This window comes from Methylotuvimicrobium buryatense 5G (genome assembly GCF_000341735.1).
GTDB classification, from domain to species: domain Bacteria; phylum Pseudomonadota; class Gammaproteobacteria; order Methylococcales; family Methylomonadaceae; genus Methylotuvimicrobium; species Methylotuvimicrobium buryatense.
Genome location: NZ_KB455575.1, coordinates 3,585,288 through 3,700,630 on the forward strand (window position 1 = coordinate 3,585,288; position 115,343 = coordinate 3,700,630).

Here is a 115,343-nt window from a genome sequence, read left to right on the forward strand (position 1 = left end):
GAGGCGGCAGTTTTTTTAATAGATTTTTTAAGCCGTCCTCTTGGGCAACGCTGATTTGCCGGCCGTTACGGTAGCGTTCTTGCAAGACCGCAAAATCGCTACCGTGCAGTTCGCTAAGTTGCATTCTGTCCTGAGAGCGCATCAACGCACGGACAAATTCCGGCGACCCGGGATAATGGCTTAGTTTACTATTGGTGTTTAACGAGCGAATTCCAGCGAAATAACTATCGAGCAAAGGGTGAAAGGTTTGGCTGGGATATAGGCGACCGATGCCTTGCCGGTATTCGCCGGTTTTTTCGGCAAAGGGCGACTGCAAAGAATAGGCCCCGGCGCCGGCATGTGTGTCGATATAAACGAAGGGTTTGTCTTTTTTCTTGAGTTCGATGATCGTCAAACAAAGCAGGCTGTGTTTGAGTACATCCGCGAAATTGCCGGCATGAAATCCGTGACGGTAGCTGAGCATGATTTTGGCTTCGCACTAGAAATTTTAATAAGGCGGGAATGCATGCCGATATTGCCTCGGCAGCCACGGTATGGGTTCCCACGGAGGGCCGTGGGAACCAGAAAAATAGATTCGGCGCCATCCCTGGCAGCCGGATTCCGGCGATCCCTACCGGACTGTCGCGTCCCCTGTTGACTGCGACGTCAATGAGCCGGACAGAGTGCTGTTTTAGACCGCTATAAAGCGTCCGACACTTGGCGGTGATAATAAGGCCATGTTTTGACATGCAAATGCTTGCGGATTGGCGTTTTGATAACCGATACGCATAATGCAATCGAAAACAGACACCAAACAGCGGCATATTCGTTCGGGTCGGTCGTGGTCAGATCGGAAACGAACGGACCGATTAAATAATGGAATCCGACAAAACGCCAAGATCCGTAAAGTAGCGGCAGATAGAAAGACACCAAAATATAAGTAAAAGCATGCAACCCCCAATCGAAACCGAATAACCAGCTTTGCGGTTCGGACATCAGGCCGTTCAATGGCATTTGCCAAGCGATATGCCAATCGCCGGATACCGAACAGGTCGCCGGTCCGCAAAAACCTTCGACACCGATTTGGCATGATCCTGCCCAATCGAAAGGAAACATTTTAACCAACATTGCCAACGATCCCATCGCGCAAATCGTATAAACAGTCGTACGAATTTTTAATTTGACGCTTTCCGGAATGAAATACATTGCGACCATATTGACGAAAAATGGCTGAAAAGCGATGTGAACATAACCGAAAAGCGTCAATATCTGATTATTCGGATTGTCGCATAGATTGATGTAAACGTAGGTTGCCGCTTGCAGGAGTTCCATCAGTGCAAAATACACCAAGGGAATCCACAATTCGTTCGATTCGCCTTTCCTGGCGACATAAACCGCCGTCGACAGCCCTGCAGCCGCCAAAACGGTCGATGCTTCTCCACTCCAACACATAATTCCTATCCTCATTTGTTATAGTTATAGAGATCCCGGTTTTAGCGGGCCTTTTTAGTACTATTTTATAATTTTATTGTTTCGACTGAATTCGGGTAATTCATTAGAAGCCGAAACCGTGCGCGTGATTATATTACAAAGCTTCCGGTTTATTGATTTCATTCGTAAAAAATTTAGTCTCGATTAAATCCGGGCACGAGACTGCAAAAGGCAAGAAATACGTCTAAACTTTAGAAAAATATTGAGTCAGTGGTGAACGGTTAGCCGTTAGCAGGGAGTAGACTTTATTTGACTATGGATACAATTGCTTTCTAAATACCGCTAACTGCAACGGGAACGCATCAATCAACCGCTTATGACATCTTTAAAAATAGAAGACTTATCGATTTTACTGGTCGAACCATCCTCAACGCAGCTTAAAGTCATTATCAAACATCTTAAGGAAGAAGGGATTGCCAGTATTGAAGGGGCGGATTCGGGTAATTCGGCTTTGATGATATTGTCCGATTATAAGCCCGATTTAATCATTAGTAGTATGTATTTGCCGGACATGACGGCTGCCGAAATGATTGTCAAAATCAAAGCCAATCAAGAACTAAACGACGTCCCGTTTATGTTGATATCCAGCGAGACTCGGTTTTCGGCATTAGACCCGATCCGGCAGGCCGGCGTCGTGGCGATCTTGCCCAAGCCCTTCGATCATGACAATTTGCGAAGAGCCCTGCGCTCGACGATCGAATTCATCGAACCGGAAGAACTCGAGTTGGATAATTATGCGATCGAAGCCTTGCGCGTCTTGGTGGTCGACGACAGTTCGATGGCGCGTAAGCATATCGTTCGGGTATTGAATAACATGGGCATCACTCAGATTACCACGGCCAATGACGGTAAGGCGGCGGCCGAGCTATTTCAAGCGACCGGCGAAGCCTTCGATTTAATCGTGACCGATTACAACATGCCGGAAATGGACGGACGAGAGCTGATTAGCCACATCCGCAACGACCGGCAAAATACCTTCATACCGATTCTCATGGTGACCAGCGAATCGAACGAAACCCGCTTGGATCAAGTTCAGCAAGCCGGCGTATCGGCGATTTGCGACAAACCCTTCGAGCCGCAAAACGTTAAAGAAATCTTATTCCGGGTGCTGAACGGCTAACACTTCTTAATTTTTGCACAATTTCCGGCGACAATGAGCTATCGCTTAATGGGTAAAGCTTGTGCGCCAGTCTATACCCATCGCAGATCAAAATTCGGCACCAGGGTGTCCGCCAAAGGACGCCGTGAATACATCCCTGTAGGCTCTATGCCAGCTCCATGCTGGCAAAGCCTTTGCCGCACACCCTGGCGCCTCCTCAGGCACTGCCGAAATTTGAAGTGCGAAAGGTATATATACTTCGCGCGGCCACATTTGCTGTTTTCTAACGCGCTCTTTTGTTCGATAGCGGCGTTACGAAAACAGTTACATAGCTTGCTATGCGCCTGTTTTCGCGCCTTGCTCTCGAACAAAATAGCATTGCCATAAAAGCCGCAAACATGAACGCACGAAGTATACGTGTCAAATTATTCCTGACTTTCCTGCTCACCACGCTGCTTTTGGTTTCGGGTATGTATGTGTTTATGCGCTGGTCTTTGGATCGGGGTTTTAACGAATTCATCAAATCGAGACAGCAGGAGCGCGTATCGGCGCTGATCGAAACGCTTAGCGATTATTATGCTCAAGAACACGATTGGGAAAAGTTGGCTGCTAATAAACAATTATGGATTCAGTTATTGTGGCAGTCCGATCAGCGCCGCCATCGTCCGCCGCCTAGTTTGATAGAGCAGGCGCAAAGCGAACCGTCGGGCTATTGGCCTCCGGCTATGCCGGAAAATTCGATGAGCCGGCGTTATACGCCTTTGCAACTGCGCGTTATGCTGTTGCGCGCAGATCGAACGATCATATACGGACGTGCCGATGCAGTAGAGAAACTGGAGGAACTAGAGCCTATCCATTACCAAGACGGTATTGTCGGATATTTGGGAATTTTGCCGGGTAAAACGCCGAGCCAACCCGGCGAATTGCGATTTATCGAGGGTCAGGCCAAGGCCTTCGTCTGGATTGCCTTATTGATGATATTGTTGTCCGCCTTTCTGGCTTGGTTATTGGCTTACATACTGGGAAGGCCGCTAAAGCGGATCACCACGGCGGCGAAAGCGCTTGCTATCGGTCGATACGATGTAAGGCTTCCTGTCGAATCCTCTGACGAACTCGGCGATTTGGCGCGCGATTTTAACGAATTGGCAACGGCGTTGGAACGGTCCGAACAATCGAAACGGCGCTGGGTCGCCGATATTTCCCATGAGTTGCGTACGCCTTTGGCGGTGCTGCATGGAGAATTGGAGGCCTTGCAAGACGGAATCCGCCCACTGACAGCCGAAGCGGTCGATTCGCTGCTTGGCGATGTCATGAGACTGAATCGTTTGACGGAGGATCTTTATCAATTGGCGCTTTCGGACCAGGGGGCGTTAAGCTATCGCAAGCAAACGCTCGACCCGATGACAGTGTTGCAGGAGGATGTCACCGCCTTATCGCCGGAATTCGATAACCGGCAAATCCGCTTGGAGTTGCTGAATCGTCTGACCAAAGCCGTGCGCATTCATGCCGACCCGGACCGATTGTCGCAACTATTCCGCAACCTATTGAGCAACAGCGCCAAGTATACCGATACCGACGGTTGCTTGAAGATCTTCGTCATGAAAAAAAGCGGTTCGTTGCTGATCGAATTCGCCGACAGCGCGCCCGGCGTACCTGAACAGGAAATAGGGCATTTATTCGATCGCTTTTATCGAGTCGAAAGTTCCCGCAGCCGACATCATGGCGGCGCAGGACTAGGCCTTGCCATTTGCGCGAATATCGTCCATGCGCACAACGGTACGATTACAGCCGGGAAATCAAAATTGGGCGGGCTTAACATCCGTATTGCGCTACCGTTATTATCTTAAGAAAGTTTCATCCTATCGTTCATGAAAGCGCGGCAATCACCCCGGCAAATGAAAGTACGAGGCGTGGGGAGGGCGCGGTCGCTCGCCCGACAGGACACCGTGAATACGTCCATGTAGGCTCGATGGCGGCTATCCTGCCGCCAACGCCTGTCGATCGAGCAACCGCCCCCTTTCCGGAACCGGTATTTTCTCTGCCGAGTTTCAACTATCGAAAAATTAGATAAAGAGCCAAAATCTACGAACTTTCACAGTAAAATCGGCAGTTTAACCATGAAGCACATGAAGTTCATTAAATTACTCAAGAAGTTGTCTGAGTATCCCCGCTAACCTACCGGGTGAGCGAAAGTTTTATACGAACGCGTAGCAAGTTATCGAGTTAGCTTCTTCTTATTCTTCATGATCTTCATGGTGAAATGTTTTTTCTACTCCCTTTATACTCAAAAAATGGCTAACTTTATTCTTAGACGGTTTTTCGATCAAAGGAAGTAGGCTCATCCACGGTCTCCATTGCGGCTAATAATGGGAGACTTTTGATCCGAGGAATATTTTATGAACCGTATCTTGATTGTCGAAGACGAACTCAAATTAGCTCGTCTGGAGGCGGATTATTTACATAATGCCGGTTATGCAACCGATTGCCTCGATGACGGTCTTAAAGTAGTGCCGTGGTTGAAACAAAATCCGGTCGATTTGATTTTGCTGGATTTGATGCTGCCGGGAAAAGACGGTTTGGATATTTGCCGCGAAATACGGGGCTTCAGTTCAGTACCGATCATTATCGTGACCGCACGTATCGAAGAAGTCGACAGGTTGCTGGGCTTAGAATTAGGCGCGGATGATTATATTTGTAAACCGTTTAGTCCGCGCGAAATGGTTGCTCGCGTCAAAGCAGTCTTGCGCAGGCTGCAGCCGCAAAAGGTAAGCGGCAGGGAAGGTCCGATATCGCTGATGTCGGAAAGTTTTCGAGTCCGGGCGGGGCATAGGGAAACCGAATTGACTGCGGTGGAATTTCAATTATTGCAGGCCTTATACGATCAACCCGGACGAATTTTTTCGCGTTCTAAATTAATGGATTTGATCTATCAGGACCAACGCATCGTTTCCGATCGGACGATCGATAGCCATATCAAGAAATTGCGCAAGAAATTGTCGGACTTGTTACCGGGACAGGAATTAGTCCACTCGGTTTACGGTGCCGGTTACCGTTACGAACCGCAATCGAACGAGGGCTAACGGTGAGCAGTAGACCTAACTCGACAATTTACCCCTGAAACACATGAAGTTCACTAATTCTTTCAACGGTTTGCTATAAAGCTATGAATATCCTTTACTGTGAAAGTTCGTAGGTTGAGACTCTTTATCTAATTTTTCGATATGCAACACAATGCCGGTTTCGAAGAGGGTGCGGTTGCTCGATCGGCAGGCGTCGGCGGCAGGGTAGATTTTTGCTCCTGCAAAAGAAGTCAGCCGAAATGTTTAGGGCAAACCGAAACGTTGGGGACGGGTTAAATAACCCGTCCCGCAGAAGTGGCTACGACTGGTCACTGCTCGGACAGTTGGCTTCGGCAAGCTGAAGCATCTTGCTAATCAGGCAAAAACTTGAGCTAACTTCATGCCCTTCATGGAGGAATGCTTTTTTATAGAAAGCTTTGAGTTTCAACCGTTGTCATACACTTTCACAATCTTTCCACAATTGCTGCAAATTGTTTACGCATTTGGCGTTTATATTAATTATCAAGAACGGAGATAAACCGTTCTTTTATTACTAACCCCAAGAGGATAAGATCATGAACAAAAAAATCATCGCAATCGCAATCGCATTGGCACTTCCGTTGACTGCAGCCGCATTCCCTCCCGGCGGCGGAAAAGGCGATATGGAAGGCCGTCATGGACAAAGAATAGAGCGCTTAGCCAAGGATTTGGACTTGACTGAAGAGCAACGCACTCAGCTGGAATCCATTTTCAAGGAACAGCATGAAAAATACCGAGCGATACACGAAGAAACCCGCGGCCGCATGCAGGAAGTGCTGAATGAAGAACAAATGCAAAAAATGGAAGCGTTAAAACAGCAGCGTAATGAAACATGGCAGGAAAAACGTCAGGAAAAACGTCAAGAGAGACGCCAGGAAAGACAGGAAAGGAAATCCGGCAAAACTGTCGACGCACAATAAGCGCAACGACTTGATCTTCTAAGCGATAAACAAAGAGTACGGCTGAGAAGGCAAGTATCGGTAGACAAAATACAACCGCAAGCCAGGGACGGATAGCGGTTTCGCTCGGTACCACCGGGAGATCGTTATGAAAAGTCTAACAAAAATAGTCGTCTTGGCCATGAGTGCGATGCTGTTGATGAATAGCGCCGTCTATGCTCAAGATCACCGGCCTCGTTCGAGTCGGCACAGTTATTCGAAACAACGGACTGCGCCGCCGCAAGCGCCGCGAACACGCATATATGCGACGCCTCGGCAACACTACACGCCATCTCCGCCCTATCCGCATTATTATAAACCCGGTCACCGGACTAGACCTTTGCCTCGCGGCGCATCGAGGATAGTGATCGACCGTTCGAGCTACTATTTTTATGATGGCTTTTATTATCAGCCGTTTCAATCAGGCTATATCATCGTCGATGCGCCGATCGGCGCGATCATCGCCACATTGCCGAGACTGCATCATCAAATGATTTGGCGAGGCTCACCTTATTTTGTCGTAGGCAATACGTTTTATCGTAGGCACCCGAGAGGCTACATCGTCGTCAATAATCCAGGCATTGTGCTTTGGCGATAAACCCAAATTGGCTTCCCAATTAAGGTGGGACAAAAGCACTAAGGATTAACCGTTCGCCCTGAGCGCAGCCGAAGGGCTCACCAAGAACGGATTAACCTTAAACTGTCCCGCGTTAAGTGAGTAGCCCCTAAATTCAATTAGAAAGAACACGGAGGGCGTAAAAATTAAAGTTCGCCCTCCCTTCGTGTTCTTAGTGGCCGATTTCAGTGAGAGGCTTATGGAGCGTTATCTACAAGCATCGCCAAGGGCTGCCTCATCGATATAAACATCGACGCCGGCGTCCGGTCTGATTAATGCGACCGGCAATACTTCTCCTTGACGCCATTGCTTGACGGCTTCTTGTTTGCCGGCCCCGGTCACTAAAAACAACACCTGCAGGCTATTGCTGAGGGCTTTGGAGCTCAAAGAAATTCTTTCCGGCGGCGGCTTCGGCGAATTAAACACGGCATGCACCGTCTCATCGCTTGAATGAACATGGCCTGGAAATAAGCTCGCGGTATGTCCGTCTTCGCCCATACCTAACAAGACCATATCGAATCGGCCGACCTGTTCGATCGTCGGGCGGTAGGCTTCGGCCGCTTTTTCCGGGCCGAGTTCGGCCGGCATCGTATGGATTTGCCCGGAAGGAATAGAAACCTTATCCAAAAATACCGAGCCAGCCATGCGGCTATTGCGGTCGGCATGATCGACAGGCAAACAGCGCTCGTCTCCATAATAGATATGCCAGTTGTTCCAATCGGCCGAGCTTTCGGCTAACAATTGATAAACCTTTTCGGGCGTGCTTCCACCCGCTAAGACTAATTTGAAGGCACCTCTCGCCGCGATGGCTTGTTCGGAGGCGGCAAGGATTTGCTGTGCAGCGGACGCGGCGACCTTGTCCGCTGTCGCAAACGAATGCCAATGGATTTTTTGCATGGTTTTAAGTCCTCTCGGTGGGTAATGGGTAGTAAGGCATTAATCTTAATTCGGCAGTCAGCCCACGAAATAAACGAAAGTAATCATGCAGTTACATAAATCTGTTAAATTACCCTTTGGGTGAGCAACTTGAAAAACATAACTATTTGGATATTTTCGTGATTTTCGTGGACAAAATGCTTTTTCTAAAATTAATCCAATGAACATGAAGAAACCCCTTCATCTCGATTTCTCTTCAATTACGGCTTTTCCGGGTTGCTTTAATCGAAGAACAATTGTATCAGTTCTTCGGTACTCGTTTCTTGAGTCCACGTTCTTACCGGGCTTTCCATCTCTTCATGCCTATAAGCCGGCCGGCAATACAAACGTCCTCGCCGATTTGACTGAACGCTCCCTGCCGACAGATTACGAATTTATTCGGCTTGCCGGTCGGCAAAAAAACCTACCAGACTCTGAACCAGTTCCGCCATGAACCGGTAATCCAACGTCTCCATCGTGTCGGTGCTTCGGTGATAGTGAGGATTGCGGTAAAAGGCGGTATCGGTGATCATTACGGCTCGGTAGCCTTCGTCCCAAAAAGAAGCATGATCGCTTAAGCGCACCGCCGGCATGATCCGTCCGCTCAGCGGCACAGTGAGCTTGACGACCGGAAGGTTTGGGTTCTGTTGAAAAGACCGGTGCAACGAACGGGTCAACGGCAAGGAACTGAAGTTGCCCACGATGCCGATAAAATCGCCTTGTTTTGGATAGCCCAGGAACATCAAGGGAAACGGATAGCGTTGGCAGCTTGGCTCGTGGCAAGTATAACCAACCATCTCAAGGCAAAGCATGCCGTCGATATTTTGCCCCGCCTCCCGGGCCCTTCTTGCATGAACCCGGCTGCCCATGTACCGAGTCCCGAATACCGGCGGTTCTTCCAGCGCGAAAGAAACAAAACTGACAGCCGTATCGAGTCGGCCTTGTTTCGACAAGGCTAGCAATTGGCGCGCCGTCTCCAATTGCACGGCTATTGCGCTGGCGTTGTCGTCTGCGCCTACCGTTCCGGTAACCGAATCGTAATGGGCGCCTATCAAATAATGCCGGGCGGATTGTTTCTCCGGTTCGAGACGCGCTATTACATTGGCCACCGTCATATCCCGATAATCGTAAGGCTCTCTTTCCGTCGTCATGCCAAGGCCTCGATAAAAAGACTCTATATAGGCCGCCGTTTTTTCGAGATGCTCCGGAAAACGCACGCTACGCTCGCCGATGGTCACTGTCAATGCTTTAAGGTGCTCTTTTAAACGTTGTTCGGTCATATCGAGTTCCACTGACGAAAATGCCTGTCGAGCATCGTTCGCCTTAACGCTTGCAGCAAAAAATGCGGCCAAAGCCGCGCTCAAAATCATAGGACGCATGATCATTGTTAAAACTCCGGTAAGGCTATGCATTGAATCTCTATCCAGGTCGAAACCTATTGTGGGAGCGACGCCTTCGTCGCGATGTCGATACCTGTGATGCTAAGCCCTCTTTGTTTTTCGAAGCTTTGGTGTTGTGGCTTCGATTTCGTTGTGCGTTATTAATCTCGGCTTCGATGATCGCGATCAGGGGATCGCTCCCACAATGGGTGTGTTGCTCACATTGTCTTCGCTGTTTCCCTAACACCGGTAAAGCTATTTAAGAGTCTTGAATCCATCCAGATCGAAAACCGCTAAATAATCGGCAAAAAGGCGGCGCGTCGGCAACCATTTGGGATTCGATTCCCGGATTATAATCTCAAAGGCTTGATTGAGCCTTGCCGGTATATCGATTGAAAATTGGCCGGGCGATACGCCGGCAAAAATACAGAGTTCCGCGGCCGTTTGCAGCAGGGCCAACGTTACCGAATCCATTGGGGCGCCGGCGTGAGCTCGCCAGGTATCGGCATCGGACAAACCTTCCTCGATATGACGGATAGCCGCACCCAGCCTACCTTGCATTACCGATAAGACGGCGAGATGATGACTGGCGCTTGCCGCTTCTTGAAGATAGGTTTCCTGCTCATATTCCTCAAAACGCTTCAAGAGCCATCGACGCCGCTCCCGCATCGCATCGAAGGCGGCATCGAAATTGCCGGCGCCGCGCTGGGCATGCGCCAAAAGACCGGCGACGATATGGCGGTAATCGTCTTTATCGAGCCGTCCGGCGCGAGTTTCATTTCGTCGCATCGGCTCATCGCTATCGAGTAGCGCCCAGGCATGACTTAATTCCGCGATGGCGGGTTCGTATTGCGACGTTTTTAGCAGCGACGCCCCGAGGCCTAAATGTGCTTTTAAGCGTTCGGCAAGGTTTTCCCCGGCAATTTCGGGTAACAAAGCGCGATAAAGATTTTCGGCCTGTTCATAGTCGCCTCCGACATAATGATAAAAAGCGCCTCTATCGATGACTAAAGCCCTGAATTCGGCGAGTTTGTCGCGATGGTCATCGATTAGCGTCTGCGCGCTTTCGATCTCGCTTTTCGAGGTTCTGTAGCGGCCTCTGAAATAATGACTGCGTGCCTTATCCAAACGGAAAGACAACTCTTGGCGAGGCCGGGTAAACGGCAAGCGAGCGCGTTCCTGAAAGTGGCGTAGCGCAATATGATGATTGCCCAAGGCGGCTTGCAGCAGACCTAATTCATGCAGCACGCTGGCTTTTCGGCGCGGATTGCGCGGTGCCAAGTCCAAGGCCAAATGATAATGAGTATGTGCGATCATCGCCATCTCATGATCGTGGCTGCGATGAAATTCGCGGTGCGCCAGATAGGCGTACAAATGATGAATTTCAGGGCTACGAGGCAAGACTTGCAAGGCCGGAAGAAGTAAAGCCATATCGCGGTCGACCTCCGTGCGGTGTTTCTCCAAGTCGGTGATCGCGTTGAGTCGCTGCCCCCTGAGATAAGCCTGCACGAAAGCCCATTCCGGCGCTTTCGACCGATCGGAATAACGGGTTTTATAGGCGGCCAGCAATTGCTCGCTGAATTTTCCGCTTCGAAGGCTCGCCTCAATATAGCCTTCATGCGCTTCCAACGATGTCGTAGTTTCGGTGATCTCATGAAATAACTCGGCGGCCTCAGTCGGATGTCCGCCGGCCATTTCGGCATAGGCTTTTTCCAGCACGATATCGGCAAAGATCGCCTCGGCGTGTTTCCGCTCGGGATGGCCGACTGGTACCGTGTCGAGCCAGAGTAAGCCCATTGTGTACAATAATTGTTGATAATCGTTGTACGCGGCATGATCGATTGCGCTCATGATCAAAGCGCGCCGCCGTTCGAAAGAGCCGGTCTCTTGAAAAAGCGAAGTCAAGTGATCCTGAGTGATGGCTTGACTAGCGGCATCGGTTGCCAGCAAATGCGATTCGATGGAAAGCATGAAGCCCAGCGGCGAATCGGGTTCGACCGTTTCGAGACGTTTTGCCAGCGATTGCCGTTGTTCGCGACGCGCAAGGCCTTGTAACAAGCTGCGTTTGTAAGCATCGGCATAACGCAGACGTTCGCGTTCGGAAAAGGCGGAATGTTCGGCCAGTTGCCGGAACATTCGAAGCAAGCGTTCGCGCTCATCCAAGAGACGTAAAAATTTTTGTTGTTGCATGGCGATCAGATGCAAACTGAAAGTATCCTTTTCGCCGGCCAAGTCCAATGCATCAGAAAGCGCTAAGGCTTGTTTTTTATCGCCTAGCACATCGAGTATCTCAAGGCGCGCCATCGCCGCCAAACGATGCACGGTGCTATGTCGAGCGCCTTGCCAACGAGACAGTCTATCCAGTCGCTCTTGCTGAGCCTGAATGAAGGCGGCATTAAGCTTGCCATGCGGGAGACGCTGTTCATCACGGCGGTAAGCCGTCAATTCCAACAAGACCTCAGTCCAATCGGCTAGCCAAGCATCGGCATCGTCTAAATCTTGCAGCAAGCGCAAATGATATTCGGTCGATTCGTATTCATGCAGGCTTAAGTGCTCCAGAATAATCCGGCGGTAAATTGCGATACGCTTGGCTTGGTCTTCAGTATCCGGCAACAGCCTTTTGAGCAAGAGCAAACGTTCCCAAGGATCGCGGGTGACTAAAAGCTCTTCTTCAATACGTTGCCGCGTCCAATCGGGCGGGACTAAGCCGCTCAAGGGCAGGCTATAGATTTGTAAATAACCGGCGCGCAAACAGGTCGCGATCAACTTATCTCGTGCCGGGGACGGATATTGGCAATTTCTTCGCCCGCTGGTCAATTGCTCGTAAGAGCCCCGCCGTATCGGGCTTACGGCATCGCCGTCGAATCGCGCGCGAAACAAGATACCGTTATCGCCGCCGTCGATTACGCCGTCGAAATTAGTGTCATTGAGAAATTGGGTAAAGTACAAATATTGTCCGTCCGGCGAAAAGGTAGGAAAACCCGTCGATCCCGGCATATCTGGGCGAAACAGCCGAGGGGATAGACCGGAAATCAACGGATGCAGGACAAATCCGGACGAGGCGCGCATCATGAAACTGAATTGCCCGGATGTCCCTTGTTCGAGTGGAACATAAACCAACCAACGCCCGTCCGGCGATACGGTGGGAGCGGCTATATTGCGGCTTAATAATAATTCGCCCGTGTCGCCGCGCCTTTGACCGACGGAATATTTACGAAGTTCATGCGTATCCAATAATCCGGTTCGGGTCAGCGCGCCAATGTGCAGGCTGTCCGGAAACCAAAAAACGTGCAGCACTTCGGTGTTTTCATCGGTTAAGCAACGGCGATCGCGCTGTTTGAAATGATATATGCAGGCATCGCCGGAGGCGTCTTCCTGATAAGAAATATACAATAAGCTTTGCCCGTCCGGGCTCAAGCGTGGTTGGCTCGTGTCGGCATTATCATCGAATACCAAGGTCGGCGCATTGCGCAATAGGCTTTGCCGATGAATCTCGGTGGTAGTGTTGGCGTTGCTTACAAAGGAAAGGGTTTCTCCGTCGTCGGCAAGTTGACCTTGGAAATGGTCGTAGCGCCCGGCGGTTAGGCCGACCATCGTTTCTAGTCGATCCTTGGGCGGATTCGCGCCGATTGCAACATTGCTCAGCAATCCGGAGGCGAGCAGACTCCATAGACATGTCTGCAGCCTGTTAGGATTTCGTGATAAATAACGTCCTGGAACTATGAGCGTTGTTGAGGGTTCGGTCACTCGCTTGACAGGACTCCGTGAATACGTCCGTGCTTGACGGCGGCGACTGATTGCCGAGGATGGCATGAATGCAGATTTTGCATTACGCCATGGGTGGCGTGTATTAGGGCAATGCAGGAGCAATTGCCGAGGAGAAAAAATCTGCCCTGCCGCCGACACCAGCCAATCGAGTAACCGAACCCTCCCTGAAATCATAAGTATCTACACATCTTTATCATTTAAAATCATGCTGTTATAAAGTTTCTTCTGGTTTATTATGAAGATAGGGACTAAAAATTGAGGTTTTTAATCTACTTATTTATCCTAGATCACAGAAGAATTAACTTAACTAATTGTTTTATAGAGCTGAAAACTTGTGTAGATACCTATGCCCTGAAATAGGGAAGTTATTTACGCCCCAGTCCTTGACGGAAAGAATGCTTATTCGCATTGTTTGATATCCCATTCGCCGCTGTCTTGTTGAACTTGCCCGCCGCAAACCAAGGCTTGCAAATGGCGCTGGCGCCAGATGTCTCTTATCTGCACCGAGCTGCTTTCGGGATTGTGTTCTTGAAGATAGCGCCAAAGTTGTTTACGGCTGCGGTTGACTCGCTGCACGGCTGCGCTGGTGCGTACCGTGGCGGCCGGGCCTGTGCAAGTCGCCGGCGTTTCAATCAACAAACCGCTACGCGCCTCACCGATACAGCGCCCGACCAGTAAATTATCCAAATAGTCGATTTCGCTCAACGGTATTTGCTGAAGTTGCACCAAACGGCCCAGTGCGTCATGGGACAAGTCAGTGCCGGCGGCTTCCAGTTGGCCACGCGTATAAGGGACGGCTTGCGGCACGATCGCCGATTCGCGCAAAGCATTCGCAAGCGTTAGCAATTCGCCGGCCGCTTGTTCTTCAAGAATGGTTTTGCGGTCCAGCAGCACGACATCGGGCGCACTGATACAAGCGGCAAGGGATAGCGCCAGCGCGAATGATATTGAAAATATTGTAAATCGAACGGTCATGATTGATTAAATGGATAACATTAGCATGCAAAAAGTTTCCTGATTTCGCAAAACTTTCAACCGAATCGGCAACGTATACTTCGCGCGGCCATGTTTGCGGATTTTATGGCAATGCTATTTTGTTCGGTAGCAAGACGCGAAAACAGGCGCATAGCAAGCTATGTAACTGTTTTCGCAAAGCTTCCGCTCCTGCTCACGCCCCTTACCTACATCCATGTAGGTAACGCCGCTATCGGACAAAAGAGCGCGCCAGAAAGCCGCAAATGTGGCCGCGCGAAGTATATATCCTGATTAGCAAGTTTCTTCAGCTAAAGCCCAAAGATCAGCATATCCTTAGCAGGATGGGGTCGCAATCCATGCACGTCAAGCTAAAACGGCCAACCCACATCACGCTCTTTCCCAAGCTCCAGCTTCCTGAGACCGACACAACCTTCGCACATTCTCAATCAACCCCGACTCGCTCGTTCAATCTTTCTTGATTGTCGGGAAGCTAGAGCTTCCTGAACAGATTACCCAAGCTGGAGCTTGGGTAATAGCATATTTTAGTTTTTGCGACTACGACTGGCCCCTGCTCGGACACTTGGCTTCGGCAAGCTGAAGCATCTTGCTAATCAGGACGTATATTGATGTTCATCATACCGTCTACATAAACAGGCTGCTATTTTGTTATACCCATCGCAGATCAAAATTCGGCACCAGGGTGTCCGTCAAAGGACGCCGTGAATACATCCCTGTAGGCTCTATGCCAGCTCCATGCTGGCAAAGCCTTTGCCGCACACCCTGACGCCTCCTCAGGCACTGCCCAAATTTGAAGTGCGAAAGGTATATATACCTTGTTCACGTCAAATTTCGGCAATGCCCGGGGCATAATTTTGATCCTCGAGGGGTATAATCGGCCGGATTTTGATAATCTAGGACACTTTTCTCTCAAGAGTCGGCTGAATGAATGCAATTTATTTGATGTTAATAGGCTTGGCTGCCATGGCGCTGGGTTATTTTGTCTACGCAAAATTTATTTGCGAAAAAATCTTTAAAGTCGATCCCATGTTTCTGACCCCGGCCCATGAATTGAACGACGGTATCGATTACGTGCCGACCAACAAATATGTACTTTGGGGGCATCATTTTACCTCGGTGGCTGGCGCCGCGCCGATCATCGGTCCCGCTATCGCCGTAATTTGGGGCTGGGTACCGGCTTTCGTTTGGGTTGTTTTAGGCACCATCTTCTTTGCCGGCGTGCATGACGCCGGCGGCATCTGGGCCAGTAACCGCAATCAAGCCAAATCGATCGGCTCATTGACCGGCGACATTATCGGTAAACGCGCCCGCAGTTGTTTCATGATCGTGATTTTTTTGTTGCTGCTGATGGTGAATGCGGTGTTCGCAGTCGTCATTGCCAGCCAATTGATTAGCTTTCCCAGCGCGACGATACCGGTCTGGGGAGCTATCGTTGTGGCGCTGATCATCGGCCAACTGATTTATCGCCGCTCCATCGGCTTGATGAGCGTAACACTGTTAGGCGTCATTGCACTGTATGCGATGATTTATGTCGGTGCCGAATTGCCGGTTTCATTGCCCGAGCAAGTGGCCGGTTTAAACGCCAACCAAAGCTGGATCATCATCCTGTTCGCTTATGCGGCGATCGCTTCGTTATTGCCGGTATGGGTGTTGCTGCAACCGAGAGATTACATCAACGGCATTCAACTGTTCATCGGACTGATTTTGTTTTACGGTGCAGTATTGGCTGCAGGCCCCGAGATTGTCGCTCCAGCTTTCAACACCGATTTGCCGGAAGGCACGCCGTCGATCATTCCGATTTTATTCGTGACCATTGCCTGCGGCGCCATTTCCGGCTTTCATGGCTTGGTGTCGAGCGGCACGACGTCCAAGCAATTGGATAAAGAGCCTGATTTGCGTTTCGTCGGTTATTTCGGCGCGGTCGGCGAAGGTTCGTTGGCATTGTCGGCCATCATAGCGACGACCGCGGGCTTCGCTACCTTGGGCGACTGGCAGGCGATCTATCACAGCTTCGGGCAAGGCGGCGTCGGCGCTTTCATCCAAGGCGGCGGCAATATTCTCCAGCAAGGTCTTGGGTTGGATAGCGTCTTGGCGGAAACACTTTTGACGGTGATGGTCGTCTTGTTTGCCGGCACCACGATGGATACTAGCTTGCGTTTGCAGCGCTATATCTTTCAAGAATGGGGCGTGATTTACCGGATCGGCTGGCTGCAAAAACCGCTTCAAGCGACACTATTGGCGGTCGGTTCGTGTTTGCTGCTGGCCTTCGGCGTCGGCGGCGACGGTAGCGGGGGGCTCTTGATATGGCCATTGTTCGGCACAACCAATCAATTGCTGGCCGGATTCACGCTCTTGGTGATTACGGTGATGTTGGTAAAACGCGGCCGGCCGATGTGGTATACCTTGGCGCCGCTGCTGTTTCTGCTGATCATGACCACGCTGGGCTTGCTAATTCAGCTGAAAAGCTTTTACGACCAACAAGACTGGTTCCTGTTGTCGCTCGACATCGTGGTATTGATTGCCGCCATCCTGATTTCGCTGGAATCGAGCTGGGTACTCGGCAAGCAAATCAAAGCCAATAAAGCCGAGGCCGTTAACCCATGAAATTGAGCGATCTAAAAACCCTGTTCAAGCAGGCCGATTATTACGCCGAAGAGTTCTATAACGCCCCCTATCGGGCGGCTATCGCCCGCGCCCGCCGTGAGCAGGACGATCTTTTCATGTTGCTGGTGTTTAGCGAAATGATGGGCGTGCCCAATCCTGTCAGTTATTACACACTGGAATTGCAGCCCATCCTGCTGGAACGTTTTCACGACTGGCATCGGCGAATGGGCATGGAGCACTCGCCGCTGGACCATATCAAATGCTGTTGACGCAATGAGTCACCTAACCGATAAGCGTATTCTGTTAGTCGGCGGCAAGGGCGGTGTGGGAAAAACCACGGTGTCCTCGGCGCTGGCCTTACTCGCCGCCCGGCGCGGAAAAAAAGTGCTGCTGGTTTCGACCGACCCGGCGCATAGCCTGGCCGATGCATTCGGCTGCCGAATCGGCGACAACATAACCCGACTGACGGCCAACATAGACGGACTGGAACTGGACCCCGACCGCGAAGTGGAACAGCACCTAGAGCGAGTGAGCGTCCAGTTGAAGCAGTTTGCCCGACCGGAAATGTACGGTGCGATCGAAAAACAAATGCGCTTGACCCGTCAATCGCCGGGCGCGCAAGAAGCCGCGATGCTAGAGCGGATTGCCAACACCCTGAAACTGGGTCTCAAGGACTACGATCTGACGATTTTCGATACGGCGCCGACCGGCCATACCTTGCGTTTATTAAGTCTGCCCGAGGCCATCGCGGCCTGGACCCAGGGCTTGCTGAACGCCAATCGACGTTCGGAAAAATTGGCTGAAGTTCTCGAGCACTTAACGCCTAAAGCCGGGCGCAGCATCGATAATCCGTTGTCCGATCCAAAAGAACATGCCACGGCAGACATGGATGCACGCACCAAGGCCATCGCTGAAACGCTGTTGACCCGGCAGCGCTTGTTGTTGCGAACCCGCGAACTATTTCAAGACAAAGAGCAAACGGCCTTGCTGTTTGTCTTGACGCCCGAAAAATTGCCGATTCTCGAAACCGCCCGCACCGTAAAAACCTTGCAGCAAGAACGGCTGCCTATAGCCGGCTTGGTCGTCAACCGTATATTGCCGGAAGAGGCCGGCGGCGATTTTTTAGCTCAACGCCGCCGGCAAGAAAAAATACACCTGCAGCAAATAGACCAAGACTTCGACGATCTACCGAGATATTCGATTCCGCTACAGGCAACCGACATACAAGGGATCGACGGGCTGAATGGGATGGCGGATTTGTTAAAGAATGCGGGGTTGTGACGGTATTTTCCAAATGGCTTATCGAGCGATAATCGGATGAAGGGTTCTTGCTCTGGGCCGATTTTCCAGCCCGCCCCGAACGTTTCGATTTGCTTGGGCCACGGTCGAAACGTTGAGGACGGGATTACAAATCCCGTCCTGCCAAGGTAGAGAAGGCGCCGCTTTGCCGTTGACCGGCAGATGCGTCGAAAACTGTTCCACCTCGCTAGTGCTTAGGTCACATGGATGGCGCTTGCCAACATGCAAAATAAAGCGTTTAATCCACTTGGTTTAGGCCTGTTCGGTACGAATGCTATAGTGCTTCAAACGAATCTTGGCTCGTACTTGATTCCATAATGTAGGTGAATTTTCCGAAGCCGGCACTGACGGTATTTTGCATTTAAGCCTGGTGCACATAAAAGGAGAAACCAATGATAAACGACGATCTTAAAAGTAGGGAAAACTCAATGCCGGGCAGCGGCATATCGCGCCGTGACTTTATAAAAGTTACCGCTGGCAGCGTCACATGCTTTTCTTTGAGTTCATGGATGCTTGGATGCGTCACCCATGACAGCGGGTTTGCCAAGGTCGCGAGTTACCCGATTGATTCCGATGTTTATACTACCCTCGATAGAACCATCAAGCCCGAGCCAACATCAGGGGCTATTTTGCCTGAATATCTCAACCGGATTTCAGAATACGATCAAAATGGATATGGTGTCTGGAGTTATGGCGAAGCGCTAGTTTGCGAACAACGCTTCGATATCATGGGAGTCTATAACCCTCCGGAAAGCAATCATCCTACAACACTGTTAAGATTTTTCAGTATCAGCGACATCCATATCACGGATAAAGAATCGCCTTCCCAGTTGATCTATATGCAGCAACTGAATCAATGTGGTTTTGAGGCAGGTGTTACGTCAGTTTATTCGCCTGTCATGATGTACACACCCCATGTGCTAGACGCGGCGATCCAGACGGTAAACGCCCTGCACCAAAATCAGCCCATCGACTTCGGCATCTCATTGGGGGATGCCTGCAACAGCACGCAGTACAACGAGTTGAGATGGTATATTGATGTCATTGACGGCAAGGTTATCAAACCCAGTTCCGGTGCTCATGAGGGCGCCGATGACATCGACTATCAGAAACCTTTCAAAGCCGCAGGGCTCGACCCGTCGATTCCCTGGTATCAAGCCATCGGCAATCACGATCATTTCTGGCTTGGCTCCATCCCGCCGGACGGTAAATACGGGGATGACCCGAGCTTGCGGGAATCTTGCACCAGCGACGAAGTCATTGCCATGTCAAATGCGCTTTGCCGCGCTAACGACATATATAGCTATAAAACCCCTGAAGAGACACTGTACTATATGGGCGTCATTGATGGTGCTACCCCGAACGGGGAGATCGTAAAGTATGGTCAAGTTGAAAACTTCAGCGCGCCCCCCAAAGTCGTCGCCGACTCAGACCGCTATTCACTGACCAAGATGCAGTGGGTTAAAGAGTTTTTTAACACCTCGACCGAACCGGTTGGTCATGGCTTTAGTCTGGTTCCCACAGGACAGGAAGCCGGCTTTGCCTGTTACAGCTTCGTGCCAAAAGTAAATATACCCATCAAGGTGATTGTTCTGGATAACACCCAGAGGGAGGACGACCAATCCACCAGCATCCATGGGCATGGTTTTCTTGACGAAGCCCGCTGGCAATGGCTTAAAGCGGAGCTTGCGGAGGGTGATGATCAGGATCAACTCATGATCATTGCGGCTCACATACCCATTGGCGTTCAAAAAGCAGGTACCTATATGGAATGGTTTGATAATTCCGCCAACCCCGATGAGCCGCAAAATGCGGTAGACCTGCCCGAATTGCTTGAAGAACTTCACAGCCATCCCAATCTGCTGATGTGGATTGCCGGTCATCGTCATGTGAATGCCGTTAAGGCATTTGAATCACCTGATCCGGTCGACGCTCCTGAAAAAGGTTTCTGGCAGGTGGAAACCTCATCACTGCATGATTTCCCGCAGCAATTGCGTATGTTTGATATCAAGCTCAACAGCGACTATACGATTTCCATCGTCACGACCAACGTTGATCCGGCAGCCAAAGAAGGAACGCCTGCATGGACCTCCCGCAAGTATGTTGTCGCAGCGCAGCAGATTGTCAACACTGAGTCGATATATCAAGCGGATAACAGGTCTAACTACCTTGTCGATCCAGCCACCCAAAACGAAGCTCGCGTGGATGGCAAGGTCGTTATGGATCCGAGCATTCGGCCGATGCCGACGGGGTCGTATAATGCCGAACTACTCAAACAACTGAGTCCGGCAATGATGGCGAAGATGCAGGTGCTGTTCCCCACAATATAAGCAGATCAGAGTCACCGATATCCCACAGAGCGGAAGGTTGGCCTTACATTTGACATTCAGACCTCCTTTTTCTAATTTGAAATTCAATATTTTTTTGATTCTTGGATTACATGGATGTGACGCTACGCATTGCCATCCCTGGCGGAATGACCCGCTTTTCCCTTAAGTTGGCGCCTATGGGAGCGAGCCCTAGGCGCGAAAGTGAGCAGGCTGACAGAACTCAAGGTTCATCGCGTATTCTGATGAATACGGCAAAACGAGGAATGCCCTTATCGGTGTAGCCTTGATGACGAAAGCTAATAAGGCTGCCCAGAGGCGGCGGGTCTTCTCTTTCCCGCTGGCTGAATCCGGTGCCGATGTAAAATTCCTTACCGTTTTCGGCTCGGACTTTAAGAGAGCCCATCTTGCCGACAAATTGTCCTTTGCCGGGACGATAACCGATCACGACCGCTTCCGCATCGTCGTAAGGTTTTAATTTAAGCAACCGATTGCTGCGGCCATGCTGGTAAAGACTGTCTTGATGATGCAGCATGAGGCCTTCGCCGCCTTCGGCCACGACTTGATCCAGTTTCTGTTTTAATTCGTCGGGGGATACGACTCGGAATTGCTTAATGAAATTCAGATACGGCGTATGCCGTCGCTGTGCCATTTGACGCATTGCGGCGACCCGTTCTGAAAAGGGTTTCGGATTGTCAGGCAGGTCAAAGACCATCAGTTTTATTTTCTCCCAGCCGGAATGAGGAGCCTTGCGACTGACGATTGAAACGGTCTGCTGATATTGACCTCTTGCCAACCATAGTTCACCATCCAGCGTTACATCGGGAAAGTCTTCGATGAACCAGTCTGGCGCATGGAGTAGGTGGCCGTTTTTAGAAATCAGTTGTTTTCCGTCCCAGCGCGCCCGGACCCCATCAAGCTTTTCGCTGACCCAATATTCCGTGACATCGATCGACGGATCGAAAACTTTGGCCTGCATGATGTCTGGTTTTTCAATGGCCGCGGCGCTTGCAACAAACAGAAATATCGGGATAAGCAGCAGGCGGACTAAGTTGAATCGATTAGCTTTGTTCATGCTGTTTGCTCCGTTGGTGGACCGAAATGCTATAGGGTAAGGTCCATAATCAAGAATTCTTATGAATAATCACTCCAATCGCAGGCCTTATTTTTCTTGATTCGAAACCCCATCTACTCATTTAATTGCAAGAGCGGCGCGACATGGCGGCTCATGAAGGGGCCTAATGGGATACCGCGGATTTCTTCGATATCGATCAATGCACCGCCGATGCCGCCGAGATCGACTTTCATCGAGGCCAGCCCTTGCGCCATCTCCATTCTGACAAAATTCGGATAACCGAAGGCCAAGGGTAGACGCAGCTTATTGAGCGCCGGATCTTCGCGAAAAGGGTCTAGCAGGTCCAGTAATTCGACCAAGTGTTGCCGGCTCAGACGCAAAATTTGCAGTCGCCCGTCGATTTCAAGTTTGGCTGGTAAAAACACGAAGGCCATGTTGCCGTCGATTCTTTCCCGGCTCTCACCGATTCTTAAACCGGTGGCATTGCCGCGAAACTTGAATCGTTCGGCGCCGGGAAAATAATCGACGATCAGTTGCCCCGAAATCGTGCCGGCGCCCTTTTTGAGTTTGAGCTTATTGAGTGAAAATACGTTGTTCTGAATGTGCAGGCTTCCGATGATCGGCGCCGCTTCCAGATTTTTCCAGCGTATCCGGCCGATTTTGAAGAAACTTTGGTTGCTAAGGAACGGTTGGACATCTTGATAACGAATACGAGCGAAGTGGTTGCGCTCGGAATCGTGAACGAGCGAAAAGCCGTTTTCGGCGTCCCATTCGATAGTTTCGGACAGTTGCACGCGGCCGTTTAGTCCGTCGACGTGGAGCTCCTGATCGGGTAGTGCCGCGTTGACATCGTTCAAGTTCAAGGTGGCTTTGATATTGAACAATGTGCCGTCGCTGGAGTTGATCGTAATCGGTGCGCTTAAGGCGCCTCGACCTTGAAACAATTCAGGGGCGGTATCGAGTTCCGCCAAAGATTGCGTTATTTCTCCGTTCAGGTTTAGTTCCCGCCATGATGATTGCTGTATTCCGCCGCTATCGACGACGCCGACTCGGTTCAGCGTTTTGTTTAAACTAAGCCGGGTACCGCCGCCCCGGTTATTCAGGGTCAGGTCGTCCAACACGAAAGATTCCAGGCGACTGGAATGCGCCCGGCCGCTTAGGCTCAAGTCGCGGATCGGGTATAGCGGAAAATAACTTTGTTCGGCGTTCTTTAGGCTGCCGTCTATGCGAATTTCGATATCGCCGCCGGCCAATCGCGAATCGCCCGTGATGTCCAATTGATGAGTCATTTCGGTTAACTCGATCACTTCGTTCCGCTCGTTGATCGATAGAGACGGTGCGGCTATATTGACGCCGGCTTGAATCTTACGGCCGCGTTGCCGGCCGTTTAACGCTAATTTGAGCACCGGCGCTCGAATCGATAATTCGTTATCGCGGTAGGCAATATTATTGAGATTGAGGTCGATTTGCTGGCTGGCTAGTAATTTATCTGCAAAGCCGGATGTCAAAACCGGCATTCCGGTGTCGGTATTGGCTTCGAGCAAACCTGCGATTGTTCCTCGCTGCGTGAGCTTTGCCGAGAAAGTTTGCCAATCGACCGCATGCGCCTCCGGTAGCCATTTTGCCAGCATGGCCGGTTGTTTCAGTTCTAAATTGCCGTTGTGTCTAAGGATGGCGGAGCTTGATTCGAATTCGGCGGTCGCTGCGGCGGACAGTTGCGAGCCTATAGCCATTGTCATGCGCGCCGTCGATTTTGTGGGGGCGAATTCAGCACTTAGACTGGATACGGGGTCTTGTTCGAGCAGGACGTCATTCAGGCGGGTCTGCTGCGAAGTTAAATTCAAATCGAGGCTATGCCGGTTTTCGCCGCCATGATGCTTGGCATGCAGTTGCACGACGGGAAACTCGGCCGTTAATTCGGAATCGTGAACTGCAATATTTTTTACCGTCGCCGAGAGTTCATGGTCCAGCGAGATCGCCTGGGGCTGGTCGATATTTCGATAGCGGCCTTGAAGCTGTGCCTCAGCGGCCGTTTTTTCGAGGTTTACGTTAGCCAGTTGCTCCATATTCACCGGTAGCTTCCGAACTAAAGCGCCAAGTGCGTCGGTTTGAGCATTGATAGCAGTATTCAGGTTCGCATCTTCTAGCGTGGCGTTGGCATCGAGCGTTAATTCGTCCACAGTGCCAGTTAGGGTTAATTCGGCATGAGAGGGCAAGGATTGCGCTTCGTTCGGTTCGAAAATAGCCAGCGTCCATTGTAAATTCGTTTGTTCAATTGGTGTTTGCTCAGAGTTGAACTTAAGCGCCGAGACATTCAATACGCCCCCTGCAGAAAAAGGTCGGTCCAGGCGCATCGGGAAATTCTCGGCATTAACGGTTAGTAACGCGCGCTGCAATTCCAGTTCGCTTGCGGCCGCATCCAGGTAAGAGACTTTGCCGATCGGAATGCTAAGTTGAAAATCCGCTCGTTCGGGCCAGTCGATAGCGCCGTTCAGTTGCAACGATAGATTCTTTAAGTCGAGTTTTTGTCCATTTTGATCAGACTTGATCGATTCGGCTTCACCGTCGACGCTGAGTTTTATGGCTTGATCGTTGCCGGCAATGCTTTCGATGCGGTAATTCAGACGCATCGATTCGACATCGGTGTCCGGAATTAATGCAGGCCAGGCCGCCAGCAACGGATCGACGTGTATACTGCCTGAGCCGGTTTGCAACAGCGGTAGCGGCGCATTATCCGGCCAGTTCGCGATCAGTTCGGCCTGCGCCGCCGTATCCAGCAGTTGCAGCTTGGTCAAGTTCAGTTTGGTGTCGTGCGCCTCGTTATCGAAAAGGGCTTGGGCATCGATATCGATAATGCTGCCGCCAATCGCCAAGCCGCTATCGAAAGTTTGCCGGAGCAAATTGCTTTGCACGCTTAATCGAACATTGCGGCTGGCGTCGATAGTCAGATTCGATGCGAAGCCCAGGTCCATGCTGCGGGTTTGTTGCGTCTCGGTTTGGTAATCGCTTAATTGCAAGCCTTCTGAGCGTTCGGCCGAGTCTATCTGTATGCGCGCCGAAACATCGCCAGGAATCAAGTAGGCGGTCGCATTGATATCGATGCCGTCGAGCCGTTGCCGGCCGATCAAGTCGCCGCGAGAGTCTAGCTCGGTTTGCGAGAGACTTAAACTGTTGAATCGAGCATGCTCGACCAACACCGCCATGGGCAGATCGGCCAACTGCAAGGTATGGGATAGTGGTTGTTCAGGGTCGTCGTCCGGTGCATCGTCACGAAATAAATCCAGAGTCGATAAGCCTTCTTCTTGTAAGACCGTATGGATAGCAAGTTCATCTATCTTGAATTCGCGCAACGTAAATTTACGGCTGAGTAGCGATCGGTAAGACCAGTGCGCGCTGAGACGGCCGAGGTCTAGCAATAAAGGTGTATGGCGACGATGAATTTCAGGCGCGCTGATTTTTAAACCGTCGATTTGTAGGCGGCCGCTTAGCGGTGCCAAATCCATATTTCGATAGTCGATCGCGATGCCGTGCGGCAAGGCCAATTGCCGGTTTAGCCAGGTTTTAAAACTTGGACGATCGAGATTGGCAAGCAATAGCGTTATACCAAGCATGAAAACCGCCAACAAACTTGCCGGCAACGCCAGCCAAAAAAGCCATGAACGGAAAAGAGTCATAGCGGGCAGATTAAGCAATATACGCCTTGGGATCAAGCGGTTAAAAAACTTGTACGCCAGGATGGTAAATTATGCCAGTCGTTTACGCTTTTGTGAGCAGTGATTGGCGCCGTTCGAGGTGTAAAAGGCTTTGTTTTCGTTCGGCGTTGATATTTCGAAAGAGGATTTGATCGCTATTGGCACCACTCCGGCGTCAACGAGGTACGCCAGAATTGATCTTCTTTTTCGAACAAACGGCGGCTTTCGGCGGGGCCCCAACTGCCGGCCGGATAAGTCGGGATGAAGTCGCGCTCTACGGCCCAGGTTTGCAGAATCGGGTCGACGATGCGCCAAGCATATTCGACTTCATCGAAGCGCAGGAACAACGAGCTGTCACCTTTCATGACATCGAGCAATAAATCTTCATAGGCGTCGATCGCTTTTTCATCGCTGTTTCGAAAACCGGCATCCAGGCTGCTGGTCCGTGTGCGCATTTCCAGGCCCGGTTCTTTGACGGTCATTTCCATGCGAATGCGTTCTTCGGGTTGAATGCTCAACAGCACCCAATTCGGATTCATGCATTGCACATGCGTATCGCGAAAAAACTGCAGCGGCGGATGACGAAAGCAAATCGAGACGACCGATTGCCCTTTGGCCAGTCGTTTACCGGTCTGTAGATAAAACGGCACGCCCCGCCAGCGCCAGTTATCGATGAATAATTTCACGGCAGCATAGGTTTCTGTAATGCTATTGGGCGGAATGTTCTCTTCCTCCAAATAACCCTTTACCTTTTCCTTGCCGATCGTGCCTTTGGCGTATTGGCCGCGATAGGCATGCGCGTGTACTGCCGATTTGGGAATTGAGCGAATCGATTTTAAGACCTTGACCTTCTCGTCGCGCAAGGATTCCGCTTCCATCGACGCGGGCGGTTCCATCGCAACCAGTGTCATCAGTTGTAGTAAATGGCTTTGCAGCATGTCGCGCAAAGCTCCTGCCCCATCGTAATAGCCGCCGCGCGTGTCGATACCGATATCTTCGGCATGGGTAATCTGAACATGGTCTATGTAGTTGCGGTTCCACAGCGGCTCTAGCATGACATTCGCGAAGCGGAATACCAATACATTCTGCACCATGCCTTTGCCTAGATAATGATCGATACGGTAGATCTGTTCTTCGCTTAAAAAGCGTCCGATCCGTTTTTGCAACGATTGCGCGCTGTCCAGGTCGTAACCGAAAGGCTTTTCGATGATAACGCGTTTCCAGCCGTATTCTTGATTCAACAATTCGACTTTGCTAAGCGACTCGATGACATTACCGAAATCCTCAGGACTGATCGCGAGATAAAATGCGATGTTTTTGGGAAAATCCTCATTCTTGCTCAAGGTAACTGCCAGACCTCTATAGCATTCAGCTTCATCGAGATTGCCTCGATGGTAGGAAAGCCGTTCGCTGAACCGTGCGAATACGGCCTCATCGATACCTTCACTGACCTTCGTGCCGATCATCTCTCGGATCTCTTCTAGCCATTTTTTTTGATCCCAAGGCCTTCGGCCGATGCCGATAATACGACTGCCTTCCGGCAGTTTGTTTTCGAGTTCCAAATGATAGAGTGCCGGCATCAGTTTAATTCGGGATAGATTGCCGGTTGCTCCGAAAATGACATAGGTACAGGGTTCAGCAGACATAGAATCGACTCGTGTTAGGCGTATAGTTTAAACGTTATAAGTAGATGATGCGGTTTTGCCGCCGTGCCCGGTCCAATCGGTATGAAAAAACTCGCCGCGCGGCCGGTCGGTACGTTCGTAACTGTGCGCTCCGAAATAATCGCGTTGCGCCTGTAACAGATTTGCGGGTAAGCGCGCCGTCCGGTAGCCGTCGTAAAAGGCTAGCGCACTGGAAAACGCCGGGGCCGGAATACCGAGTTCGATGCTGAGTATGACGGCTTTTCGCCAGCCGGGTTCGGCCTGCCGCATTGCATCGACGAAGAAATCGGCCAACAGCAAATTTTCCAAATCGGGATTGTTGTCGTAAGCCTGTTTGATGTCGTTTAAAAATGCGCTGCGTATAATGCAGCCGCCCCGCCACATCAGCGCGATTTCTCCGTAGTTCAGCGACCATCCGTATTCTTTCGCCGCCTCGCGCATGAGCCGGAAACCCTGCGCGTAAGAAATGATTTTCGATGCATATAAGGCATTGCGTATGGTTTCGATAGCTTCTTCTTTGTTTACCTCAAAACGGTTGACCGGTTTAGGCAGTTTTAGCGAGGCATTGATGCGTTCGTCTTTCATCGCCGACAGGCAGCGCGCGAAGACGGATTCGCCGATCAGTGTCAGAGGAATGCCCAAATCCAGCGCATTGATGCCAGTCCATTTACCGGTGCCTTTTTGGCCGGCCGTGTCGAGGATCTTGTCGAGGAGCGGGCTGCCGTCTTCGTCTTTATAGGCAAGAATATTGGCAGTGATTTCGACGAGATAGGAGCTGAGTTCCGCGTGGTTCCATTCGGCGAAAATTGTGGAAATTTCATCGGCAGAAAGACCGAGTCCTTCGGACATTAGTTGATAGGCTTCGCAAATGATTTGCATGTCGCCGTATTCGATGCCGTTATGGATCATTTTGACATAGTGGCCCGCGCCGCCATCGCCGACCCATTCACAGCAAGGCTGGCCGTCGACTTTCGCGCTGATGGCCTGCAAGACCGGTTTGACGCGGCTCCAGGCGTCCGGGTGACCGCCGGGCATGATCGAAGGTCCGTGTCTCGCGCCTTCCTCGCCGCCTGAGACGCCGGTTCCGATATATAGTAAGCCTTTTTCCTTTAGCGTACTTGTGCGCCGGTCGGTGTCGGTAAATAGCGAATTGCCGCCGTCGATGATGATGTCGCCGGCATCGAGTAGCGGGGTTAGTTGCTCGATATAATGATCGACCACGGTTCCGGCTTTAACCATTAACATCACGATGCGCGGTGTTTCCAGCTGTTCCACGAGATCTTCTATCGAGTAAGTTCCGATGATTTGCGTGTCTCTCGCCGGCCCTAGAAGAAATTCGTCGGTCTTCTCGGTCGTGCGGTTGTATACGGCTACCTTAAAACCATGATCATTGATGTTGAGAACTAAATTCTGGCCCATGACCGCCAGGCCGATTAAACCGATATTCGCTTTCATATTGAGGGCTCCCAAAGCCTTGTTTTTAAGCCTCATAGTAGCACGGGGGCGATTTTTTGCACGGCTACATTCGATGCAAGACGAATCTTTTTCTTTATCGGAAGCTGCCGAATTTGGACCGATCCCGGGTTGTCGGTATACTGAAGCGTAAGGCCTTTGTTTTTATGAACTTTCGGTTAAAATTTATACCCATCGGAGATCAAAGTTCGACGTTGGGGTCTGTCAAAGTCCCAACCTTAAATTTTTCAATGAGTTTAGGTGCTGGGTGAATGTTGATTTTACAGAAGCAAAAAATCGACCGAACACACTGTGCCTAGGGTGCACTACTATTAAGGTAAGCCATCACAGTAATAAGTATTTGTTGCATTCAGACTCTACTGTGCCTCAAAAGCTTGCCATCCATTGCGGATGACGGGCTTCCCTTAACTTAATGGCAGTGGTGCCTAGGGTGTCGAGATTTACCGATTTTCATGTCAGATAGAATGACTGCTTTATGGGTTTTGAGAAAATAACTAGCGCTTTATAGCCTATGATCATCAGCAAATTCCATGATAGTTTGAGCGCCGTAGGGTGCGCATCGCGCACCTTTCCACGGTGCCGTACCGACAAGAGCCCGACCAGGTGCGCGATGCGCACCCTACGCCTGGCACTTAAAAACCTATGATCACCAACAACTTCAAAAATACTATTGAGTTTAAAACGCGGGAACACAGTAATTAGCTAAAAAAGCTTTTTTAGACAGCCTACCCTGTGCCTCATTAGGCACTGCCGAAATTTGAAGTGCGAAAGGTATACGTAAGGTATGTTTGATTGAATCGATTTAAAATAGATCTCGATAGACAATAATAATTGTAGGAGAGCATGATGGAAGATACAGGTTATACAATGAAAGATGGACGGCAGTGGTTTGTCGATGGTTGGAAGCTGTTTACTAAAAACCCGCTGATGCTAATTCTCGGCACCGTGATCTGGATTCTTCTGGAAGTCCTGCTAGCACTACTTCCAGTAATTGGTGAGATATTAGACGGTTTGATCTTTCCGGTGATGTATGGCGGATTTTTGTATGCAATTCGAGAAGTTGACGAGCAGCGAAAGGTGAAAATCAGCCATTTTTTCCAAGGCTTCATTGATTCGTCCAAGCTTAAACCTTTGTTGATTCTCGGTTTGTTAATGGTATTCTTCGAAATTATTGAAGCGGGATTAACCGTAACACTCGGACCTTTCACGGCACTGATACTAGCTGCGCCATTGGGTATCTTGGTCATTTCAGCGTTGTTGTATTCAGTACCCCAAGTAATGTTTAGTGACAGCAAGCCGGTCGATGCAATCAAAAGTAGTTATTACAATTGCGGACGCCATATTTCGGCGATGATCACGATTTATCTGTTTTTGATACTCTTTGCAGTACTGTCTATCATCACGATTGGTTTGGCGATGATCGTAATCATGCCGGTTACGTTCTGTGCGTTTTATATCAGTTATAAAGCGATTTATCGATAGCATTAACTAGGTCTATTTTTCAGTCATACCTGGCGGAATATCGAGTCCTGCTTTAGTTGGATATGGGAAACCCTCTATACTAAATTATTGTACGATCTAGTACGTGTTTTTTGGAGTATATGAAATGGCTAGCTATGATCTAATCACTCGGCAATTCTACCCACTATCCATAACCTTGTTCGGATTGTTGTGCTTTAATTCATCGGCTATGGCTCAGCAAACTGAAGCAATAGCGTCAGATGACGCTATTCAATCCGCTATTGAACAAGAGCTCCCCTACCTGGACCGGGATTCGAAAAATTATAAAACCCCATTGGCCGGGGAAGGTTTCAGAACCGAGTTTCTCGGCGAAGAAATTATTGTCGATCCGCGCGACAGAACATCGGTGAATGCTTGGATGCTTGGCCTTCAGTACAACACGCCGGGGCCCGACGATCGGGACATCTTTCCCATAGGCAGTCTGTATTTTTGGCGGCAACCCGAACAAAGCAAATTGTTTTATGCAAATATTGCCGGGGCATACAACGACCTGTTCTACGGCGAACAGTTGCCCGATTGGGGCGATTTTCAATATGCATTAGCATTTAGGAATTTTACACCGCCGACCGCGATGAGCGAGGCTGTCGACGGACGAAGGGTACTCGATGAAGAAATGTACTGGGGGCGTTTACAATGGGATATCGGTCTCGGCTATCGGACTCAAGTCGATCCCGGTTATAACGATAATATCTTCATGGCCAATCTGTATTTCGAACCGGGTTTTTTATATTTCAGCAAAGGTGGCGAAGCGGCCGATAATCTGCTGGCGCCTCGCGATACCGTTGAGCTCGGCTCTCGCCTGGAAGTGAAATACGACGGTCTAAAACGGAATGTTTTGTGGCTAGCTCACGAAGGTTTTGCCGCCGGCGGGAATCTGGTCTACGGCCACCGCGTGAATTGGCGCGATTGGGGGCTCGATGGCAATCAATATCGCGCTAACGATTCTCGGGATCATTTGAGATTCGATGCCTATGCTTTAGGTGCCACCGGCGTTCCGTTTATCGATAGCGATAGACACCGGCTTCTAGGCTCCGTCCATGGCGGTACTGGCGCCAATCTTGATCGGTTTTCGGCGCAACGCATCGGAGGCGGGGTTAATCCAATGGGTTGGGATTTTGCATCGACTGCCATGCCCGTACTCCCCGGCGCTTCGGTATGGGAATATTATCCCGAACACTATTTGATCGGTAATGCCGAATACCGCTGGGAGCCGATTTTTTTCAGCTACTTTAGCTTGCACGGAACTGCGGGTTGGTTGAATCCGGTACGTAATATCGGCGGCGAATTTAAAAGGAAAGAAACTTTTTATAGCGCGGTGGGCGGACGGCTTGCGACCGGTTTTCTCGGTGAATCGATGCTGGTCGTGGATGTTACCCATAATTTCAACGTACTAAGGGATGACGAGCGGGGCGGAAGCGACATTACTTTCTTTGTGGTGAAGGAGTTTTAATTTGCCGTTGCCTTGAAAGTTGAGGCGCAGGGCGGGTTACTCAACCCGCCCTGAAGGTCTTATGTTTGCGCTGTGCATGGTCGAAACGTTCAGGACGCGGTTGCAAGCCCCGTCCGGCATAATTTTAATTTACCCTATTGCTTAATTGCATTGCCGGAGCTCTTCGATGGAACTCAATCAGGTCTTACCATGTCGTAAACGAGAATCTCTAATGCGCAGTTAATAGGGCGAAAGACTGCGTTATACAATGAATAGCCCAATTATTTTCTTGCCTTTATCAACAAAACTCAAAAACTTACCCATGAATAAATTAACCAGCATAGTGACAACCTTGATCATCGGACTGTCCCTCGGATTGGGCAGCGTCTCGGATGCCGAAGCCAAGCGGCTCGGCGGAGGCGGCTCGTTCGGCGGCAAATCCTCGTTCAATAAACCGTATCAACGTTCTGCCTCACCGGCAAAAGCCGCACCAACACGTCAACAGCAACAAGCCCAATCTCAAAACCAAGCGGCCAAACAAAAACTAGCCGGTCGCGGCGGCTTGATGGGCATGCTCGGCGGCCTGGCTTTGGGCGGGTTGCTCGGCGCCATGTTGTTCGGCGGCGCCTTCGAGAACTTCAATTTCATGGATATTTTAGTATTCGGCGGTATCGCGTTTTTACTCTATAAATTGTTTGCCGCCCGCGCCAAAAATACTGCGCGTCCGGTACCGGTCTATAGCCGCGATAGCTATGAACCGCAACAGCGATCAACTTCAGCTTATAGCGATTATGAAGCGCCTCAAACTCAAGCGCCATCGCGTGCCTCGGTCGGTAATACGGGTTTCAACACCGATTTATTGTTTAAAAAAGACTTTCAAGCCAATACCGATTCCGGATTCGAGCCTGCTATCGAAAATCGCGAGCTGATTTTGCCGGAAGGTTTCGATGAGCACGCTTTTTTGAACGGTGCCGAAAATGCATTTAGAGCTTTACAAGCCGCGTGGGACGATCGCGATCTAGCCGAAATCAGAGGCCTGACTACCGACCGCGTGTTCGCCGAAATACAGGATCAACTCAAGGCCTCGACCGATGACAACCGAACCGAGGTAATTAGCGTTCAAACCGAGTTGCTCGATGTCCGCGAATCCGGCAGCGAATTGGAAGCGACCGTATTGTTCGATACCGTAATACGCGAAGACATTTACGGACCGGAGCAAGCCGTTCGCGAAGTATGGCATTTCGTTAAGCCGAGAAATAGCCTGCAGCCGAAATGGTACCTGGACGGTATTCAGCAAGTCGAAGAATAACTTTAACATTACCGATACAAGGTTCGGCGGGGCCTCCGCCGAACCTTCACACTTTCCAAAATATGGACGTTTCTCCAGCCAATCCTCATAATCAGCCGAGCCCGCGGAATACCTCATTGCTGCTGGTCGAAGATCATAAAAATCTGGCTCAAGCGGTCGGGGCATATCTGGAAAGCAGCGGCTTTACGATGGATTACGCCTACGACGGATTATGCGCACTGCATCTTGCCGCAACGCAACGCTATGATGCCATTATTCTCGATATCACGCTGCCCGGCGGCATCGACGGTTTGGAAATATGCCGGAGACTGCGTAAAGACGCGCGTTTGTCGACGCCGATATTAATGCTGACTGCTCGCGATCAATTACAAGACAAATTGGATGGATTTCAACGCGGCGCTGACGACTATCTAGTCAAGCCGTTCGAAATGCCGGAGCTCGAAGCCCGCATCAATGCTTTGGTTCGCCGCGAACGCGGCGAATTAGACGAGTCCGTTTATCAAATTCACGATTTGACGTTCAATACCAACACGATGCAGGTCATGCGCCAGGGCCGGATTATTCAATTGTCGCCGACGTGTTTGCGGATACTGCGTATCTTGATGCGCGAATCGCCCAACCTGGTTACCCGAGAGCAATTGGAACATGAACTTTGGGGAGAACTAATCCCGGACAGCGACACGCTCCGAAGCCATTTATACAAACTGCGCAAAAAAATCGACAAGCCGTTTGCTGTGCCCTTGCTCGAAACCCAATCGGGGATCGGTTATCGGCTGATCGAACCGAATTAACCGTCTTTGCAGCTCCTGCCCGATGAAACCACTGAAAGACCGCAATTTCGACCCGTTTGTCGAAAAATTCGAACAAAAAGTCTACGGTACGTCCAAAGGCGATTGGCGGCTCAAGTTGCTGAAGGAAGACCTTGACGAGCTTTACCGGGCTGCCGAACCTCTGTCGATATGGGATGCCGGGTGCGGTTTTGCGCAAATCAGCCAATGGCTCGCCGGACAAGGCCATCATCTGACGATATGTGACGTGTCGGAAAAGATGTTGATGCGGGCGCGGCAGCATTTTTCCGAAGCCGGCCTGATCGCCGAATTTCATCATGAACCCTTACAAACGCTTGCGGCCAAACTTCCCCTATTCGATTTGGTTTTATTTCATGCGGTAATCGAATGGCTCGGCGAACCGCTCCCGGCCTTGCAAATCGTTATGGAGAAGGTCAAGCCCGGCGGCTATTTGTCGCTGTTGTTCTATAACCGTAATGCGATGGTTTATACCAATGCCTTGAAAGGCCATTGGCGCTGGAGAAACTTGCTTGACGATACCTATCTCGGCAAAGGCAAAAAACTAACGCCTCCCAATCCTCAATATCCCAACGAAGTCATCGAGCGATTGCAAAGCCAGGGATTTAGCATTACGGCGCATACCGGTATTCGCGTGTTTCACGATTATGTAAGCAAAGACACTTTAGACGGCAGCGATCCGGCCGAATTATTCGAATTGGAATACCGTTACTGCCGAATGCCGACCTACCGCGACATGGGGCGTTATATCCATCTATTGGCGCGCCGGCAAGGAGAAATCAATTAAGCCTAAATCCGGCAATTTAACCATTCGGGGAAAATGGGATCACGCCATTAGCGGTTGAGTGAAGCGCTCTTAAGGTTGCCGCTCATCATCTTATATCGGCAATACCATTGAGTATTTGCCGGCTTTTTTATCCCTTTGTTATAGTTATACGCCTAGCAAACTTTGTAGATTTTTCTCAAAATTCGCTTGATCGATCTGACTTAGTTTGCCGAGACGACATAGAATTAAGCGATCATCCAAAGTAAATAGCTTTAGACGAATTTTGGATGCCGATTTTAAGCCTGCGGAATCCAAGTCTTGTATTGATGTATCGAGCGGCCAATCCGAATGTTTGGCACTGGTAATCATGGCCATAACAATGTGACCAATACGCGAATTAAACAGGGCTTCGTCGGATAAAACTAACGCGGGTCTATGTTTGACAGCTTGACGATCCGTAAACGGGAAGGGAACTTTGACTATGTCGAAACGGTTTTAAGTCACGATAAGCCTCATCATCCTCGACGCTACTCCATTCGGATAAAGTGCCGCTCACTGCGCTCAGATATTCTACATCTAGAGGATTTATTCGTCGCACCCAGACGCGGCCATCTTCGCTAGTTTCCCAAACGACGGTATCTCCAGCTTCAAGATGAAGTTTTTTTCGGACATCCGCGGGGATGGTCACTTGACCTTTGCTGCTGATTTTTGCAAGTTGAGACATATCGATCTCCCGATGTAAGACATCTTTACTGTAAGATATATTTACCTAGCTCGCAAATATTGAATAGAATACGGGGTTATTCATTAACCCTATGTAATCATTAGTTTCTCAACAACGCTTGCAAATCCTGGCCGCTCGGCATTTGATGGACGCGCAGGCCGAATTCCTGCACGACCGCTAATATATGGTCGAAAATATCGGCTTGAATGCTTTCGTAATTAACCCAGTTCGTATCGTTGCTGAACGCATAGATCTGAATCGGCAGTCCATGCGCATCGGGTTCCAATTGGCGTACCATCAAAATCATTGCTTGATGAATACCGGGATGCGCCTTGAGGTAGGCATTTAAATAGGCGCGGAACGTGCCTAAATTAGTCAGTCGTCTGCCATTTACCGGACAAGACAAATCCGCGCATTCCTCGGCATTGGCCTTGGCTATTTCGGCTAGTTTTCGTTCGATATAGCCGGTCAGCAGCTTGGTTTTGCGCAAACGAACGATATCTTCCTCGGATAAAAACGCAACACTGCCGACATCGATTCGAATACTGCGCATAATACGCCGGCCGCCCGATTCTTGCATGCCGCGCCAGTTTTTAAACGAATCGGATATCAAGGCGTAAGTCGGGATCGTGGTAATCGTACGGTCCCAATTCTGCACCTTGACGGTGGTTAGGCCGATATCGATCACATCCCCGTCGGCGCCGTATTTGGGCATTTCCAACCAGTCGCCGACACTCAACATCTTATTGGCCGACAGTTGAATGCCGGCAGCCAAACCCAATAACGAATCCTTGAACACCAAGAGCAAGACCGCCGTCATCGCGCCCAAACTGCTGAGCAAAATCACCGGCGATTTGTCGGTGATGATCGAAACGAATAAGATACAGGCAAAACCGGATGCAAACAGCTTAATGCTTTGGAAGACGCCGCGCAAAGGCCAATGTCTTGCGACACGGTATTGATGCGCCAAGTACAGCAAGGTGTCGAGCAAGGAAAACAAGCTTAAGAGTAGATAAAACAAGATCCACAATTTAGCGGCTAATTCGATGCCGGATAAAAACAATGATTCCTGGGCCAACCATAGCTGCGCTTGCCAGCGGACCAAAACGGCCTGGAATACGAAGGCAATACGATTGAATAAATTTTGCTCGAATAAGGCCCGCTTCCAAACCCATTTGCTGCGGTAGGCCAGTTTTTCGACCAAACGCAGAAATACATAATGCAAAATGAGGTGGGTTAATATTGCAATGACGACGATGGCCGCCAGAGCGATTGCCACTTTGGTGCTAGGTTCCAGATTTAAGTCTTGCAGCCATTGTGTAGCCGTATTAAACACTGATCACTCCTAAAAGAAATTCATTAAACTGCTAAATGCAGAAAACATTTGTGGTTATAGTAAAGACAAATTCAGTCTCTTTTTGAAAAAGAAGTCTGCGAGGGGGATTATATAAATAAATCCTCCAATATCCCCTTTATCAAGGCTATGTTTGCGTTGAGGGTTGAAGAATTGGCTTTGACTTGGTGGGGCGGGGTTTGTAACCGCGGCCTAAACGTTACCTATATGGATGTAGGTAAGGGGCGTGAGCAGGAGCGGAAGTTTTTCGATCGTGACCAAAGTAAAACAAAATGTTCGGAGCGGGTTGAATAACCTGCCACGCGTGAGGTTATTATGCAGTAAATCTACGAATTGCCATCCTTGGCACTGGATTCCGCCAATCCCTGGCGGAATGACGCGTTATTTCCTTAAGTTGGCCATTGACCTGCATCGATGCAGAGTTCACGGCGATCTTTGACGGCCCTCCCCCGGTGCCGAATTTTGATCTACGGGTATACATCGAAAGTCATGATTGAACTAAAACGATATTACCAACAATAATGGTAACCTAATTGAGCCGCATGAGGCATAACCGATTATATGAGTCATACTATGAAAAAAACTTTGCTAAGCGCTTATCTTGGAATCCTAATCGTCTATTCGGGAAGCCTTAGCGCAAGTCAGAAGACCATACCGCTACCGATCGATTACCGCTTGATTCGAAATGTGCTGGTTGAACAGCTCTACACCGGCACCAATCGGACCGCCCATTTATGGAAGGATAGAGGCGGCTGTAGTTTGCTCGACATGTCCAACCCAAAAATCGACGGGCAACAAGGCCTCGTTCGAATCGTCAATGACGTACATGCGCGCATCGGCACCCTCATGGGCGGCGAGTGCTTAACCGTGTTGGATTGGACAGGCAAGCTCGAAACTTTTCAACGCGCGGTACTGGAGAACGGCGGTACTGTTCTACGCTTTCCGATCGACAAGGCGGTTGCTTACGACCCGAGCGGACAAGCATTGAGAATCGATCAATTGCAGGATTTGATAAAGCGTTTTGCCGAACCGAAATTGGCATCGGTTAAACTCGACCTTCAAGAAGTGCGCGGCGATATCGAAAAAACGCTGGCACCCGTCACGACTCCGGAAAATAAAGCGGCGGTGCAAGCCTTATTGAGCTCGTTACGATTCAGCGAAGTCAAGGCCGGCGAAACCGGTTTGGGCGTAAAAGTCGCTTTTGAGGTTCCGCAGGCAAATGCAAGAGCAAACAAGCAGGCCGCGCCGGTATTCAACGAAAGCGAAATGCAACAATGGAATGTAGCCTGGCAACGCTGGAACGCTTCATTATTTCAAGCGATCGATCGAGCCGCGGAAGATAGGGTTTCCGAGGATGTTCGCGATACGCTTTTGGAGACTTTACTTGCGGCTAAATCGGCCTTCCACAAGGGTTTGACGAGCAACGACACGAGCGGCGGCGATCCGGTCCGGATGTTTTTCAACGATTCATGGGATCGAGTGGCGCCGGTGCTGCGAACGATTGCCAAAGACGTACCCGGTACAGAGGGCTTGCGCTTTCTGACGTTTATCACCGCAACGGATTTGCTGTACGAGCTTGAAACCATCGGCTCGCCGCTCGGCTTAGACATATCGTCCGACGGATTGCGCCGTTTGGGCCGTATGCTATTGGTTAAGCAGGCCGGAACGAAATAAGTAATGCTTGATTCAGACGCTAATGTGACTCAAAAGCTTGCCGTTTATGGCGGAATGACGGGAACTTGAAGGCAGAGTAAATACATCTCCCATACCTTTTTTAATCGCCAAAATGGGGGATGTGTCAGCACAAGATTGTCACAAAGTTGTCATAATTTTGTCATAATTCGCATTTTTCTCGCGAAGCCAGTATCTCCATGAACAAATTATTTATCGGTAGGCTCCTGTCACACGCCATTCCGGTCGTGCTGTTCGGGCTGTTTTTGTCCGGAGTCGTTCTCGCCGCTGAACCCAGAGACCCGGAACGCTATATGCAAGAACTGCTGGCTATTGAAAAACGTCTCGACGCGAAGCTGCAAGCCTTGGATGAAAAACTGAAACGGCTCGAACAATTAGAAGCTACGCAACCCGTTAAGGCAACAGCTCCTGAACATGTTGTTCCGGCAAAAGATCAAGAAAGCGCGCTTGCCCAAGCCGAAGTGGATGCCAAGTCCGATGACACGAAGACTCAAGCCCAGGGTGGTTTGCCCTCCGGCGTCAGTTACGGCAAGAACGGATTTGAATTCAAGACCGATGACGGCAAGTTCGCATTGGCCATTCAAAACCGGATACAAGCCCGCTACGCCAATCCTTTCGACAGCGACCCTCGTTCACTCGGCGACCTCGATCGTGATCAAAGTACCTTCATGATCCGCCGTGCGCGGACCAAGCTCAAAGGCCATGCCTATTGGCCTTGGTTAAAATATTATCTGCAATACGACTGGTCTCAGCCGGTATTACGCGACTTAAATCTGACCGTGGACAAATTTCAATGGGCCAAATTATGGGTCGGTCGAGGCAAGGTTTTGTATAACGACGAACGGGTGACCTCTTCCGGCAATCAGCAATTCGTCAACCGGTCGATCGTCAACGACATATTTACAGTAGACCGGCAACAAGGGGTACAGATCTTCGGCAATCTATTCCCCGGCACCTGGCACGATATCAGTTATTATGCCGGCGTCTATGCCGGACTCGGCGTCGGCGAGCGCAATAATGACGACAACAACATGATGTATTCCGGCCGCTTGCAGTGGAATGCCTTGGGTGGAGAGATGCCGTTTTCCCAATCCGATCTCGAATTTCATGAAAATCCGGCCCTCAATTTCGCGTTCGCGGCGGCGACCAATCAAAGTCGATGCACCGCCTTCGAAACCGATAACCGAAGCTGCCGAGCACTGCCCGGCTTTAACGTAGGCGAAGACGGACAATACCGCATCAATCAAATGATGGAAGAAGTCCGTTTTAAATGGCAAGGCTTATCGATTCAACATGAAATGCACTGGAAGGAAGTTATCGATACGTTAAGAGCCCAAGGCGCCGGAGGGAGAGAAACGAATCTCATGGGCGGCTTAATCCAAGCCGGCTATTTTCCGCATTACCTAGTGGCGATCATTCCGAAAAATCTGGAGTTTGCCGGACGATATGCCTTTGTCGATCCCAATGTCGACGTCGATAACGACCGGCAACAAGAATTCAGCGGCGTAATGACCTATTTCTTCAATGGTCATAACAATAAAGTGAATTTTCAAGTCAGTCATTTGATCGTGGAAGACCCGAGGCAGGGAATCAGCCAATCGGATCAGCGGTTTTGGTTACAGTGGGATTTGTCGTTTTAACCCATGCCCGTTGTCTCGGTCCGAAGCTGGAACTTAGGAGCGAGACAGAGGAATGGAGTGATGTAGGATGGGTAGTAGCGAAGCGGAAACCCATCGCTTTGTTTGACTTCAGGCATGAATGTAGTAACGCAGCCATTAATCTAACCCGCGATTTGGTTCATTAACTTGTTTCGTTCCCAAGTTCTACTTGGGAATGCTTACCTTTAAGCTCTGCTTATCGTTCGTCAAGCGGAGCTTGACGGTAGACACTCCCAAACAAGAGTTTGGGAGTGAGCAATTTTGTTAGCGGCGCTTTTGATGGGCCACATATTCATCAAGTAATGTCCTGATGATTGTTTGATATTGCAGATGATGCTTTTTTGCCACTTCCTTGAAATAGACTACGCTTTCGGAACTGAGGGAAATTGTGACTTTTGTATTCTCTTTTTTAAGTGAAAGCTCTTCAGGTGATGGAAGAAAGTCTGTTACCAGCTTTAAATCACCAATGGGCTCATCACTGTACTTAATTACTTTGCCCATAGATCTTCTTAACTTTTCGCCAATAATACGAATGAAACCGGACCGATAAGTGAACCTGACAGGGAGGATGCCTGTACCTGCTTCGTTTAAGCCAAAACAATAATAACGCTTTTCATCTTGGCTGTGGTTTAGGTCTTCAGCAATGACGCGTCTCTTATCCATAAATGCGTACTGTGCTTCATAGAATGAAACACCATGTTTGCGCTGGTTTTCCTTATTTTTGATTTCATCCCACTCAAAGCTAGTTTCACTCATGGAGAGAAGATGTCATCAATATGGTTAAATAACCATACTGGTGCGCGATGGACAGGGATTTTTTGTTTTTCTCTGTTGCCTCTTTCCCAAGCGCTCCTGGAACTTGGGAGCGAGACAAACTGACGAATTCGGATTAACGCATATAGAGCTTTTTTATATCCTTTGCTGGTCAAATTTCGGCGCCGAAGAGTCCTGTCAAAGGACGCCGTGAATACGTCCATGTAGATACTCTGTTTAAAATCAAGTTAAAAATAGGCATTTTTCTGCTATTCAGCGATTGACGGAATTGCATAAAAACGCGTGTTATCGAATGGTTTATCATGCTTGAGCATGCCGTGAATCGCATGTAACAATTTACGCATGACCGCACAACAGGCTTGCAACGGTAATTTACCCATATCCAGGAGATGTTGGTAATACGCCTTAATATGGCGATCATGCTGCACAGCGCTCCAGACAGGCATATACAGGGCGGCGCGAATCTGGCTGTTACCGGCCTTGGATATACGCGTTTTTTTGTGGACACTCGTGCCGGAATCAAAAGCTCTTGGATCGAGCCCCGCAAACTTGACCCACTCACGGTGCGACATATCCGCAGGCAAAATCAGTAGTTCTCCCATGAGGGCAATCGCACTGGTATTGGCAATACCCTTAATGCTCGTGAACAAAACTAATGCTCGACTGAGTTCCGGATGTTTTTCGATCAATGCCAAGGCGCCAGCCGTTAACTGATCGATACGCTTATCTAATTGATCGATGGCCGCTTGTGCATCTTTTAGCACGGCTTTGGGTGTTTCAACTGTTGCGCTTAAGGCATGCAATTGATTCTTTGCTGCTGTTTTTTGATCGGTTAGCGCATTAATACGGCGTGAGAAACAACGTAAAGCGATCTTTTCATTCGAAGGACGGGACCAAGGCACAAAATCCATCCGTTCGGCATACACCGCCAGAGTATTCGCGTCCACATCATCTGTTTTACTATTGTTCATCAACACTTTAGCAAAGTTATGAGAGACCTTGGGATTGATGACCATTACCTTGACGCCGGCATCATGGAGCGCAACGGCTAAATCGAAATGATAACTGCCGGTGGCTTCCATACACACGATAATGCCGGACAATTTGTTCAGTTTCTTGGCCATCCGGGCATGATCAGCTGGGGTATTGGAGAACTTCTGCGGATTGAAAGGTTTGCCATTTTTGCGCACCACCAAAACCAGTTCTTTAGATCCTACATCGACGCCAGCGAAGATACGGGTTTGTGTGTCAAGTGAAGCGCTGTTAATTTGTTGATCTGCCATGTTTAATTGTTATTCTGTGATAAGGAAAGTAAACTAGTCATTGGTTCCCGACCCTGCGTATGCACCTACCATCCTTGTGAATGCAGGCTCTAAGCCTCAGATACTCCGCGGTATAGGTGAATAGGGCGGGGGCCAATCTACATGACAGGCTCTGGTTTAATCCAGTCCTCAGGCTCAAGCGGCCTCCCAATGAACTCGGTAAAGCTTAAAGTATTTCCTGGCTAAAATTCATTTAAATTAATCATACAAGGCTCTGTGACAGCATCCCTGCTGTCAAAGCCTTTGCCGAACACCCCGGCGCCTCCATGTGTCAATGCCGAAATTTGAAGTGCGATGGGTATAAGCTCGGCATTCACAACGGAGATTACATCTCCGGCGTCAGTAAAGCCTCTTTCAGCGCATTTGAGAACGGGTCTTTGCCGAACCAGATATTGAAATAAGCCAGCCCTTGTTCGGGGTCTTCTAGGGTTCCGAGCAGTTCATTGTTTAGAAAAAGTCTCAAACCGTTTTCGGCATCATAAATTAAATCGTAAAAATCGCCTTTATCAATGTCCTTATATTGGCGATTGAATCGATCGAAAGCGCTACGCCAATCCAGATATCGATCGCCTAAGTTCGCTTTTAGATATTCCTCGGAAGCCTCGCGGAAGGCCTTGGCCGGAATCGAGCGCTCGTAAATGAAGCGTAATTGTTTCGGAGAATCGTTGAAAACATCGATCGGGTTCTTACAATTGTTTAGATAAAGTTCGGCATAACCGACATGAATCCAGCGGAAAGCTTTCAATTCCCCCTTGCTGCAACGCGGTAGTTCAGCCTGCTGATTAGGGGGCAGTAAGTCTTCGGCGTATACCTTGCCGAACGACATTAAGCCTAACAAAATCGCTAGTCGTGTAAACCGTTTTTTATCCATTGTAATACTCCTCCGATAATCGGAACCTGTAGAAAAAAGCCTTGCGTGCTGTCCCAGTAGTCTTGATGCAGGACGATTTTGCCATGATCGTCGAAACGCAAATGGCTAAAGCCTATCGTCGTGACATCCTTGCTTCGACCCAACAGCGTGAACCGAGTTCGCATGTTCCAGCGCAGAAATACATCGTCGCCTTGTTCGAATACCGACATGACCTCAATACTGATCGAATCGAGATTTTTCTGGGTTTGTTCGAGATAACTCTGTAGGGCTTGCCGGTCATGCAGGGTTACGAGCGTATCGTTAAAATACAGTTGTTCGGCATAGGTATTTTCAACCTTAGTCTTTATCGGCAACACTTCCAAGTTGTCGTATAACTCGACAAAATGCCTGATTTTAGGATGTTTTCCGGCGTTCTGTTCGGCCGGAGCCATCGCCAAATATTCGCGCATCGGATTCGGTTCTATGCTACTACAGCCGGTTAGCGCCAGTAGTATGCCGAATAATGATGTCATTCGTTTCATCGCCCACTCCGTTATTTAATTTTCAGCAGAGTTTTACCGTTCTCTATGCACTATTGTGTGAACAAATCGCATGCAGGCGTTCACGTGTTTTTCACGCGCCTAGTATTCTAATAATTCCAATGCTCTTAAATGAAAGAGTAAGTTTTATGAGATGACTACGATGTTTATACAAACCGCATTAACCAAATTTTTCAGTTGGTTCGACAGTAGTCGAGTCAAAATCAAAGATACCGAAAGCGAAAAGGTCGACTGGCTGCGCGTGTTTCCATTTATCTTGGTTCATGTCGCGTGTCTATTGGTTTTCGTAGTCGGCTGGAGCCCGATTGTGATCGTTGTGGCACTTTTTTCCTATTTCATTCGCATGTTCGCGATCACCGCGTTCTATCATCGCTATTTTTCGCACAAGGCTTTTCGAACCAGCCGCGTGTGCCAGTTCCTTTTCGGCCTACTCGGCGCAACGGCAACGCAACGAGGCCCGATTTGGTGGGCGTCGCATCACCGCCGTCATCACCGCTACTCCGATACGGACCGCGATATGCATAGTCCGCGCAAAGGCTTTTGGTGGAGCCACATGGGCTGGTTTTTGAGCTCGAAACATTTTACGACCCGCGAACAATGGGTGCGCGACCTGATCAAATTTCCGGAACTGCGCTTCCTAGACCGCTTCGACGTCGTAATACCGGTGCTCTACGCGGTAGCGTTATGGGGGCTTGGGAAATGGCTCGAGGTGAGCTTTCCGGAGCTCGGCACGACAGGCTGGCAAATGTTGGTCTGGGGATATTTCGTATCGACGATTGTATTACTGCACTGCACGCTATCCATCAATTCGTTGTCGCATGTCTGGGGCAATCAACGTTACCAAACCGGCGACGATAGCCGCAACAACGGTTTTCTGGCGCTGATCACGCTCGGCGAAGGCTGGCATAACAATCATCATCATTATCCCGTGTCGGCTCGGCAAGGCTTTTATTGGTGGGAGATCGATATTAGTTATTACTTGCTGAAATTAATGTCGTGGTGCGGCTTGATTTGGGACTTGCAGCCGGTTCCGGTTGCGCGACTCAATTCTAAACGTTTGGACGCAGGAAGCAGCCAATGAAAATAGCGATCGTCGGGAGCGGCATCTCCGGTATTTATACGGCCCATTACTTGGATAAGCAACACGAGGTTACGATCTACGAAGCCAACACCTATTTGGGCGGTCATACCGATACGCATAATATTGTCTTGCACGACCGCCAATTTGCGGTCGATACAGGCTTCATCGTGTTCAACGAACACAACTACATTCATTTCTGCCGCTTCTTGAACGAATTAGGGGTTGCTTCGCAGCCTTCGGATATGAGCTTTAGTGTGGCCGATGCGAAAACCGGCCTCGAATACAATGCTACGACGATCGACAAGTTATTCTGTCAACGCCGAAATCTATTCAGCCCACGCTTTTATCGGATGATCGCGGACATTTTCCGCTTTTACCGCGAAGCGCCGGCCTTATTGAAAAGCGGCGACGATACGTTGACCTTGGGCGAGTACCTCCAACAAAACCGTTACAGCGAAGCCTTCATCGACGACCATATTTTGCCGATGGCTTGCGCCTTATGGTCGGGTCCGCCGGAAAGCCTGAAAAACTTTCCGGCACGCTATTTTGTTGCATTCATGAACAATCACCGCATGCTGAAGATCGATGACCGGCCGCTATGGCGCACGGTCAAAGGCGGCTCGTCGACCTATGTCGAAGCATTCAAGCAGCGCTTCGGCGGCGAACTGCGGCTGAATAGTCCGGTTCGCTCGATCGCACGAGACAATGACGGCGTCACGATTATCGACGAGAGCGGCGAGCGGCGTTTCGACCAGGTCGTCATTGCTTGTCACGGCGATCAGACGCTTCGGCTCTTGTCCGACCCGAGTCCGGATGAGACCGAAATACTCGGTGCGTTCTCATTTCAGGACAACGATACGGTGCTGCATACCGACGCGGCGTTGATGCCGAGGCATCCGAAAGCCTGGGCAAGTTGGAATGCGTTGAAACCGGCCGGGACTCAGGCGAATTGTACCGTAACTTATTGTATGAATTTGCTGCAAAACCTGGACGCGCCCGAGCCGTTGCTGGTGTCGCTGAATTGCACGGACCGCATCGATCCGTCAAAAATTTTGATGCAGCGGCATTATCGGCATCCGGTGTACACGCCGGAAAGCCTAGCCGCGCAAAAAAGGCATGCCGAAATTAACGGCCTTAACCGCACGTTTTATGCAGGCGCCTATTGGGGTTGGGGATTTCATGAAGACGGCGCGGCCAGTGCGCAGTTGGCGATCGATAAACTGAACGCGCCGTCATGAACGCGCTGCACAGTCGCATCGCCAAAGGTTGGGTGCGCCACCGGCGCCACCTGCCGAAACCGCATGCTTTCCGCTATCCCTTGTTCATGACGTGGCTCGATCTCGACGAATTAGATAAGGTCATCGATAAAAGTCGTTTTTGGTCGAAGCAACGCTTTAATCTGGTCTCCTATTACCGCGAAGACTATCTCGGGCCTACGGATTCGGATTTGCGAGACGCGGTAAAAGCCCGAATTAAACAACAAAGCGGTGAAATATTTGAAGGGCGTATTTGTTTGCTGACACATCTGCGATATTTAGGTTTTGCATTCAATCCGGTCAGTTTTTATTTTTGTTTTCCTGACAGCGAGGATCAGCCCCGCTTCATTCTCGCCGAAATCACCAATACACCCTGGGGCGAGCGGTTTTGTTATGTCTTGGATACTCGGCAAAGCTCCGCTCAAAACAACAAATGGACCTTCGAATTCGGCAAAGCTTTTCATGTATCGCCGTTCATGCCGATGGACATCGATTACCGGTGGCGTTTCGCCTTAGCCGGCGATAAGTTGACGATACACATGCAATTGTACCGCCTAGCGCAATGCTGTTTCGATGCTACCCTGAAACTGGACATGCTCGATCCGTCCCCGAACACGATGCGCTCGGTGCCGTTGCAATATCCTATTATCACTTGCGCCATCGTTGTAAGGATTTATTGGCATGCTTTCCGGCTTTGGCTGAAAGGCATTCCGTTTTATTCGCATCCCGATAAATAAACCGAATTACATCAAGGAGATAAGAATGAATGCCGCAACCGCCGAATTAAGCAAGAATCCGGCTAGATTCGATTTGCTGCTGCGCAAAGCGCTACTGAATAAACTCAGTCATTTGCAAGATGCACAATTAACGGTGACCGACCCGCTCGGCAAAGTCGTACTCGGTAGACCCGGTCAGGATGGCCTCAGCGCCGAGATCAAAGTCTTCGATATGAGTTCTTACCGGCAGATATCGTTAGGCGGCTCGATCGGCGCCGCCGAGTCCTATATGGACAAATTATGGCAAACCGACGATTTGACTTCGGTGATCCGTATTTTGGTGCGCAATCGAGACTTGCTAGACAGCATGGAAGGCGGGTTGGCAACCTTGACGAACACCTTACTTAAATTCTGGCATTTCGCGCGCCGAAACTCCAAGCATGGCTCGCGCAAGAATATCGCCGCGCATTACGATCTGGGTAACGATTTGTTTTCGTTGTTTTTAGACAAGCACGGGATGTATTCGTCGGCGACTTATCACGATCTCGAACTCAGTCTCGAAGAAGCCTCGACGGCTAAATTGGAACGTATTTGCCGAAAATTGGACTTAAAGCCCAACGATAATGTCCTCGAAATCGGCACAGGTTGGGGCGGCTTTGCCACTTATGCCGCCAAGCATTTCGGCTGCCGCATAACGACCACGACCATCTCGAAAGAGCAGTTCGAGGCCGCACGGCAACGCATCGACGATGAAGGAGTCGCCGATCGTGTGACAGTGCTGATGGAGGATTACCGGGATTTGACCGGAGTGTACGACAAACTGGTGTCGATAGAAATGATCGAAGCGGTTGGGCATCATTATCTCGATACTTACCTCAAGCAGTGTGCGAACTTATTAAAACCGAACGGTCTGGCCTTGATTCAGGCGATAACGATCGAAGATCAGCGCTATAAACAGGCGCTGAAGAGTGTCGATTTTATCAAACGCTATATTTTTCCTGGCAGTTTCATTCCGTGCGTCAACGCGATTATCGCGAGCGCGTCGCGGAGCACCGATTTGCGCTTGATCAATCTAGAAGATCAAGGCGAAAGTTATGCGCTAACATTAAAAGCTTGGCGGGAACGTTTCATGGCTTCGCTCGATAAGGTTCGGGAGCAAGGCTACGACGAACAATTCATCAGGATGTGGGAGTTTTATCTGTGTTATTGCGAAGGCGGCTTTTGGGAAAAATCGATTTCCAACGTGCAATTGCTGCTGGCCAAACCCGGCAATCGCCGCGAACAATGGCTGCCGCGTCATGAATCGCAATAACCTCATTAATATGGCTTGGATGCAAGGCTTGTGGTTTGCAGCGGTCTTGTCGGCGGCGTCAAGCCAGTATTGGCCGGCACCGGTTATTTTAGTGTTGTTCGGGCTTTGGCATACCCGCCCTGCGATTCATGTCGCCGGCGATTTTCGTTTGGTGCCGGCTGCGGTCGTGCTTGGCATGATTTTGGATAGCAGCTGGGTTAGGTTCGGTTGGCTCGAATATGCTTCTCCTTGGCCGGATACCGATTATGCACCTTTATGGATTTTGCTGTTGTGGATCGGCTTGGCGCTCACCTTGAATCATTCGCTGGCCTGGTTGCAATCGCGTCTTTGGTTGGCCGGACTGCTCGGCGGCATTACGTGTCCGTTTTCTTATTGGGCGGCGGCAAGACTCGGTGCGCTCACTATCACTGAGAACTCCGGAGTTTGGATCTTCGGCCTGGCTTTGAGCTGGGCAGCGGCGCTACCGCTTTTGTTATGGATGGCGCGTGTAATCAGACAAAAAGATCATTCACTGGAGGCAAAACATGTTTAGTTTAATCGTAATCGCGGTACTAAGTACCGTGGCGATGTTAATGGCTTGGGTGTGGCAGCAAAACCACAAAAATGCCGGTATCGTTGATGTGATTTGGTCATTCGGAATGATGTTGGCGGGGCCTTGGTATGCGTTGACGGGAACCGCCCCTCTGTATTTACAGCTCAGTCTGGCCTTACTGACGTTCGCCTGGTTTTTACGATTGGGAAGTCATTTGTCTGCACGGGTGTTCGGGGAGCCGGAAGACGGTCGTTACCAAGCGATGCGGGCAGCGATGCAGAATAAGGCCGATAGCGGATTTTTGCAGTTTTTTTTAATGCAAGCCGGTTTTATCTGGGTGTTGTCCCTCCCGTTTTGGGCGGTCGCGCATACTCGCGATCCCAATCCGGTCATGGTTTTTTGCGCATTACTGGTTGCCTGTTTGGCCTTATGGGGCGAAACCACGGCAGACCGGCAATTGGCCGAATTTCGGAAAAATCCCGATAATCGTGGGCTGACGTGCCGAGCTGGTTGGTGGCGTTATTCCCGGCATCCGAATTATTTTTTCGAATGGCTGCATTGGTTCGCTTACCCGCTGATGGGTTGGGGCGGCGAATATCAATACTGGCTATGGCTCGCACCGGTCGTGATGTTTTGCTTTTTGTATTTTCTGACCGGTATTCCTTATACCGAACAACAAGCCTTGCGTTCTCGCGGAGATGATTACCGCCGCTATCAACAAACCACCAGCAAATTTTTGCCATGGTATCCGAAATCGACTTTTCCTTTGCAAAATCGATTTTCTATGCTGAATGCGATCGATCTGGCTGAGCGAGGTTTAATTCCCGATCCATTGATGCGAATCGGTATTCGAAATTTGTTGAGGCAACGTCTTAACGACGAATGCGCGAATGATGTCGAAAAGCAAAGCTTGCGTTATCTGTCGTTATTACAAACGCTGAGAGAAAGCCCTATCGCGATAGAAACCGATGCGGCAAATCGCCAACATTACGAAGTCCCCGCGGCTTTTTATCGACATGCACTGGGCAAGCATCTGAAATATTCGTCGTGCTACTGGGACGAAACGACTCAAACACTCGATGAAGCCGAAGCGCGTATGCTAAAGCTGACTTGCGAGCGGGCGGAATTGGCGGCCGGCCAGCAAATACTTGAGTTGGGTTGCGGCTGGGGCTCGTTGACTTTATGGATGGCCGAGCATTATCCCCGCAGTACAATTACGGCAGTATCGAACTCGAATAGTCAACGCGAATATATCCTCGAACAGGCGGAGCTAAGGGGCTTACGCAATCTCGAAGTAATCACCTGCGACGTGAATCGCTTGTCATTGACTGAACGGTACGATCGCGTCGTTTCGGTAGAGATGTTCGAACATATGCGCAATTACGAACATTTGATGAGTAATATCGCCAGCTGGTTAAAACCCGGCGGCAAGCTGTTCGTGCATATCTTTTGTCACCGTTATTTGGCCTATCCGTTCGAAACCGAAGGCGACGACAATTGGATGGGACGTTATTTTTTCACCGGCGGATTGATGCCGGCTCGCGACACGCTACTGCATTTTCAAGACCGGCTCAGGATAGAATGCCAATGGGACGTTTCCGGCCAACATTATCAAAAAACGTCCGAAGCCTGGTTGAGCAACATGGACCGATACCCATCCGAAATCGATCGGATTTTTGCGGAAACCTACGGGCGAGAAAAAGCGGCCGTTTGGCGGCAGCGTTGGAGGCTGTTTTTTATGGCTTGTGCCGAACTGTTCGGTTATCGGGGCGGGAATGAATGGTTGGTTAGGCACTATCGCTTTATCAGGCCGAGTGAATGATGAGCAAGCAAGGTCTTCAATATAAACTGATTAAGGCTTTTTTACTGCAGATTCTGTTGATCAGTGTTGCGACACTGATGGGTGTGTTTGCCGCCGCTAAAATCGTCGAAGATGTTCTGGTTCGCGAAGCCTTGCAAGGCGAAGCCGGTCATTTTTGGGAGCGCTATCGGCAAAACAGAAATTTTCCTGCGCCCGATACGCGTAATATGAGCGGTTATCTGGCTTCTAGCGGCGATTTTTCCAAGGTTCCCGGAGCATTACGACCGCTGCAGCCCGGCTTCGGCCGTGCTTTAATAGAGGGACGGCAGCCGATTGTGTACATCGAGGACAAAGACGATGCGCGACTGTATTTAGTCTTCGATGAACAGCAAGTCGCAGCCTTGTCGTTTTATTTCGGTGTCGTCCCGCTGAGCTTGGTATTGGTTTTGATTTATGTGTTCGCCTGGATGTCCTATCGCCAATCTAGGGACGCAATCTCGCCGGTGATTTTACTGGCTCATATCGTCGAAAGTTTCGATTTCAAAAAACAAGGACTCGCGGAACTGGATTTGAGCGAGTTACGACAAACCACCGATAGCGATGTCGCCAAGCTGGTCGATGCCTTAGACCACTTTACCGAGCGCCTGGAATTGTTCATCGAACGCGAACGCAATTTTACCCGCGACGCCAGCCACGAACTCAGAACGCCGCTGGCCGTCATCAAAAGCTCGTTGGCCTTGTTGCATAAGCGCTCGGATTACCAGCCGAACGAACAACGATCGTTGCAAACGATTGAAAACACGCTACGCGACATGGAAGGCCTGATCGATACGCTGTTATTACTGGCCCGCGAAGAATCTTCCCCGTTACCCGAAGACGACGTGCTGATCAATGATCTGCTCAGCAACCTGGTCGAGCAAGTCGGCCGGGCGGTCACCAATGAAAAAATCAGTGTCGAAGTCGAACAGAACTGTTTATTGTCGGTGCCTGCCGCCGAAAAGGTCTTGAGTATCTTGCTAAGCAACTTGCTACGCAACGCTTTCAGTTACACCCGGGCAGGTACGGTTTGCATTACGATCGACGAAAATCGCGTCACGATCGCGGACACCGGCATCGGCATGGAACAAAAACAACTCAAACAGGTGTTCGAACCCTTCTATCGCGCTCAAGAAGGCCAAAACGGTCACGGCTTAGGTTTGACGATCGTCAAGCGGCTCTGCAATCGTTTTGGCTGGAAGCTCAAAATCCGCAGCAAGCCCGGGGAAGGCACGGCTATATCGGTTGTTTTTCCGAAAGCGCGCCGGGTCGGCGGGAAGAGGTCTTAACGGTTATACCCATCGCACTTCAAATTTCGGCATTGACGTATGGACACCCCGGTGTCGAAATTTGACCAGCACAGGGTATAAACTGCCGAATTTTGATCTGCGTTGAGTGCGCTGAGTACATTTCATACTCGTTTCTAAGTAAGGATACTGCTCATAATTGTCACATGATTAAAAATTCTACTTCGAAAAAACACTTATAAACACTAACAATGGCGTTAAAAACATGTCAGAAAACAGTAGCGTAAAAACCCGAATCTCCGTCTTGATATTTTTTTGCGGTTTGTTCTTTTTTGTATTAGGAGTCGGGTACTCAATTTGGATACAAAACCAGTTGAATGCCGACAGCACGGCTTTCGATGCTAAATCCCAACTCGCACAAGCATCTTATACATTGCTCGGCATCATGGCTGGATTGATAATCAGCTCCATCATAACGGTATCTGTCGCGCTGGAACGCTTTATCGCGATGCCTATTCGCGACAATCTAAAGCAGTTTAAAACCGTTCGAAAAGATCTGAATCTCCGTCTCGAACACAAACACCAAGACGAATTAGGCAGCCTGTTTGAAGCCATCAATACCTATTCGGGAAATCTTCAGCAAATCATCGAAGAAGTTGCAAGAACATCGGACGACCTCAATGTCGCCGTCGAACAATTTGTCGGAAATACGCACCAAAGTATCGATCTTGCCCGATCTCAACAGCGAGAAACCGATCAAGTCGTCGACGCTAGCGCGCAAATGGCTGTTTCTTCGAACGAAATGGCTGAACATGCCGACGCAACTCAACAAGCCGCATCGGCAGCCAAACAGCAAACTAAAACCGGTTTGCAAGTCGTCAATCAAACGATTTCAGCAATCAGCATGTTGGCCAGTCAAATGGAATCGATGCAAGCGACGGTCACTCGGCTTGATCAAGGCAGTCACAACATCGGAGATGTTATCGATACAATCGCCAAAATTGCAGATCAAACTAATCTATTGGCACTAAATGCCGCGATAGAAGCCGCTAGAGCGGGCGAACACGGAAGAGGTTTCGCGGTCGTCGCGGACGAAGTCCGTAAACTGGCATTCGATACTCAAGAGGCCACGAAACAAATCCATGCGATCATTGTCGACCTTCAAGATTCCGCGCAAGCCGTAACCGGAGAAATCGAGCACGGCACGGCACAAGCTCACGATTGTGTCGAACAGGCCAATAAAGCCGGAGAATCGCTTCACGAAATCGATCAACGCGTCGATTCGGTTTACGACATGGGCAAACAGATTTCCACAGCGGCACGCGATCAAAATACCGTGGCAAGCGAAGTCAGCCAAAGCATGCTTCGGATCAACGAACTGGCCGAAGCCAACACGCAAGCAATGAATCAAAACAAAGATGTCAGCGACGCATTGTCGCAACGTGCTAACAAACTGGAACAATTGGTCGGCAACTTCAAAACCGATACGTTCTCGTCGAGCATGGTCGAATTCGGCCGCGACGACATCGAAAGCGCGATGCGTAAAATGAGTGCCGCAGAGCTCGATAATATGGCTTTCGGTGCGATCGAGTTGGACCGCAACGGCCGCATTCTGCATTATAACGCGGCCGAAGGCGCGATTACCGGTCGCAACCCGAAAGAAGTCATCGGTCGCAATTTTTTTTCCGAAGTCGCCCCTTGCACCGATACGCCGAAATTCAAAGGTGAGTTTGACAAAGGCATACGGATGGGATTCTTGAATAAAAAATTCGAATACACCTTCGACTACAACATGCGCCCGACCAATGTAAAAGTCCACATGAAAAAGGCGTTGAGCGGCGATACCTATTGGATTTTCGTAAAACGCGTATGAGATGGTGGCAAGACAACGCAAATTTGCGCCGTTTTATCGTCGACTTTGTGCTCGACCATTTAGGCTCGTTACGATTGGGAGCGCCTTTACCGTCGCCTCAATCCGTGATGCTTGCAGAAGGTTGGTGGGCTCCTCCGCTCGGCATGGATTCTCTCGAGCTCGTCGATTGCGCGAGCGCCTTTGCACAATCGCTTGCTATCAACGATAGCGGTTTAGGAGACCTGTTACTGGCCAAGCCTAGCGTCAATGGTTGGAAGGAGATTGCAACGGCCAGTCTCGAAAATTCAAGCCATACACTTCGTTTCCGAAGTTCCGGCTCGACCGGAAAAGCGCATTCTGTAACGCTCCCTTATGCCCACATAGAACAGGAAGCCCGATTCATCGCGAATAACTTGTTTAGCCTACATTGTCCCGCGCCACGGATTTGGTCGCTGGTTCCGGCCCATCATATCTACGGCTTCGTTTTCACGATGGTAGTCCCTACTCAAATGCGGGAATACCCGACCATAATCGACGCACGGCAGCGTTTACCGATTTCAATCGAACAGAGCTTGCGATCCGGTGACATTGTCGTCGCTGTACCGGATTTTTGGAGGCTCTGGATTAAAACCGGGTTGCGTCTTCAAAAAGATATCACGGTCGTTAGCGCGGCCGCATCCTGTGAAACCGATGTGCTGCTGGAACTAATAGGGCAAGGGGCGAATGTTATCGAAATATATGGAGCGACTGAAACCGGCGGCATCGGTTATCGTCAGCATCCGAACGAACCATTTACTGTAATGCCGCATTGGCGAGCTGAAGGAGAATGTTTAATAGGGCATTACCTCGAAGCGACTGTCCCCGATCATTTGGCGTGGCTAGATACCAACCGATTCGATATAAAAGGACGCAAAGACGGCAAAATTCAAATCGGTGGCATCAACATTTGTCCCAATGAAATCGCAGCATTGATCAAACAGCATAATGCCGTCGAGGACGCCATCGTCAGATTTGACGGAAGTCGTCTAAAAGCCTATGTGATTCCGAAAAACCTTCAATCATCGCAAGAACTGATAAGCGACTTATCGGTATGGTTATCACAACAACTGCCCGCCACCCATATCCCGAAACATTTTACGATCGGTTTGCAACTACCCCGTAATACGATGGGTAAATTGCGAGACTGGTAATTTTTTGCCAATTGCGACAAAACGAAGGACTTACCTGCTGGATAACCTGCCATGCGGACAAAGCAGAGCGGCTTTGATAACTGAGGGAGGCGCCGAGCTGAGCGAAAGGCTTTTATTTTGCACAAAGCCACTTCGGACCTGAGGCCGGTTTTATGGACTATTCCGGCTAAGAAAAGTATCCTCATTTATCACGAAATCCTTGGTGGCATTGAGGCCTATCCCTTTTTTAAATCTTTCCAATCAGATTGTCATGCTGAAAACAAAATCCAAGACATACAAAATATTAATCGGCTTATGGCTATTGCTGTTTTCAATGGCCAACTCGGAGGCATCCGGCAAGAGGATCATCGTGGCCGTGCTGGGCGACAGTGCCACACAAGGCGTCTGGGCCAATTCAACCTTGGGCAACCCGGGGCTGGATTTTTATTTAAGCGCCAATAAGGCCATACTGCGCCTAGAAAAGTTAAGGCCTGCCCAGCTCGCTTTGATTCAACAACCAGAAAACAATCTCATGGCTTATAGTCGTTTGATGGAACGAAAATTCAGATTCACGGCAAACACTCAGCTTTCCGCTACAGCGGGTAATCAAAGTTATTCGTTTGCCTCCCGTTTAAGACAACACACGAATAGACCGGTCAGAGTCTTGAATGTCGGCTTTCTTGCCGGTTCCTACAAATTCGGCCGACATCAATTGCGTCGACTGAGAAGTAGATTGGCAGGTAGAAGGCCAGATTACATTTTGGTGAACTTCAATATCATCGATGTTGTTTCAGGCGATACCCCTGATAGCTTTAAAAGCAATGTCAAAGATTTTTTCAACCTATTGATCCGGCGTTATCCGCGTAGCCAAATTATCGTGACGCCGCTGCAAGACCCATCCCCGATCTCGGCATTGACCGATACCGTCAGTATTCCGGCTTTTATAGGCTTTCCGACAACGACTTGCCGAGATATTCAAGAACGCGCTTATGGTTTGTTTAAATCGGTGTACACCGATCCGGAGGAAATGTTCCGTTTACAGCAAACCGCCGCTGAAATGAATCAGCTGCTTTCAGATGAAGTCGAGCAAATACGAGGTCGGCAACTACCCTACTCAGTCTTTCAAGGCAAAATCGCACTCACAGAGAATTTGCCTCAAATGAATCAAGACTGGAAAGAATATTTGGCCGCTGATTGTGTTCATCCCAATTTAAAAGGTCAGGCCATAATCGGGGATATGTTATGGGATGCTTTTTTGAGTGAATTAAGCGATTAGCAAAACATTTTCAGGCTTTCTGTTGGAAGGAGCCAAACCGAGCATAATTCCATTGATAGCTTGTTATTAACTTGCAATCCAGACAAATTTGCGTATCCATGTAAATTGCCCCGACTTTCGACGGTATTTTTTTCGGTACCAATTTCGCCGGTCTTGTTTGGCTGTATTTTGAAAGGCATGCGTCTCGAGCATGAGCCCCTGCCGACCAGGCGCACTGACTCCGATAGGATCAAGCAGTTTCACCGAATGACTGTCGCTATTCGAGGTCAACAAGGCTAAAATTAAAGTTTTTTTGATTCTCTGTGCAACGTTGCGCGATGTCGTCGCTTCGACGCAGAATCAAGCGATGACCGCGCTTTGGCGCTTTTAAATCTTGGATTCCAAATAACCCCATGATCAAAACTGAACAGCTATTCGAACACCTACTGACCCATTACCGGGGGCAATTCGCTACCGTTTTTTTACTGCCGATTTCGGCTGTTTACGGCGCCTATTCCGGGTTTCGCAATTGGTTGTCATTTCGCCTCAGTAGCGCCCCGGCAAAACATGAAACCCGCGTTGCCAGCGTCATTCGGCAAATAGAAGATTGGAAAGCGCAAGGAGTCGGGCAAAAACTATGTACGGCGAGGTCGGGCTGGAAAACCATGAGCGAGCTGGTGCCTAAATACAAATTGTCTCATCGCAAGATCGATATCGGACTGTACGACGTGTTGGAAATCGACGCGCAGCGCGGCATCGTTAGGGTAGAGCCCCTCGTTAGCATGGGGCAACTCTCGCGAACGCTGATCTCGCAAGGTTGGACCTTACCGGTGGTGCCGGAACTGGACAGTCTAACGGTAGGCGGTTTGATCATGGGCTTCGGCGTTGAAACCAGTAGCCATAAATACGGCTTGTTTCAGCACATTTGCGAAGCTTTCGAAATCGTGACGGCGGAAGGTAAGTTGGTCAAATGCAGTTCTTCGGAAAACCCCGAGCTGTTTTATCAAATTCCATGGAGTCACGGCACGCTGGGTTTTCTGGTGGCTGCCGAGTTGAAAATCATCCCGGTCAAAAAATTTGTCAGGGTTCATTACCTGCCTGTTCGCAGTTTGGATAATCTGGTCAGCGTATTCGAGCAAGCCTCGCGCGATACCGAAAACAACGATTTCGTCGAAGCTTTGGTCTATGGACGCGACGAGGCGGTTATCATGACCGGTAAATTCGCCGATGCGGTTGGCCAGGACGGTTCTTTAAACGCTATTGGAAGGTGGTATAAGCCTTGGTTTTTTAAGCATGTTCAAGGTTATCTGCAGAGCAATAAGGAAGGCGTCGAATATCTGCCGGTGCGGGATTATTACCATCGCCACACGCGCAGTTATTTTTGGGCGATGGAGGAAATCATTCCTTTCGGCAATCATCCTATTTTTAGAGCCTTGTTAGGCTGGGCTCTACCGCCCCGGATCGAGTTATTGAAGTATACCGAAACGCGAACCACTCAGCGGCTAAGGGAAAAATATCATGTGGTTCAGGATATGCTGGTGCCGATGCGTTTTCTGGAAACGTCCATCGATTATTTCGATAAGCATTTTCGTTTATATCCTTTGTGGCTGTCGCCGATGGCGATCAAAGATAACGGCGGGCAAGGCGGATTTGTGCAGCCGTATAAGGCTGAGGACGGCGAAATTGACGAGCTCTATGTCGACATTGGCGCTTACGGTACGCCGGCGAAAAGCGGTTTCGATAATGCCGAAGCTCTCCCGTTGTTGGAAAAATTCGTGATCGAACATCGCGGTTATCAAGCACTTTATGCGAGAACCTTCATGAGCCGGGATGATTTTAGAAGCATGTTCGATCATAGCAGTTACGATCGGATTCGGGAGCATTTGCCTCACTGCCGGCAGGCTTTCGATGAAGTCTACGATAAAGTTTCCTCGAATGGCAGGGTTGCGCCGGTCGAAATGAGGAAATTGGAAAAGGCGAGTTAAGGGTTTTCACCAATGGTAGAACGGGGGTTTACAACCCATGCGCATCAAGCTAAAAACGGCCAACCCACATCACGCTCTTTCCCAAGCAAAGAGCGGATGCGGGTTGAATAAATAATCGGCCCCGCTGCTGGTAAAAGCAAAGGCTATGCATTTCGCGCGATCAACTGTACCTATAGTCGATATTGTTGGACCCTAAGCTTTCTCTTCTCTGTTGATTTTTCCATTCGCGGTGCCTGACCATGATATCGACGACTTCCTGCGGATCGTCGGTGAGCGTTATGAAATTGAGGTCTTCTTCCGAAATCGTACCGTATTCGATCATTGTTGTTCTTACCCAATCCATTAAGCCTTGCCAATAATCGCTGCCGAATAACACTAAAGGCAACGGATAAATTTTATGCGTCTGCATCAAGGTTAGCGATTCGAAAAACTCATCGAGCGTGCCGAATCCGCCCGGCATGCAGACATAGCCCATCGAATGGCGCACGAACATGACTTTTCTGACGAAAAAGTAGCGAAAATTCAGCGAGATATCCTGATAAGGATTAGGGCGTTGCTCCATAGGCAATTCGATATTCAAGCCGACCGCGGGCGGTTTCTGCGTTTTCGCACCCTTGTTTGCGGCTTCCATGATTCCGGGGCCACCGCCGCTGATAACCGCGAAATTATGCTGGCCGAGTAATCCGGCAATTTCGACCGTTTTCAAATAATAATGATGATCCGGTTTTATGCGCGCGGAACCGAAAATTGAAATCGCATCGCTTAGATCGGATAAGCGGTCGAAACCTTCGGTAAATTCGCTGATAATCCTGAAAATTCGCCAAGATTGATCGCCTTTGACATCATCGATGATGTTGGCGGTGTCGTGTTGTTTGTTTGGGGTTTTCATCGCTTTATTGGGTTACGCTATGATTGAGTACATAAGTACTGAGCGCGCGCATTTTGCTACCGGTGATTTTCGGGAATTTGGGCATCATCAGCGAGCCGCCCTGCACTTTGTGAGTGATATACCTTTCATTTGCATTTTTCTCGTTCAACGAAAAAACGACTTGCGGGACTGCCGGATCTTTGGGTTGATGACATTCTGCACAAGCTTCCTTGAAGATGCTTTCGCCGGTTGCCGAAGAGGCAGGCGTATAGTCGCGGGTACAAGCCGCTAATATAAAAAAGGCCGAAACGAGCATGATCTTAATCATGAAACACTCCTTGAAAAATAATTTTACCGGATTGCAGTGTGGCGCTGACGCGGCCGGTTAATGTTTCTCCCCAATAGGGCGTATTGATACCTTTGCTATACCAAGTCGAATGGTCGACTTGCCATCGACGGCCAGGGTCGAATATGCAAATATCGGCGGATTTCCCCGGTGTCAATGTACCGCTTTCCAAACGCAGTACCTTGGCGGGGGTTTGCGTTAACGCGGCAATGCCTTGGGAGAGGGTAATCAATTTTTCATCGACCAGTTTCAGCATCAGCGGCAGTAACGTTTCAAGCGCCGATATGCCGGGCTCGGTTTCCGGAAATGCGCCCAATTTGGCATCGAGGTCGTGCGGTTGGTGATCCGAACACAGCGTGCCGATGGTGCCTTGCGTCAATGCCTTTCTTAGAAAGAGTTTATCTTGCTCGCTCCGTAACGGGGGCAAAACATGGTAAGCGCTGTCGAAAGGCTTCATGTCGTTTTCGGTCAGATGCAACTGATGCGCCGCGATATCGGCACTGACCGATAATCCGTATTTTTGGGCTTGCTGGATTTTGATCACCGAGCGTCGGCAACTGAGTTGTCCGAAATGCACGCGGCAGCCGGTTAATTCGGCGAGTTCGAGACATTGCGACAACGCGATCGTTTCGGCGGTTTCAGGAATCCCGGGCAAACCGTAGCGGGTCGCAAATGCTCCTTCATGCGCGCAGCCTTCATTGCTGAGACTGTGCTCATTGGGCCGGTAGATCAACAACAAATCATGACTGGCGGCATATTCCATCGCGCGCCTCAATACCAGTAGATTGCTTATCGGTCTGCCGCCGTTGCCGACCGCTATGCAACCGGCCTCTTTTAGCGCCAGCATCGAACTGAGTTCTTGGCCTTCGAGGTTTTGCGTCAGCGCGCCGATTGGTAGGATTTGCCGGTAATTGGAATTTTCAGCCAATTCCTTGACCAATTCGGTAATTGCCGGCGTATCGATAACCGGCCGCGTATCGGGTTGTAAAATCAAAGTCGTAATGCCGCCGGCCGCGGCCGCCTTGGTTTCGGTTTGAAACGTGGCCTTATGGCTTTGGCCCGGTTGGCGCAAGCGAGTGCTGATATCGATAAAGCCGGGGCAGACGATTTGGCCGGAAGCGTCGATGACGCTATCGGGCTCAAAGCCGTTGGGTTTCTCGAACAAGGCAAGGATTTTGCCGTCGGCAACGTAAACCGGACCGGTTCGATCGATCGAGTGGGCCGGATCGATCACGCGTCCTTGTTCGATCAGGATTCTTTTCATCAGGCCGCTCCTTGAGTTTGCATCGCCATCGACATGACTGCCATACGTATCGCGATGCCGTTACTGACTTGTCGTAATATGACCGATTGCGGACCGTCGGCCACGCGCGTATCGATTTCGACGCCGCGATTGATCGGTCCCGGGTGCATCACGATTGCATCGGGCTTGGCGATTTCCAGTTTTTCAGGCGTCAAACCGAAACATTTGAAGTATTCGCTTTCGCTGGGCAGCAGAGCCGAGGTCATACGCTCTTTTTGTAAGCGTAGCATGATGATGACATCGATGTCTTTGAGTCCCTCGGTCAAGTTATGGCAGACAGTGACGCCGAGCGTTTCGACATGTGCGGGGAGTAAGGTTTTCGGTGCGATAACCCGAACTTCGGCCGCGCCCAACGTATTGAGCGCAAGAATTTGCGAGCGCGCAACTCTGGAATGCAGGATGTCGCCGATGATCGCGACTCTCAGTGTGCTGAAATTCGGCTTGAACTGCCGAATCGTGAACATATCCAGCATTGCCTGCGTCGGATGACTGTGCCGGCCGTCGCCGGCATTGATCACGCTGATATGCGGCGCGGTATGTTCGGCGATAAAATGCGCGGCGCCGCTGGTTCCGTGACGTACGACGAACATATCGACGAACATCGCTTCCAGATTACGAATCGTATCAAGCAGGCTTTCGCCTTTCGAGGTGGCCGATGTCGCGATATTCATGCTGATGACATCGGCCGAGAGTCTTTTGGCCGCGAGTTCGAAGGTCGTTCGGGTACGTGTGCTGTTTTCGAAAAACAGATTAACGATGGTTTTACCCCTTAATAAGGGGACTTTTTTCACATGATGCCCCGACATTTCGGCAAACGATTCGGCAGTATCGAGAATTTCGGTTAACAGTGCTTTGTCGAGTCCGTCAATCGTTAGAAAGTGCTTTAATTTACCTTCGGGGTTTAATTGTAAATTGTGACTCATGCCTTAAGCCGCTGCGTCAAGAGTTTGAATATGGATATCCAAGGGATCCGGGCCAGTCAATTTGATGCGTTGATTGGCGTCGAGTTGTATCGTGGTGCCGATACAATCCGGGCGCAACGGAATTTGCCGCCCGTCGCGCTCGATCAGAACCGCCAACACGACTTGATTGGGCCTACCGTAGTCGAAGATTTCGTTGAGCGCGGCCCGAATCGTTCGCCCCGTGCAAAAGACATCGTCGACAAGAATAATATCGCGGCCCTCGATCGTGTTCGGCAAGGCGCTCGGTTTTACATTCGGATGCACGCCGATTTGCGAAAAATCGTCGCGATAAAACGTGATATCCAATAGCCCTAAAGGTTCTGTCAAACCCAAGCGTTGATGCAGGCGTTCGGCAACCCAGACGCCGCCGGTGCGAATGCCTATCATCAATGGATTTTCAAGCTTTCTGGTAGTGATAATCTTGCCGATGGCCGATTCCAGTCGAGTCAATAATTCAGGAATATCGAGGTGTTGATGGGTCATATGTCGGGGTTATTGAGTGTTGAGCCATGTTTGTAATATAAGCTGTGCGGCAAGCCGATCTTGCACTTCCCAGAGCTTGCCGGCGCTGACGCGCACATCGTCGTACAGCATTTGTTTGGCTTCAAAAGTCGTCAGGGTTTCATCCTGCTGAAAAACCGGTAGTTGAAAGCGTCCTTCCAATTGCCGGCAAAATTTGAGCATACGCGGGGTAATCGGATTATCCTGCCCATCATTTTGTCGGGAAATACCGACGACTAAGCCGGCCGGTTGCCATTCTTGTATAAGCCGGCCGATAGCCGTCCAATCCGGTGCTTGATTGACCGAGCGCAAAGTCGATAAGGCATTGGCCGTTCCGGTCGTGGTTTGTCCGACCGCCACGCCGATTTTTTTATTACCGAAATCGAACCCGAGGTAGGTATCGTGATTGCGAGGCGCAAGCGGATCTTGTTTAGCCATGTCCTGCCGGCGCGGTTAATTGATTGATGTCGATGCCGATTTGATGAGCTGCGGCCTGCCAGCGTTGATTGACCGGCGTATTGAAGATGATGTCATTGCCGCTAGGCGTGTTCAGCCAAGCATTATTGACGATTTCTTGCTCCAACTGGCCTTCTCCCCAGCCGGCATAGCCCAAGGCAACTAGATATTGTTCGGGGCCTTCGCCGATCGCGATGGCTTCGAGAATATCGCGCGATGTCGTTAGCGCGATTTCATCCGATATCGTGATCGAGGAATCCCATCTTCCGCATGGATTGTGGATCACAAAACCGCGCTCCTGTTGTACCGGACCGCCGAAAAATACCGGAGCTTCCGCTGCGGCCGGGAAGGTCACGTTGATTTGCATTTGTTTGAAGATGTCGCCCAGCTTCATGTCGATCTGCCGATTGATCACAATGCCTAATGCGCCATCGGCGTTATGTTGACATAGGTAGGTCACGGTATGAAAAAAACCCGGATCGGTCAGATTGGGCATCGCGATCAGAAATTGATTGTTTAAATAAGTCGTATCGGTCATATCGGTAAGTGTGTTCATGGCTGCGCGAGTTAATTGAGTTAACGTGCTGACATTCCCGATTCGTCCGAAAACTTCCAAACCCGGGTAATCACTAAAACATCCAACTCCTTGAGCAATTCTTGCGGCAATGGCGGAAACGGTGCGCTTAAACGAACGATTCTTTTGGCGGCTTCGTCTAAGGCTGCATTGCCTGAAGGACGTTTGATTCGAATATTATATATCGTGCCGTCCGGATTGATGCCGACTTCCATCGTCAACGTGCCGAAAAAGTTTTTTTTACGGGCGACTTCAGGGTAGTTAAGGTTACCGGTCGCTTCCACCTTTTTTTTCCAGTCCATCTCATATTGCGAAGCGACGTATTTATGGGTGCTCACAGCATTGACATGTTTGATCTTACTGATGTCGGCGCTGAGTTGCTGTTGCCGGACTTCGGTGCCCAGCTGCGCAATTTGTTGTTGCAAGGCTGCGGCGGTTATTTTCGGAACCGGTTTGCTTTGCGGTTCAGCCGGGACTTTAGCCGGTGCGGGGGGCGCTTTTGTTTCTGCGGGGCGAATCGTGCTGATTATTTTTTTGGGGGCTGCGGTTTGACGTTGAACCGGTTTGCTTTGCGGCTGCTTGTTAGGCAGGGTCCCGCGGCTGGGCAGTTTTTGCTTGGGGGGTTCCGGCTTGGTTTTTTGTTTACCGGCGCCGATTTGATTTTCCTGGGCTAGAAAACTGGCCTGTTTAGGCGCTTTTTGTGCCGGCGTCGTGGCTAAAGTGATCTCGATTGCACGATGAGTCTCTTCCTGTTTGGGCATTGAAAAATTGATGCCTAGGATGACTCCAATATGAAGTAAAGCGGCAATAAATAGCGTGATCAATAACGCATCGTTTTCCGATGTGTTGGTAGCTCTATTCAAGAAAGTGTTCGAAGCTGTCATAATCTTTTGATTGCTAAAGACTAAATGGAATCCGTGATTTTTTCATTAAACTACAAACCTTAGCTTAAAGGAAGTATCTTACAGGACGTGGTTTGCAACCCTGCCTTGATGTGTCGACTTTGCCCAAACCAAAATGTTCGGGGCGGGCTGAATAATCCGCCCCGCGGCGGTACTTCTCGGATTGCGCTACGCTCCATCCGGGCTACGCTGTTTTCTATGATTTTCGACAGAACCATTTACTCCGCCGCTTCTATACTCATCGTAGATCAATATTCGGCACCGGGGTGTCCGTCAAAGGACGCCGTGAATACGTCCATGTAGGCTCTATGCCAGCTCTATGCTGGCAAAGCCTTTGCCGTATACCCCGGCACCACCTCGGGCACTGCCGAAATTTGAAGTGCGAAAGGTATACCATTGGTATGGATCTGAGAAAGGGCTTGGTTTAGAAAAAATAACGGCCGATCGCTGCATTTTGAACGCTTTTTCGGTTTTGAATATGAATTCAATAAATTTTCGGGAAATTCAGCGAAGTTTTAATTCAATATGATCCATCAATTGTCCGGCGATGTTCAGTCCGAATTGCTTATCCAGTTCTTGCACGCAAGTCGGGCTGGTGACGTTGATTTCGGTGAGATAATCGCCGATGACGTCGATGCCGACAAAAATTAAACCTTTTTCGCGTAAGGTCGGCCCGATTTGCTTGGCAATCCAAGAATCCCGAGCGGTTAGTACGCGGCCTTCCGCATTGCCGCCGGCAGCCAAGTTACCGCGAGTTTCTCCTTGAGCCGGAATTCTAGCCAGCGCGTAGGGTACCGCCTCGCCGTCTACGATCAGAATACGCTTATCGCCGTTTTTTATTTCGGGTAGATACTTTTGCGCCATCACATACCGACAATTGTATTGCGTCATGGTTTCCAAAATAACACTTAAATTCGGATCGTCCTTGCGCAAATGAAAAATCGACGTACCGCCCATGCCGTCCAGCGGTTTTAAAATAATCTCGCCTTGTTCCGCCAAAAATTCGCGGATTCGTTTCGGCTCGCGGGCAACCAAGGTTTCCGCGCAGCATTGCGGAAACCATGCGGTAAACAGTTTTTCATTGGCGTCACGCAAAGATTGGGGTTTGTTGATCACATAAGCGCCTAAGGTTTCGGCTCGTTCGAGCAGATAAGTCGCATAGATGTATTCTTGATCGAAAGGCGGGTCTTTGCGCATCAAGATCGTATCGAGTTGATCCAGGGCGATATCCTGTTCGCCGGAAAATCGATGCCAACGCTCGGAGTTTCGTTGAACTTCCAACAAACGAGTTCGCGCATAGGCGCGGCCGTTACGCATGTAAAGATCATTGAGTTCCATATAGTGCAACTCCCACCCTCTGCTTTGAGCTTCAAGAAGCATTGCAAAGCTCGTATCTTTCTTGATGTTGATGCGATCGATCGGGTCCATGACCATGCCGAATTTTAAAGACATAAAAACTCTCAATAATCAGAAATTAAAAGGGGAGGCAATAATGCGTCAACTATAGCGGTTTCAGAGGCCTTGGGAAAGGATGTTTTAGCTTGTCAGGCGATGGTAATGAGGTTTCAATGATCGATACCATGTACAAGCCTATCTGTTCTTTTGGTTTACGAATGCTCCATAAAGCCGCGACAGGGGGGCGAAAAGCACGCAAGACGAGAAATGTCGGTTCTCGTTGAACGGACGTTTTTTCTTTCGGAAAGGAGTAAAAGGTTTACCTGACAGCTAAATTTTGGTATAAAAGCCGGCTAATTTTTGAACAATGGCAAACAAAGAGGTTAATCATGTCCAGAGTCTGTCAGGTTACAGGAAAACGCCCCGTAACCGGTAATAATGTATCGCACGCAAACAATAAAACCAGAAGACGTTTCTGCCCTAATCTGCAACATCATCGTTTTTGGGTGGAAAGCGAGAATCGCTGGGTTCGCCTGCGTGTTTCCACGAAAGGCATGCGCGTTATCGACAAAAGAGGCATCGATGCCGTTTTGGCCGATTTGCGTAAACAAGGTATTAAGGCATAAGGGGATCAACCATGCGCGATAAAATCAAACTCGTTTCATCCGAAGGCACCGGACATTTTTATACCACGACAAAAAACAAACGCACAATGCCTGAGAAGATGGAGATCAAAAAATTCGATCCCGTTGTTCGCAAGCATGTGATGTACAAAGAAGCTAAAATCAAATAATTTTTTGACGACACTTCTTTCGTTGCCCGGAAAGCCGCGGTTACGCTTACAGAGCCGTGGCTTTTTCGTCTAATACCGTAATCATTGTTTTTTCAGTTTATCTAACACTTCTTTCAGCTTTTCCGTTTGTTTGAATAATATTCGGTATTGCTTGATTGCATCTTCCTTGGCAGCTTCCAGTTGCTTGCATCTTTCGGTAAGTTCTTGATTAATATCTGATAAAGCCTCGTTTTGAGCTTTTAGTCGTTCGATTTGCTCGAGCAACGCTTCGTCATCGGGATTCGTTTTATGCGTCGCGGTCGGAGTGCCTTCTCTATCCGAGATTGTTTCCGAGCTTTCGCTATTGCGAAACGTGGTTTCGAAGCCATCGTCGATCGTGAAGAGAGCCGCCGTTTTTTTAAGTTCAGGCGAGACCTTTTGCATTCCCCCTTCCAAAATAAGCGCCTTGAACTTATTACGGAGCAACAAAAATGCAGCCGCCTCGCTGGTTTTTCCATTAGCGCAAACGACCACGACAGTGCGGGCACGATTGAGCGTTTTCAATTGCATTCGTAGAGTAAAGAACGGCGCGCTAATGCTGTCGTCTAAATGGTTTTGGTTATAGTCCTCGGTCGAGCGGACGTCCAATAAGATCGCCCCATTGGCTTGTTCTTGCTGCATTTGCTCGAAGTCGATGTATTTCAGCGCGGGTTCTTTGATCAGTGTTATAAAATGCTGTCTGGAAAGACGTAACAGAGATAACTTGCTGATGGCTGTAATCGTAACATTCCTGGGTTTATCCGATAACAGAGAGTCTTCGCCGAAAGTATCGCTCGTTCTTAGAAGCGCTAATTTGATCTCCTTGGCATTTTCGGAAGGTTTGCGAGTCAGCAAGCATTGGCCGGATTTGATCAAATAATAATAATCGCCCGGATCGCCTTGATGGAAAACGGCTTCGCCTTTTTCAAAAACGACTTCTTCGAGGCTCATAATTATTTTTTGTAGGTTGGCCGGAGGCAATCTTTGAAATATCGGAGACCTCAATAAAGTTGTCATCCAGTCATCAGAGTTGTCTTCCGGTTCGACTATGACCATGTAGCTACTTTCCTCTTCATAACTCAGCGACGATAAATAATTAAGTGTTTCCGTGGGCAGCCTTAAAAAACGAATGCTATTGCACGCCACGGCATCGATTTTTCTAGGTAATTGGTGAGCTAAGGCGAAGCGGGCCGATTCGCTTTCCGCGTCAATTATTTCGACCTCCAGGCCTTGAGCCTGCAAGGAAACTTGGCCGTCCAATAAATAAAATAAGTCCGCTTCCGTATCCCCTCTTTTAAATAAGACAGCATCGCGTTCTGCCGTTTCGATGGTGACTTCGGCGCACAATGCTTCAAAATGAGGTCCGGGCAGTATGGATAGTGGAACGAGTTTACGGATTGCTTGTGCGTCGTCGGAGCTGATATCTACAGCCATTCAAATTCATTATGAGGATTAAAGTGATTAATATAGCTCATTATCTTAGATAAAGCATTTCACCATGAAGATCATGAGGAATAACAAGTTAATTCAAAGCCTTATTTTGCCTATGCAAATCATTTTTGATTCCCTAATAAGGTTATCCAAAATTTTAGGGTAAGCCTTTGGCCAGCTTCATGAACTTCATGGTTAAACTGCCGAATTTAGGATATAAGTGCCTATTGAACATATACTTCATGCGGCCACATTTTCAGTATTCTGACTTGTTTTAAACATTTTTAGTCTTATATTGTCTACGTTGACTTTAAAGCCTGTCGAGGACTTTCATGAAGAATCACTTATTCGGTCGTTTATTATTAACGTTAGTATTCGGATTTTTAATCGTTACGCAAGTATCGGCAGGATTGCCGGTTGCGGTGGAGGGACAGCCTTTGCCGTCGCTGTCGCCCATTCTCGAACGCAGCATGCCGGCAGTCGTGAATATATCGACATCAACTAATATTCAGGTGAGGGAAAATCCGTTATTGCAAGATCCATTTTTCCGACATTTTTTTCAATTACCGGACCGGCCTCGCCAGCAACAACGCAACAGCCTGGGGTCCGGGGTCATTGTCGATAGCGCGAAAGGCTATGTTTTGACCAATAACCATGTCATCGACAAAGCCGATAAAATCATGGTGACATTGCACGACGGACGTCAGCTCGATGCCAAATTGATCGGCGCCGATCCTGAAGCCGATGTTGCGGTCGTACAAATTGCCGCCGATAACTTGGTTGCCTTGCCTATTTCCAACTCCGACGAATTGAGAGTCGGCGATTTCGTGATTGCGATCGGCAGCCCATTCGGCCTAAGTCAGACGGTTACTTCGGGTATCGTCAGTGCACTGGGTCGGTCCGGTTTAGGCATCGAAGGTTATGAAGATTTCATTCAAACCGATGCGTCGATCAACCCGGGAAATTCCGGCGGCGCATTGGTCAATTTACGCGGCGAATTTGTCGGCATGAATACCGCAATACTGGCGCCGGGCGGCGGTAATGTCGGTATCGGCTTTGCGATTCCGGCTAATATGGCGATGACGATCAAGGAGTCTCTGGTCACTCATGGCGAAGTGCGGCGCGGCTTGCTGGGTGTAACGACTCAGGATTTGACTCCCGAACTGGTTAAAGCCTTCGGTTTAAAAACCAAACACGGCGCCGTAATCAGCAAAGTGGCCGGCAATTCTCCCGCGGCAAAAGCCGGACTCGAACCGGGCGATATTATCACCGAGGTCAATGGCCAAAAAGTCAAAGGCAGTCACGATATTCGCAATATGATCGGTTTAATGAAAATCGGTGCCAAAGTCGATATCGGCTTTATGCGCGACGATAAAAAAATGCTCGTGCAAGCTGAAATCGGCAAGCCGCAGCGGCCTCATTTAGCCGGAAAAACGATTCATCCTCGTCTCGACGGTGCCGTGTTAAGCTCGACGCAAAAAAATCAAATCGAAGGGGTTTTATTCGAACAGATAGCAACAAACTCCTACCCTTGGCGAGCCGGATTACGACCGGGCGACATTATCGTTTCAGCCAATCGCTATCGGATTCGCACAATAGAGGAACTTGCTCAAGTCGCCAATCCCAATAACGCATTGTTGATCAATATACAGCGCGGCGAAGAAGCCTTCTTCTTGGTTTTGAAATAGCATTTTTTGTAACTATTCAGCGCATGCGGTAGGTTGGTGTCAGGCATTGATTTCTAAGGACGCGTGAATACATCCCTGTAAGCTCTGACTGCAACGTCCTGTTGCAGACAGCCTTATAAATCAATGCCTGACACCTTCTCATACATGACTTATGCTGAATAATTACCATTTTTTAAATCACTGACGACAAACTCAATGACCGAACGAACCTTTATTCCGCTCAATATTGCCGTACTGACGGTATCCGACACCCGTAACGAAGCCGATGACGTTTCGGGTAAAATCCTGGTCGACAAGGCGCTGGCATCGGGTCATCGAATTGCCGAAAAAAAAATCGTTCCGGATAATATATATCGAATCAGAGCGGCGCTATCGCAGTGGATCGCCGATGACTCGGTCGATGCGGTTTTAACCACCGGCGGCACCGGCGTAACCGGTCGAGACGGAACGCCGGAAGCGGTAGAGCCGTTGCTCGATAAAACCTTAGACGGTTTCAGCGAAGTCTTCCGAATGATTTCCTATCAAACGATCAAAACCTCGACGATACAATCGCGCGCAGTGGCCGGTGTCGCCAACGGAACCTATATCTTTTGTTTGCCGGGTTCGTCGAATGCTTGCAAGACGGCTTGGGACGAATTGATCGGGGCTCAACTGGATTTTCGGACCAAGCCATGTAATCTGGTGCAATTAATGCCGCGTCTAAAGGAAAGATAACATGCGTTGGAATTTTTTAGTCGTCGGCGCGTTATGTGCCGGCATTGGTGTCGGCTTGGGGGCATTCGGCGCGCACGGCTTAAAAGCAGTGCTAAGCTCCGATATGCTTGAAGTTTTCAAAACCGGCGTGACTTACCAAATGTGGCATTCGTTAGGTTTGTGTACAATCGGCCTCCTGCACCGGCAAAGCCCTCGGCAAGCATTATTGACATGGTCGGCATGGCTCATGTTCGCAGGCATCGTGCTCTTTTCGGGCAGTTTGTACCTTTTGACTTTGCTTGACCAAAAATGGTGGGGCATGATTACGCCATTCGGCGGTCTGGCATTCATCGCCGCTTGGGTAACGTTAGCCTTATACGCAGCCAAAGAGCAGCGGTAGAAGTCGAATAATAAAGGCTATGTTCGCGTTAGCAGTTGAAACGATTCTCTTTCCTACTAAATAAACCACTTAGGAAATAGTCAATGATTGCTTTCCAATACGCTGAGCGTGGAAGAGGGTACGATTACTCGCTTGACAGGACGCCGTGAATACGTCCATGTAGGCTTGACGGCAGCTATCCCTGCTGCCGACACCTGTCAATCGAGCAACCGTACCCTCCTTTCAGCCATTGGCGCGATATTGAAAAAAAAGTTATTCAGAGTTGAATCCTTGGGGTTCATGTTGGCTTTAAGTTCAAAAGTATCAACTATTAACGCGAACATAGCCATAATAAAACACCAAGGATTCGATTAAACGGATGCGGTCTATTTTTTTCGTCTTCCTGCACCCTAACCACCCCTCGGACTTTTATTTGCCGGGGTGATGACAGCTTGTTCATGATCGTTAGCCTATAAAAACAAGCGACTAAACCGAACAAAGCATCAATAAGTACTTTTTTACGGTAAACTTCAACGTAAACCTCCTTTCACAAAAAATATCGAATTAAATTATGCGTGACGCCTCTCCTCAAACGATCTATCTCAAAGACTACAAACCGCCGGAATATCTGATCCACGATACCGACTTGAATTTTACGTTGGATAACGAAAGCACGCGTGTCGTTGCCACGTTGACGATGAGCAGAAATCCGGCCTCGAAAGTCGATGACAGTGCTTTAATTCTGTTGGGCGAAAATCTGACCTTGCTCGGCGTTCAGTTGAATGGCGATACATTAAGCCCCGACCGCTATTTGCAAACACAGGAATCTTTAGTCATTCACGACGTGCCGCAGCACGAAAAATTCGTCGTTACGATCGAAAACACGATCAATCCCAAAGCCAACACGGCACTAGAAGGCTTGTATCTCTCTAAAAACATGCTGTGCACGCAATGCGAAGCGGAAGGCTTTCGCAAGATTACTTATTATCTCGACCGGCCCGATGTGATGAGCCGCTTCACAACTACGCTGGTCGGCGACAAGGAAAAATATCCGGTATTGTTGTCAAACGGTAACAAAAAGGCCCAGGGCGAACTGCCCGATAATAAACACTGGGTTACCTGGGAAGACCCGTTTAATAAGCCATGTTATTTGTTTGCGCTCGTGGCGGGGCAATTGGAATGCGTCAGAGATAGCTTTATCACGCAATCGGGGCGAAGGATAGCGCTTGAAATCTTTGTCGAAGCCCACGATCTCGATAAGTGCGATCATGCGATGCAATCGCTTAAAAATGCGATGCGCTGGGACGAGGAGACTTACGGACTCGAATACGATCTGGATTTGTACATGATCGTCGCGGTCGGGCATTTCAACATGGGCGCGATGGAAAACAAAGGCCTGAATATTTTCAATACCAAATTCGTCCTGGCTCGCCCGGACACCGCGACCGACAGCGATTACGAGCATATCGAAGGCGTGATCGGTCATGAATATTTCCATAACTGGAGCGGCAACCGCGTGACTTGCCGGGATTGGTTTCAATTGAGCCTGAAGGAGGGCTTTACTGTCTTCCGCGATCAGGAGTTCACCGGCGACCGGACCTCGAAAGCAGTCAAGCGTATCGAAGACGTAAACGCATTGCGGACCCGTCAGTTTGCCGAGGACGCAGGGCCGCTGGCACATCCGATCCGGCCCGACGCTTATATCGAGATTAATAACTTTTATACCTTGACGGTCTATGAAAAAGGCGCCGAAGTCGTCCGGATGCTGCATACGCTGCTCGGTCCTCAAGGTTTTCGCAAGGGCTGCGATCTGTATTTTCAGCGACACGACGGTCAGGCAGTTACTTGCGACGACTTCGTTAATGCGATGGAGGCGGCCAATGATGTCGACTTAACGCAATTTCGGCGTTGGTACTCACAGGCGGGCACGCCGGTATTGACCGTTTCGGAACATTACGATAGCGATACGCAAACATTATCGCTGACCCTTAAGCAAGACAACCCGCCGACACCCGGCCAGCCTCGCAAGGAACCGCTGCATATACCGATTAAAACCGGATTGATCCTGCCGGACGGCAATCTGGCGCAATGCCGATTGCAAGGTAGCGAACAAGTCAGTCATAAAATCGTGCTTGAATTGACCGAAAAAGAGCAAACATTTGTATTCGAGCAATTGCCGCAAAAACCGGTGATTTCATTGTTGCGCGGCTTTTCGGCGCCGGTGAAACTCAAGATGCAACGCTCGCTGGAAGAGTTGGCATTTTTGCTGAGCCATGATCCGGACACGTTCAACCGCTGGGAAGCCGGCCAGCTGTTGGCCGGACGTGTCATTGCCGAGCTGGTAGAAGATTTGCAAAACGATCGTTCGCTTACGATCAACCCGGTCTTGATAGAAGCCTACCGAAAAATCGCTCAGCACGGTTGGTTGGATTTATCGTATTTTGCGTTATTGTTAAGTCTGCCTTCGGAAATTTATCTGGCTGAACAAATGCCGATCATCGATGTCGAAGCGATTCATACGGCACGCGAATTTGTTGTATGTCAAATTGCAAAGCACCTTGAAGACGATCTAAGAGGCTTGTATCTGGATAATCACCGGGACGAGTCGGGTTGTTTCGAGGCTAAAGCAATCGGTCGGCGCCGCCTTAAAAATGTCTGTCTCGGCTATTTGAGTAAGTTGGACGATACCGAAATACAGCGCTGGTCGCTCAAGCAATTCGACACGGCCAAAAACATGACCGATCAAATTGCCGCATTGAGCGTCATCGTCAATACGCCGCATCCGGCCCGCGCAACTTGTTTGGATGCTTTTTACCGGCAATGGCGCGACGAGGCTCTGGTCTTGGACAAGTGGTTTGCTTTGCAAGCAACAGCCATTCCGCCGGACACTTTCGATGCGGTGGAACGCCTGTTGAAGCATCCCGACTTCGATTTAAAAAACCCTAACCGCGTTCGTGCGTTGGTCGGCTCATTTAGCCAGGCCAATCCGTTGCATTTTCACGCAGCTAGCGGGAAAGGTTATCGATTTTTAGCCGACAGGATTATTGAATTGAATACGCTCAACCCTCAAGTCGCATCGAGGATGGTTGGCGCATTGACGCAATGGCGGCGGTATGACGAGGGCCGGCAAGCTTTGATGAAAGCCGAGCTCGAACGTATCATGTCGACCGAGGCGATTTCCAAAGATGTTTATGAAGTGGCAAGCAAAAGCTTGGCATGAAAGATATTCTTTGCTAGTCAAATTTCGGCATCGGGGTAGTGCCCGTCAAAGGATAATTACCCAAGATAGTCAATCATTGCCCATAAACTACTCCCTTTTGATTGAAAAACCGTCTAAGAATAAAAGGTAGGGGGATGTGTTTATCGAGGATCGCCGTGAACCCATCCGAGGGGGCTTGACGGCAATCCGAACGCCACGGATGGCGTGTATTAGGGCAATGCAGGGCAGAAAAATGCTCCTGCATTTTCTGCATTCATTACATCCATGTAACTTAGCAATTGCCGAGGAGCAAAAATCTGCCCTGCTGCCGACATCCTCGCTAGCCATACCCTATACTTTCATAAAGTTAACCAGTTTTTGAGTATAAAGGGAGTATAGTTCTAACCGTTCTCTTTCATATCCTTATTTGAACTGGAATAGAGTCACCGGCGATGTAGCGCCGCTGTCAAATTCGATATACATCGCCCGACACATCCCCCAATAGCTTTTCGGCGTTTTCCAGTTGTATTGCCAATTGCCGTCGCGCTTGTTTTGCAGGCCGCTGTTGCCGGGTGCATATTCTTCAACGGCATCGTGTGGGCTGTGTGCGGCAGTTTCACAATCGATTGGATATGAATAGAAACCGGCAAAACTGCTGCTGTCCTCAATTGGCATGCCATTGGCATCGGTCAAGCGCCATTTGGTGGGGATCGATTGTCCGGCTTGAGCGGTGTTGATCAGTTCGTTATTCAGTGGAGCGCTAAAACCTTCAAACCGATAGGTGACCAAAAAAGTGGTGCAAGTCGGTGGTGTGGTGGTATTGCCTTTGCTGTCGGTACCGCGGACACAGACTTCGTTTGAACCTAATTGCTCGGCTGGCAATTCGGCAATAACATCCTCGGTCACGCTATCAAATGCCCCATCCTGTGCGCTCAAAAGTTCCCAATCGCCACCATTCAAACGGTATTCGGCGCTGACCACAGTGTTGTTGCCTGTTTCCACTTCGGAAACCGTTGCTCTCAGCGTAGTCGTACCATGGAGTAGCGCAGGATTCGGATTGACGCCGAGACCGTCGATTTTGGGCCCGGTTTGATCACTGTAGCCCACGCTGATTTCGATATGATTGGTATCGTTCATCGGCTGCGTGCCGGTCAGCGCAATCGAACCTTCCAAGATAAAGCCTTCGCTCAAGTCCTCACCGGTCACGTTCCATTTGGCACCATTCGCGGCGCCGACCAGACCCGTCGTCAACTCGGAGCCGTTGAGTTTGACATCGTTCAACGCGACCGACACGGTCGATGAGCCGCCACCGCCCATGCCGCTACCCATACCTCCGCCGCCCATGCCACCACACATCATGCCGCTACAGCCGCTGCTGTTATTCTGAACATTAATCAGAATATAGTTGAGCGTCCCGAGCGAACCTACGTTGCGCGATACCGTGACGGCGGACGCGCCGGTTCCGACTTTTGTCGAAAGGATTTGTGTATCGGAGTCGTAATTAAACTGAATCGGCTTGTTCAAGCCGCCCGTTACATCGCCTTCAGTTCGGTTGCCCGCCGTCGTGAGCGGCACCTTGCCGATATAAATTTCCTTCGGATTACTATTCATGCCCATGCCCATGCCTGAGCTGCTCAAATTGCGATAACGCACGGCGCCTTGCAACAGGGCTTCAGAATCGTGTCCCGATGCTATAGCTGCCGCAGCCTGCGCTTCCGCAAGCGCCAGGCATGCCAATCCGGCAATAGCCGTTAATTTAAATATCGATGATGTCTCTATTTTTTGCATATTAGTCTCTTTAGAATGATCAATAAAATGTGTAAATTAGGGTATGCTGTTGAGTCGGCCTAGCGTGTTGATTTATCGCGATACATTGATAGCTCCTGGAAAAACAAACCCTGAATCTGCCGGTCACATCGTTTCCCTTACCAAACTAGCAAAACCCTAAAAAATTCACATCCTTGTGATGGGGGCTTTTATTTTGAAACGCTGAACGTATGCAGCACGATACGGCTGGTTTTCTGAGTCGATGCATTGAACATCGTCTTGAAATCCTGCACTTCCGCATCGGGTTCGACGAACAGATCTTGCGCGAAGGAATAGGCCAATGGTTGATGCACTAGCTCGGCTTCCACGCTGTAACTGTTGCCGCTTAAGCCGCCGATTTGATAGCGGATTTGATCGCTGCCGCCGACAAAGTTGGCATCAGTCAACGCATCGCCTACGACTTTGATGTCATTCGGCGCGGTCGCTTTGTTGAAGCCTTTAGGTAGTAAGCGGTTGTCTTTCAGATACTGTGCGCCACGCAGCAAGGTATAGGTCACTTGGTCTGTGCTGTCGCCCATGATCGCCTCGTAAACCTGAACTTGATCCGGGCTGGTAATCAAATCGTAATGCGGCTCAAAGGTCGTGCGATCCATATCGGCATCCACGCCTTCGATGCTGCCGTTAGGATTGATTTTGCCCGATTCGAACACTACTTTGCCCTGTGCATCTTTGACCGTCACATGTAGTACGACACGACGCGAGGGATACGCACTCGGTAGTTTATGACCGGTTTGAGCGTTGATTTTCAGCGTGAAATCCAGCGTATTATTCGCTAAAGATTGCGTAACCGTTTCAATCGTCGCTGATTTATTTAACTGATCTTGGGTTTTTTGGAGGGTTTCCTCGAAATTATTCGACAAAATACCCAATTGCTCTTTGTTATTGTTGAAAATATCCAACATTAACTTATTACCGCCAACGAATTCGTGCAAAGCGAAATCGTCGCGTCTTTGCAACCACATCGGACGATTCGAAATAGGCACGCCATTGACGCGTGACATGTGACATTGCTGACAGCTTCGCGGCGTTACACTGGCAAAATCGCTGTGCTCCCATTCGCTATACGGCATTTGTTCCGGGAATTCACTTTCCGGTGTCGTGCTGAGAATAGTTCCCGACTCGTCGACAAAAGGTGTTTTTAAATTGTGGCAAGTCCCACAAAGCTTCGAGGATTTGACGTGTTCGCTATACACCGGTGTATATCCGGTATTCATGATCATCGGATTTGGGAATAGATCATCGTAGGGACCATAGATCGTCTTGCTGCCGTCAATATCATATTGGCCACTGAATTTCGATAAGGTACCTAAATCCGGTGAATTTTTGATTTGATGACAGACCGTACAGCTTACACCATTCAACGCTTCGTTGTGACGTGGATGGTCGGCATTCAGAAAACCGTTATCGAGAATCTCCAGCGGTTCGCCTTTTTTTCGCGCTTCGAAATTCGCCATCGGCGCATGGCAGCGCGTGCATTTGTCGTTGATGACATCAGCCAAGTGAGGGTTGCGGTTCAATTCGGAACGCACTTTGGCTTTCCACAGAGGATCTCGCGCCGAATTCGCCATCATCGTCGAAGACCAATCCGTTTCAATCGAAGCATCCTGACCATTTTCATCAGTCAGGTTGTTATGGCACATCGTGCAGTTGTTGGAACCGGAAAAATGTTCAGATTCAAAAGAGGGATTACCTGGCGAAGCAGGCGGCATTAAAAACGCGCCGTTGCTGTTGAGTTTAGTCGTGACATTGAAACTGGCCGATACGCCGCCGATCGTTAGTGTCGCGCTGGTCGTAACGTCGTGCTCAGTGGACGCCAACAACCGCACACGAACGCTGTCGTTAACATGGGCTTCACCCGCCGTTGCTACGAAGGTACCGTTGTTGACTGAATACAAACCGCCGCTAATGCTAATCGGTGTCGGGGCGTTGATGCCAGTAACGGTAATTGCATTGGAAGTGACGGTACTGCCCGGCTCGACATCGCTTTGTGCGGTGAAGCTGAACGCATCCGGCGTGGTATCAGTGATAAAGGCCGAGGTTGTCACGCTGAAAGAACCCGATACGCCACCAATTGTTACCGTTGCGCTGGTCGTGGTGTTGTGTGTATCTGATGATTGGACTTGTGCTCTGACTTGATCGCCAGCCTTGACGCTGCCCTGAGCGCTGGTAAAGCCTCCGCTATTGATTGCATACGCACCGCCGCTGACGCTGATCGGCGCAGGGGCGTTAATGCCGGTTACCGTGATCGGTTCCGATGTTATCGTGCTGTTGAGCGCTACATCCGTTTGCTGAGTAAAACTGAACGCATCCGGCGTGGTATTCAAGGTATCGCTCAAGGTTATTACCGTGAATGTTCCCGACACACCGCCTACTGTGAGCGTAGTACTTTTAGTCGTATCGTAGGTATTAGCCGAAGTCAGCCGAACGCGAATATTGTCGCCATTGTATGCAGTTCCTTTCTTGCTGGTGAAACTGCCGCCGTTGCGCGAATAGCTGCCACCGCTGATGCCGATAGAGGAGCCGGTATCGATGCCGGTAATCGTGATCGGGTCGGAAGTAATCGTGGTATTTAACGCAACACCGGTTTGATCGACAAACTCAAACGCATCCGGTGTACTGTCCTTACCGCCTCCACCGCCACCTTTGGACTGCGCCACGGCTCCAAAACCATACAACAACATAAACAGCCAACAAAGGCCTATAAAAATAAGTTTACGACTTTTCATTGTTTACCTTAAAAATAAAATAACCGGAATAAATAGGTGTCAATTAATATGCCAAATTACTATTTGTTTGATAATACAATGATTTCTTGTAGGTAATGACTCTCGCGTCAGTCATTGGGATAACCCAACATGCGTGCTTTCACGCATCTAGTGCGTCATATGCCGTAATTCAAAACCTTTCACTCATTGAATTTATGTCCACTATACCTATTGCTAACCCGATTTCGGCGCCGTGACGCCCCTCAAATGGCTAGCACAAAAAAATCCATAGCCTATTGGTTATGATTGATTACTTGGATAATTCAGATGCTAGGAAATCATCCATGATCTATGATTCCTCGCCTAACCCTCTCGGCTTCTTTATACACAATTGCCGAAATTTGTAGTGCGATGGGTATGCAAATGATGTATAGATACCTATAGCCTTGGCGCGATAACGAGGCAAATTCGTCGATGGATGTTAGAATACGGGCATTTCGACAAGAACAATGCGTAAAGCCATAGATTTAATGAGGAAACTATGCGGATTCCGAGACATTTAACCAAGATTATTGCGGCAACCCTCGGCATATTGCTTGTCGTTTATGTCGCATTCTATTTCGTATTTCTCGATCTGATCGTCGATTATTGGTGGTTTCAAGCATTAAGGTTTGAAGGCTATTTTTGGCTGAGATTGCTTTACCGCTTTTTTCTTTCGGGCGCGGTCACAGCGGTTTTCTTTTCGATTTTCTTTTTGCATTTTTGGTTGGCGGCCCGTTATCTGGGGTTCAATCCCAATCAGGATGTATTGCTGGACTCGGCCAAGCGTAAGCGTTTCGAGCGCCTAGCCGACTTATTCATGAGCTTGTCGCTCAAATTTTCTACGCCGGTCGCATTGATTTTAGCCATTGCGATTGCAATTCCCTTTTATCATCAATGGGAAACGGGGCTGTTGTATTTCTTCGGCGGATCATCCGGAATCGTTGAGCCCGTTTACGGACATGATATCGGTTTTTATTTACTGTCTTACCCGATTTATTTACTCATCCAAGAAGAGCTACTAGCTACAGCGATCATTATTTTTATAATGGTCGCTTTTCAATATTGGGTACAGCATACGTTTATCCCAAGTCAATCAAAAGAGTTTCCGAAGGCCGCTAAAATTCATCTGGCGGTGTTGTTCGGTTTTGTCGTGCTCTTCGTCGTTTGGGGTTTCATGCTGTACCGGTTTTCGCTGCTTTATGTCGACCGACACGAGCCGGTGTTTTCAGGGCCCGGCTTCGTCGAAATACGCTATCAACTACCGTTGATTTGGCTCTCGATTCTGGGGTTTCTGGCTGCTGCGATTTCATTGTTGTTTTATTATTTCTCCGAAACGACGCGGACCAAAGTCCCGTTTTTGATTTCATTGGGAGTCTTTGTTAGTGCGTTGGGCTTACAAGAAGTCAAGTTTATACCGCAATTGATCGATAAATTTATCGTCAAGCCTAATCCGGTTAGGACGCAGCGCCCGTTTATCGATCACAATATTGTCGCGACGCGCGATGCTTATGATTTAAAAAATATCGATATCGTCGATTTTACGGTGACGCTAGATCCGACCAAAGATATCGAAGCCTGGAGTACCCGAAGACGTTTCGAAAACATTCCGGTTTGGGATCGTGAATTTTTGAGCGATGTTTACAACCAGATTCAAAGTATCCGGCCGTATTATCATTTTCTCGATGTCGACGAAGGCCGTTATTTGATCGACGGTTTCAAACGTCAGGTCAATCTTGCCGCTCGGGAAATGAATATCTCCAAGCTCCCCGAAGAGGCACAAAACTGGGAAAACACGCATTTGCGTTTTACGCATGGTTACGGCGCGGTGGTGACGCCTGCGGCGCAAGATGCGGGTAATCCGATCCGTTGGTTTTTGCGGGACTTGGATTTAAGTTCCACAGTCGGATTCGATATCAAACACCCCGATATTTATTACGGAATGGAGGATTATAAATACGCAATCGTACCGAATAATCTTGACGTGGTTGCGCTTTCGGGCTCGCGTCCCGATCCCGCGGTCGATGCGCCCTATGTCGGCAAGGGTGGTATTCCGATTCCTTCGTTGTTTAGAAAAGCCTTGTTTTCGTTTTTTTTCAAGGATGAAAAAATATTTTTCTCGACCAATATCTCTCGAGAGAGCCGCTTGTTGATTCGTCGTAATGTCGTCGACCGGATCAGTCACCTAGCGCCTTTTCTGCATTTAGACAAAGATCCTTATCTGGTTGTCACGAAAGACCGATTCTATTGGGTGCAAGACGCCTATACCTTGTCGAATTGGTATCCGGTATCGAAATCGGCCGAGGATGATTTTTTAGACGGCAGCAAGGAATTCAACTATATCCGCAATTCGGTCAAGATCACCGTCGATGCTTACAGCGGTTTCACTCGTTTTTATGTTTCCGATCCGTCGGATGTGATCATTCAGGCTTACGACAGGGCTTACCCCGGCGTATTCCGCGATATCGACGAAATGCCGAGAGAATTAAAGCAACAATTGCGTTTTCCGCGCGACCTGTTCTATTTACAGATGAAAGTCTATGCCAAATATCATCAGCGTGACCCGGCATTGTTTTATCAACAGGCCGAGACTTGGAATTTTGCGGAAGTGAGAGGCAAGGAGGTCAAGCCTTACTACCAAACGGTAGACTTAGGGCATTGCGGCGGCAAGGAAGAATTCGTCATGATCAACCCGATGACGCCGATCAACAATCAGAACTTGAGCATGGTCGGCGTTGCCAGTGTGATGGATAGAGAAAAGTGCGGCGATGCCTTCAAAAAAAGCATAACGATCTACCAGTTCGCGAAGGAGGTTCAAGTCAACGGACCGGCACAGGTCGAGGCTTTGATTGAGCAAGATCCGGAGATCTCGGCCCAACTTACGCTCTGGGACCAACGCGGCTCCCGAGTGGAAATGGGGCGAATGATTATTTTGCCGATGGAACACTCGATTCTCTATGTTCAGCCGATTTATTTGATTGCGACTAGGACCCGAATACCTGAGTTGGCCAGAGTGATCGTATCGATCGGCAATGAGGTCGTCATGGATACCACGCTATGGAGTGCATTTTCACGATTGAGAGAGCGCTTTATTAAAATACAAGAGGACGACACTGGGACCACTTTCGATCCGGAGAATGGTCGGCCGAGATAAGAGGATAAAAAAAGCCGCTGTCGAATGATTCGGCAGCGGCTTAATTTTTATAGGGCATACATTTTTTATGATTTAATTTAGCAACATGTTGCAAAGCTTGTCTTCCAGGGTCATGCGGATGGCCAAATGCTCGCCTAGAACCGACAGGTCTTGCTCGAGAGAGCTGGGCGTTAAATAGTTTTTAGCGTGTTCGTACTTATCGTTGAAAACGATAGCCGCATCGGTGGTTCTCGATAGCTCGGGATAGAGTTCGTTTGCCACAGATAGCAACGCTTGGCGTTTTTCGTTACCGGACAATAATCGCTCATAAATGCCGAAGTGCCACAGCGACACATAATCGACTAGTAGTTGCGAAAACTCGGAAAGCCGAGTTTGCACTTTTTTACCGGCCGAAAACGGCTTCAGCTCGGCAATACGGCAATACATTGCCCACACCTCATGCCGTTCTTTTCTTAATTCATCGATTAAAGCTGCGGTACCCCGGCGTCTTTCAGGAAAGGTTTGCATAACAGCGCTCATCAGTCGATCCTCGTTTTGTTGTTGTGATGCAAATCTAATCCAAAATTTAATATAATGCAACAATCTATTAATTATTATGAAACTTTCTCGTGAAATGGTTCAAGATTATCAATTTTATCGTTGTGTTTCTGCAACAAATCTAAAGAGAGATTGATTCTTTTGGCGGCGAATATTTTTTTTGCGGTTGCGTTGCCATGCGAGGCGAAACCTCTGGTTGCACACTTCGGTTTGAAAAAAGACACAGCGGTGCGCGCTTTTGCAATGTATCGAAATGAATCTATTTATTTAACCGTTACGGGACCGGGAAAAAGTGCAATGGCGGCAGGTTTGGCCTACACGCAAGCCGTTAGTGCCTGTCTTGAAAATGCGCTATTTATCAATGTTGGAGTTGCAGGCCACAGGACGCATGATATCGGTAGCGCTTGGACAATCAATAAAGTAAGTGACGCCGATACCGGTAGAAATTACTATCCGATGCCTGTCTACGGCTTGTCATGTCCTGCAACATCGCTGTTGACAGGTTCTAAACCTCAGTTCGATTACAACCACGAACATTTATGCGACATGGAAGCCTCGGCATTCTTTGAGACGGCGGCGCGGTTTTCGACTGGCGAATTGATCCAGTGCTTAAAAGTCGTTTCGGACAACCGGTTGGAGCCGGGACGCAATCTCGATCCGAAAGTCGTTGAGCAATTGATAGGAAACAACATCGGCCTTCTGGGTCTCCTGCTCGACAAGCTCGAAGAACGCGCCAAACTTGTTAACCTCCCCGAAGCGCCTAACTTCGAGTACTGGATTCGGCAATATCGCTTTACCATAAGCGAACAAAATCGCCTGAAAAATTTGTTATCACGATTTTCGGTATTAACCGGCAAAAGCCTAGAGCCGGCCGATTTTGGAACGGTCAAATCCGGAAAAGAGTTGTTGGCAGCCTTGGAAAGCCGACTTGATAAGATAAAGTTCGAGTTATAAATCGGGCAAACAAGGTCGACAATAAGTACGGTCCGAGCGCTTTATCTTTCGCGCTTCTAATTTCGGCAGTGCTCGAGGAGTTGCTGGACCCTTGATGTCAGGGCAAACGCATTAAAAATACTGTTAAAACATAGAGTTTAGAGGTATCGTATCGGAATTTTGCGTATGTTACCAACGGACTGCAGTTTAATTAAGCACTTTTCCAACGTGACTGATCCCCGAATTGAACGTAAGAAACTTCATCAGTTGATGGATATCATTGTACTCACTGTTTGCGCCTCGTTAAGCGGTGCTGAGGGTTGGGAAGCCATTGAAGAGTTTGGCCATAATAAATTAGATTGGTTAAGGCAGTTTGTACCGTTAAAGAATGGCATTCCATCGCATGATTGCTTGGCGTATGTCATTTCTCGATTGTCACCGAAAGAATTTCAACGTTGCTTTATAGATTGGGTGAACGCCATTCGCGAAGTGATACCCGATGAAGTGATTGCGATAGATGGCAAAACCGCACGCCGTTCGCATGACCGCAAACGCGGCCAAAATCCGTTGCACATGGTCAGCGCCTGGGGTTGTGCGAATGGATTAGTGCTCGGCCAAGAAGCGACCGAAGAAAAGTCGAATGAAATTACCGCAATCCCGAAGCTATTGGCTTTGCTAGAACTTAAAGGTTGTATTGTGACCATTGATGCCATGGGCTGCCAGCGCACGATTGCTGAGCAAATCGTCGATCAAGGCGGTGATTACTGTTTGGGCCTGAAAGGNAATCAAGGCGAATTGCATGAAGCCGTCGAGGATTTTTTCAACACGGCCAAGCAAGCGAATTTTAACCACGTCGAATACGCTTATCACGAAGAAATCGACAACGACCATGGGCGTTTAGAAACCCGCCGTTATTGGATTACCGAGGAGCTTTGTACGCTCCCGAAAACGGAGCTCTGGAAAGAATTACGCAGCATTGGCTTCGTGGAGCGCGAATGCCACATCGGCGATAAAGTAACAATCGAGCAGCGTTGTTTCATTAACAGCATTAAAGCCGATGCGCAGCTATTTGCGCGGGCTGTGCGCCATCACTGGGGTATTGAAAACCAATTGCACTGGCGCTTAGACGTGGTCTTTCGAGAAGATGACAACCGAATTCGAAAAGGTAATGCCGCTGCGATTATGACCACCATCCGGCATATCTGTGTCAATCTGTTCCAGCAAGAGGAATCTAAACTCAGCATGAAAAAGAAAAGACTCAAAGCCGCCTGGAACGATCGCTACCGCGCTAAATTGCTGTTAGGAATGTAATTTTAATGCGTTTGCCCTGCCCTTGATGTGCATTCAATGCTGAATTTTGCACTGCTATGGGTATAATTGTCGATTTTAGAAAAAATGGGGACTGCATTATGGCTGTACGACTAGATATCGAGTTAACTGAAAGTGAGAAAGCCGCTATGGCCGCGATTCCATCTACATCATGGTTTACGCAATTTATATATCGAAACGCGGAGTCTCCTGTCCACCCAAATCGAAAGCTCGCCGAAAATAACGAAATGAAGCAGGCCATGGTTAGCGATTGGGTGACTGAATCGGTTAAAGGCAAAAGAGTCTTAGATTTGTTTTCAGCCAATGGAGGGTTTTCTATTATGGCTGCTCTTGCAGGCGCTAAAGAAGTGGTGGGTGTGGAGTTCTCGGAAGAACGGATCAAATGCGCTCAGTTTATAGCGAGTACACTGAAATCTGATTGCAAAATCGAGTTCATACATGGCGATGTCTATCAAATCGAAAATTATTTCGATGAGCCGTTCGATGTCGTACTTTGTCTTGGTGGGCTTTATCACATTGCAGACCCGGCGTTTGTATTGCGTCAAATTGGAGGCCTGACTAAGGAACGCCTACTTATGCAGACATCTCAGGTGCTGCCTATTCCCGGCAATTGGGCTAAATTCATTGTGCGGCGCCAAGATAAAACTCAGGGCGGCATGACAAGTATTCGGGGTGGTTATGGAACCTGGTTCTATTCGCCCGGTTGCCTTCGAGAGCTGCTGCTGCACGGTGGCTTTGATATTGTTGAAGAACGGCAGCCATCGATACTTAAACGCCAACGATTTCCGTGGTTCTTTGCATCTTGTGAGCCCTTGACCTAACGGGTAAGCAGGAAGCAACCAGTCAAATACACCCTTTGCCAGTTAAATTTCGGCAGTGCCCGAGGAGGCGCCGGGGTGTGCGGCAAAGGCTTTGCCAGCATGGAGCTGGCATAGAGCCTACATGGACGTATTCACGGCGTCCTTTGGCGGACACCCCGGCGCCGAATTTTGATCTACGACGGGTAAATTGAATACTTTCTTAGTCTTGAACGCGCTTTAAATCATTACAAAAACTCCGGTATGTAAGCCAAATAATGTTCGAAGTTCGTGCACTGGTCGAGTAAATTATTCGTCATAATTTTTCCGACCCTAGCTATTCGGTTAACATGCAGCCATAATTTAAAATTCAATATACCTTTCGCACTTCAAATTTCGGCAGTGCCTGAGGAGGCGCCAGGGTGTGCGGCAAAGGCTTTGCCAGCATGGAGCTGGCATAGAGCCTACAGGGATGTATTCACGGCGTCCTTTGACGGACACCCTGGTGCCGAATTTTGATCTGCGATGGGTATAAATCGTTTGTACCGGCTTGTGACAGCAATTCCCCATTTGGGGATCAAAAAGGGTGTGGGGTGTGTTTGGCGAGGATGTCGGCAGCAGGGCAGATGTTTGCTCCTCGGCAATTGCTGAGTTACATGGATGTAATGAATGCAGAAAATGCAGGAGCATTTTTCTGCCCTGCATTGCCCTAATACACGCCATCCGTGGCGTTCGAGCTGCCGCCAAGCTCCCCATGGATGGGTTTACGGCGTTCCTCGACAGGCATACCCCACACCCTAAGATCGGCGAAACTGCTCAAACTGGGAATTGCTGGGCTTGTGAGGTATGCCCATTTTCCCTAACGTTACGATGCTATACTTCGCCTGTTTTCGGCTTTTATGGCAATGCTATTTTGTTCGGTAGCAAGGCGCGAAAACAGGCGCATAGCAAGCTATGTAACTGTTTTCACAACGCAGTTACCGAACTAAAGAGCGCGTTAGAAAACCGAGCATGTGACCGCGCGATGTATATACTTCGGCCGTGTCAACAATGCAAAGCGCGCCAGCAATTCCTTGAGACTTTGTCGAAATGCGCAGTGCAATAAGGTATGTCTCTGATATTTGCTATCAGCCTATCGCAATCGATAGCTTCCCCGTCAATCTAATTTATCAGGCCGATTGATACCGTTGCTTACACGATTAGTCGTTTACGTAATAAATTTTGTGACGGAACACCGGCTGAAAGGCGGGTTGTTGCTTTGTCTGTCATTTTTTACGGTTAGCCTCCAAGCGTATGAATCAACCCTGCAATTGCATAGCGGTTGGCAATACCGCTGGGGCGATTCATCTTTCGATGCCCAAGGGCGGCCGGAATGGGCTCTGCAAGACAACGCCAATGGAGCATGGCACCCAATCGACTTTCCTTCCAATCCTCCGGGACGCGACGGACAAACCAATATTTGGTTCCGTACCGTTTTACCGAACGGCAATTGGCAAGACCCGGTCATTTATATCTACAGTGTAGACTTGATTGTTCAAGCCTATCTGGATGGGCGAAAAATCTATCAGTACGGCAATTTCGATCATAACGGCCAAGGACGTTTCGAAGGTTGGCCTTGGCACATGATCCAACTGCCTGCCGATTTTGCCGGCAAGTTTCTTTATTTTCGGGTGTTTTCCGACTATAGCGACATCGGCCTGTGGGGCGAGGTCAAGTTGATGGAACGACTCGATTTGATCAAATTGATTCTCGAACATTCGGTGGAACAGATTGTCGTCAGCGGCTTTTCCTTGCTGATTGCCGGTTTGGCATTTGTTTTCGCATTACTGCAAGCCGAGCGGAGAAGTTTTTATTATTTGGCATTGTTCGCCTTGGCTTCCGCCTTGATGGTCTTCGGGCAGAGTCAAGTCAGATTGTGGTTGTTCAACGCGCCATTGTTTTGGGATCATTTGGCCGCGACCGGCTATTTTTTATTGCCGGTCGCTATGGCTTTATTGTTCGGCGAATGGTGTGCCGGTATCAAGTATCAAAGATTGATCGGGGCGCTATGGCGATTTCATTTAGTCTATGTAGTAGGCGCCAATATATTGCCATTAGTCGGTTATAGTGCAATTTCCAGAATGTATTTCGTTTTTGACGGTTTATTTGCGATCAGTCTGTCGTTATTGTTTGCAGTGGCTTTCTCGAGATTTCGTCATACCAACAATGAACAAAAAGTCATCATCGTCACATTTGCTTTTTTCGGTCTATTGCTGTTGCTCGACATGGCTGTGGCGCATAGTATTCTGCCTTGGCGGCGAATACCTCTGGGTTGGGGCTTGTTAAGTTTTTCTTTGGCATTGATCGCTATTTCGTTACATCACTTCGTACAAACGCAAACCGAGTTAAAGCGACTCAACGCAACGCTGGAACAAAAGGTCAAAGACCGCACGCAAGAGCTCGAATTATTAGCAACAAGAGACTCGTTGACCAATATGATGAATCGGCGCGCATTCTATCAAAAAGGCGAACCGATATTTCGCGCCGCCCAGCGTTACAAACGGAACCTGTCGGTCATCGTGTTGGATATCGATCACTTCAAGCGCTTCAACGATGCCCATGGACACGCGGTGGGCGACCAAGTGTTAGTCATGGTCGCCGATTGTTTACGGAAAAGTTGTCGAGATAGCGATTTTGCCGCGCGTTTCGGCGGCGAGGAATTTGTCTTGCTGCTGGAAGAGGCGGATTCGCATAGCGCGCTTAAATTTGCAGAGCGACTTCGTGACACTATCGCCGAATTGAGTCTTCCCGGTATCGAGCAATCAATTACCGCGAGTTTGGGTGTTGCGTGTTTGAGACCGGAAACGCAGAGTCTCGATGAACTGATCATAAGAGCCGACCGAGCGCTTTATGAAGCCAAGCATGGAGGGCGAAACAGGTGTTGTTATTTATAATATTCGGGCTCGCTTTTAACTCGAATATTTGAAAAGATATCAATCTGTCAATTTGGTCAGCAATTCCCAATTTGGAGATCAAAAAGGGTGTGGGACATGCTTGGCGAGGATGTGGGCAGCAGGACAGATTTTTGCTCCTCGGCAATTGCTGATTTACATGGATGTAATGAATGCAGAAAATGCAGGAGCATTTTTCTGCCCTGCATTGCCCTAATACACGCCATCCTTGGCGTTCCTCGACAGGCATACCCCACACCCTAAAATCGGCGAAACTGCTCAAACTGAGAATTGCTTCAATTTGGCTATGGATGTTTGATCCTAGAAAAAGCATTTCATCATGAAGAATAAGAAGACAGTTCAATAATTTGGTATTCGTTTGGATGGGTGTTGATTTTGAATAAAGTTACATTCTAAGGTAAGGTTGTGATTTTTAAATAGAGCAAGGAAAACCAATGGCTGAAATTATAGCGCGTAACGGTAACGATCTGACGGTTCAAGTCACTATAAAACTGACCGGCAGTTTAATGGAGATGGAAAATACGATATTGGATGGCTGTAATGAAATAGGCTGTTTGGCAACCACAGAAGCGTTGAAAATATTTGATACGGATGGGGGGCCAATAAAATTGGGTGATACTAAAATGACAGCTCGAGACAAGGACAACAAAACCTATCAAACGCCATACGGCAGTGTGCAGCTGGGGCGCTATGTTTATCAAACCTCAAAAGGCGGCAGAATTTATTGCCCTCTGGAGCACAAAGCACGGATTATCCGGGGTGCAACGCCAAAATTTGCCCAACAACTGTCGCATAAATATGCCAACATGAATGCACCGGCGGTCTGTTTGGATTTAGAAGACAATCATCATCGAAAAATAGCGCATTCTTATTTGCAGGATGTGAGCGATTGGGTGGGTGGCATTGCGGGGGCCAAAGAAGAGCTTTGGGAATATGACATTCCGCCCTTGGATGAAGCGATAACGACCATTGTCGTCAGTCTTGATGGCGCTTATGTATTGATACGTGAGGACGGTTACCGGGAAGCGATGGTGGGCAATATTTCGCTTTATGATGTGACCGGCAAACGTCAGCATACCATCTATATCGGTGAAGCCCCCGAATATGGGAAAGGCACATTTTTTCAGCGTTTGGAAAAAGAAATTGTTACCGTCAAAAAACACTATCCCGATGCCCTCTATTTAGGTATTGCCGATGGTGCAAAAAATAATTGGTCGTTTTTAGAGCAACATACCAGTCGTCAATTACTGGACTTTTTCCACGTCACTGAGTATCTGGCAAACGTCGCTTATGCTGCCTATCCAGGAAAAACGGACAAACCCAAGCGCATAATTTGGCTAGATGAACGCTGTAAACAGCTAAAACGTGAACCCGGTGCAGTCGAAACACTGATCAGTGAAATGGAAAAATTGGCCCAAAAAACCAGCCTGACAAAAACAGTCAAAGAGAATTTGGAGGCCGCGCTAACCTATTTTAAAAACCATAACCAGATGATGGATTATGCAATGCATACAGAAAAAAACTTACCTATTGGCTCAGGCGTCACCGAAGCTGCTTGCAAGACGCTGGTGAAGCAACGGCTTTGTGGTTCAGGTATGCGCTGGAAAAACCAAGGGGCTAAAGTGATTTTATCTTTACGTGCATTGGTTCAGTCTAAAGGAAGATGGCAACAGTTTTGGGATAAGATTGATCAATATGGTTCCCATGTGTGCGTATAATTCACATTATTCAAAATCAACACCCGTTTGGATAGAGCTTTCGATTACCAAAAAGGTTAGCGAGAATGTTTAGGTAATTTTGTGAAATCTTTTAAGAGAGCTTTATGTGCTTCATGGATAAACGGCCGAATTTAGGTTGATTGCAAAACTCGGTAATGTTTTACCTCGACAAGGAATTGACTTTTTATGATATTGTCTTATAGTATCGATTCACTACTAGCATGAGGTTGACGCATTTCCTCATAGAAGACGGATCGCTTGATCGAGTCATAGCGGTGAATGTTTAGGAGCGAGCATGAAATATCTTCTTCAAATGTCGTAAGGTGTTTGGTTGCTCGATTGACAAGTGTCTGCGGTAAAGCTGGTTTTTCCGCGCTGCTCTAGTGCACACCATTCTTGGTAATCAGACGCCACCCGCATGCATACAAGGATGAATTTCCCTCTACTCCCTTATGATTGAAAAACCGCCTAAGAATAAAAGGTATGGGATATGTCTCTCGAGGGCTGCCTAAGCTAATTTAGGTTCTGGGTATGCTGCGCGTCCTGTCAACCGCGTTGCCGAGCTCTCAATAAAGCTCATAGCTCCAGGAATTTATTTTGTGCATATTTCTTTTCTTAATAATCGAATATAACGACAAATACGAGGTAATCAATGAGAAACGGGACCCCTGCAACTGATAGATTTTGGTTATATACCGGTTTTATTTCTTTGGCATTAGTTGCAACTTTGATACTAGTCAAATTCAATGATGACGGCTTGTGCGGTACATGCAGGTATTTTACGATTTTAATCGACGATCTTTTTTATCAAGCAGAAGAATGATGAGCAAACTTTTCGGAAACTCCTAGGAGGCTGTCCGAGAGCTAACGTTTAACTCATTCCGTTTGGCAGGACGGGGGTTGCAACTCCGTCCGAAACGTTTCAACCGTGGCCGAAGCAAGCGGAAACATTGGAGACGGGTTAAATAACCCGTTTCGCAGGAGGTGGTTTATTCATCTCAAAGTGGAATAGAAAGACTAACACTTTATTGATGGTATACCTTTCGCACTTTAAATTTCGGCAGTGTCTAAGGAGGCACCGGGGTGCTCGGCAAAGGCTTTGCCAGCATGGAGCTGGCATAGAGTCTACAGGGACGTATTCACGGCGTCCTTTGACGGGCACCCCGGCGCCGAATTTTGATCTACGAGGGGTATAAATCGGTAAATAATAGGCAATTTTCACCACCCTACCTCGAAGCTAGCCGCGATCGCTTCAAGACTTCGGGTTGCGGCGGTATCGGGCTGAAAGTAGGGTCGTGGAGCACGATAAAGAATCCCGGTGCCGATGCCGTCGTCGTCAAGTAGCCTAAGGTAGGCCTCGCGCTTGTCGGCGGTCGGCGTAAAAGCCTCGTGTACCTGTTTCTTCCAGTTGAGCTGCTCCGGACGGAAAGTAACGCACGGACTCAATATCTGCACAAAAGCGAAACCGGGAAACTTGATGGCCTCGCTAATGATCTGCGCCAGTTCGTTGGGGGCATTCGAGAAGGCCCTCGCGATGAACGGCGCTCCCGCAGCCAGCGCCATTTCCAGCGGCTGGAAGGGGGGTTGATGCGTGCCTTGTGGCGCCAGTTTCGAACCGGTCCAGTCACTCTCAGTGGTCGGCGAAGCCTGTCCCTTCGTCATACCGTAGACCGCGTTGTCCATCACCAGGTAACTGAAATTGGCGTTGCGCCGGCAGGCATGGATGAAGTGGTTGCCGCCGATCGAGAAACCGTCTCCGTCGCCGCCTACGGCGATGACCGTGAGCTCCGGCCGGCTTATGGCTAACCCTGCGGCCACCGGCAATGCACGGCCGTGTACGCCGTGGAAACCGTAGGCCCGGGTGTAGGCCGGAAGCCGCGATGAGCAACCGATGCCGGCAATCAGGGCAACCTGTTCAGTGGGGATTTCCAGTGCTGCGAGCGACTTCGTGAGCGCGTTGAGCACGCCGTAATCACCGCAGCCTGCGCACCACACGGGCTTGTAGCTCGACTTGTAGTTCTTGTGCGCGTGGGTACGGATCTTGACTTGAGGTTCGCTGCTCATTTGACCTCCTCCATTTCTAGTACGCGAAGCGCGGCGGCGATCCGACCCGGCCGGAACAGCAGGGGGCCGGGCTCGGCAAGGCTGCGAGTGTGCGGCGGCAGCTCGCAGCTGGCCCGCAGATACTGAAAGAACTGAGCTCCGTGGCTTTGTTCGACCACCAACAGTCGCTTGATCCCGTCTAAAGCTGTAGTGAGTCGCACAGGATCAAGCGGTGCGATCAGCCTTAGCGACACGAGGCGTACCGCCAATCCATCGGCACGAACCCGCGCAACGGCCTCGCGAGCCGCTTGGGTGGAGGAACCCCAGGTCAGTAACCCAAGAGATCCATCGCCCTCGATATCGGCCCAGTCATCACCGTAATCGAATTGCTCGAGCTTGCGGCGGCGCTTGTCCAACTGTAGGCGATGGTCGGCGGGCATGGCCGAGGGACGCGCCGACGGCTTGTGGCTTAACCCCGTGGCTGTGTATTCGCTGCCCGGCGTGCCGGGAATGCCCATCATCGAAATGCCGTCGCTGCAATCCCTGAAACGTTGAAAATCCGCGATGTTCGCCGGCGCCCTGCGCCGCTTGGCGCGCCACTCGCGATCTTTCGGCGGCATAATGGCAGCGCGTGACTGGCCCAGAAACTGGTCGCTTAACACCACTGCCGGACATTGCAACGCCTCGGCCAGATATACGGCCCACTGGGTGGTCGTCATGCAGTCGCCAATGCCGTTGGGCGCCAACACCAACCGAGGTGCATCGCCGTGGGCGCCATAAACGGCAATGGCGAGATCAGCCTGCTCGGACTTGGTGGGAATGCCAGTAGCCGGCCCGCCACGCATAACATCAACCACAACCAGTGGCGTCTCGGTCGCCACCGCAAGCCCAAGCGCTTCGACCATCAGGGAAAAACCGGGGCCCGAAGTGGCAGTCATGGCCGGCACCCCGCCAAACGAGGCGCCAATGCACATGTTTATCGAGGCGAGTTCGTCTTCGGCCTGCACCAGGCAGCCGCCTACCTCGGGGAGCCGTTCTGCCAACCACTCCTGAATCTCGGTAGAGGGCGTGATCGGATAGGCAGCACAGAACCGCACCCCGCCGCGCAGCGCCCCCATGCCGACGGCTTCGTTACCGGTCAACAGCCAACGCGGTTGCGCTTGAGGCGGCGCGAGCTTGCAGGCACATTGAAGCGACTCGGCCGCGGAAATACCCGCCTGTAGTCCAGCCTGTATGACATCGGCAAACAGGTTTTCTTTTCCGATTAGCCGGCGTTTAATAGTATTCTTCATGCTGTCGAAATCGAGACCGACGAGTGCCCCGACGATGCCCACGGCAATGATATTGGCGCGTAAGCCGGAATGTTCGCGCGCAAGTTCGCTAAGCCTTACCGCGTAGTGGCGAGCACCCGAATCCGTCACCCAGACGGGCGGCTCGCCTTCAGCAGAGTCAGCAATAACCACGCTATCGGCATCCAGCACCAACTCGTCGGAAAAGTGCTCGGCCTTGCCCCAGTCCAGCGCGACTAAGAGATCGATGCGATCATCCTGGCAGCCGATAGACGTCACGCCGAGCCGAAGCACCGCTGCGGCTTCGCCTCCCCGGATCTGTGGACCGGTGGAACGCGTCATCAAGCCGAAATAACCTGCCTCGGCAGCAACATCCAGAAGAATCTGCCCGGCGGTCATTACGCCGGCACCGCCGCTGCCGATCAGAGTCAACGAGCAACTGTCCACGAGCGGTTTTTCTTGCGCCTCGTTCATCGCCGGTTGGCCCCGTCAGGCTTATCCATTCTTAAAATGTTCATGATTTATTCTCTGCACGGCGCGTCCTGACAGCTTGCAGGGGGGGGCGGCACTGCTGTGTGGGATTAAGCATAAGAAGTCCAATGGGCTGAATCGCGCATTTCAACCGGATTATGATCCGGGGAGGAAATGCCGTCAAGCGGGAGAAGAAGGCTAGAAAAATGGGTTGGGTTGAATTACAAAATAAACCCGGCGTCATTTATTTCACATTTTCAAAAAAGGCTATGAATCTCGATCTGACCCCGTCCATGTGCGCAAACGAAACGTTGCGTAAATTTGTCCGAGTGAATGTGCATTGTTAGCTACATCTAATACTCGAACATTTCTTTTAAGCACGACACAGTTCTTTTTGTGTCTTTGCGCTCACCGCCCCAAGTTTTGTAACAAGCCTTGATTTATCAACTGCCCTAATTTTATCCAGCAGGATCAGACCGCTTTTTCCTTTGAACTTACATGGAACACGACAAGGAAACTCAAAACCCTTAGTCGTCATTGGAGCCATAAGAACCGTAGACAGAGCCGACACTTCATTGGGAGAAATGACAACGCAAGGGCGTTTTTTATTGATCTCTCTTTCTTTTGTGGGATTGAGGTCAACGAGCCAAACTTCAAATCGCTTTATCATTACCAGTCAAGCTCATCATCCGAGTCGAGAGGGAAATCCAACCATTCATCATCTAGCGACTCTTGCCCCTGAGCCGAAATTGTTTGTTCTATAGCTTCTTTCCATCCTTCTCTAACTCCATTCTCCGGAGTTATGAGGAGGCCACTGTTAACCAATTGTAATTTTAGCTCTTTTCCTTCCAAACGAGCTTGTTCAATCAAAGGCTTAGGTATTCTTATGCCTTGCGAATTCCCTATTCGTACTAGCTGAGTCATTTGACTGCACTCCCATTATTTACCGAATTTAGCGTAACTATAATGTAATTAAAACTTGAGAGAATGATTGTTTTTGAGCAGCTAACGCCAAGCTTCAAGCTGAACGCGCCAAAGGCGCGTCGGCTGAAAAGAAGTCGGAAGAATTTATATGGAGAATGGAAGTCGGTAATATCAATTGTAAGACCTGACCTCAAGAACCAAGCAAAAAATTTAGGGTTATGTATTATTCGTAGTGGCTCCAGAGCCGAAGAACTTTAACTACTCGTTCATCTTCAAGTACTTGGTACACTAGGCGATGCTGAATATTGATCCGGCGGGAATAGGCTCCCGTAAGATCGCCGATGAGCTTCTCAAACGGAGGCGGCTTACGATACGGATCTTTTGCTATCAGCTCCAGCAATTCCTGTGCTTTTAGCTTCAGGCCGCTGGAGGCCAACTTCTTTGCATCCCTCTGAGCTTGCTTGGTGTAAACCAACTTCCATGCGGTAAATGTCACCAGTCGAGCTCTTCATTGCATTCATCCACAGGAGTATCCATACCCTTCCGAATAGACTCACGCATGCCTGGTACGGATAGCAGGTAAAGCGTTTCCTGAATTGCAGACCAATCTTCTTCGGAAACCAGAACAGCTTTATTCCGTTTACCCGTGATGACGATTGGTTGGTGAGATTCGGCGGTTTCATCAATCAACCGATAAAGGTTGCTGCGCGCCTCAGTTGCAGTTATTCCGGTCATGACATACCTCTGCTGTGTTCAAATTATCTTAAGTGTACGCCTTTTAGTACGTACGTCAAGACGAACGCTATGTAGAAAAAAGGGAGAAGGTTAAATTATTAATTAAACCTGACCCCTTTTTTTGTGAACCCCGTTATGCTCAGAATTGGGCATCCGAGTAAAAAAACGATCCGGGTTTGAAATTGAGCTGGTATATTTACCAAATAGAGAAATCAACAATCTTTCGAGGGCTGTTATGGACGAACTACTATCAAACCGTATTACGATAAATGCCGATATTTGCCACGGAAAACCCTGTATTCGAGGCTTGCGTTATCCGGTTGAAAACATCCTGGAATGGTTGAGCGCCGGAATGACCGTCGAAGAAATACTGGCCGATTATCAAGATCTGGAAAGGGACGACATCATGGCCGCTTTGGAATTTGCCGCTCGGTTAGCCAAAGTTAAACGGATTGAAAATTTGGCGGCATGAAATTTTTGGTTGACGCCCAACTCCCCAGGCATCTTTCGGATAGCCTGAAGTGGTGGGGGCATGATGTTGTTCATACGTCGGATTTGCCAGCAGGTGACCGCACTCCTGACTGGCGTATCAACGATATATCGTTAGCGGAACAAAGAGTGGTTATCACCAAAGATGCCGATTTTGTGAGTTCGCTTTTGATTACATCAGCGCCATTTAAGCTATTGCTAGTATCTACGGGAAACATCAGCAATAGGGCGTTAGTTGAGTTGTTCGAGAAAAACCTTTCGGTGATCGTCGCCGCATTGGAAATCTATGACTATGTGGAAATAACCCGTGGCCAATTAATCGAGCACCGGTAAATGCGAGGGATATACTTTGAGGCAACGTATAAAACTTCAGTTTGCAACGTAATCATGGGTTGCGCCAAACATACACCAGACCTCGACTTGTCACCCCAATAATCAGACGATTTTTGCTATATTTCAAGACCTGACCCCGTTGCCGTGATTCAGTTTGTGCCTTTTATTACCTAAATAATTTGTATCTGGCCCTGAGGTATCCCCACGAAATAGCCAAATAAAACAATTTGCTATGGCTGAAAATTGAGGGTGTTGATTTTGAATAATGTGAATTATACGCACACATGGGAACCATATTGATCAATCTTATCCCAAAACTGTTGCCATCTTCCTTTAGACTGAACCAATGCACGTAAAGATAAAATCACTTTAGCCCCTTGGTTTTTCCAGCGCATACCTGAACCACAAAGCCGTTGCTTCACCAGCGTCTTGCAAGCAGCTTCGGTGACGCCTGAGCCAATAGGTAAGTTTTTTTCTGTATGCATTGCATAATCCATCATCTGGTTATGGTTTTTAAAATAGGTTAGCGCGGCCTCCAAATTCTCTTTGACTGTTTTTGTCAGGCTGGTTTTTTGGGCCAATTTTTCCATTTCACTGATCAGTGTTTCGACTGCACCGGGTTCACGTTTTAGCTGTTTACAGCGTTCATCTAGCCAAATTATGCGCTTGGGTTTGTCCGTTTTTCCTGGATAGGCAGCATAAGCGACGTTTGCCAGATACTCAGTGACGTGGAAAAAGTCCAGTAATTGACGACTGGTATGTTGCTCTAAAAACGACCAATTATTTTTTGCACCATCGGCAATACCTAAATAGAGGGCATCGGGATAGTGTTTTTTGACGGTAACAATTTCTTTTTCCAAACGCTGAAAAAATGTGCCTTTCCCATATTCGGGGGCTTCACCGATATAGATGGTATGCTGACGTTTGCCGGTCACATCATAAAGCGAAATATTGCCCACCATCGCTTCCCGGTAACCGTCCTCACGTATCAATACATAAGCGCCATCAAGACTGACGACAATGGTCGTTATCGCTTCATCCAAGGGCGGAATGTCATATTCCCAAAGCTCTTCTTTGGCCCCCGCAATGCCACCCACCCAATCGCTCACATCCTGCAAATAAGAATGCGCTATTTTTCGATGATGATTGTCTTCTAAATCCAAACAGACCGCCGGTGCATTCATGTTGGCATATTTATGCGACAGTTGTTGGGCAAATTTTGGCGTTGCACCCCGGATAATCCGTGCTTTGTGCTCCAGAGGGCAATAAATTCTGCCGCCTTTTGAGGTTTGATAAACATAGCGCCCCAGCTGCACACTGCCGTATGGCGTTTGATAGGTTTTGTTGTCCTTGTCTCGAGCTGTCATTTTAGTATCACCCAATTTTATTGGCCCCCCATCCGTATCAAATATTTTCAACGCTTCTGTGGTTGCCAAACAGCCTATTTCATTACAGCCATCCAATATCGTATTTTCCATCTCCATTAAACTGCCGGTCAGTTTTATAGTGACTTGAACCGTCAGATCGTTACCGTTACGCGCTATAATTTCAGCCATTGGTTTTCCTTGCTCTATTTAAAAATCACAACCTTACCTTAGAATGTAACATTATTCAAAATCAACACCCAAAATTGATAGCTATATTGATTTTTCATCGTTCCTACGCTCTGCGTGGGAATGCATCCCGGGACGCTCTGCGTCCCCAGAGGTCGATAATCCCGACAAGAGCAACCAGGCATTCTCTATAGTTTCTTAATCCAATTGCCTGCGGCAGTCGACGCAGAGCGTCTAAATCGGCATTCCCACGCAGAGCATGGGAACGAGCGTTTTGTGGGGATACATCAGTATCTGACCCCGATTATTTAGCTTCCAGCCGCGCACACCTTTGGCGCGTCGGCTGAAAGGAAGTTGGGAGAATTTATATGGAGAATGGAAATCGGTAATGTCAAATGTAAGGACTGAGCCTAAGATTTACGGGGGTGGGCACCTCTATTTTCCAAAAAAAGCTATGGATCTAGAACCTGTTGCATGGCTGTGGCCGTATTTACTCGGAATCTATTCAAGTGATAGAATGCGAATTAAAAGCAACCTCGAAAACCTAGAACCTAGTGTTTTCGAGGTTTTTTGTTGCACTCATTTTTTGAAACGAGTATCTATAATGATAATAAGAGCTGTATAAGCAGCCGATTTAATAACCGGCGGAGACATAATGATGAAGCAGCAAGAAGAGTATGTCACAAAAAAAGATGCGTCAGTATTCTGGAAAGCATTTTTTGAAGTCCTATCCGGCTCATCGCTCTATGCCTCTCAAGGACATATAAATTTAGAGCAACGGGGGGACGCTATGAATAAAATGTCTGATCTTGAAAGATTGCGCGGAGATTGGCAAAAAATAGGAGCGGATTTCCGTGTCTCGATCAACAAAGCAAAACAAACAACAGAACGATTCTAATCATATCGTGTCGGCGCAATGGCAAGGCCCGTTGCCGCCGCCGTCTACCCTTAGGGAATTCGACGACATTATCCAAAATGGCGCCGAACGGATCATGAGAATGGCGGAGATAGAGCAACAGCATCGGCATGATTCTGAGAAAAAATTGATAGAACAAGCGCGCCAAGATTTTTCGCGAAAGCTGAAATGGGGTCCGTCCGATTTCAGCAGCGAAAAATGACTTGGCGATTATTGCCTTCGGCGGCCCCGATTCGCCCTGCGTCCGTGCCACTACGCCACATCATCGTAAACTCGATGCGGCTCCGTAGCACTCCCACAAATGGCTTTACGCCGTGTCGCGATGCCTTGTATTTTGCCTCCGCCTGCGCTATTCGCGCAGACTCCGGCAAAACACCCGGCGCTACGGCTATCGGGGACTAAAAATCTTCACTTCGCTAACGCTCCGTTTCCAAGATTTTCAGCGAATGATGTCAGGTCAATTAGGCGAGGTCAGTATTTAGGCTGGTTGGTCGCCGCATTATCGATTACCGGCGCGGTGGTCACCGCCTATTGGGGCGCACATTGGGCTGTTTCTTGTGCGCTGGTCGGCGTTCCTATTTTGGGTACCGTCAAAGCCATTATTGGGAAATAACGGAAAAATTCGCGCTGCTCAACACTGAGCAACAACGGGATAAAAGCAAAAGATCTAGATTAGTAGTATTGTTTGCTATTCATTAAGGCAGAATAGCCGGTTACCCGATTGCTCTACACAAATCCCGGTGTGCGGGATTACCGCACCGGGCGTTTCAAAGCTCCTCGTTTTGGAAAAAAGGCCTAGTTGAAATATAAAATAAACCGGTCTTTTTATTTCCCATTTCCAAAAAAAGCTATGAATCTAGACCCGACCCCTTTGCCTTTGCTTTGAGGCAACGTATAAAACTTCAGTTTGCAACGTAATCATGGGTTGCGCCAAACATACACCACACCTCGTCTTGTCACCCCAATAATCAGACAATTTTTGCTATATTTCAAGACCTGACGCCATTGTTCGGATTGAATGTCATGTTGGGCAACTTGGTCAATTGTGTTCGGCTTTGGCATGCAACTTCAGCCCAAGCGCACCGATAACTTTAAGGATGGTGTCGAAGCCTGGGCTGCGTTCACCGGAAAGCGCCTTGTAAAGGCTTTCACGGGATAGTCCTGCATCTCGCGCGACCTGTGACATACCTTTGGCCCGAGCTATGTCACCAAGTGCTTTGGCAATGAATGCTGCATCCCCATTAGCTTCTTCAAGGCATGCCTCAAGATAAGCAGCCATTTCTTCTGGTGTTCTGAGGTGTTCGGCAACGTCATAGCGAGTAGTAACAGTCTTAGTCATGATAAAAGCTATTCCGAAAGATTACGTGCGAGGCGTAAGGCGGTCTTAATATCCTTGGCTTGGGTACTCTTGTCACCGCCAGCCAGCAGAATGATCAGTTCTCGCCCCCGCTTCTTGAAATACACCCGGTAACCGGGGCCATAATTGATTCGCAATTCCGAGACACCTTCGCCAACGGGTTCAACATCTCCAGGGTTTCCAGCGGCAAGCCGCTCGATCCTTGTTTGGACGCGCGCTCTCGCTTGAAGATCATGCAGGTTGTCGAGCCATTTAGCGAAGTCGGCGGTTTTGCGAATTTCGATCATGCAACTACTGTAGTCACATGACTACATATTGTCAATATCCATGCGCCAGTTCTTAGGTGTCCAACGGACTGCAGTTGAGCGCCCCCGTCGCGACAGCAAAGTTGGAGCAAGTGGGGCATAGCCGCGACACGGTGTTCGCACGAACATAAGGATGGTCGACGCGTAGCGGTGCGCCATCGCGCCGTTGAAACCAACGTAACGAAACTGCGCACGTCCGAGCCTACTGAGGCTTCAGTTATTTTTAACGCACTTACCACCCTATAACCAGTTGTTCTTAATTGCTTTTGCAAAATTAAAGACCTGACCACGTCGCCCTCGCTGTTCTCTACTCTACCCGTTGCCCGGACCCCTTTGCCGACAGGCTAATGGGCGACCCCTTTTTTAATTCGAGCTAAGCCCCATAGATACCCAAAACTAATTCGCTTATTTTAGAGTGCGCTGTAACTAGCAATTCCCTAATATCCAATGATGTTCCTTTTAGTACAAACTTGACCCATTCGTAATTACGGTCAATCGGGATATCAAGCAAAATCTCTTCCCGAATTTCTTTTACTGGCTTCTCTTTGGTAAGTATTAGTGGTCCTTTAGGGTTCGCATGTACCCCGTCAATAACTAGCTTTCCGATAGTCACAGAACCACTGCCTTCCATTTTTAGCAGGTTACCAATTTGAGTTACTGAATTTTCACTATAAATTCTATCTTGTCGCTGAAGTTCAGTGTGCTTATTGATATTTGTTGTTTTACAGAGGTGAAGTAACCAATTGCTACCACACTTATGAGGCTGAATAGTTTCCAGAATAATCTTATACTTATTATGGAGATCAGGAAGATTTTTCTCTAAACTTTTTTCATATATTTTTCTATCTTTTCCGTATGGAAAATATACATATTTTGGAGCTTTAGCTGAGTTTGTTATCTCGGAAAGATCTGCTGCAACATAGTCCAGGCAACTTCTAAGATGCTCAAGGCAGCTTTTCACCTTTGGGCGAGCTATTTGAATAATGTCTTCATTTTTAATTGCGCCCGCATAAACTCCTTCGATTTCTTGCAAAAGTTCAGCAGCTTCAACGAGGAGTTCATCTACATCAGATTGTCGTGTTAACACCTTGCCTCTTTGGATTGCTAATGGGTTAAATAATTCCGTAAGGCGGAACGCGCTAGCGGTTCCGTTGAAAGCCGAATGCTAACCGACACCAGCGGTCCACCATCCGGCGGATCGCCTATCGGCATCCTCCCTACTTAACCGCACTTGGACTCCCCACAATTCAAGCAAGTCATGCATCCGTCCATCAGCACCATCGCTTTGGTGCTGCATTTGGTGCAGAGTACGGCTTGTTCCGGGAAGGCGTCGCCGTTGTTTGCCGCGCCGTGGTGGGCTTCGAATTCGCGGCGTTTTTCGGCGAGAAACTGTTTCTGGTGATCGCTCATTTCTTCGGGCTGAATCATGCCGATGTGTTTCAAGTGCGATTCGATCGCGTGGCCGATTTCGGCGACCAGCGAGGGCATGAATACGCCGCCTTTTTTGAAGTAGCCGCCGCGCGGGTCGAATACCGCTTTCAGCTCTTCGACCAGGAAGCAGGCGTCGCCGCCTTTGCGGAATACCGCCGAGATGACGCGCGTCAGCGCCAGCACCCATTGGAAATGCTCCATGTTCTTTGAGTTGATGAAGACTTCGTAAGGTCGGCGTTCTTCGTGCTCGGAGCCTTGGTTTAGGATGATGTCGTTGATCGTGATGTACAGCGCATGTTCGGATTGCGGCGTTTTGATCTTGTAGGTCGAGCCGACCAGAACTTCGGGCCGTTCGATGTTTTCGTGCATCGATTCCGGGGACGGTTTTTCCGCTTCGGGCTGGGCTGTTTCGGCGCTGTCTTTGGTCAGCACTTTGTAGCTGACGATTTTTTTGTTGATTTTGTGCAAGGTCATGATGATTACCTTAAATAGTTTGGGATTCGCCGGTTTAACGAATCGTCGATGTTTTTAACTGTCCTGGTTTTTACGCCCCGGCCGATGAATGCGGCTTCAGTGTGGGAGTGACGCTCTTGTCGCGACGTAGGCGTCGCTCCCACAGATCGTATTAACTACGTTGCGTTTTCCAGTTTTACGGAGTCCAGATATAAAGTATCCGGGCAAATATCTTGTTCGTGAGGCCACACCACCGTGCCGTGTTCGACCGCCTCGCGCTTGAAATAGGGCTTATCGCGCAGCTCTTTGAAAACGCTGAAGTCCAATAGCGGCTTGCAGTCGTATACGCCTCGGCTGCCGTCGGTAAATTGCAGTATCAACGAATAATCGTCGGTAACCTGAACTGTTTTGACGCGTGGGTTCATAGAACTGTCTCCGGATTAATTTCGTAGGTTGAGTTTACTCTGCAGGACATAAGAGCGAAGCCTAACCCAGCCTAAGATTACTTTCCCGGAAATCAAAACTTTCCGTAATATCCTTCCTTCAGCGCATCGAACAAATTCGCGGCGGAATGGATTTCGCCGTCGTACTCGACTTCTTCGTTGCCTTTCAATTCGATGACATGGCCGTCTTCGAGCGTGAACTGGTAGGTCGTGTTTTCGAGGTCTTTTTCCTTGACCAGCACACCCTGGAACACTTCCGGATTAAAGCGGAAGGTCGTGCAACCTTTTAGGCCCTTGTCGTAGGCGTACTCGTAGATCGACTTGAAGTCTTCGTACGGATAGTCGGTCGGCACGTTGGCGGTTTTGGAGATCGACGAATCGATCCATTTTTGCGCGGCGGCCTGAATATCGACATGTTGTGTCGGCGTGACATCGTCGGCGGCGATGAAATAATCCGGCAATTGCGCGTTCGGGTCGTCGCTGTACGGCATCGCGTCGGGATTGACCAGGTGGCGATAAGCCAAGAGTTCGAACGAGAACACGTCGACCTTTTCCTTGGACTTTTTGCCTTCGCGGATCACGTTACGCGAATAATGGTGCGCGAAGCTCGGTTCGATGCCGTTGCTGGCGTTGTTCGCGAGCGACAAAGAAATCGTGCCGGTCGGTGCGATCGAGCTGTGATGCGTGAAGCGGCTGCCGGTTTTGGTTAGTTCTTCGACCAGTTCCGGCTCTTCTTGTGCCAGTTGCTGCATGTAGCGGCTGTATTTCGCGTGCAACACTTTGCCTGGCACTTTGTCGCCGATTTTATAGCCGTCTTGCTGCATTTCCGGGCGTTTGTACAGCATTTCGCCGGTGACCGTGAACACTTGCTCCATTATCGGTGCCGGACCTTTTTCTTTCGCGAGTTCCAGTCCGACCTTCCAGCCTTCAATAGCCAGCGCTTTGGTGACTTCTTCGGTAAAGGCCAAAGACTCTTCCTCGCCGTATTTCAGGCCGAGCATCGTCAAGGTTGACCCTAAGCCGAGATAGCCCATGCCATGGCGGCGCTTGCCGAAGATTTCGTCGCGCTGTTGTTGTAGCGGCAGTCCGTTGATTTCGACGACGTTGTCGAGCATGCGGGTGAAAATACGCACGGTCTTGCGGAAACCTTCCCAATCGAATCCGGCTTCTTTGCTGAACGGTTTTTCGACGAATCGGGTCAGGTTGATCGAGCCGAGCAGACAACTGCCGTAGGGCGGTAATGGTTGTTCGCCGCATTGTCCTGTAACCAGTCCGTTAAAAATTACGGCATTGCAATCCGGCTGCGTGGTATCGAACACCGCTTCACGACCAGCATAATCAATGCTTTTTACCCGTGTCGTAAAGCGCTGTGATTTGCGCAAGGCTTTGTCCGCTGCCCACTGGCGATATTTCTCGTTTTTATAGTCGAGTAAGAAACCTATTTCGCGCATGAAGGTTTCCCGAGATTCGCCGTCGATAATCAATTCATAATCGGCTTTACACTGATAGTCTCTATGTCCGCCCTTACCGTCCGGCAATTGACGCATTTGCGCAGGACGCCGTTGTCTTATCCGCGAAAATACGCCGAAGTTTGCCAGCAATTGTTGTATGTCTTTAAGCAATCCGGGATAACTCGAAGCTAATCGAATCGAGCAGCTTTGGCTATTGCTTGAGATGTTGACAGTGCCGTCGGCTTGGAATAATGCGCGAAGATAGTTTTGGACGCAGTCTTCGGTACCGCGCCAAACGACTTCCGGTACGCGCAGTTTGCTATCACGCGAAAAGCCGTAATGTTCGAGTACGCGCGCCAGCACGACCGAGCGAATAAAAAGATGATTGCGTTCGGGCACGGCCACCGGAGAAACCTGGTATTGGCGAGCCGTTCTAGCGCTCTGTGCGATCAATGAATTGACATAAGTAGTAATCGTTTCAGCCAGACCTCTTTCTTCATTCCACAAATTCACGATTACGGCTTCCTGATTATTGCCGCGATTCGTAAAATGACCGTCCCCGGTAATCAGGCCCAGTAGCATGCCAAGCTTTTCATCGCCTTCATGACCGAATTGCCCTTTGCCAGATTGCACGAGTATTTCATCTCCCGGGCGAAGTTCGCGCAATTTGATTTTGCCGCGATCAGTATAAAAATCGTGCCATTCGGTGGCTTTGATTTCATAACCGTCTTCGGTGACTACACGATAGACTTCCGCTTGCTTTGCAGTCATGAAGGCAGGTTTAGCCGGTCGCACTTCAACACCCCGATGGTCTTGTCCCAAAGACCGGCAATCTACGGAAACCTCCAACGGCAAGCCGCGTCGGTACAATTCGCCTATCGTGACCAGCCCGTATTGGGTCGCGAGCCGAGTATCGGCGGTCACGCACGGGTTAGTCGCCCGAATGTTTTCGCAGAACCAGTTATTGTTCATTTCGTTGACTTTGTCGATCAGGATGAATCCCGGTTCGGCGTAGTCGTAGGTCGACGACATGATTATGTCCCAGAGGCGTCGGGCCGGCATGGTTTTGGTGATACGGCACGCGACTAGGCCGGCTTCGTTGACGACATAGCCTTTTTTGTTCGGCAGATCGCGCCAGACGATTTTGTCGGAATCGGTCAAATCGATAGCATCGGCTTTGACTTCGCGCTCGGTGACAGGAAACGACAACGGCCATTGCGCATCGTTTTTGACCGCTTCGACGAACTCGCGGGTGATCAGCAGCGACAGATTGAACTGGCGCAGACGGCCGTCTTCGCGTTTGGCCCGGATAAAATCGACGACATCGGGGTGCGCGACATCGAAGGTCGCCATTTGCGCGCCGCGGCGGCCGCCGGCCGAAGAAACCGTAAAACACATCTTGTCGTAGATGTCCATGAACGACAGCGGTCCGGACGTGTAGGCGCCGGCGCCGGACACGTAGGCGTTTTTCGGGCGTAGGGTCGAAAATTCATAGCCGATGCCGCATCCCGACTTGAGTGTAAGCCCTGCCTCATGCACTTTCGCCAGAATGTCGTCCATCGAGTCTTCGATGATGCCCGATACGGTGCAGTTGATAGTCGAGGTTGCCGGTTTGTGTTCAAGCGCGCCGGCGTTCGATGTGATACGGCCTGCGGGAATCGCGCCTTTACGCAATGCCCATAGAAATTCTTTGTGCCAATGCTCCTGCAAAGACTTGTTGGTCTCGACCTCGGCCAAGGCTTTCGCGACGCGTTTGTAGGTGTCGTCTATCGTGCCGTCGACGGCTTTGCCGTCTTTGGTTTTCAGGCGGTATTTGCTGTCCCAGATGTCCAGCGATGCGCTTTGCAGCGGAATTTCGGTCGCGTGTTGCGTAACGACTTGGAGTTTTGCGGTCATTCTTTGATTCCCTTGTCTGGTTGAACGTATTGGCTTTATCACATCCGGGAAAGGTCCGGATCATTGATGTTTCGTGCGGTCGATCGAGAAAATCCGCAAGCAACGCGAATCCCTCATATAGTGTTTATGGATATATCTTAAATCAATATGTTGTGTTTTTCGCGGTTTTTTTGCGCGCCAAAAGGAGCGATTGAGAGGTAGTTTTTTAAGTTCAATGAGTTAGCTTTAAAAAAAATTTTAGGCGACTCGAACATGGGAAAACCTTATTTTTTTTCAGCAAATCGATAGGCAAATTCGAAATTTGTGACATCGCGCGGCCAATGGCTTAACGATTGCAATGATATAGACCTATCATGTCTATCAGTGTTGTATAATCGCCATTTTTTCAAAGCTCCTTGTCATGTTCAACGAACAACGCTCCCAGTTACTCGAGAAATATCAAAATCTGACTGATAGCGACAAAGCCGTCATGCAGTTTTTAGCCGTTTGCCATAGTTACGAAACGGCCGCGTTTATCGCTCAAAATCTTTCGAAGCTAGGCATTCGCAGCGACCAAGGAAAGCCGTTTACCGCCGTTTCGATAAAACCGGTTTTGGTAGCTTTAAAAAACAATCGATTGCTGGAAGTCCAAGCCGGTAAAAGCGGTTACCGATGTAATCGCTTGCTTGCCGAACCGATTACCCGGCAATTAGTCGAGGATAAGCAATTCGAGCGCTATGCATCGTTATTCGACCAACCGACGCCGATCGCTAAGAAAGCCTCCTATGCCAATCAACACCAGTGCCTGCGCGATGCGCGTATTTCATTTCATCGCGGCGATTATGCTCTGGTTAATCAATGTCTTAGTATCGGTAACCGCTATTATTACCAATACCAATTGCCCGACCAAATCGATGTATATTTATCATGGATACTGAATCCGCTGGATGTCGCGTGGCTCAAGCGGCGGCACCCGCAGATGATCAACGACATGACCGGCTTTATCGGCCTGCATCAGCTCGTTTATCTCTATCACGACCCCGATATCTTCAATTTTTTAGCGGAATACGCTTCGGGAGACGCAGGCGCTTTACTATTGAAAATGGCGCCCCGGATTTATGCCGAATTATTGCTGCTACGCGGCGATTGGGACACTCTGGCGTTAGGAGTTGCGGACAGTGAAGATCCGGAATTACAGGCGTTAAGCGCCGCATTGGCGTTTTTAAAAGGCGATTTTTCCGGAGCCATCGCGCAATATGAAACAGCGTTAAAGTTAATTAGAAAAATAACCGGAAAAAAGACTATTTATTTTTACGGATTGGCCGGCATATTTTATCCGTTGGCGATCTTGAAATGCCGCGATGCGCACGATAAAAAATTGACGATGCTGTTGGGTCAGGCCATCAAGCTCAAAGGCTTTTGGGCCAATTGCTATCGTTATTTGGAAATTTTCCAGAAGTTTTTGCAAGGCGACTTGAGCCAGCGCGACAATGCGGTGTTCTATAACAAAATCGACCCGATTTCGAAGGGTTATGAAGACAATGGCGAACCGCATTCCGCAATTGAATTTCCGAAGTTAATTCTATTATTTCGCTTACTGGTGCGCTCCTGGATGACCGATGCGCCATTATCAGGATATCCGCTAGCCTCATTGGAAATCGTCCAAAATTTGTACCTGCGTTTAGTCGATAACGGTTACCGCTGGCCCGCCGCAGAACTGGCGAAATTATCAGGGCGCGCCGAAACCTTGTCGTCCAAATCCTGGGATGACGGCTTTCTGGATGGCCGGCCGGTTAGTCTGGCCGATTTGTTCGCGAGCCGACCCGACTGGGATTTAGCGCTCGATGCCTTGCTGGGCCTCGGCAATAGCGGGCTCCAAAGCGGCGCTGTACAAACGGAGAAGCCGACCCGCATGGCCTGGTTGGTCAGTTTTCAGGAAATATATAAAACGGTATTGATCGAACCGCGCGAGCAAAAACAGCAAGCCAAGGGAGGCTGGAGTAAAGGCCGTGCGGTGGCGCTGAAAAGGCTGCATACCGAGCGCGACAGTTTCGATTATTTGAGCGAGCATGACTCAAGGATTTGTTCTACGATCAAATCCTATACCGAAACTAGCGGTTGGTATGGCAGCAGCATTTATTATGAATTCAGCGAAAAAATGCCGCTTGCTCTGGTCGGGCATCCGCTGCTGTTTTGGTCCGACTCGCCGAATGTGCGGGTCGAAGTGGTCAAAGGCGAGCCGGAACTTCGCGTCAGCAAGGCCAAAGGCGGCAAAATCAAAATTACATTTACACCTGCGCCTAGTCATCAGCAAAACATAATCATCAGTAAGGAAACGCCGACCCGATTGAAAATGATCGAATTGACCGCCGATCATCATAAAATCTATCAACTTCTGGGCCCGAAAGGCCTGGAAGTACCGGTAACGGCTCAAGATCGCGTGCTGCAAACACTAACAGGCATCTCCGGTTTGTTGACCGTGCAATCGGATATCGGCGGCAGTTCCAGCACGGCCGAACAGGTCGAAGCCGATGCCACGCCTCGACTTCATTTATTGCCGCTCGGCGAAGGGCTCAAGGCCGCGCTGCTGATTCGCCCTTTTTCGACAAGCGGCGCTTATTATCAGCCCGGCCAAGGCGGTGCGAGCGTTTTTACCGAAGTCGACGGCAAACCGTTGCAAGCGCAACGCGATCTCAAGCTGGAAAAAATGCGTTGCGAAGAGGTCTTGTCCGCATGCTCTGCAATAGCCGAAGCCGATCGCGACGACGGAGGCGAATATCTGCTCGAAGATCCGGAACACTGCCTGGAATTGTTGTTACAACTACAATCCTTGCCGCCGGATCGCGTGTTATTGGAATGGCCCGAAGGCGTTAAATTCCGCTTGCTCGGGCACAGTACCGGCAGCGGTTTCAATATGCAGATCAAACGCGATAATGATTGGTTCGCGCTGCAAGGCGAGCTGCAGGTTAACGAAGATACCGTCATCGATATCCGCCAATTGCTGGGCTTATTGGGTAACCGCCAAGGCCGATTTTTACAATTGCAAGACGGACAGTTTATTGCATTGACCGACGAATTCCGCCGCCGTCTCGACGACTTGAAGGCTTATGCCGATTTGACAGGCAAAAAAGTCCGCATCAATCCGCTCGCGGCATTGACGCTAGAGGACTGGCAGGACGAAGCCGGTTTCAAGGTCGACAAACATTGGCAAAACCACATGCAGCGGCTCAAGGCCGCGCGCGAGTATCAGCCGGCCGTACCGTCCACGTTTCAAGCGGAATTGCGCGATTATCAAACGGACGGTTACAACTGGCTGGCGCGCTTGGCGCAATGGGGCGTCGGCGCCTGTTTGGCCGACGACATGGGGCTCGGCAAAACCATACAAGCGCTGGCGCTCCTGGTCGACAAAGCGCCGAACGGACCGAGCTTGATCATCGCGCCGACTTCGGTATGTATGAATTGGGAAAGCGAAGCGCGCCGTTTCGCGCCCACGCTCAATCCCATTCTATTCGGTAGCGGAGATCGTCAGCGTAAGCTCGACAGCCTGGGGTCTTTCGACTTGTTGATTTGCAGTTACGGATTGCTGCAACAAGAACAAGCCGCCGAGATGCTCTCGAAAATCCCTTTTCAAATCGCGATACTCGACGAGGCGCAGGCGATCAAAAACATCGCAACGCGGCGCTCGCAAGGCGCGATGAATTTACAGGCCGAATTCCGGGTGATCATGACCGGCACACCGCTGGAAAATCATCTCGGCGAATTATGGAATCTGTTTCGCTTTATCAATCCGGGGCTACTCGGTTCGCTGGAACAATTCAATAAACGCTTCGCGGGGCCTATTGAGCGCGATCGGAGTCAAGAGGCCCGTCAGCAATTAAAGAAATTGATTCAGCCGTTCATTTTGCGCCGCACTAAAACCCAAGTTCTGCAAGAGCTTCCGCCAAAGACCGAAATCCCGGTCTACGTCGAAATGAGCGGCGAGGAAATGGCGTTTTATGAGGCCTTGCGCCGCGAAAGTCTCGAAATTTTGAACAGTACCGGCAGTCAGGCCGGCGCCAAGCATTTGCAGATACTCGCCGCGATCACCAAATTGCGCCGCAGTTGTTGCAACACGCGGCTCGCCAATGCGGATATCGCACTGCCCAGTAGCAAATTGGCGGCATTCGGCGAAATCGTCGATGAATTGCTCGACAACAAACACAAAGCTCTGGTGTTCAGTCAATTCGTCGACCATTTGCAATTGATCAAGGACTATATCGAACAGCGCGGTATCGGCTATCAATATCTGGACGGCAGCACGCAGGCCAAGGAGCGTAAAAAACGGGTCGATGCATTTCAGCGCGGCGATGGCGAATTGTTCTTAATCAGTCTAAAAGCCGGCGGCGTCGGTTTAAATCTGACCGCGGCCGATTATGTGATTCACATGGATCCCTGGTGGAATCCTGCGGTCGAGGATCAAGCCTCGGACCGCGCGCACCGCATGGGCCAACAGCGGCCCGTAACGATTTACCGAATGATCGCGAAGAACACGATCGAGGAAAAAATCGTTGCACTGCACAGCCACAAGCGCGACTTGGCAGACAGTCTATTGGAAGGCGCGGACATCAGCGGCAAGATGTCGGCCGACGATTTGCTTGATTTGATGCGTGGGGAGTAGGGATTGCCGGAATCCGGTTGCCATGGATTAGCAGACCGTAACCTAAAAAGTGCAGCTGAGGGCCTCAATCTACCGTTCACCCCGAGCCCTTCGGCGGCGCTCATGAGCGCCATTGTATTAAATCGCGGGTTTGGTTAATGGCTGCATTACCACAACCTTACCTGCACTCAAACAAAGCGATGGGTTTCCGCTTCGCTGCTACCCATCCTACGGCCGTGCGTACCATGGTGGCTTCCTGCTGTTTCCCAATCCCAGTTCTCGTCGTTATACTTAATTCGTGTATTGCCAGCTTAGCTAATGTGACCTCGATACCCTTTATTGTTAACTAGCGCACCCGGCTTCGAAATCGCGATCAGGGGATCGCTCCCACAGAGCTTTCGGAACCCTTGAGGGAGCGACGCCTTCGTCTCGATTATCGAAGCCAAGGATGTTCGGCTTTTATCGAAATCCCCGATGCGTAATGTTCCCGCTGTTTCACAGGCTCCAGCTCGGGAAGCCCGATCACGAAGCTCGAGCTTCGCATTTCCGAAACCGGTAGCTCGATGCTAGGCCATTCGTAGGACTAACCGGAATACGTCATTCGCAAAACCGAATTATTAACTCTCCGATTCTTTCTCGAGATAGGCTTCAACTTCGTGCCCGCAGCTATGGCAGAATTTTTGATCTTCCTGCAATGCTTCGCCGCAGGCCGAACATTTGAATTCCTTGTGCTTAGGATGACCGCAGTGACAGCAAAATTTTGCGCTTCGCGACGACAATTGCCCGCATTCGGGGCAGACGCTAGTACGCAGACTTGGCAGCGCCGGCAGAGTTTCCCTGACTTCCTCGATCGAATCGATCAGATAGGGCGAATTCTGAAAGGCGACCCATACCAGCCAAATGCCAATTAGTACGATCAACAGAATCGCGATGCCGAAATAGAACGATCTGCCGGAAGCGCCGACGAAAAGCCCCAAGACTTGCCAAATGACGGCTTGTCCGATAATGACGATGACCAACAAGGCCGCCGGCACGCTGATCGCTTTGACAAAAAACAGCGCGCCGCCGGTTTTCGGGAGCGCTGCGATCGCATTCACGGCAAAAAGATAAAACAAAATCAGCGCGGTTATTTGCGTGACGAACAGCACCAAATCCGCCGCCACCAAACGATCGGCGATGACCAATCGTGACATGACCGGCAGTAGGCTAATTAAATAACCGACCAGCAGCACAATCAAAATTGTGATCAGATATTGCGCGGCGCGATAACCGCCGCTGCTTTTGAATGACGACATTATTTCCACGGCGATCTCCGCATCGTTTGAAAATTAAGATTAATCGGGGTCGATTCAACAAGGCCTTAACCAACCTTGATGAGATAAAACCTAAACCTTATCGGGTATTCTACTTATGAAAACGTAATATGTTGCCAGCTAAAGCTGGATTTTGAGGAATGAATGGGTTGCCTTCCTTGGCCTCGATTTTTGAACACTAAGAATTGCATTACTCTTTATCATTCAAAAACATAATGTCCCACTAACTATATTAAAATTGTTCTTGCCTGTAGCTAGATCAAGACTGCCGCTGACATTTATTTTGCTTTCTGGATATGGTTTAAGATTTTCAAACTTTCCGGTTCCAGCAATTGGCTTTAATGTTTCTTCAACTAGCAACACAGTTTCAGTTTCAAAAAAAGCAGAGGTGACCTCATCATCTTTAGTAAAAATCAAGCCTGCTTGATCGGAAGAACTTAAGACATGATTTAGCTTAATAAATGGAAAATCTGGGGCAATGATTTTTCCTTTAAATGGACCGCTAATCTTGATGGCAAGCTTTGGATTCTTGGGCAGTCTAGCGTTAACAAGGCTGATTTCATATTCGCCGATTTGCTCACTACCAGGAATATAGTATGAATCGGCTAGGTCATATGGAATAGAGTTAGATTTAGCAGTGCCTCCTGTTACAATATAACAATCGTTCAATTTATTATTTGCAGAAACATTGGCAATCGAAATGAAAATAACGCTAGCCGCCGCGATTAGAAATTTAAACATTTTTGCGAACCTCAAGGAAAAAAAGTGCTGAATAGACGATGGTTTCATTTTAAAAACACAAACTAGCTCAATGAGAATCCTTGGAGTCTAACCGAGGGCTGATTTTTACAACAATCTACTTCCTTGTGATTGAAAAACCGTCTAAGAATAAAAGGTTATTCATAAAGTTAGCTAATTTTTGAGTATAAAGGGAGTAGAAACTAATAGAATCAATCACAAGCCTAGCAAAGCGTAATTTAAATTTGTCAAGAGAACAAGTTAACAAAAAATTATTTTTCCAGCCTTCCTTTGCTCCACGCTTTTGAAAGAAGGCATTCCCATCAGTAACCCTATCGATCAATGCCGCTTCAGTCCGTTTTCCTATCCAATCTACGGTAGCCGATCGCCTCGCTCAAATGCGCAATTTCTATCGTTTCGGAACCGGCCAGGTCGGCTATGGTTCTTGCCACCTTGAGAATACGATGATAGGCGCGGTGCGACAGTCCGAACTTATCCATGGCTTGTTCGAGCAGTTCATGGCCTTGATCGGACAATCGGCAATGCTGTTTGACTTCGCGAGCGTTAAGCGCCGCATTGGTTTTTCCTTGACGCGACAACGCGATATTTCGTGCCGTGACTACACGCCCTCTGATTTGCACGCTGCTTTCTTCGCCTTCCTCCGAACCTTTTCGCAGCACCTCGCGAGACACTCTCGGCACCTCCAAATGCATATCGATACGATCGAGTAACGGCCCTGAAATGCGGGCACGGTATCGTGCGACTTGTTCTATCGAACAATGGCAACGTCCGGACGGATCTCCGAGATAACCGCATGGGCATGGATTCATCGCGGCAATCAATTGAAATCGCGCCGGAAATTCGGCTTGCCGGGCCGCCCGCGAAATACTGATATGACCGGTTTCGAGCGGTTCACGTAATACTTCCAGCACCCTACGGTCGAATTCTGGCAACTCGTCCAAAAACAAAGTGCCGTTATGAGCCAACGAAATTTCCCCCGGTTTCGGATTGCCGCCGCCACCGACCAACGCGGCGGCCGATGCGGTATGATGCGGCGCTCGAAACGGCGGTTTCAACCAATTGGCAACATCGAGACCTTTGTCGCTAATCGATGCAATCGCGGCGGTTTCTTGAGCTTGCTGTTCGGTCAACGGCGGCAGAATCGTCGGCAAGCGCGCGGCCAGCATCGATTTACCGGTGCCGGGCGGTCCGAGCATGATCAAATTATGCGCACCCGATGCGGCGATTTCGAAGGCACGCTTGACGTGATATTGCCCATGTACATCGGAAAAGTCGACCGATTCCGTTTCCGCTGGTAATACAAGGGTTTCCTCGTCGACGACGATCGATTTCTGTCCGTTCAGATGCGCGCACACTTCAAGCAAATGATTAGCCGGCAACAGATCGATGTCTTTGATCAAGGCCGCTTCGGCGCAATTTTCTTTGGGCAGAATAAGCGGTTTTCCGCTGTTACGGGTTTGTATCGCTATCGGTAAAACTCCGCTGACCGGACGCAATTCGCCGCCAAGAGAAAGTTCGCCGACACATTCGACTTCCGCTAGGCGGCCGGCTGGAATTTGGCCTGATGCCGCTAGAATACCTAAGGCGATAGCCAGATCGAAACGCCCGCCTTCCTTCGGTAAATCGGCCGGAGCCAGATTGATCGTGACGCGCTGCATCGGAAATTCGAAATATGAATTGATGATCGCACCGCGCACCCGGTCCCTGCTTTCCTTGACCGCCGTTTCGGGTAAACCGACGATATTGAGTGCGGGTAGGCCGCTCGTGACATGGACTTCCACCGTCACTAACGGCGCATCGATTCCGGAACGACCGCGGCTATAGGCTACGGCTAGAGTCATAAGTAATTTGGAGAAAAGCCGAATTTTTATCGAAAAACCGGCTTGAAAGGGTAGCGGTTAATTATTAATTAGCTTGATCGGAAGGGTTTTGATCAAGTTGTCTTTCCAACGCGGCAACGCGAATCTCCAGATCTTCGAGTTTCGTGCGTGTTTTGGTTAACACGGCTTTTTGCACTTCAAACTCTTCGCGGGTGACCAGGTCCAGTTTGCCGAGGGCGCCTTGCAAAATGGCATGGAAGTTTCTTTCCATATCTTCTTTCAAATGAGACAAACCGGGCGGCATGGCATTCGCCAGACGGTTGGCGATATCGTCAATGGCTTTGGGATCGAACATAGTAATACCTCGTAAATAATAAAGTGATGACTACTCAACAAGAGCAGTATCAGCGATTTGAACACAAATTAAGCAGGAAGCAAATTTTTCGAAAGGTGCGACAATACTATTCACATTTACCTCAGCACCTTTAGGTGAAATACAAATAGCGGATAAGTCCATTCACCATTCACCATTCACCATTCACTATTTACCACTCCCCTCAAACAATACATGTTCACGGCATATTTTAACGGCAGCATGTTGATTAAGCGGCTGTTGCGTTAAATCGCAGTGATAATGTTGGTCGAGCTCTAAAAAATAATAGCACGAGTAACAGACGCCGAAACTTTTTAAATTGTTGGCTTTTTGCAATGCGAGCAGTGTCGACAGCAATGCTTGGTTTAGCGCATCAAATTGTTCCTTAGGAATCGCTTGCTCGGTAGCAGGATAAATGTCGCAAGCTTGTATTTCCTTTAGAACAGACTCCCCGGCTGCCGACAGCCGCAAATGCAAGATACGCCGGTCCTGCTCATTCGGGTTTTTCTCGATATAACCTTTTCGCTCCAGCACTTGTAACGATTGCGAAACCGTACCTTTGGTTAGACCGAAATATTCGGCGACAGCGGCGGGCGTGTCGCTCATGCTATTGCATTGCGCCAAATAATCGAGAATTTGACCCTGTATCGGTTGCAAACCAAGCGCGGTGTACTTTTTCCGCTCTTCAGAGCGCACCAGCGTGCTGATCCTGTCGATCAATTTAAACGTGTTTAATTCCTGCATGGGTAGTATTTGGTCAGTTGCCGCGAGAGCGGTTTTTTAAGGACATTATACCGATTACAAAGGAATTTTCGGTATTCGCTTTAGATGAGATGTTCGAGAGCGAGTATATTCGTATCACCGGGTATAGTAGTTTTCAGCGCACGTTTTAATTTTCTGCCGACTGATCAATCAGTCCCCATACCGGTAACAACAGGTTTCGGCAATGGTCTTCAAATACCTCGTTCAACAATTCCACCGGATTGTAGTCTTCGAGAAACAATTTTCTAAGCTCAGGTTCGTAAGCTTGTTCGATCGCACGGGTTAGCTGGTCGATTGCCGAATCCAAGGCCGGCTTCGCCGCGCGGCTGCTTTGCGACAATTTATGCGCTTGTTTAACATAAGCGAAAGCCGGCTCGACGAAAAACGAATCGGGTCTGTGCAATCCTTGCCGATAGATTTCAATCCAAGCTTCCAATTCGCCTAACGCACAATAGTCCGGCTCGAACGTTATATCCTGGTCGAGAGCGATCAAGCAAGTCTGTTGAGGTTCGATTTGATTGATCATCAGATGATGCAACCAGGCAAGCATAAAATCCTTGCCTTTCAAATCGGCGTAACGATAAAACAGACTGCCGCGCTCATAACGATTGCCGAGTTTACCGGCCAACCGATAACTTCCGACCGCTAGGTCGACCGATAAATCCTCGAGCGGTTTGCCGAGCGCCTTGGCCTTGAT

At 49.3% G+C, this 115,343-nt stretch carries 95 protein-coding genes (2 of these 95 cut by a window edge); 45 read left to right on the plus strand and 50 right to left on the minus strand.

Annotated features, from left to right (window positions below):
• Positions 1 to 463, minus strand: partial view of a 23S rRNA (adenine(2030)-N(6))-methyltransferase RlmJ gene (locus tag METBU_RS0116190; RefSeq protein ID WP_017841620.1) — the 5' portion only. It extends 377 nt beyond the left edge of the window; the window shows 463 of its 840 coding nt (coding positions 1–463); the start codon lies at positions 461 to 463; the stop codon falls past the left edge of the window.
• Between the two features lie 215 nt (positions 464 to 678).
• Positions 679 to 1,431: a DUF5765 domain-containing protein gene (locus tag METBU_RS0116195; protein WP_014150254.1), complete on the minus strand. Its 753-nt coding sequence runs from the start codon at positions 1,429 to 1,431 to the stop codon at positions 679 to 681.
• Between the two features lie 355 nt (positions 1,432 to 1,786).
• Between METBU_RS0116195 and METBU_RS0116200 the strand changes: the two genes are divergently transcribed.
• The 5 genes from METBU_RS0116200 to METBU_RS0116220 all read left to right on the plus strand — a co-directional run bounded on the left by METBU_RS0116200 (position 1,787) and on the right by METBU_RS0116220 (position 7,203).
• Positions 1,787 to 2,590: a response regulator gene (locus METBU_RS0116200; protein WP_017841621.1), complete on the plus strand. Its 804-nt coding sequence runs from the start codon at positions 1,787 to 1,789 to the stop codon at positions 2,588 to 2,590.
• A gap of 377 nt (positions 2,591 to 2,967) precedes the next feature.
• A complete protein-coding gene (locus tag METBU_RS0116205; RefSeq protein ID WP_026130271.1) occupies positions 2,968 to 4,416 on the plus strand; it encodes an ATP-binding protein in 1,449 nt (482 codons plus the stop codon).
• A gap of 549 nt (positions 4,417 to 4,965) precedes the next feature.
• Complete coding sequence (locus METBU_RS0116210) at positions 4,966 to 5,649, plus strand: response regulator (protein WP_017841623.1); 684 nt, start codon at positions 4,966 to 4,968, stop codon at positions 5,647 to 5,649.
• 554 nt (positions 5,650 to 6,203) lie between these two features.
• Positions 6,204 to 6,587 carry a periplasmic heavy metal sensor gene (locus METBU_RS0116215; protein WP_017841624.1) on the plus strand — a complete coding sequence of 128 codons (384 nt, stop codon included), beginning with the start codon at positions 6,204 to 6,206 and terminating at the stop codon, positions 6,585 to 6,587.
• Positions 6,588 to 6,714: 127 nt separating this feature from the next.
• On the plus strand, positions 6,715 to 7,203 hold the full coding sequence (locus tag METBU_RS0116220; RefSeq protein ID WP_014150259.1) for a DUF6515 family protein: 489 nt from the start codon (positions 6,715 to 6,717) through the stop codon (positions 7,201 to 7,203).
• Positions 7,204 to 7,428: 225 nt separating this feature from the next.
• On the opposite strand, the gene pgl is transcribed toward METBU_RS0116220, so the two are convergent.
• From pgl to METBU_RS24420, 4 genes are all read right to left on the minus strand, one after another.
• The gene (pgl, locus tag METBU_RS0116225; RefSeq protein ID WP_017841625.1) at positions 7,429 to 8,118 is read right to left on the minus strand and encodes a 6-phosphogluconolactonase; all 690 of its coding nucleotides are present in this window, start codon (positions 8,116 to 8,118) and stop codon (positions 7,429 to 7,431) included.
• A 413-nt stretch (positions 8,119 to 8,531) separates the two neighbouring features.
• On the minus strand, positions 8,532 to 9,521 hold the full coding sequence (locus METBU_RS0116230) for a M28 family peptidase (RefSeq protein ID WP_017841626.1): 990 nt from the start codon (positions 9,519 to 9,521) through the stop codon (positions 8,532 to 8,534).
• 249 nt (positions 9,522 to 9,770) lie between these two features.
• Positions 9,771 to 13,262 (minus strand): PD40 domain-containing protein, encoded by a 3,492-nt coding sequence (locus METBU_RS0116235; RefSeq protein WP_175421715.1) that lies wholly within the window; start codon positions 13,260 to 13,262, stop codon positions 9,771 to 9,773.
• Between the two features lie 420 nt (positions 13,263 to 13,682).
• Positions 13,683 to 14,258 carry a DUF1318 domain-containing protein gene (locus tag METBU_RS24420; RefSeq protein WP_014150265.1) on the minus strand — a complete coding sequence of 192 codons (576 nt, stop codon included), beginning with the start codon at positions 14,256 to 14,258 and terminating at the stop codon, positions 13,683 to 13,685.
• Between the two features lie 942 nt (positions 14,259 to 15,200).
• On the opposite strand from METBU_RS24420, the gene METBU_RS0116250 reads away from it, so the two are divergent.
• The 3 genes from METBU_RS0116250 to METBU_RS0116260 are packed head-to-tail and all read left to right on the plus strand — an operon-like array spanning position 15,201 to position 18,161.
• Positions 15,201 to 16,880, plus strand: coding sequence for a carbon starvation CstA family protein (locus METBU_RS0116250; protein ID WP_017841629.1), 1,680 nt, complete (start codon positions 15,201 to 15,203; stop codon positions 16,878 to 16,880).
• A complete protein-coding gene (locus METBU_RS0116255) occupies positions 16,877 to 17,149 on the plus strand; it encodes a cory-CC-star protein (protein ID WP_014150268.1) in 273 nt (90 codons plus the stop codon). Before METBU_RS0116250 ends, METBU_RS0116255 begins: the two co-directional genes overlap by 4 nt.
• 4 nt (positions 17,150 to 17,153) lie before the next feature.
• Positions 17,154 to 18,161, plus strand: coding sequence for an ArsA family ATPase (locus METBU_RS0116260; RefSeq protein WP_017841630.1), 1,008 nt, complete (start codon positions 17,154 to 17,156; stop codon positions 18,159 to 18,161).
• Positions 18,162 to 18,179: 18 nt separating this feature from the next.
• Here METBU_RS0116260 and METBU_RS29145 read toward each other — a convergent pair whose 3' ends face one another.
• Positions 18,180 to 18,422, minus strand: coding sequence for a hypothetical protein (locus METBU_RS29145; RefSeq protein ID WP_328285803.1), 243 nt, complete (start codon positions 18,420 to 18,422; stop codon positions 18,180 to 18,182).
• Between the two features lie 149 nt (positions 18,423 to 18,571).
• On the opposite strand from METBU_RS29145, the gene METBU_RS0116270 reads away from it, so the two are divergent.
• Complete coding sequence (locus tag METBU_RS0116270; protein WP_017841632.1) at positions 18,572 to 20,509, plus strand: TIGR03768 family metallophosphoesterase; 1,938 nt, start codon at positions 18,572 to 18,574, stop codon at positions 20,507 to 20,509.
• A gap of 220 nt (positions 20,510 to 20,729) precedes the next feature.
• On the opposite strand, the gene METBU_RS0116275 is transcribed toward METBU_RS0116270, so the two are convergent.
• The 4 genes from METBU_RS0116275 to gnd form a co-directional block, all read right to left on the minus strand.
• Positions 20,730 to 21,581 carry a DNA ligase gene (locus METBU_RS0116275; RefSeq protein ID WP_017841633.1) on the minus strand — a complete coding sequence of 284 codons (852 nt, stop codon included), beginning with the start codon at positions 21,579 to 21,581 and terminating at the stop codon, positions 20,730 to 20,732.
• 113 nt (positions 21,582 to 21,694) lie between these two features.
• A complete protein-coding gene (locus METBU_RS0116280; RefSeq protein ID WP_017841634.1) occupies positions 21,695 to 25,255 on the minus strand; it encodes a translocation/assembly module TamB domain-containing protein in 3,561 nt (1,186 codons plus the stop codon).
• 173 nt (positions 25,256 to 25,428) lie between these two features.
• A complete protein-coding gene (gene zwf, locus METBU_RS0116285; protein WP_017841635.1) occupies positions 25,429 to 26,919 on the minus strand; it encodes a glucose-6-phosphate dehydrogenase in 1,491 nt (496 codons plus the stop codon).
• Between the two features lie 27 nt (positions 26,920 to 26,946).
• On the minus strand, positions 26,947 to 28,392 hold the full coding sequence (gnd, locus tag METBU_RS0116290; RefSeq protein ID WP_026130272.1) for a decarboxylating NADP(+)-dependent phosphogluconate dehydrogenase: 1,446 nt from the start codon (positions 28,390 to 28,392) through the stop codon (positions 26,947 to 26,949).
• 861 nt (positions 28,393 to 29,253) lie between these two features.
• On the opposite strand from gnd, the gene METBU_RS0116295 reads away from it, so the two are divergent.
• The 5 genes from METBU_RS0116295 (at position 29,254) to METBU_RS0116315 (ending at position 34,262) form a co-directional block, all read left to right on the plus strand.
• On the plus strand, positions 29,254 to 29,892 hold the full coding sequence (locus METBU_RS0116295) for a BPSS1780 family membrane protein (protein ID WP_138767254.1): 639 nt from the start codon (positions 29,254 to 29,256) through the stop codon (positions 29,890 to 29,892).
• Between the two features lie 208 nt (positions 29,893 to 30,100).
• The gene (locus METBU_RS0116300; protein WP_017841638.1) at positions 30,101 to 31,381 is read left to right on the plus strand and encodes a hypothetical protein; all 1,281 of its coding nucleotides are present in this window, start codon (positions 30,101 to 30,103) and stop codon (positions 31,379 to 31,381) included.
• Between the two features lie 301 nt (positions 31,382 to 31,682).
• Complete coding sequence (locus tag METBU_RS0116305; protein WP_026130274.1) at positions 31,683 to 32,669, plus strand: Tim44 domain-containing protein; 987 nt, start codon at positions 31,683 to 31,685, stop codon at positions 32,667 to 32,669.
• Positions 32,670 to 32,731: 62 nt separating this feature from the next.
• Positions 32,732 to 33,460 (plus strand): response regulator transcription factor, encoded by a 729-nt coding sequence (locus METBU_RS0116310; protein ID WP_017841640.1) that lies wholly within the window; start codon positions 32,732 to 32,734, stop codon positions 33,458 to 33,460.
• 22 nt (positions 33,461 to 33,482) lie between these two features.
• Complete coding sequence (locus tag METBU_RS0116315; protein WP_017841641.1) at positions 33,483 to 34,262, plus strand: methyltransferase domain-containing protein; 780 nt, start codon at positions 33,483 to 33,485, stop codon at positions 34,260 to 34,262.
• 144 nt (positions 34,263 to 34,406) lie between these two features.
• On the opposite strand, the gene METBU_RS0116320 is transcribed toward METBU_RS0116315, so the two are convergent.
• The 3 genes from METBU_RS0116320 to METBU_RS0116325 all read right to left on the minus strand — a co-directional run bounded on the left by METBU_RS0116320 (position 34,407) and on the right by METBU_RS0116325 (position 36,301).
• Complete coding sequence (locus METBU_RS0116320; RefSeq protein ID WP_026130275.1) at positions 34,407 to 34,724, minus strand: type II toxin-antitoxin system PemK/MazF family toxin; 318 nt, start codon at positions 34,722 to 34,724, stop codon at positions 34,407 to 34,409.
• Positions 34,675 to 34,965, minus strand: coding sequence for an AbrB/MazE/SpoVT family DNA-binding domain-containing protein (locus METBU_RS26620; RefSeq protein WP_083877762.1), 291 nt, complete (start codon positions 34,963 to 34,965; stop codon positions 34,675 to 34,677). Before METBU_RS26620 ends, METBU_RS0116320 begins: the two co-directional genes overlap by 50 nt.
• A 100-nt stretch (positions 34,966 to 35,065) precedes the next feature.
• Positions 35,066 to 36,301: a mechanosensitive ion channel family protein gene (locus METBU_RS0116325; protein WP_017841643.1), complete on the minus strand. Its 1,236-nt coding sequence runs from the start codon at positions 36,299 to 36,301 to the stop codon at positions 35,066 to 35,068.
• Positions 36,302 to 36,892: 591 nt separating this feature from the next.
• Here METBU_RS0116325 and METBU_RS0116330 point away from each other — a divergent pair.
• Positions 36,893 to 37,993, plus strand: coding sequence for a hypothetical protein (locus METBU_RS0116330; RefSeq protein ID WP_017841644.1), 1,101 nt, complete (start codon positions 36,893 to 36,895; stop codon positions 37,991 to 37,993).
• Between the two features lie 197 nt (positions 37,994 to 38,190).
• Complete coding sequence (locus METBU_RS24425; RefSeq protein WP_017841645.1) at positions 38,191 to 39,651, plus strand: porin; 1,461 nt, start codon at positions 38,191 to 38,193, stop codon at positions 39,649 to 39,651.
• Positions 39,652 to 39,933: 282 nt separating this feature from the next.
• On the opposite strand, the gene METBU_RS26625 is transcribed toward METBU_RS24425, so the two are convergent.
• The 4 genes from METBU_RS26625 to METBU_RS24440 all read right to left on the minus strand — a co-directional run bounded on the left by METBU_RS26625 (position 39,934) and on the right by METBU_RS24440 (position 43,157).
• Positions 39,934 to 40,425: a BrnT family toxin gene (locus tag METBU_RS26625; protein WP_083877763.1), complete on the minus strand. Its 492-nt coding sequence runs from the start codon at positions 40,423 to 40,425 to the stop codon at positions 39,934 to 39,936.
• 266 nt (positions 40,426 to 40,691) lie between these two features.
• Positions 40,692 to 41,726: an IS110 family RNA-guided transposase gene (locus METBU_RS0116350; protein ID WP_017841646.1), complete on the minus strand. Its 1,035-nt coding sequence runs from the start codon at positions 41,724 to 41,726 to the stop codon at positions 40,692 to 40,694.
• Positions 41,727 to 42,090: 364 nt separating this feature from the next.
• On the minus strand, positions 42,091 to 42,636 hold the full coding sequence (locus METBU_RS25415) for a chalcone isomerase family protein (protein ID WP_017841648.1): 546 nt from the start codon (positions 42,634 to 42,636) through the stop codon (positions 42,091 to 42,093).
• Complete coding sequence (locus tag METBU_RS24440) at positions 42,609 to 43,157, minus strand: nuclear transport factor 2 family protein (RefSeq protein WP_017841649.1); 549 nt, start codon at positions 43,155 to 43,157, stop codon at positions 42,609 to 42,611. The genes METBU_RS25415 and METBU_RS24440 overlap by 28 nt, the downstream gene beginning before the upstream one ends.
• A 160-nt stretch (positions 43,158 to 43,317) precedes the next feature.
• Between METBU_RS24440 and METBU_RS0116370 the strand changes: the two genes are divergently transcribed.
• The 11 genes from METBU_RS0116370 (at position 43,318) to METBU_RS0116430 (ending at position 57,417) form a co-directional block, all read left to right on the plus strand.
• Positions 43,318 to 44,256: an acyl-CoA desaturase gene (locus METBU_RS0116370; RefSeq protein ID WP_017841650.1), complete on the plus strand. Its 939-nt coding sequence runs from the start codon at positions 43,318 to 43,320 to the stop codon at positions 44,254 to 44,256.
• The gene (locus tag METBU_RS0116375) at positions 44,253 to 45,494 is read left to right on the plus strand and encodes an NAD(P)/FAD-dependent oxidoreductase (RefSeq protein WP_017841651.1); all 1,242 of its coding nucleotides are present in this window, start codon (positions 44,253 to 44,255) and stop codon (positions 45,492 to 45,494) included. The genes METBU_RS0116370 and METBU_RS0116375 overlap by 4 nt, the downstream gene beginning before the upstream one ends.
• On the plus strand, positions 45,491 to 46,249 hold the full coding sequence (locus METBU_RS0116380) for a DUF1365 domain-containing protein (RefSeq protein ID WP_017841652.1): 759 nt from the start codon (positions 45,491 to 45,493) through the stop codon (positions 46,247 to 46,249). Before METBU_RS0116375 ends, METBU_RS0116380 begins: the two co-directional genes overlap by 4 nt.
• 25 nt (positions 46,250 to 46,274) lie before the next feature.
• Positions 46,275 to 47,540, plus strand: a complete 1,266-nt coding sequence (locus METBU_RS0116385) for an SAM-dependent methyltransferase (protein ID WP_017841653.1) — start codon at positions 46,275 to 46,277, stop codon at positions 47,538 to 47,540.
• Positions 47,527 to 48,072 (plus strand): DUF2878 domain-containing protein, encoded by a 546-nt coding sequence (locus METBU_RS24445; protein ID WP_017841654.1) that lies wholly within the window; start codon positions 47,527 to 47,529, stop codon positions 48,070 to 48,072. The genes METBU_RS0116385 and METBU_RS24445 overlap by 14 nt, the downstream gene beginning before the upstream one ends.
• Positions 48,065 to 49,894, plus strand: coding sequence for a DUF1295 domain-containing protein (locus tag METBU_RS26630; protein WP_017841655.1), 1,830 nt, complete (start codon positions 48,065 to 48,067; stop codon positions 49,892 to 49,894). The genes METBU_RS24445 and METBU_RS26630 overlap by 8 nt, the downstream gene beginning before the upstream one ends.
• Positions 49,894 to 51,198, plus strand: coding sequence for a sensor histidine kinase (locus METBU_RS0116400; RefSeq protein WP_017841656.1), 1,305 nt, complete (start codon positions 49,894 to 49,896; stop codon positions 51,196 to 51,198). The genes METBU_RS26630 and METBU_RS0116400 overlap by 1 nt, the downstream gene beginning before the upstream one ends.
• 223 nt (positions 51,199 to 51,421) lie before the next feature.
• Complete coding sequence (pyp, locus tag METBU_RS24450; RefSeq protein WP_017841657.1) at positions 51,422 to 53,029, plus strand: photoactive yellow protein; 1,608 nt, start codon at positions 51,422 to 51,424, stop codon at positions 53,027 to 53,029.
• On the plus strand, positions 53,026 to 54,198 hold the full coding sequence (locus tag METBU_RS0116410; protein ID WP_017841658.1) for an AMP-binding protein: 1,173 nt from the start codon (positions 53,026 to 53,028) through the stop codon (positions 54,196 to 54,198). Before pyp ends, METBU_RS0116410 begins: the two co-directional genes overlap by 4 nt.
• 250 nt (positions 54,199 to 54,448) lie before the next feature.
• Complete coding sequence (locus METBU_RS0116415; protein ID WP_138767253.1) at positions 54,449 to 55,453, plus strand: SGNH/GDSL hydrolase family protein; 1,005 nt, start codon at positions 54,449 to 54,451, stop codon at positions 55,451 to 55,453.
• A gap of 392 nt (positions 55,454 to 55,845) precedes the next feature.
• Positions 55,846 to 57,417, plus strand: coding sequence for an FAD-binding oxidoreductase (locus METBU_RS0116430; RefSeq protein WP_017841662.1), 1,572 nt, complete (start codon positions 55,846 to 55,848; stop codon positions 57,415 to 57,417).
• Positions 57,418 to 57,577: 160 nt separating this feature from the next.
• Here METBU_RS0116430 and METBU_RS0116435 read toward each other — a convergent pair whose 3' ends face one another.
• The 9 genes from METBU_RS0116435 to gshB all read right to left on the minus strand — a co-directional run bounded on the left by METBU_RS0116435 (position 57,578) and on the right by gshB (position 64,781).
• Positions 57,578 to 58,306 (minus strand): LOG family protein, encoded by a 729-nt coding sequence (locus tag METBU_RS0116435; protein ID WP_017841663.1) that lies wholly within the window; start codon positions 58,304 to 58,306, stop codon positions 57,578 to 57,580.
• 4 nt (positions 58,307 to 58,310) lie between these two features.
• Positions 58,311 to 58,613, minus strand: a complete 303-nt coding sequence (locus METBU_RS0116440; RefSeq protein ID WP_017841664.1) for a c-type cytochrome — start codon at positions 58,611 to 58,613, stop codon at positions 58,311 to 58,313.
• On the minus strand, positions 58,606 to 59,895 hold the full coding sequence (locus METBU_RS0116445) for a dihydroorotase (RefSeq protein WP_017841665.1): 1,290 nt from the start codon (positions 59,893 to 59,895) through the stop codon (positions 58,606 to 58,608). Before METBU_RS0116445 ends, METBU_RS0116440 begins: the two co-directional genes overlap by 8 nt.
• The gene (locus METBU_RS0116450; protein ID WP_014150291.1) at positions 59,895 to 60,857 is read right to left on the minus strand and encodes an aspartate carbamoyltransferase catalytic subunit; all 963 of its coding nucleotides are present in this window, start codon (positions 60,855 to 60,857) and stop codon (positions 59,895 to 59,897) included. The genes METBU_RS0116445 and METBU_RS0116450 overlap by 1 nt, the downstream gene beginning before the upstream one ends.
• Before the next feature lie 3 nt (positions 60,858 to 60,860).
• A complete protein-coding gene (pyrR, locus tag METBU_RS0116455) occupies positions 60,861 to 61,379 on the minus strand; it encodes a bifunctional pyr operon transcriptional regulator/uracil phosphoribosyltransferase PyrR (protein WP_017841666.1) in 519 nt (172 codons plus the stop codon).
• Positions 61,380 to 61,388: 9 nt separating this feature from the next.
• A complete protein-coding gene (ruvX, locus tag METBU_RS0116460) occupies positions 61,389 to 61,835 on the minus strand; it encodes a Holliday junction resolvase RuvX (protein ID WP_017841667.1) in 447 nt (148 codons plus the stop codon).
• Positions 61,828 to 62,391, minus strand: coding sequence for a YqgE/AlgH family protein (locus METBU_RS0116465; RefSeq protein WP_026130280.1), 564 nt, complete (start codon positions 62,389 to 62,391; stop codon positions 61,828 to 61,830). Before METBU_RS0116465 ends, ruvX begins: the two co-directional genes overlap by 8 nt.
• A gap of 38 nt (positions 62,392 to 62,429) precedes the next feature.
• A complete protein-coding gene (locus tag METBU_RS0116470; protein WP_017841669.1) occupies positions 62,430 to 63,311 on the minus strand; it encodes an energy transducer TonB in 882 nt (293 codons plus the stop codon).
• A 522-nt stretch (positions 63,312 to 63,833) separates the two neighbouring features.
• Positions 63,834 to 64,781 carry a glutathione synthase gene (gene gshB, locus METBU_RS0116475; protein ID WP_017841670.1) on the minus strand — a complete coding sequence of 316 codons (948 nt, stop codon included), beginning with the start codon at positions 64,779 to 64,781 and terminating at the stop codon, positions 63,834 to 63,836.
• Between the two features lie 332 nt (positions 64,782 to 65,113).
• On the opposite strand from gshB, the gene rpmB reads away from it, so the two are divergent.
• Together rpmB and rpmG are read left to right on the plus strand one after the other, a co-directional pair.
• Positions 65,114 to 65,350, plus strand: coding sequence for a 50S ribosomal protein L28 (rpmB, locus tag METBU_RS0116480; protein ID WP_014150285.1), 237 nt, complete (start codon positions 65,114 to 65,116; stop codon positions 65,348 to 65,350).
• A gap of 11 nt (positions 65,351 to 65,361) precedes the next feature.
• A complete protein-coding gene (gene rpmG, locus METBU_RS0116485) occupies positions 65,362 to 65,517 on the plus strand; it encodes a 50S ribosomal protein L33 (protein ID WP_014150284.1) in 156 nt (51 codons plus the stop codon).
• 81 nt (positions 65,518 to 65,598) lie between these two features.
• Here the strand turns inward: rpmG and METBU_RS0116490 are convergent, their stop codons facing one another.
• A complete protein-coding gene (locus tag METBU_RS0116490; protein ID WP_017841671.1) occupies positions 65,599 to 66,969 on the minus strand; it encodes a cyclic nucleotide-binding domain-containing protein in 1,371 nt (456 codons plus the stop codon).
• A gap of 329 nt (positions 66,970 to 67,298) precedes the next feature.
• Here METBU_RS0116490 and METBU_RS0116495 point away from each other — a divergent pair, with 329 nt between their 5' ends.
• From METBU_RS0116495 to pepN, 4 genes are all read left to right on the plus strand, one after another.
• Positions 67,299 to 68,654, plus strand: coding sequence for a DegQ family serine endoprotease (locus tag METBU_RS0116495; RefSeq protein WP_017841672.1), 1,356 nt, complete (start codon positions 67,299 to 67,301; stop codon positions 68,652 to 68,654).
• A gap of 195 nt (positions 68,655 to 68,849) precedes the next feature.
• Positions 68,850 to 69,368: a molybdenum cofactor biosynthesis protein B gene (moaB, locus tag METBU_RS0116500; protein WP_017841673.1), complete on the plus strand. Its 519-nt coding sequence runs from the start codon at positions 68,850 to 68,852 to the stop codon at positions 69,366 to 69,368.
• Position 69,369: 1 nt separating this feature from the next.
• On the plus strand, positions 69,370 to 69,747 hold the full coding sequence (locus tag METBU_RS0116505) for a DUF423 domain-containing protein (protein ID WP_017841674.1): 378 nt from the start codon (positions 69,370 to 69,372) through the stop codon (positions 69,745 to 69,747).
• 550 nt (positions 69,748 to 70,297) lie between these two features.
• Positions 70,298 to 72,946 carry an aminopeptidase N gene (gene pepN, locus METBU_RS0116515; RefSeq protein ID WP_017841676.1) on the plus strand — a complete coding sequence of 883 codons (2,649 nt, stop codon included), beginning with the start codon at positions 70,298 to 70,300 and terminating at the stop codon, positions 72,944 to 72,946.
• A 402-nt stretch (positions 72,947 to 73,348) separates the two neighbouring features.
• On the opposite strand, the gene METBU_RS0116520 is transcribed toward pepN, so the two are convergent.
• Together METBU_RS0116520 and METBU_RS0116525 are read right to left on the minus strand one after the other, a co-directional pair.
• Positions 73,349 to 74,713: a PxKF domain-containing protein gene (locus tag METBU_RS0116520; protein WP_017841677.1), complete on the minus strand. Its 1,365-nt coding sequence runs from the start codon at positions 74,711 to 74,713 to the stop codon at positions 73,349 to 73,351.
• 188 nt (positions 74,714 to 74,901) lie between these two features.
• A complete protein-coding gene (locus METBU_RS0116525; protein WP_017841678.1) occupies positions 74,902 to 77,478 on the minus strand; it encodes a multiheme c-type cytochrome in 2,577 nt (858 codons plus the stop codon).
• A gap of 520 nt (positions 77,479 to 77,998) precedes the next feature.
• Between METBU_RS0116525 and METBU_RS24455 the strand changes: the two genes are divergently transcribed.
• On the plus strand, positions 77,999 to 80,650 hold the full coding sequence (locus METBU_RS24455; protein ID WP_017841679.1) for a UPF0182 family protein: 2,652 nt from the start codon (positions 77,999 to 78,001) through the stop codon (positions 80,648 to 80,650).
• Between the two features lie 72 nt (positions 80,651 to 80,722).
• Here the strand turns inward: METBU_RS24455 and METBU_RS0116535 are convergent, their stop codons facing one another.
• Positions 80,723 to 81,169 carry a sigma D regulator gene (locus tag METBU_RS0116535; protein WP_026130281.1) on the minus strand — a complete coding sequence of 149 codons (447 nt, stop codon included), beginning with the start codon at positions 81,167 to 81,169 and terminating at the stop codon, positions 80,723 to 80,725.
• 150 nt (positions 81,170 to 81,319) lie between these two features.
• On the opposite strand from METBU_RS0116535, the gene METBU_RS0116540 reads away from it, so the two are divergent.
• The 5 genes from METBU_RS0116540 to METBU_RS0116560 all read left to right on the plus strand — a co-directional run bounded on the left by METBU_RS0116540 (position 81,320) and on the right by METBU_RS0116560 (position 88,915).
• Complete coding sequence (locus METBU_RS0116540) at positions 81,320 to 82,141, plus strand: nucleoside phosphorylase-I family protein (protein WP_017841681.1); 822 nt, start codon at positions 81,320 to 81,322, stop codon at positions 82,139 to 82,141.
• Positions 82,142 to 82,306: 165 nt separating this feature from the next.
• The gene (locus METBU_RS0116545) at positions 82,307 to 83,431 is read left to right on the plus strand and encodes an ISAs1 family transposase (RefSeq protein WP_014149870.1); all 1,125 of its coding nucleotides are present in this window, start codon (positions 82,307 to 82,309) and stop codon (positions 83,429 to 83,431) included.
• A 98-nt stretch (positions 83,432 to 83,529) separates the two neighbouring features.
• Positions 83,530 to 84,270, plus strand: a complete 741-nt coding sequence (locus METBU_RS0116550; protein WP_017841682.1) for a class I SAM-dependent methyltransferase — start codon at positions 83,530 to 83,532, stop codon at positions 84,268 to 84,270.
• 1,199 nt (positions 84,271 to 85,469) lie between these two features.
• Positions 85,470 to 87,179 (plus strand): GGDEF domain-containing protein, encoded by a 1,710-nt coding sequence (locus METBU_RS24460; RefSeq protein ID WP_017841683.1) that lies wholly within the window; start codon positions 85,470 to 85,472, stop codon positions 87,177 to 87,179.
• Positions 87,180 to 87,631: 452 nt separating this feature from the next.
• Positions 87,632 to 88,915 (plus strand): ISKra4 family transposase, encoded by a 1,284-nt coding sequence (locus METBU_RS0116560; RefSeq protein ID WP_017841684.1) that lies wholly within the window; start codon positions 87,632 to 87,634, stop codon positions 88,913 to 88,915.
• A 1,218-nt stretch (positions 88,916 to 90,133) separates the two neighbouring features.
• Here the strand turns inward: METBU_RS0116560 and METBU_RS0116570 are convergent.
• The 6 genes from METBU_RS0116570 to METBU_RS0116600 all read right to left on the minus strand — a co-directional run bounded on the left by METBU_RS0116570 (position 90,134) and on the right by METBU_RS0116600 (position 94,377).
• Entirely contained in the window at positions 90,134 to 90,979 is an 846-nt protein-coding gene (locus METBU_RS0116570; RefSeq protein ID WP_017841686.1) for a thiamine pyrophosphate-dependent enzyme, read from the minus strand.
• Positions 90,976 to 92,721 (minus strand): 2-oxoacid:acceptor oxidoreductase subunit alpha, encoded by a 1,746-nt coding sequence (locus METBU_RS0116575; protein ID WP_017841687.1) that lies wholly within the window; start codon positions 92,719 to 92,721, stop codon positions 90,976 to 90,978. Before METBU_RS0116575 ends, METBU_RS0116570 begins: the two co-directional genes overlap by 4 nt.
• A 370-nt stretch (positions 92,722 to 93,091) precedes the next feature.
• Positions 93,092 to 93,388 carry a type II toxin-antitoxin system PemK/MazF family toxin gene (locus METBU_RS0116585; RefSeq protein WP_017841689.1) on the minus strand — a complete coding sequence of 99 codons (297 nt, stop codon included), beginning with the start codon at positions 93,386 to 93,388 and terminating at the stop codon, positions 93,092 to 93,094.
• Complete coding sequence (locus METBU_RS0116590) at positions 93,388 to 93,642, minus strand: AbrB/MazE/SpoVT family DNA-binding domain-containing protein (RefSeq protein ID WP_017841690.1); 255 nt, start codon at positions 93,640 to 93,642, stop codon at positions 93,388 to 93,390. Before METBU_RS0116590 ends, METBU_RS0116585 begins: the two co-directional genes overlap by 1 nt.
• Before the next feature lie 223 nt (positions 93,643 to 93,865).
• The gene (locus tag METBU_RS0116595; RefSeq protein WP_017841691.1) at positions 93,866 to 94,138 is read right to left on the minus strand and encodes a Txe/YoeB family addiction module toxin; all 273 of its coding nucleotides are present in this window, start codon (positions 94,136 to 94,138) and stop codon (positions 93,866 to 93,868) included.
• Positions 94,135 to 94,377 (minus strand): type II toxin-antitoxin system Phd/YefM family antitoxin, encoded by a 243-nt coding sequence (locus METBU_RS0116600; RefSeq protein WP_014146801.1) that lies wholly within the window; start codon positions 94,375 to 94,377, stop codon positions 94,135 to 94,137. The genes METBU_RS0116595 and METBU_RS0116600 overlap by 4 nt, the downstream gene beginning before the upstream one ends.
• A 235-nt stretch (positions 94,378 to 94,612) precedes the next feature.
• Between METBU_RS0116600 and METBU_RS0116605 the strand changes: the two genes are divergently transcribed.
• Both METBU_RS0116605 and METBU_RS0116610 read left to right on the plus strand, forming a co-directional pair.
• Positions 94,613 to 94,849, plus strand: coding sequence for a DUF433 domain-containing protein (locus METBU_RS0116605; protein WP_017841692.1), 237 nt, complete (start codon positions 94,613 to 94,615; stop codon positions 94,847 to 94,849).
• Positions 94,846 to 95,199 (plus strand): DUF5615 family PIN-like protein, encoded by a 354-nt coding sequence (locus tag METBU_RS0116610; RefSeq protein ID WP_017841693.1) that lies wholly within the window; start codon positions 94,846 to 94,848, stop codon positions 95,197 to 95,199. Before METBU_RS0116605 ends, METBU_RS0116610 begins: the two co-directional genes overlap by 4 nt.
• Positions 95,200 to 95,471: 272 nt before the next feature.
• Here METBU_RS0116610 and METBU_RS0116615 read toward each other — a convergent pair whose 3' ends face one another.
• Positions 95,472 to 96,755, minus strand: coding sequence for an ISKra4 family transposase (locus METBU_RS0116615; protein WP_017841684.1), 1,284 nt, complete (start codon positions 96,753 to 96,755; stop codon positions 95,472 to 95,474).
• A gap of 655 nt (positions 96,756 to 97,410) precedes the next feature.
• On the opposite strand from METBU_RS0116615, the gene METBU_RS27635 reads away from it, so the two are divergent.
• The 3 genes from METBU_RS27635 to METBU_RS0116625 all read left to right on the plus strand — a co-directional run bounded on the left by METBU_RS27635 (position 97,411) and on the right by METBU_RS0116625 (position 98,281).
• Entirely contained in the window at positions 97,411 to 97,650 is a 240-nt protein-coding gene (locus tag METBU_RS27635; protein WP_186005686.1) for a hypothetical protein, read from the plus strand.
• Positions 97,607 to 97,870, plus strand: coding sequence for a DUF2335 domain-containing protein (locus METBU_RS24470; RefSeq protein ID WP_201764868.1), 264 nt, complete (start codon positions 97,607 to 97,609; stop codon positions 97,868 to 97,870). The genes METBU_RS27635 and METBU_RS24470 overlap by 44 nt, the downstream gene beginning before the upstream one ends.
• 99 nt (positions 97,871 to 97,969) lie before the next feature.
• Positions 97,970 to 98,281 (plus strand): hypothetical protein, encoded by a 312-nt coding sequence (locus METBU_RS0116625; protein WP_017841696.1) that lies wholly within the window; start codon positions 97,970 to 97,972, stop codon positions 98,279 to 98,281.
• A gap of 426 nt (positions 98,282 to 98,707) precedes the next feature.
• On the opposite strand, the gene METBU_RS0116630 is transcribed toward METBU_RS0116625, so the two are convergent.
• The 6 genes from METBU_RS0116630 to METBU_RS0116655 all read right to left on the minus strand — a co-directional run bounded on the left by METBU_RS0116630 (position 98,708) and on the right by METBU_RS0116655 (position 105,004).
• Positions 98,708 to 99,007, minus strand: coding sequence for an addiction module antidote protein (locus METBU_RS0116630; RefSeq protein WP_017841697.1), 300 nt, complete (start codon positions 99,005 to 99,007; stop codon positions 98,708 to 98,710).
• An 8-nt stretch (positions 99,008 to 99,015) separates the two neighbouring features.
• Entirely contained in the window at positions 99,016 to 99,312 is a 297-nt protein-coding gene (locus METBU_RS0116635) for a type II toxin-antitoxin system RelE/ParE family toxin (protein WP_017841698.1), read from the minus strand.
• A gap of 391 nt (positions 99,313 to 99,703) precedes the next feature.
• On the minus strand, positions 99,704 to 100,417 hold the full coding sequence (locus METBU_RS0116640) for a hypothetical protein (protein ID WP_017841699.1): 714 nt from the start codon (positions 100,415 to 100,417) through the stop codon (positions 99,704 to 99,706).
• A 134-nt stretch (positions 100,418 to 100,551) separates the two neighbouring features.
• The gene (locus METBU_RS0116645; protein WP_017841700.1) at positions 100,552 to 101,235 is read right to left on the minus strand and encodes a TSCPD domain-containing protein; all 684 of its coding nucleotides are present in this window, start codon (positions 101,233 to 101,235) and stop codon (positions 100,552 to 100,554) included.
• Between the two features lie 155 nt (positions 101,236 to 101,390).
• On the minus strand, positions 101,391 to 101,639 hold the full coding sequence (locus tag METBU_RS0116650; protein ID WP_017841701.1) for a DUF2442 domain-containing protein: 249 nt from the start codon (positions 101,637 to 101,639) through the stop codon (positions 101,391 to 101,393).
• A gap of 92 nt (positions 101,640 to 101,731) precedes the next feature.
• The gene (locus METBU_RS0116655; RefSeq protein WP_017841702.1) at positions 101,732 to 105,004 is read right to left on the minus strand and encodes an LAGLIDADG family homing endonuclease; all 3,273 of its coding nucleotides are present in this window, start codon (positions 105,002 to 105,004) and stop codon (positions 101,732 to 101,734) included.
• 400 nt (positions 105,005 to 105,404) lie between these two features.
• On the opposite strand from METBU_RS0116655, the gene METBU_RS0116665 reads away from it, so the two are divergent.
• Complete coding sequence (locus METBU_RS0116665) at positions 105,405 to 109,640, plus strand: DEAD/DEAH box helicase (protein WP_017841704.1); 4,236 nt, start codon at positions 105,405 to 105,407, stop codon at positions 109,638 to 109,640.
• A gap of 596 nt (positions 109,641 to 110,236) precedes the next feature.
• Here METBU_RS0116665 and METBU_RS0116670 read toward each other — a convergent pair.
• From METBU_RS0116670 to recC, 6 genes are all read right to left on the minus strand, one after another.
• Positions 110,237 to 110,914 carry a zinc ribbon domain-containing protein gene (locus tag METBU_RS0116670; RefSeq protein WP_017841705.1) on the minus strand — a complete coding sequence of 226 codons (678 nt, stop codon included), beginning with the start codon at positions 110,912 to 110,914 and terminating at the stop codon, positions 110,237 to 110,239.
• A gap of 222 nt (positions 110,915 to 111,136) precedes the next feature.
• Entirely contained in the window at positions 111,137 to 111,673 is a 537-nt protein-coding gene (locus METBU_RS0116675; protein ID WP_138767252.1) for a hypothetical protein, read from the minus strand.
• A gap of 347 nt (positions 111,674 to 112,020) precedes the next feature.
• Positions 112,021 to 113,532 carry a YifB family Mg chelatase-like AAA ATPase gene (locus tag METBU_RS0116685; RefSeq protein ID WP_017841708.1) on the minus strand — a complete coding sequence of 504 codons (1,512 nt, stop codon included), beginning with the start codon at positions 113,530 to 113,532 and terminating at the stop codon, positions 112,021 to 112,023.
• A 64-nt stretch (positions 113,533 to 113,596) separates the two neighbouring features.
• Entirely contained in the window at positions 113,597 to 113,866 is a 270-nt protein-coding gene (gene ubiK / locus METBU_RS0116690) for a ubiquinone biosynthesis accessory factor UbiK (RefSeq protein ID WP_017841709.1), read from the minus strand.
• A gap of 186 nt (positions 113,867 to 114,052) precedes the next feature.
• A complete protein-coding gene (locus METBU_RS0116695) occupies positions 114,053 to 114,628 on the minus strand; it encodes a MarR family winged helix-turn-helix transcriptional regulator (RefSeq protein ID WP_017841710.1) in 576 nt (191 codons plus the stop codon).
• Positions 114,629 to 114,773: 145 nt separating this feature from the next.
• Positions 114,774 to 115,343, minus strand: the 3' end of a protein-coding gene (recC, locus tag METBU_RS0116700) for an exodeoxyribonuclease V subunit gamma (protein WP_017841711.1). Its footprint extends 2,571 nt past the window's final position; 570 of the gene's 3,141 nt are visible here — the last part of the coding sequence; the start codon falls outside the window, past its right edge; it ends in the stop codon at positions 114,774 to 114,776.

Coding starts and splice junctions, on each gene's coding strand:
- METBU_RS0116195 (WP_014150254.1), bottom strand. CDS start 1,431: ATGTGTTGGAGTGGAGAAGCATCGACCGTTTTGGCGGCTGCAGGGCTG.
- METBU_RS0116200 (WP_017841621.1), top strand. CDS start 1,787: ATGACATCTTTAAAAATAGAAGACTTATCGATTTTACTGGTCGAACCA.
- METBU_RS0116205 (WP_026130271.1), top strand. CDS start 2,968: ATGAACGCACGAAGTATACGTGTCAAATTATTCCTGACTTTCCTGCTC.
- METBU_RS0116210 (WP_017841623.1), top strand. CDS start 4,966: ATGAACCGTATCTTGATTGTCGAAGACGAACTCAAATTAGCTCGTCTG.
- METBU_RS0116215 (WP_017841624.1), top strand. CDS start 6,204: ATGAACAAAAAAATCATCGCAATCGCAATCGCATTGGCACTTCCGTTG.
- METBU_RS0116220 (WP_014150259.1), top strand. CDS start 6,715: ATGAAAAGTCTAACAAAAATAGTCGTCTTGGCCATGAGTGCGATGCTG.
- pgl (WP_017841625.1), bottom strand. CDS start 8,118: ATGCAAAAAATCCATTGGCATTCGTTTGCGACAGCGGACAAGGTCGCC.
- METBU_RS0116230 (WP_017841626.1), bottom strand. CDS start 9,521: ATGATCATGCGTCCTATGATTTTGAGCGCGGCTTTGGCCGCATTTTTT.
- METBU_RS24420 (WP_014150265.1), bottom strand. CDS start 14,258: ATGACCGTTCGATTTACAATATTTTCAATATCATTCGCGCTGGCGCTA.
- METBU_RS0116250 (WP_017841629.1), top strand. CDS start 15,201: ATGAATGCAATTTATTTGATGTTAATAGGCTTGGCTGCCATGGCGCTG.
- METBU_RS0116255 (WP_014150268.1), top strand. CDS start 16,877: ATGAAATTGAGCGATCTAAAAACCCTGTTCAAGCAGGCCGATTATTAC.
- METBU_RS0116260 (WP_017841630.1), top strand. CDS start 17,154: ATGAGTCACCTAACCGATAAGCGTATTCTGTTAGTCGGCGGCAAGGGC.
- METBU_RS0116270 (WP_017841632.1), top strand. CDS start 18,572: ATGATAAACGACGATCTTAAAAGTAGGGAAAACTCAATGCCGGGCAGC.
- METBU_RS0116275 (WP_017841633.1), bottom strand. CDS start 21,581: ATGAACAAAGCTAATCGATTCAACTTAGTCCGCCTGCTGCTTATCCCG.
- METBU_RS0116280 (WP_017841634.1), bottom strand. CDS start 25,255: ATGACTCTTTTCCGTTCATGGCTTTTTTGGCTGGCGTTGCCGGCAAGT.
- zwf (WP_017841635.1), bottom strand. CDS start 26,919: ATGTCTGCTGAACCCTGTACCTATGTCATTTTCGGAGCAACCGGCAAT.
- gnd (WP_026130272.1), bottom strand. CDS start 28,392: ATGAAAGCGAATATCGGTTTAATCGGCCTGGCGGTCATGGGCCAGAAT.
- METBU_RS0116295 (WP_138767254.1), top strand. CDS start 29,254: ATGATGGAAGATACAGGTTATACAATGAAAGATGGACGGCAGTGGTTT.
- METBU_RS0116300 (WP_017841638.1), top strand. CDS start 30,101: ATGGCTCAGCAAACTGAAGCAATAGCGTCAGATGACGCTATTCAATCC.
- METBU_RS0116305 (WP_026130274.1), top strand. CDS start 31,683: ATGAATAAATTAACCAGCATAGTGACAACCTTGATCATCGGACTGTCC.
- METBU_RS0116310 (WP_017841640.1), top strand. CDS start 32,732: ATGGACGTTTCTCCAGCCAATCCTCATAATCAGCCGAGCCCGCGGAAT.
- METBU_RS0116315 (WP_017841641.1), top strand. CDS start 33,483: ATGAAACCACTGAAAGACCGCAATTTCGACCCGTTTGTCGAAAAATTC.
- METBU_RS26620 (WP_083877762.1), bottom strand. CDS start 34,965: ATGTCTCAACTTGCAAAAATCAGCAGCAAAGGTCAAGTGACCATCCCC.
- METBU_RS0116330 (WP_017841644.1), top strand. CDS start 36,893: ATGAAAAAAACTTTGCTAAGCGCTTATCTTGGAATCCTAATCGTCTAT.
- METBU_RS24425 (WP_017841645.1), top strand. CDS start 38,191: ATGAACAAATTATTTATCGGTAGGCTCCTGTCACACGCCATTCCGGTC.
- METBU_RS26625 (WP_083877763.1), bottom strand. CDS start 40,425: ATGAGTGAAACTAGCTTTGAGTGGGATGAAATCAAAAATAAGGAAAAC.
- METBU_RS0116350 (WP_017841646.1), bottom strand. CDS start 41,726: ATGGCAGATCAACAAATTAACAGCGCTTCACTTGACACACAAACCCGT.
- METBU_RS25415 (WP_017841648.1), bottom strand. CDS start 42,636: ATGGATAAAAAACGGTTTACACGACTAGCGATTTTGTTAGGCTTAATG.
- METBU_RS24440 (WP_017841649.1), bottom strand. CDS start 43,157: ATGAAACGAATGACATCATTATTCGGCATACTACTGGCGCTAACCGGC.
- METBU_RS0116370 (WP_017841650.1), top strand. CDS start 43,318: ATGTTTATACAAACCGCATTAACCAAATTTTTCAGTTGGTTCGACAGT.
- METBU_RS0116375 (WP_017841651.1), top strand. CDS start 44,253: ATGAAAATAGCGATCGTCGGGAGCGGCATCTCCGGTATTTATACGGCC.
- METBU_RS0116380 (WP_017841652.1), top strand. CDS start 45,491: ATGAACGCGCTGCACAGTCGCATCGCCAAAGGTTGGGTGCGCCACCGG.
- METBU_RS0116385 (WP_017841653.1), top strand. CDS start 46,275: ATGAATGCCGCAACCGCCGAATTAAGCAAGAATCCGGCTAGATTCGAT.
- METBU_RS24445 (WP_017841654.1), top strand. CDS start 47,527: ATGAATCGCAATAACCTCATTAATATGGCTTGGATGCAAGGCTTGTGG.
- METBU_RS26630 (WP_017841655.1), top strand. CDS start 48,065: ATGTTTAGTTTAATCGTAATCGCGGTACTAAGTACCGTGGCGATGTTA.
- METBU_RS0116400 (WP_017841656.1), top strand. CDS start 49,894: ATGAGCAAGCAAGGTCTTCAATATAAACTGATTAAGGCTTTTTTACTG.
- pyp (WP_017841657.1), top strand. CDS start 51,422: ATGTCAGAAAACAGTAGCGTAAAAACCCGAATCTCCGTCTTGATATTT.
- METBU_RS0116410 (WP_017841658.1), top strand. CDS start 53,026: ATGAGATGGTGGCAAGACAACGCAAATTTGCGCCGTTTTATCGTCGAC.
- METBU_RS0116415 (WP_138767253.1), top strand. CDS start 54,449: ATGCTGAAAACAAAATCCAAGACATACAAAATATTAATCGGCTTATGG.
- METBU_RS0116430 (WP_017841662.1), top strand. CDS start 55,846: ATGATCAAAACTGAACAGCTATTCGAACACCTACTGACCCATTACCGG.
- METBU_RS0116435 (WP_017841663.1), bottom strand. CDS start 58,306: ATGAAAACCCCAAACAAACAACACGACACCGCCAACATCATCGATGAT.
- METBU_RS0116440 (WP_017841664.1), bottom strand. CDS start 58,613: ATGATTAAGATCATGCTCGTTTCGGCCTTTTTTATATTAGCGGCTTGT.
- METBU_RS0116445 (WP_017841665.1), bottom strand. CDS start 59,895: ATGAAAAGAATCCTGATCGAACAAGGACGCGTGATCGATCCGGCCCAC.
- METBU_RS0116450 (WP_014150291.1), bottom strand. CDS start 60,857: ATGAGTCACAATTTACAATTAAACCCCGAAGGTAAATTAAAGCACTTT.
- pyrR (WP_017841666.1), bottom strand. CDS start 61,379: ATGACCCATCAACACCTCGATATTCCTGAATTATTGACTCGACTGGAA.
- ruvX (WP_017841667.1), bottom strand. CDS start 61,835: ATGGCTAAACAAGATCCGCTTGCGCCTCGCAATCACGATACCTACCTC.
- METBU_RS0116465 (WP_026130280.1), bottom strand. CDS start 62,391: ATGACCGATACGACTTATTTAAACAATCAATTTCTGATCGCGATGCCC.
- METBU_RS0116470 (WP_017841669.1), bottom strand. CDS start 63,311: ATGACAGCTTCGAACACTTTCTTGAATAGAGCTACCAACACATCGGAA.
- gshB (WP_017841670.1), bottom strand. CDS start 64,781: ATGTCTTTAAAATTCGGCATGGTCATGGACCCGATCGATCGCATCAAC.
- rpmB (WP_014150285.1), top strand. CDS start 65,114: ATGTCCAGAGTCTGTCAGGTTACAGGAAAACGCCCCGTAACCGGTAAT.
- rpmG (WP_014150284.1), top strand. CDS start 65,362: ATGCGCGATAAAATCAAACTCGTTTCATCCGAAGGCACCGGACATTTT.
- METBU_RS0116490 (WP_017841671.1), bottom strand. CDS start 66,969: ATGGCTGTAGATATCAGCTCCGACGACGCACAAGCAATCCGTAAACTC.
- METBU_RS0116495 (WP_017841672.1), top strand. CDS start 67,299: ATGAAGAATCACTTATTCGGTCGTTTATTATTAACGTTAGTATTCGGA.
- moaB (WP_017841673.1), top strand. CDS start 68,850: ATGACCGAACGAACCTTTATTCCGCTCAATATTGCCGTACTGACGGTA.
- METBU_RS0116505 (WP_017841674.1), top strand. CDS start 69,370: ATGCGTTGGAATTTTTTAGTCGTCGGCGCGTTATGTGCCGGCATTGGT.
- pepN (WP_017841676.1), top strand. CDS start 70,298: ATGCGTGACGCCTCTCCTCAAACGATCTATCTCAAAGACTACAAACCG.
- METBU_RS0116520 (WP_017841677.1), bottom strand. CDS start 74,713: ATGCAAAAAATAGAGACATCATCGATATTTAAATTAACGGCTATTGCC.
- METBU_RS0116525 (WP_017841678.1), bottom strand. CDS start 77,478: ATGAAAAGTCGTAAACTTATTTTTATAGGCCTTTGTTGGCTGTTTATG.
- METBU_RS24455 (WP_017841679.1), top strand. CDS start 77,999: ATGCGGATTCCGAGACATTTAACCAAGATTATTGCGGCAACCCTCGGC.
- METBU_RS0116535 (WP_026130281.1), bottom strand. CDS start 81,169: ATGAGCGCTGTTATGCAAACCTTTCCTGAAAGACGCCGGGGTACCGCA.
- METBU_RS0116550 (WP_017841682.1), top strand. CDS start 83,530: ATGGCTGTACGACTAGATATCGAGTTAACTGAAAGTGAGAAAGCCGCT.
- METBU_RS0116560 (WP_017841684.1), top strand. CDS start 87,632: ATGGCTGAAATTATAGCGCGTAACGGTAACGATCTGACGGTTCAAGTC.
- METBU_RS0116570 (WP_017841686.1), bottom strand. CDS start 90,979: ATGAGCAGCGAACCTCAAGTCAAGATCCGTACCCACGCGCACAAGAAC.
- METBU_RS0116575 (WP_017841687.1), bottom strand. CDS start 92,721: ATGAACGAGGCGCAAGAAAAACCGCTCGTGGACAGTTGCTCGTTGACT.
- METBU_RS0116585 (WP_017841689.1), bottom strand. CDS start 93,388: ATGATAAAGCGATTTGAAGTTTGGCTCGTTGACCTCAATCCCACAAAA.
- METBU_RS0116590 (WP_017841690.1), bottom strand. CDS start 93,642: ATGACTCAGCTAGTACGAATAGGGAATTCGCAAGGCATAAGAATACCT.
- METBU_RS0116600 (WP_014146801.1), bottom strand. CDS start 94,377: ATGACCGGAATAACTGCAACTGAGGCGCGCAGCAACCTTTATCGGTTG.
- METBU_RS0116605 (WP_017841692.1), top strand. CDS start 94,613: ATGGACGAACTACTATCAAACCGTATTACGATAAATGCCGATATTTGC.
- METBU_RS0116610 (WP_017841693.1), top strand. CDS start 94,846: ATGAAATTTTTGGTTGACGCCCAACTCCCCAGGCATCTTTCGGATAGC.
- METBU_RS0116615 (WP_017841684.1), bottom strand. CDS start 96,755: ATGGCTGAAATTATAGCGCGTAACGGTAACGATCTGACGGTTCAAGTC.
- METBU_RS27635 (WP_186005686.1), top strand. CDS start 97,411: ATGAAGCAGCAAGAAGAGTATGTCACAAAAAAAGATGCGTCAGTATTC.
- METBU_RS0116625 (WP_017841696.1), top strand. CDS start 97,970: ATGGCTTTACGCCGTGTCGCGATGCCTTGTATTTTGCCTCCGCCTGCG.
- METBU_RS0116630 (WP_017841697.1), bottom strand. CDS start 99,007: ATGACTAAGACTGTTACTACTCGCTATGACGTTGCCGAACACCTCAGA.
- METBU_RS0116635 (WP_017841698.1), bottom strand. CDS start 99,312: ATGATCGAAATTCGCAAAACCGCCGACTTCGCTAAATGGCTCGACAAC.
- METBU_RS0116645 (WP_017841700.1), bottom strand. CDS start 101,235: ATGACCTTGCACAAAATCAACAAAAAAATCGTCAGCTACAAAGTGCTG.
- METBU_RS0116650 (WP_017841701.1), bottom strand. CDS start 101,639: ATGAACCCACGCGTCAAAACAGTTCAGGTTACCGACGATTATTCGTTG.
- METBU_RS0116655 (WP_017841702.1), bottom strand. CDS start 105,004: ATGACCGCAAAACTCCAAGTCGTTACGCAACACGCGACCGAAATTCCG.
- METBU_RS0116665 (WP_017841704.1), top strand. CDS start 105,405: ATGTTCAACGAACAACGCTCCCAGTTACTCGAGAAATATCAAAATCTG.
- METBU_RS0116670 (WP_017841705.1), bottom strand. CDS start 110,914: ATGTCGTCATTCAAAAGCAGCGGCGGTTATCGCGCCGCGCAATATCTG.
- METBU_RS0116675 (WP_138767252.1), bottom strand. CDS start 111,673: ATGTTTAAATTTCTAATCGCGGCGGCTAGCGTTATTTTCATTTCGATT.
- METBU_RS0116685 (WP_017841708.1), bottom strand. CDS start 113,532: ATGACTCTAGCCGTAGCCTATAGCCGCGGTCGTTCCGGAATCGATGCG.
- ubiK (WP_017841709.1), bottom strand. CDS start 113,866: ATGTTCGATCCCAAAGCCATTGACGATATCGCCAACCGTCTGGCGAAT.
- METBU_RS0116695 (WP_017841710.1), bottom strand. CDS start 114,628: ATGCAGGAATTAAACACGTTTAAATTGATCGACAGGATCAGCACGCTG.